The 111891-nt window shown below is 66.6% G+C and carries 110 protein-coding genes and 2 pseudogenes (2 of these 112 cut by a window edge); 45 read left to right on the top strand and 67 right to left on the bottom strand.

Features of this window, described 5'->3' with window-relative positions:
- The 3 genes from prpF to E1J61_RS22350 form a co-directional block, all read left to right on the top strand.
- Positions 1–1148, top strand: the 3' portion of a protein-coding gene (gene prpF, locus E1J61_RS22340) for a 2-methylaconitate cis-trans isomerase PrpF (RefSeq protein WP_133096183.1). Its footprint begins 43 nt before the window's first position; the window shows 1148 of its 1191 coding nt (coding positions 44–1191); the start codon falls outside the window, past its left edge; its stop codon occupies positions 1146–1148.
- Between the two features lie 26 nt (positions 1149–1174).
- Positions 1175–2629 (top strand): bifunctional 2-methylcitrate dehydratase/aconitate hydratase, encoded by a 1455-nt coding sequence (locus E1J61_RS22345; protein ID WP_133096184.1) that lies wholly within the window; start codon positions 1175–1177, stop codon positions 2627–2629.
- Between the two features lie 213 nt (positions 2630–2842).
- Complete coding sequence (locus E1J61_RS22350; RefSeq protein ID WP_133096185.1) at positions 2843–3955, top strand: asparaginase; 1113 nt, start codon at positions 2843–2845, stop codon at positions 3953–3955.
- Between the two features lie 232 nt (positions 3956–4187).
- On the opposite strand, the gene E1J61_RS22355 is transcribed toward E1J61_RS22350, so the two are convergent.
- Positions 4188–4655, bottom strand: coding sequence for a PaaI family thioesterase (locus E1J61_RS22355; RefSeq protein WP_133096186.1), 468 nt, complete (start codon positions 4653–4655; stop codon positions 4188–4190).
- A gap of 327 nt (positions 4656–4982) precedes the next feature.
- Here E1J61_RS22355 and E1J61_RS22360 point away from each other — a divergent pair, with 327 nt between their 5' ends.
- A complete protein-coding gene (locus tag E1J61_RS22360) occupies positions 4983–5909 on the top strand; it encodes a transcriptional regulator GcvA (protein ID WP_133096187.1) in 927 nt (308 codons plus the stop codon).
- Between the two features lie 52 nt (positions 5910–5961).
- Here E1J61_RS22360 and E1J61_RS22365 read toward each other — a convergent pair whose 3' ends face one another.
- From E1J61_RS22365 to E1J61_RS22385, 5 genes are all read right to left on the bottom strand, one after another.
- Complete coding sequence (locus E1J61_RS22365) at positions 5962–6372, bottom strand: thioesterase family protein (protein ID WP_133096188.1); 411 nt, start codon at positions 6370–6372, stop codon at positions 5962–5964.
- Between the two features lie 85 nt (positions 6373–6457).
- Positions 6458–7384 (bottom strand): amidohydrolase, encoded by a 927-nt coding sequence (locus tag E1J61_RS22370; RefSeq protein ID WP_133096189.1) that lies wholly within the window; start codon positions 7382–7384, stop codon positions 6458–6460.
- 4 nt (positions 7385–7388) lie between these two features.
- The gene (locus E1J61_RS22375; protein WP_133096190.1) at positions 7389–8378 is read right to left on the bottom strand and encodes a tripartite tricarboxylate transporter substrate binding protein; all 990 of its coding nucleotides are present in this window, start codon (positions 8376–8378) and stop codon (positions 7389–7391) included.
- A gap of 60 nt (positions 8379–8438) precedes the next feature.
- The gene (locus E1J61_RS22380) at positions 8439–9671 is read right to left on the bottom strand and encodes a CaiB/BaiF CoA-transferase family protein (protein WP_133096191.1); all 1233 of its coding nucleotides are present in this window, start codon (positions 9669–9671) and stop codon (positions 8439–8441) included.
- Positions 9672–9740: 69 nt separating this feature from the next.
- Positions 9741–10520, bottom strand: coding sequence for an enoyl-CoA hydratase-related protein (locus E1J61_RS22385; RefSeq protein ID WP_133096192.1), 780 nt, complete (start codon positions 10518–10520; stop codon positions 9741–9743).
- A gap of 274 nt (positions 10521–10794) precedes the next feature.
- Between E1J61_RS22385 and E1J61_RS22390 the strand changes: the two genes are divergently transcribed.
- The 10 genes from E1J61_RS22390 to E1J61_RS22435 all read left to right on the top strand — a co-directional run bounded on the left by E1J61_RS22390 (position 10795) and on the right by E1J61_RS22435 (position 20190).
- Positions 10795–11934, top strand: a complete 1140-nt coding sequence (locus E1J61_RS22390; protein WP_133096193.1) for an iron-containing alcohol dehydrogenase — start codon at positions 10795–10797, stop codon at positions 11932–11934.
- Positions 11935–11980: 46 nt separating this feature from the next.
- Complete coding sequence (locus E1J61_RS22395; protein ID WP_133096194.1) at positions 11981–12946, top strand: tripartite tricarboxylate transporter substrate binding protein; 966 nt, start codon at positions 11981–11983, stop codon at positions 12944–12946.
- A 1-nt stretch (position 12947) separates the two neighbouring features.
- Positions 12948–14138, top strand: coding sequence for a fumarylacetoacetate hydrolase family protein (locus E1J61_RS22400; protein WP_133096195.1), 1191 nt, complete (start codon positions 12948–12950; stop codon positions 14136–14138).
- Positions 14139–14227: 89 nt separating this feature from the next.
- The gene (locus E1J61_RS22405; protein WP_133096196.1) at positions 14228–15220 is read left to right on the top strand and encodes a DctP family TRAP transporter solute-binding subunit; all 993 of its coding nucleotides are present in this window, start codon (positions 14228–14230) and stop codon (positions 15218–15220) included.
- 10 nt (positions 15221–15230) lie between these two features.
- Positions 15231–16163, top strand: coding sequence for an amidohydrolase (locus tag E1J61_RS22410; protein ID WP_133096197.1), 933 nt, complete (start codon positions 15231–15233; stop codon positions 16161–16163).
- A 27-nt stretch (positions 16164–16190) separates the two neighbouring features.
- Positions 16191–16691: a TRAP transporter small permease gene (locus E1J61_RS22415; RefSeq protein WP_116312639.1), complete on the top strand. Its 501-nt coding sequence runs from the start codon at positions 16191–16193 to the stop codon at positions 16689–16691.
- A gap of 16 nt (positions 16692–16707) precedes the next feature.
- On the top strand, positions 16708–17985 hold the full coding sequence (locus E1J61_RS22420; RefSeq protein WP_133096198.1) for a TRAP transporter large permease: 1278 nt from the start codon (positions 16708–16710) through the stop codon (positions 17983–17985).
- Positions 17986–18025: 40 nt separating this feature from the next.
- Positions 18026–19183, top strand: a complete 1158-nt coding sequence (locus E1J61_RS22425) for an alpha-hydroxy acid oxidase (protein WP_133096199.1) — start codon at positions 18026–18028, stop codon at positions 19181–19183.
- Positions 19184–19238: 55 nt separating this feature from the next.
- Positions 19239–19850, top strand: coding sequence for a PPC domain-containing DNA-binding protein (locus tag E1J61_RS22430; RefSeq protein WP_371704740.1), 612 nt, complete (start codon positions 19239–19241; stop codon positions 19848–19850).
- Positions 19851–19938: 88 nt separating this feature from the next.
- Positions 19939–20190 carry a DUF1289 domain-containing protein gene (locus E1J61_RS22435; protein WP_133096200.1) on the top strand — a complete coding sequence of 84 codons (252 nt, stop codon included), beginning with the start codon at positions 19939–19941 and terminating at the stop codon, positions 20188–20190.
- Positions 20191–20279: 89 nt separating this feature from the next.
- Here the strand turns inward: E1J61_RS22435 and E1J61_RS22440 are convergent, their stop codons facing one another.
- From E1J61_RS22440 to E1J61_RS22450, 3 genes are all read right to left on the bottom strand, one after another.
- A complete protein-coding gene (locus E1J61_RS22440; protein WP_133096201.1) occupies positions 20280–20987 on the bottom strand; it encodes a glutamine amidotransferase in 708 nt (235 codons plus the stop codon).
- A 122-nt stretch (positions 20988–21109) separates the two neighbouring features.
- Positions 21110–23557: a penicillin acylase family protein gene (locus tag E1J61_RS22445; RefSeq protein WP_133096202.1), complete on the bottom strand. Its 2448-nt coding sequence runs from the start codon at positions 23555–23557 to the stop codon at positions 21110–21112.
- A 94-nt stretch (positions 23558–23651) separates the two neighbouring features.
- Positions 23652–25082, bottom strand: coding sequence for an aldehyde dehydrogenase family protein (locus tag E1J61_RS22450; RefSeq protein WP_133096203.1), 1431 nt, complete (start codon positions 25080–25082; stop codon positions 23652–23654).
- Between the two features lie 215 nt (positions 25083–25297).
- On the opposite strand from E1J61_RS22450, the gene E1J61_RS22455 reads away from it, so the two are divergent.
- Positions 25298–25912: a hypothetical protein gene (locus tag E1J61_RS22455; RefSeq protein ID WP_133096204.1), complete on the top strand. Its 615-nt coding sequence runs from the start codon at positions 25298–25300 to the stop codon at positions 25910–25912.
- A 73-nt stretch (positions 25913–25985) separates the two neighbouring features.
- Here E1J61_RS22455 and E1J61_RS22460 read toward each other — a convergent pair whose 3' ends face one another.
- The 6 genes from E1J61_RS22460 to E1J61_RS22485 all read right to left on the bottom strand — a co-directional run bounded on the left by E1J61_RS22460 (position 25986) and on the right by E1J61_RS22485 (position 31654).
- On the bottom strand, positions 25986–27608 hold the full coding sequence (locus E1J61_RS22460; RefSeq protein WP_133096205.1) for an ABC-F family ATPase: 1623 nt from the start codon (positions 27606–27608) through the stop codon (positions 25986–25988).
- Positions 27609–27910: 302 nt separating this feature from the next.
- Positions 27911–28870: a muramoyltetrapeptide carboxypeptidase gene (ldcA, locus tag E1J61_RS22465; protein WP_133096206.1), complete on the bottom strand. Its 960-nt coding sequence runs from the start codon at positions 28868–28870 to the stop codon at positions 27911–27913.
- Positions 28867–29529, bottom strand: coding sequence for a tRNA adenosine(34) deaminase TadA (gene tadA, locus E1J61_RS22470; RefSeq protein ID WP_207951242.1), 663 nt, complete (start codon positions 29527–29529; stop codon positions 28867–28869). The genes ldcA and tadA overlap by 4 nt, the downstream gene beginning before the upstream one ends.
- Before the next feature lie 8 nt (positions 29530–29537).
- Positions 29538–30014, bottom strand: coding sequence for a 6-carboxytetrahydropterin synthase (locus E1J61_RS22475; RefSeq protein ID WP_133096208.1), 477 nt, complete (start codon positions 30012–30014; stop codon positions 29538–29540).
- A gap of 129 nt (positions 30015–30143) precedes the next feature.
- The gene (queE, locus tag E1J61_RS22480; RefSeq protein ID WP_133096209.1) at positions 30144–30803 is read right to left on the bottom strand and encodes a 7-carboxy-7-deazaguanine synthase; all 660 of its coding nucleotides are present in this window, start codon (positions 30801–30803) and stop codon (positions 30144–30146) included.
- Between the two features lie 344 nt (positions 30804–31147).
- Complete coding sequence (locus tag E1J61_RS22485) at positions 31148–31654, bottom strand: DUF1993 family protein (RefSeq protein WP_133096210.1); 507 nt, start codon at positions 31652–31654, stop codon at positions 31148–31150.
- A 254-nt stretch (positions 31655–31908) separates the two neighbouring features.
- Here E1J61_RS22485 and E1J61_RS22490 point away from each other — a divergent pair, with 254 nt between their 5' ends.
- Positions 31909–32310, top strand: a complete 402-nt coding sequence (locus E1J61_RS22490; protein WP_133096211.1) for a hypothetical protein — start codon at positions 31909–31911, stop codon at positions 32308–32310.
- 57 nt (positions 32311–32367) lie between these two features.
- Here E1J61_RS22490 and ppk1 read toward each other — a convergent pair whose 3' ends face one another.
- Complete coding sequence (gene ppk1 / locus E1J61_RS22495) at positions 32368–34503, bottom strand: polyphosphate kinase 1 (protein WP_133096212.1); 2136 nt, start codon at positions 34501–34503, stop codon at positions 32368–32370.
- Positions 34504–34650: 147 nt separating this feature from the next.
- On the opposite strand from ppk1, the gene E1J61_RS22500 reads away from it, so the two are divergent.
- Positions 34651–34956, top strand: coding sequence for a hypothetical protein (locus E1J61_RS22500; protein WP_133096213.1), 306 nt, complete (start codon positions 34651–34653; stop codon positions 34954–34956).
- Between the two features lie 99 nt (positions 34957–35055).
- Here E1J61_RS22500 and E1J61_RS22505 read toward each other — a convergent pair whose 3' ends face one another.
- Complete coding sequence (locus E1J61_RS22505) at positions 35056–36501, bottom strand: efflux transporter outer membrane subunit (RefSeq protein WP_133096214.1); 1446 nt, start codon at positions 36499–36501, stop codon at positions 35056–35058.
- Between the two features lie 93 nt (positions 36502–36594).
- Here E1J61_RS22505 and E1J61_RS22510 point away from each other — a divergent pair, with 93 nt between their 5' ends.
- From E1J61_RS22510 to E1J61_RS22520, 3 genes are all read left to right on the top strand, one after another.
- Positions 36595–37212 (top strand): TetR/AcrR family transcriptional regulator, encoded by a 618-nt coding sequence (locus E1J61_RS22510; RefSeq protein WP_133096215.1) that lies wholly within the window; start codon positions 36595–36597, stop codon positions 37210–37212.
- Positions 37213–37337: 125 nt separating this feature from the next.
- Positions 37338–38465 (top strand): efflux RND transporter periplasmic adaptor subunit, encoded by a 1128-nt coding sequence (locus tag E1J61_RS22515; protein WP_133096216.1) that lies wholly within the window; start codon positions 37338–37340, stop codon positions 38463–38465.
- Positions 38462–41608, top strand: coding sequence for an efflux RND transporter permease subunit (locus E1J61_RS22520; protein ID WP_243736950.1), 3147 nt, complete (start codon positions 38462–38464; stop codon positions 41606–41608). The genes E1J61_RS22515 and E1J61_RS22520 overlap by 4 nt, the downstream gene beginning before the upstream one ends.
- A gap of 125 nt (positions 41609–41733) precedes the next feature.
- Here the strand turns inward: E1J61_RS22520 and E1J61_RS22525 are convergent, their stop codons facing one another.
- Complete coding sequence (locus tag E1J61_RS22525; RefSeq protein ID WP_133096217.1) at positions 41734–43101, bottom strand: MFS transporter; 1368 nt, start codon at positions 43099–43101, stop codon at positions 41734–41736.
- A 336-nt stretch (positions 43102–43437) separates the two neighbouring features.
- Between E1J61_RS22525 and E1J61_RS22530 the strand changes: the two genes are divergently transcribed.
- The 3 genes from E1J61_RS22530 (at position 43438) to E1J61_RS22540 (ending at position 45309) form a co-directional block, all read left to right on the top strand.
- Positions 43438–44001 carry a TetR/AcrR family transcriptional regulator gene (locus E1J61_RS22530; protein WP_133096218.1) on the top strand — a complete coding sequence of 188 codons (564 nt, stop codon included), beginning with the start codon at positions 43438–43440 and terminating at the stop codon, positions 43999–44001.
- A gap of 27 nt (positions 44002–44028) precedes the next feature.
- Positions 44029–44475, top strand: coding sequence for a helix-turn-helix domain-containing protein (locus tag E1J61_RS22535; RefSeq protein WP_133096219.1), 447 nt, complete (start codon positions 44029–44031; stop codon positions 44473–44475).
- A 123-nt stretch (positions 44476–44598) separates the two neighbouring features.
- Positions 44599–45309, top strand: a complete 711-nt coding sequence (locus tag E1J61_RS22540; protein ID WP_133096220.1) for a TetR/AcrR family transcriptional regulator — start codon at positions 44599–44601, stop codon at positions 45307–45309.
- A gap of 17 nt (positions 45310–45326) precedes the next feature.
- Here E1J61_RS22540 and E1J61_RS22545 read toward each other — a convergent pair whose 3' ends face one another.
- From E1J61_RS22545 to E1J61_RS22560, 4 genes are all read right to left on the bottom strand, one after another.
- Entirely contained in the window at positions 45327–46193 is an 867-nt protein-coding gene (locus tag E1J61_RS22545; protein ID WP_133096221.1) for a xanthine dehydrogenase family protein subunit M, read from the bottom strand.
- Complete coding sequence (locus E1J61_RS22550; RefSeq protein WP_133096222.1) at positions 46190–48562, bottom strand: xanthine dehydrogenase family protein molybdopterin-binding subunit; 2373 nt, start codon at positions 48560–48562, stop codon at positions 46190–46192. The genes E1J61_RS22545 and E1J61_RS22550 overlap by 4 nt, the downstream gene beginning before the upstream one ends.
- Positions 48559–49056: a (2Fe-2S)-binding protein gene (locus E1J61_RS22555; RefSeq protein ID WP_133096223.1), complete on the bottom strand. Its 498-nt coding sequence runs from the start codon at positions 49054–49056 to the stop codon at positions 48559–48561. Before E1J61_RS22555 ends, E1J61_RS22550 begins: the two co-directional genes overlap by 4 nt.
- A 121-nt stretch (positions 49057–49177) precedes the next feature.
- On the bottom strand, positions 49178–49654 hold the full coding sequence (locus E1J61_RS22560) for a carbon monoxide dehydrogenase subunit G (RefSeq protein WP_133096224.1): 477 nt from the start codon (positions 49652–49654) through the stop codon (positions 49178–49180).
- 425 nt (positions 49655–50079) lie between these two features.
- Here E1J61_RS22560 and E1J61_RS22565 point away from each other — a divergent pair, with 425 nt between their 5' ends.
- From E1J61_RS22565 to E1J61_RS22580, 4 genes are all read left to right on the top strand, one after another.
- A complete protein-coding gene (locus E1J61_RS22565; protein WP_133096225.1) occupies positions 50080–51264 on the top strand; it encodes an acetyl-CoA C-acyltransferase in 1185 nt (394 codons plus the stop codon).
- 28 nt (positions 51265–51292) lie between these two features.
- Positions 51293–52084 (top strand): enoyl-CoA hydratase/isomerase family protein, encoded by a 792-nt coding sequence (locus tag E1J61_RS22570; protein WP_133096226.1) that lies wholly within the window; start codon positions 51293–51295, stop codon positions 52082–52084.
- A gap of 2 nt (positions 52085–52086) precedes the next feature.
- Positions 52087–54024, top strand: a complete 1938-nt coding sequence (locus tag E1J61_RS22575; protein WP_133096227.1) for an acyl-CoA synthetase — start codon at positions 52087–52089, stop codon at positions 54022–54024.
- 102 nt (positions 54025–54126) lie between these two features.
- Complete coding sequence (locus E1J61_RS22580; protein WP_133096228.1) at positions 54127–55128, top strand: tripartite tricarboxylate transporter substrate binding protein; 1002 nt, start codon at positions 54127–54129, stop codon at positions 55126–55128.
- Positions 55129–55176: 48 nt separating this feature from the next.
- On the opposite strand, the gene E1J61_RS22585 is transcribed toward E1J61_RS22580, so the two are convergent.
- From E1J61_RS22585 to E1J61_RS22620, 8 genes are all read right to left on the bottom strand, one after another.
- The gene (locus E1J61_RS22585; RefSeq protein WP_133096229.1) at positions 55177–55986 is read right to left on the bottom strand and encodes an oxepin-CoA hydrolase, alternative type; all 810 of its coding nucleotides are present in this window, start codon (positions 55984–55986) and stop codon (positions 55177–55179) included.
- Between the two features lie 37 nt (positions 55987–56023).
- The gene (locus tag E1J61_RS22590; RefSeq protein ID WP_133096230.1) at positions 56024–56962 is read right to left on the bottom strand and encodes a 2-dehydropantoate 2-reductase; all 939 of its coding nucleotides are present in this window, start codon (positions 56960–56962) and stop codon (positions 56024–56026) included.
- A 12-nt stretch (positions 56963–56974) separates the two neighbouring features.
- Positions 56975–57433: a MaoC family dehydratase gene (locus tag E1J61_RS22595; protein ID WP_133096231.1), complete on the bottom strand. Its 459-nt coding sequence runs from the start codon at positions 57431–57433 to the stop codon at positions 56975–56977.
- A 42-nt stretch (positions 57434–57475) separates the two neighbouring features.
- A complete protein-coding gene (locus E1J61_RS22600; RefSeq protein ID WP_133096232.1) occupies positions 57476–58663 on the bottom strand; it encodes a thiolase family protein in 1188 nt (395 codons plus the stop codon).
- Between the two features lie 28 nt (positions 58664–58691).
- Positions 58692–58892, bottom strand: a complete 201-nt coding sequence (locus E1J61_RS22605; RefSeq protein ID WP_133096233.1) for a hypothetical protein — start codon at positions 58890–58892, stop codon at positions 58692–58694.
- An 11-nt stretch (positions 58893–58903) separates the two neighbouring features.
- Positions 58904–60505, bottom strand: coding sequence for a DHA2 family efflux MFS transporter permease subunit (locus E1J61_RS22610; RefSeq protein ID WP_133096234.1), 1602 nt, complete (start codon positions 60503–60505; stop codon positions 58904–58906).
- The gene (locus tag E1J61_RS22615; RefSeq protein ID WP_133096235.1) at positions 60505–61632 is read right to left on the bottom strand and encodes an HlyD family secretion protein; all 1128 of its coding nucleotides are present in this window, start codon (positions 61630–61632) and stop codon (positions 60505–60507) included. Before E1J61_RS22615 ends, E1J61_RS22610 begins: the two co-directional genes overlap by 1 nt.
- Before the next feature lie 108 nt (positions 61633–61740).
- Entirely contained in the window at positions 61741–62229 is a 489-nt protein-coding gene (locus E1J61_RS22620; RefSeq protein ID WP_133096236.1) for a helix-turn-helix domain-containing protein, read from the bottom strand.
- A 143-nt stretch (positions 62230–62372) separates the two neighbouring features.
- Between E1J61_RS22620 and E1J61_RS22625 the strand changes: the two genes are divergently transcribed.
- On the top strand, positions 62373–63863 hold the full coding sequence (locus E1J61_RS22625) for an efflux transporter outer membrane subunit (RefSeq protein ID WP_133096237.1): 1491 nt from the start codon (positions 62373–62375) through the stop codon (positions 63861–63863).
- A 65-nt stretch (positions 63864–63928) separates the two neighbouring features.
- Here the strand turns inward: E1J61_RS22625 and E1J61_RS22630 are convergent, their stop codons facing one another.
- A complete protein-coding gene (locus tag E1J61_RS22630) occupies positions 63929–65230 on the bottom strand; it encodes an ATP-binding protein (RefSeq protein WP_133096238.1) in 1302 nt (433 codons plus the stop codon).
- A complete protein-coding gene (locus E1J61_RS22635; RefSeq protein WP_133096239.1) occupies positions 65227–65970 on the bottom strand; it encodes a response regulator in 744 nt (247 codons plus the stop codon). Before E1J61_RS22635 ends, E1J61_RS22630 begins: the two co-directional genes overlap by 4 nt.
- Positions 65971–66273: 303 nt before the next feature.
- On the opposite strand from E1J61_RS22635, the gene E1J61_RS22640 reads away from it, so the two are divergent.
- Positions 66274–67077, top strand: coding sequence for an SDR family oxidoreductase (locus tag E1J61_RS22640; protein WP_133096240.1), 804 nt, complete (start codon positions 66274–66276; stop codon positions 67075–67077).
- A gap of 105 nt (positions 67078–67182) precedes the next feature.
- Here E1J61_RS22640 and E1J61_RS38365 read toward each other — a convergent pair.
- The 6 genes and pseudogenes from E1J61_RS38365 to E1J61_RS22670 all read right to left on the bottom strand — a co-directional run.
- Positions 67183–67269, bottom strand: a pseudogene (locus tag E1J61_RS38365) (MarR family transcriptional regulator); the annotation flags it as partial.
- A 19-nt stretch (positions 67270–67288) separates the two neighbouring features.
- On the bottom strand, positions 67289–67789 hold the full coding sequence (locus E1J61_RS22650) for a DUF1097 domain-containing protein (protein WP_133096241.1): 501 nt from the start codon (positions 67787–67789) through the stop codon (positions 67289–67291).
- Positions 67790–67847: 58 nt separating this feature from the next.
- Entirely contained in the window at positions 67848–68267 is a 420-nt protein-coding gene (locus E1J61_RS22655) for an organic hydroperoxide resistance protein (RefSeq protein WP_133096242.1), read from the bottom strand.
- Positions 68268–68300: 33 nt separating this feature from the next.
- Positions 68301–68621 carry a hydroxyquinol 1,2-dioxygenase gene (locus E1J61_RS22660; RefSeq protein WP_133096243.1) on the bottom strand — a complete coding sequence of 107 codons (321 nt, stop codon included), beginning with the start codon at positions 68619–68621 and terminating at the stop codon, positions 68301–68303.
- A 313-nt stretch (positions 68622–68934) separates the two neighbouring features.
- Positions 68935–69999 (bottom strand): VWA domain-containing protein, encoded by a 1065-nt coding sequence (locus E1J61_RS22665; RefSeq protein WP_133096244.1) that lies wholly within the window; start codon positions 69997–69999, stop codon positions 68935–68937.
- A gap of 159 nt (positions 70000–70158) precedes the next feature.
- Complete coding sequence (locus E1J61_RS22670) at positions 70159–70629, bottom strand: hypothetical protein (protein WP_133096245.1); 471 nt, start codon at positions 70627–70629, stop codon at positions 70159–70161.
- A 347-nt stretch (positions 70630–70976) separates the two neighbouring features.
- Between E1J61_RS22670 and E1J61_RS22675 the strand changes: the two genes are divergently transcribed.
- Positions 70977–72134, top strand: a complete 1158-nt coding sequence (locus E1J61_RS22675) for a porin (protein WP_133096246.1) — start codon at positions 70977–70979, stop codon at positions 72132–72134.
- Between the two features lie 143 nt (positions 72135–72277).
- Here E1J61_RS22675 and E1J61_RS22680 read toward each other — a convergent pair whose 3' ends face one another.
- The 4 genes from E1J61_RS22680 to E1J61_RS22695 form a co-directional block, all read right to left on the bottom strand.
- The gene (locus E1J61_RS22680) at positions 72278–73024 is read right to left on the bottom strand and encodes an SDR family NAD(P)-dependent oxidoreductase (RefSeq protein WP_133096247.1); all 747 of its coding nucleotides are present in this window, start codon (positions 73022–73024) and stop codon (positions 72278–72280) included.
- Between the two features lie 108 nt (positions 73025–73132).
- On the bottom strand, positions 73133–74068 hold the full coding sequence (locus E1J61_RS22685) for a 3-keto-5-aminohexanoate cleavage protein (RefSeq protein WP_133096248.1): 936 nt from the start codon (positions 74066–74068) through the stop codon (positions 73133–73135).
- Between the two features lie 166 nt (positions 74069–74234).
- Complete coding sequence (locus E1J61_RS22690) at positions 74235–74804, bottom strand: alpha/beta hydrolase (RefSeq protein ID WP_133096249.1); 570 nt, start codon at positions 74802–74804, stop codon at positions 74235–74237.
- A gap of 103 nt (positions 74805–74907) precedes the next feature.
- Positions 74908–75753 (bottom strand): TauD/TfdA family dioxygenase, encoded by an 846-nt coding sequence (locus E1J61_RS22695; RefSeq protein WP_133096250.1) that lies wholly within the window; start codon positions 75751–75753, stop codon positions 74908–74910.
- A 361-nt stretch (positions 75754–76114) separates the two neighbouring features.
- Between E1J61_RS22695 and E1J61_RS22700 the strand changes: the two genes are divergently transcribed.
- On the top strand, positions 76115–77173 hold the full coding sequence (locus E1J61_RS22700; protein ID WP_133096251.1) for an AraC family transcriptional regulator: 1059 nt from the start codon (positions 76115–76117) through the stop codon (positions 77171–77173).
- A gap of 92 nt (positions 77174–77265) precedes the next feature.
- Here E1J61_RS22700 and E1J61_RS22705 read toward each other — a convergent pair whose 3' ends face one another.
- The 3 genes from E1J61_RS22705 to E1J61_RS22715 form a co-directional block, all read right to left on the bottom strand.
- A complete protein-coding gene (locus E1J61_RS22705; RefSeq protein ID WP_133096252.1) occupies positions 77266–78255 on the bottom strand; it encodes a tripartite tricarboxylate transporter substrate binding protein in 990 nt (329 codons plus the stop codon).
- Between the two features lie 153 nt (positions 78256–78408).
- Positions 78409–79470, bottom strand: a complete 1062-nt coding sequence (locus tag E1J61_RS22710) for a 3-keto-5-aminohexanoate cleavage protein (protein WP_133096253.1) — start codon at positions 79468–79470, stop codon at positions 78409–78411.
- 71 nt (positions 79471–79541) lie between these two features.
- Positions 79542–80522, bottom strand: a complete 981-nt coding sequence (locus E1J61_RS22715; protein ID WP_133096254.1) for a quinone oxidoreductase — start codon at positions 80520–80522, stop codon at positions 79542–79544.
- Positions 80523–80797: 275 nt separating this feature from the next.
- Between E1J61_RS22715 and E1J61_RS22720 the strand changes: the two genes are divergently transcribed.
- On the top strand, positions 80798–81646 hold the full coding sequence (locus E1J61_RS22720) for a class I SAM-dependent methyltransferase (protein WP_133096255.1): 849 nt from the start codon (positions 80798–80800) through the stop codon (positions 81644–81646).
- A gap of 166 nt (positions 81647–81812) precedes the next feature.
- Entirely contained in the window at positions 81813–82778 is a 966-nt protein-coding gene (locus tag E1J61_RS22725) for a LysR family transcriptional regulator (RefSeq protein WP_133096256.1), read from the top strand.
- Positions 82779–82784: 6 nt separating this feature from the next.
- On the opposite strand, the pseudogene E1J61_RS38905 reads toward E1J61_RS22725, so the two are convergent.
- The 15 genes and pseudogenes from E1J61_RS38905 to E1J61_RS22800 all read right to left on the bottom strand — a co-directional run.
- Positions 82785–82904: pseudogene (locus E1J61_RS38905) on the bottom strand (hypothetical protein); the annotation flags it as partial.
- Between the two features lie 14 nt (positions 82905–82918).
- Positions 82919–83212 carry a YciI family protein gene (locus E1J61_RS22735; RefSeq protein ID WP_133096258.1) on the bottom strand — a complete coding sequence of 98 codons (294 nt, stop codon included), beginning with the start codon at positions 83210–83212 and terminating at the stop codon, positions 82919–82921.
- Positions 83213–83222: 10 nt separating this feature from the next.
- Positions 83223–83627 (bottom strand): nuclear transport factor 2 family protein, encoded by a 405-nt coding sequence (locus tag E1J61_RS22740; protein WP_133096259.1) that lies wholly within the window; start codon positions 83625–83627, stop codon positions 83223–83225.
- 43 nt (positions 83628–83670) lie between these two features.
- The gene (locus E1J61_RS22745) at positions 83671–84390 is read right to left on the bottom strand and encodes an ABC transporter ATP-binding protein (RefSeq protein ID WP_133096260.1); all 720 of its coding nucleotides are present in this window, start codon (positions 84388–84390) and stop codon (positions 83671–83673) included.
- Positions 84391–84392: 2 nt separating this feature from the next.
- Entirely contained in the window at positions 84393–85199 is an 807-nt protein-coding gene (locus E1J61_RS22750; RefSeq protein ID WP_133096261.1) for an ABC transporter ATP-binding protein, read from the bottom strand.
- On the bottom strand, positions 85196–86185 hold the full coding sequence (locus tag E1J61_RS22755; protein WP_133096262.1) for a branched-chain amino acid ABC transporter permease: 990 nt from the start codon (positions 86183–86185) through the stop codon (positions 85196–85198). The genes E1J61_RS22750 and E1J61_RS22755 overlap by 4 nt, the downstream gene beginning before the upstream one ends.
- 2 nt (positions 86186–86187) lie before the next feature.
- The gene (locus E1J61_RS22760) at positions 86188–87075 is read right to left on the bottom strand and encodes a branched-chain amino acid ABC transporter permease (RefSeq protein ID WP_133096263.1); all 888 of its coding nucleotides are present in this window, start codon (positions 87073–87075) and stop codon (positions 86188–86190) included.
- A gap of 39 nt (positions 87076–87114) precedes the next feature.
- Positions 87115–88275 (bottom strand): ABC transporter substrate-binding protein, encoded by a 1161-nt coding sequence (locus E1J61_RS22765; RefSeq protein WP_133096264.1) that lies wholly within the window; start codon positions 88273–88275, stop codon positions 87115–87117.
- A 70-nt stretch (positions 88276–88345) separates the two neighbouring features.
- Positions 88346–89269 carry an NAD(P)-dependent oxidoreductase gene (locus tag E1J61_RS22770; RefSeq protein ID WP_133096265.1) on the bottom strand — a complete coding sequence of 308 codons (924 nt, stop codon included), beginning with the start codon at positions 89267–89269 and terminating at the stop codon, positions 88346–88348.
- Positions 89270–89285: 16 nt separating this feature from the next.
- Positions 89286–90281 (bottom strand): tripartite tricarboxylate transporter substrate binding protein, encoded by a 996-nt coding sequence (locus E1J61_RS22775; protein WP_243736951.1) that lies wholly within the window; start codon positions 90279–90281, stop codon positions 89286–89288.
- 52 nt (positions 90282–90333) lie between these two features.
- On the bottom strand, positions 90334–90972 hold the full coding sequence (gene leuD / locus E1J61_RS22780; protein WP_133096266.1) for a 3-isopropylmalate dehydratase small subunit: 639 nt from the start codon (positions 90970–90972) through the stop codon (positions 90334–90336).
- Between the two features lie 19 nt (positions 90973–90991).
- A complete protein-coding gene (leuC, locus tag E1J61_RS22785) occupies positions 90992–92407 on the bottom strand; it encodes a 3-isopropylmalate dehydratase large subunit (protein ID WP_133096267.1) in 1416 nt (471 codons plus the stop codon).
- A 28-nt stretch (positions 92408–92435) separates the two neighbouring features.
- On the bottom strand, positions 92436–93386 hold the full coding sequence (locus E1J61_RS22790; protein WP_133096551.1) for a hydroxymethylglutaryl-CoA lyase: 951 nt from the start codon (positions 93384–93386) through the stop codon (positions 92436–92438).
- Between the two features lie 41 nt (positions 93387–93427).
- The gene (locus E1J61_RS22795) at positions 93428–94639 is read right to left on the bottom strand and encodes a CaiB/BaiF CoA-transferase family protein (RefSeq protein WP_133096268.1); all 1212 of its coding nucleotides are present in this window, start codon (positions 94637–94639) and stop codon (positions 93428–93430) included.
- A gap of 123 nt (positions 94640–94762) precedes the next feature.
- Entirely contained in the window at positions 94763–95650 is an 888-nt protein-coding gene (locus E1J61_RS22800) for a LysR substrate-binding domain-containing protein (RefSeq protein WP_133096269.1), read from the bottom strand.
- Positions 95651–95727: 77 nt separating this feature from the next.
- Between E1J61_RS22800 and E1J61_RS22805 the strand changes: the two genes are divergently transcribed.
- Entirely contained in the window at positions 95728–96582 is an 855-nt protein-coding gene (locus E1J61_RS22805; RefSeq protein WP_133096270.1) for an IclR family transcriptional regulator C-terminal domain-containing protein, read from the top strand.
- 12 nt (positions 96583–96594) lie between these two features.
- Here the strand turns inward: E1J61_RS22805 and E1J61_RS22810 are convergent, their stop codons facing one another.
- The 4 genes from E1J61_RS22810 to E1J61_RS22825 form a co-directional block, all read right to left on the bottom strand.
- Positions 96595–97443, bottom strand: coding sequence for a dioxygenase (locus tag E1J61_RS22810; protein WP_133096271.1), 849 nt, complete (start codon positions 97441–97443; stop codon positions 96595–96597).
- 22 nt (positions 97444–97465) lie between these two features.
- Complete coding sequence (locus tag E1J61_RS22815; protein ID WP_133096272.1) at positions 97466–99109, bottom strand: class I adenylate-forming enzyme family protein; 1644 nt, start codon at positions 99107–99109, stop codon at positions 97466–97468.
- On the bottom strand, positions 99106–99903 hold the full coding sequence (locus tag E1J61_RS22820; RefSeq protein ID WP_133096273.1) for a citryl-CoA lyase: 798 nt from the start codon (positions 99901–99903) through the stop codon (positions 99106–99108). The genes E1J61_RS22815 and E1J61_RS22820 overlap by 4 nt, the downstream gene beginning before the upstream one ends.
- A gap of 147 nt (positions 99904–100050) precedes the next feature.
- Positions 100051–100326 carry a hypothetical protein gene (locus E1J61_RS22825; RefSeq protein ID WP_133096274.1) on the bottom strand — a complete coding sequence of 92 codons (276 nt, stop codon included), beginning with the start codon at positions 100324–100326 and terminating at the stop codon, positions 100051–100053.
- A gap of 247 nt (positions 100327–100573) precedes the next feature.
- Here E1J61_RS22825 and E1J61_RS22830 point away from each other — a divergent pair, with 247 nt between their 5' ends.
- Positions 100574–101248 carry a TetR/AcrR family transcriptional regulator gene (locus tag E1J61_RS22830; RefSeq protein WP_240745872.1) on the top strand — a complete coding sequence of 225 codons (675 nt, stop codon included), beginning with the start codon at positions 100574–100576 and terminating at the stop codon, positions 101246–101248.
- On the opposite strand, the gene E1J61_RS22835 is transcribed toward E1J61_RS22830, so the two are convergent.
- Both E1J61_RS22835 and E1J61_RS22840 read right to left on the bottom strand, forming a co-directional pair.
- The gene (locus E1J61_RS22835) at positions 101236–101700 is read right to left on the bottom strand and encodes an acyloxyacyl hydrolase (protein WP_133096276.1); all 465 of its coding nucleotides are present in this window, start codon (positions 101698–101700) and stop codon (positions 101236–101238) included. The genes E1J61_RS22830 and E1J61_RS22835 overlap by 13 nt on opposite strands.
- Positions 101701–101715: 15 nt before the next feature.
- Positions 101716–102012: a putative quinol monooxygenase gene (locus tag E1J61_RS22840; RefSeq protein ID WP_133096277.1), complete on the bottom strand. Its 297-nt coding sequence runs from the start codon at positions 102010–102012 to the stop codon at positions 101716–101718.
- 343 nt (positions 102013–102355) lie between these two features.
- Between E1J61_RS22840 and E1J61_RS22845 the strand changes: the two genes are divergently transcribed.
- The 10 genes from E1J61_RS22845 to E1J61_RS22895 all read left to right on the top strand — a co-directional run bounded on the left by E1J61_RS22845 (position 102356) and on the right by E1J61_RS22895 (position 111301).
- Positions 102356–102994 carry a hydrolase gene (locus E1J61_RS22845; RefSeq protein WP_133096278.1) on the top strand — a complete coding sequence of 213 codons (639 nt, stop codon included), beginning with the start codon at positions 102356–102358 and terminating at the stop codon, positions 102992–102994.
- 444 nt (positions 102995–103438) lie between these two features.
- Entirely contained in the window at positions 103439–104494 is a 1056-nt protein-coding gene (locus tag E1J61_RS22855; RefSeq protein WP_133096552.1) for a LacI family DNA-binding transcriptional regulator, read from the top strand.
- Between the two features lie 237 nt (positions 104495–104731).
- Complete coding sequence (locus E1J61_RS22860) at positions 104732–105535, top strand: transporter substrate-binding domain-containing protein (protein WP_133096279.1); 804 nt, start codon at positions 104732–104734, stop codon at positions 105533–105535.
- A gap of 54 nt (positions 105536–105589) precedes the next feature.
- Complete coding sequence (locus E1J61_RS22865) at positions 105590–106348, top strand: amino acid ABC transporter permease (RefSeq protein WP_133096280.1); 759 nt, start codon at positions 105590–105592, stop codon at positions 106346–106348.
- A complete protein-coding gene (locus tag E1J61_RS22870; protein ID WP_042879405.1) occupies positions 106345–106995 on the top strand; it encodes an amino acid ABC transporter permease in 651 nt (216 codons plus the stop codon). Before E1J61_RS22865 ends, E1J61_RS22870 begins: the two co-directional genes overlap by 4 nt.
- Positions 106982–107716, top strand: coding sequence for an amino acid ABC transporter ATP-binding protein (locus E1J61_RS22875; RefSeq protein WP_133096281.1), 735 nt, complete (start codon positions 106982–106984; stop codon positions 107714–107716). Before E1J61_RS22870 ends, E1J61_RS22875 begins: the two co-directional genes overlap by 14 nt.
- Positions 107713–108510: a sugar phosphate isomerase/epimerase gene (locus E1J61_RS22880; protein WP_133096282.1), complete on the top strand. Its 798-nt coding sequence runs from the start codon at positions 107713–107715 to the stop codon at positions 108508–108510. The genes E1J61_RS22875 and E1J61_RS22880 overlap by 4 nt, the downstream gene beginning before the upstream one ends.
- Entirely contained in the window at positions 108507–109451 is a 945-nt protein-coding gene (locus E1J61_RS22885) for a sugar kinase (protein WP_133096283.1), read from the top strand. The genes E1J61_RS22880 and E1J61_RS22885 overlap by 4 nt, the downstream gene beginning before the upstream one ends.
- 20 nt (positions 109452–109471) lie before the next feature.
- Positions 109472–110461, top strand: coding sequence for a D-glycerate dehydrogenase (locus E1J61_RS22890; protein WP_133096284.1), 990 nt, complete (start codon positions 109472–109474; stop codon positions 110459–110461).
- A gap of 24 nt (positions 110462–110485) precedes the next feature.
- Positions 110486–111301 (top strand): shikimate dehydrogenase, encoded by an 816-nt coding sequence (locus tag E1J61_RS22895; protein ID WP_133096285.1) that lies wholly within the window; start codon positions 110486–110488, stop codon positions 111299–111301.
- 39 nt (positions 111302–111340) lie between these two features.
- Here E1J61_RS22895 and E1J61_RS22900 read toward each other — a convergent pair whose 3' ends face one another.
- A protein-coding gene (locus tag E1J61_RS22900) for a tripartite tricarboxylate transporter substrate binding protein (RefSeq protein ID WP_133096286.1) crosses the window boundary here: on the bottom strand, positions 111341–111891 show its 3' portion. Its footprint extends 436 nt past the window's final position; only the last 551 of its 987 coding nucleotides appear in the window; its start codon lies beyond the right edge, outside the window; it ends in the stop codon at positions 111341–111343.

The following is a 111891-nucleotide window of genomic DNA, read 5'->3' on the forward strand; positions in this document are numbered from 1 at the left end:
GTGGCGGCACCAGCAAGGGCGTGTTCTTCCGCCTGCAAGACCTGCCCGAGACCGCGCAGGTCCCCGGCCCTGCCCGCGACGCGCTGCTGATGCGCGTGATCGGCAGCCCCGATCCGTACGGCAAGCAGATCGACGGCATGGGCGGTGCCACCTCCAGCACCAGCAAGACCGTGATCGTGTCGAAGAGCACGCGCCCGGACCACGATGTCGACTACCTGTTCGGCCAGGTCTCGATCGACCAGTCCTTCGTCGACTGGAGCGGCAACTGCGGCAACCTGTCCGCAGCGGTCGGCCCGTTCGCCATCAGCGCCGGCCTGGTCGACCCCAGCCGCATCCCGCAGAATGGCATCGCCGTCGTGCGCATCTGGCAAGCCAATATCGGCAAGACCATCATCGGCCACGTGCCCATCACCAACGGTGAAGTGCAGGAAACCGGTGACTTCGAGCTCGACGGCGTGACCTTCCCCGCCGCCGAAGTGCAGCTCGAGTTCATGGACCCCGCCGCCGAGGAAGAAGGCGCCGGCGGCGCGATGTTCCCGACCGGCAACGTGGTCGACGACCTGGAGGTGCCGGGCGTCGGCACGCTCAAGGCGACCATGATCAACGCCGGCATCCCGACCATCTTCGTCAATGCGGAGAGCATCGGCTATACGGGCACCGAACTGCAGGACGCCATCAACAGCGACACCAGGGCGCTGGCGATGTTCGAGACCATCCGTGCCTACGGCGCTCTGCGCATGGGCCTGATCAAGGACGTGGACGAGGCCGCCAAGCGCCAGCACACGCCCAAGGTGGCCTTCGTGGCCAGGCCGGTGGACTACACCGCCTCCAGCGGCAAGAGGGTGGCAGCGGCCGACGTGGACCTGCTGGTGCGCGCGCTCTCCATGGGCAAGCTGCACCACGCAATGATGGGCACGGCAGCCGTTGCCATCGGCACCGCTGCGGCCATCCCCGGCACGCTGGTCAACCTGGCTGCCGGCGGTGGCGAACGCAACGCGGTGCGTTTCGGGCACCCGTCCGGCACGCTGCGCGTGGGCGCCGAGGCGCAGCAGGCCGATGGCGAATGGGTCGTAAAGAAGGCCATCATGAGCCGCAGCGCGCGCGTGCTGATGGAAGGCTGGGTGCGCGTGCCGGGCGACGCGTTCTGAGCTGAGCCCCTCCCGCGAGGCCGTTCATGTCCACCGGCACGCCATCCGCGCAACGCCCCGATCCGGACCAGGTGCTGGTCGACATCGCCGACTATGTCACCCGCTACGAGATCAAGAGCGGCCTCGCCTACGATACCGCCCGCAACTGCCTGATCGACACGCTCGGTTGCGGGCTCGAAGCCCTGTCCTACCCGGCCTGCACCAAGCTGCTCGGCCCCATCGTCCCGGGCACGATCGTGCCCAGCGGCGCGCGCGTGCCCGGCACCCAGTTCCAGCTCGACCCGGTCCAGGCCGCGTTCAACCTCGGCACGATGATCCGCTGGCTGGATTTCAACGACACCTGGCTGGCGGCCGAATGGGGCCATCCGTCCGACAACCTCGGCGGCATCCTGGCCACCGCCGACTGGATCTCGCGCAATAACCTCGCCGCCGGCCGCAAGCCCCTGACGATGAAGGCCGTGCTCACGGCCATGATCAAGGCGCATGAGATCCAGGGCTGCATCGCGCTGGAGAACTCGTTCAACCAAGTGGGGCTGGACCACGTGGTGCTGGTCAAGGTGGCCTCCACTGCCGTGGTCGCGCAGATGCTGGGGCTGACGCGCGACGAGATCATCAATGCGGTCTCGCTGGCCTGGGTCGATGGCCAGAGCCTGCGCACCTATCGCCATGCGCCCAATACCGGCAGCCGCAAGAGCTGGGCCGCGGGCGATGCCACCAGCCGCGCGGTGCGTCTGGCGCTGATCGCGCGCACCGGGGAAATGGGCTACCCGTCGGCGCTGACGGCAAACACCTGGGGCTTCTATGACGTGCTGTTCAGGGGCCAGCCGTTCAGGTTCCAGCGGCCCTACGGCTCGTACGTGATGGAGAACGTGCTGTTCAAGATCTCGTTCCCCGCCGAGTTTCATGCACAGACGGCGGTGGAAGCCGCCATGCAGCTGCATGGGGCGCTCGCGCGCGCAGGGCGCTCGGCGGCGGATATCGCAGCCATCACCATCCGCACCCACGAGGCCTGCCTGCGCATCATCGACAAGAAGGGCCCGCTCAGCAATCCCGCCGACCGCGACCATTGCATCCAGTACATGGTGGCGGTGCCATTGCTGTTCGGCCGCCTGACCGCCGCGGACTATGAGGATGACGTCGCGGCCGATCCGCGCATCGACGCGCTGCGCGGCAGGATCGCCTGCCGGGAAGACCCCGCGCTGACGCACGACTACCACGACCCGGACAAGCGCTCGATCGCCAATGCACTGACCGTCACGCTGAACGACGGCACCGTGCTGGACGAAGTGCTGGTCGAATATCCCCTCGGGCACAAGCGCCGGCGCGCCGAAGGCATCCCGCTGCTGGTGGAGAAATTCCGCACCAACCTGGCGCGGCGTTTCCCGCCGAAGCAGCAGCAGGCGATCCTGGCGGTATCGCTGGACCAGGCTCGCCTTGAGGCAATCGCCGTAAACGACTACCTCGATATGTATGCAATTTAGGTTATCGGGCGGCGATTCTCATGCCGAATCGGCATAACCCCTGAAGATTCTCCTAACGTATAGTCTCAGCCGCTGCCCGCCCGGCGCTCTCGCGTCCGCGGCGGCAAGCCGCCGAAGGAAGACGGACCGCACCGCACCACCCACAAGGTCTGCCGTGCCGTTCCGATCGTGCCTGTACGTGCCTACACGTCCGTATAACATCCGAGGAGAACCATGAAGAACTTTGCCCGCGCCACTACGCTGGCCGCTGCCCTGCTTTCCGCCAGCCTGATCACCGCTACTGCCCATGCACAGCCGGCAACGGTCGCCGCGCCGGCCACGGCCCAGGCCGAAGCCCGCAAGGCCAATATCGTCATCATCGGTACCGGCGGCACCATTGCCGGCGCCGGCGCCTCGGCCATCAATACCGCGGCCTACCAGTCCGCCGTGGTGCCGGTCGACAAGATCATCGCCTCGGTCCCGGAAGTCTCCAAGGTCGCCAACGTCAAGGGCGAGCAGATCTTCCAGATCGGCTCGGAAAGCTTCAACAACGAACGCCTGCTGAAGCTGGGCAAGCGCGTGTCGGAGCTGCTCAAGCAGCCTGACGTCGACGGCATCGTCATCACGCACGGCACCGATACCATCGAGGAAACCGCGTACTTCCTCAACCTGACGCTGAAGAGCGACAAGCCGGTGGTGGTGGTCGGCTCGATGCGCCCGGGTACGGCGTTGGGCGCGGACGGCGCGCTCAACCTGTATGACGCGGTGCTGGTGGCCTCCAATCCGGCATCGAAGGGCAAGGGCACGCTGGTGGTGCTGAACGACGAGATCCACACGGGCCGCGACGTCACCAAGAGCAATACCTTCAAGGCCGAGACGTTCCGCTCGCAGTTCGGCCCGCTGGGCTACGTGGTGGAAGGCCGCTCGCTGTTCTACCGCCTGCCGGCGCGCCCGCACACGCTGCAGACCGAGTGGGATATCGACAAGATCGACAAGCTGCCTGAAGTGGCCGTGGTCTACGCCTACGGCAACGTCAACCCGGCCAGCATCGACGCCGCGGTGAAGAACGGCGCCAAGGCCATCGTCTACGCCGCCACCGGCAACGGCAGCGTCGGCGACTACATGGTCGAGCCGCTCAAGGCGGCGCGCGCCAAGGGCGTGCAGATCGTGCGTGCCTCCCGCACCGGCAGCGGCGTGGTGATCCGCAATGCGGAGCAGCCGGACGACAAGTACGACTGGATCGTCACCGACGACCAGCTGCCGCAGAAGGCGCGCATCCTGATGGCGCTGGCGCTGACCAAGACTAACGACGCGAAGGCGCTGCAGCAGATTTTCTGGAAGTATTGATGGCGGCGTGGGCGTGGCCGGGTCGATACCCTACGCGCCCCGCCCTCTCCGGCGAGCCCTTTCCTGCTTGCGGGACAGGGCCTTGCTCTGCAGCGATTCCTCCACAAGCCGCCCGCTTTTGATGGAAGCGGATCGCGCCAGCGCACTGGCGCGCCTTGGTGTGGAGTAGTAGTTCTGGCGGTTAATTGCGTTTTTGAACGAGACGCCAGCGCTCTTGCGCTGGCCCGGCGACTCAGAACATGGCGCTGCTCATCAACGCTTTAGCCACCAGCACGCCTTCGTCAGCGGCCTCGGCGTAGACCGACACCTCTGTCGCCACCTGCCGCCGGCCGCGCCGCACCACGGTTGCCACGGCGCGCAATGCCGCCCCCTGCGCCGGCGCAAGGTACTGGATCGACAGCGAACTGGTCGCCCCACCCTTCACTTCGTCGGCACTGGCGCCGGACGCTGCCGCCGCCGCGCCGGCAATATCGATCAGCGTGGCGATCACCCCGCCGTGCACGGTGCTGCCATGGGTCACGTTGGTCGGCAAGAACGGCATCTCCAGCTCGACGTGTTCAGGCGCCAGGCTAGCCAGCCGCACGCCCAGCGCCCGCGCGACCGGAGAGCCAAGCAGGATGTTGTCGATCATCGCGTGCATGCGGGGGTCGACGATGGCATCGCGGCGCGACGGTGCGAGAGTGGCGATGGCTTGCGGCATGGGGCGCTCCTTCAGGTGGTCAGTGATCGAGGCTATGCCAGCCAGCGTAGGGGAATGCTGCGAGCGGCTCAATTACGTCGCACATAGTTGTGCGGCAGTGGCGCCGCCGATGCGCAGCATGGCTCATATCGCGCACATCACGGTGCGGCCAGATCCGGGCATTTACCCGCTACGCGGCCGGATGAAAACGCAGCGGCTGTGAATACACCTACACGGGGACAGGCCCCTATTCCCATGCCCGGGCACGAATGCTATCGTGCAGCGGCTTGCCGGTGCCTCAGCACCCCGCATGCCGGCAAGGCATCTACAGGATTGCGTACCCCCGCTATGTCGAGACAGATTCCCCCACTCAACCCGCTCAGGGCGTTCGAAGTGGCTGCCCGGCATCTGAGCTTCACGCGGGCCGCGGAGGAATTGTTCGTCACACCGTCGGCGGTCAGCCACCAGATCAAGGCACTGGAAGAAAGCCTGGGCGTGCAGCTGTTTATCCGCGAGGCCAAGGCGCTGGTGCTGACACCGGCCGGCAACGCCTACCTGCCCAGCGTGCAGCTGGCCTTCAAGCAACTCGCCGATGCCACGCACCGCCTGCACAGCAAGGACCGCCCGGCGCTGAAGGTCAACATGCCGCCCACGTTCGCGGTCAAATGGCTGATCCCGCGCATGGACCGCTTCATGAAGGCGCACCCGGACATCGACCTGAAGGTGTCCACCTCGAACCATCGCATCGACTTCGAGCGCGACGATTTCGACATGGCGATCCGCTATGGCCGCGGCGATTACCCCGGCCTGCACTGCGAGCTGTGCATGGCGGTCGAAGTCATTCCCGTGTGCAGTCCGGCGCTGCTGCAAGGTTCGCAGCCGCTCGAGACACCGTCCGACCTGAAGCACCATACGCTGCTGCACGACGACAGCACGTATACGGACGTGAGCAACCCTGACTGGGCGATGTGGCTGGAGCATGCCGGCGTGACCGATGTCGACGCCAGCCGCGGGCCATCGTTCTGGCCGAGCCACCTGGTCATCAACGCCGCACTCAATGGCCTGGGCGTGGCGCTGGTGAAGAAGAACTGGATCGAGCAGGACCTGGCTGAAGGCCGCCTGGTGCGCCTGTTCGAATCGATCCGGCTGCCGGTCGAGTTCTCTTACTTCGTGGTGTTCCCGAAGGAGCGGCTGGAGGATCGCCGCATCCGCAGCTTCACCGACTGGATCCGCGCGGAAGTGTCGGCGGACCAGCAGCAGCCGGCCCCCGTCTGAGCACAGCTTGCGGGGCGCGTCCCGCAAGCTGCACGCGCCTGGCCGCGCGAGGTCAGGCCGCGGCGGGCATCGATGCCGCCTTCTTCTGCACGCGTGCGCGCAGGCGCTCGACATCGACCACGAAGCGGCGATGCGTGCCGCTGCAAACCCGCTCCACCGCATCGTCGGCGGTCACGCTGAAGGTAACACTGCGGCCATCGATGGCCGTGATCTCGGCGTGGATGCGCACCTCGCCGCCCAGCGGCGTGGCCCCGGTGTGTTGCACCGACACTTCCGCGCCCACCGAGCTTTCACCATCCTCGAGAAAGCCTTGCAGGAAATCGAGGCAAGTCTGTTCGATATCGCGTACCAGCTCGGGCGTGGCGTAGATGCGCAGGCTTTCGCCGAGGAAATCGATGGTGCGCTGGCGGTCGACCGTCAGCGTGCGCGCGCAGGTCGCGCCCGGTTCCAATCCGTTCTTCATAAGTGGTCCTTTCAAGTGTAGGGACGAATCCGCCCGCCCCGCCAAGGCGCGAGCCGTGCGGGTGGCGGATCCTTGCACTGCATGGCTACAGGCGATAGCAGCGCGCGGCGTTGTCGTGCCACAGCGCGCGCTGCTGTTCGGGCGGATAGATGGCGATGGCGGCGCGGAAGCCTGCCACGATGGTGTCGTAGCTCGCCACCAGGCTGTCCACCGGATAGTTGCTGGCGAACATGCAGCGTTGCGCGCCGAAGATGGCGATGGCGTCGCGGATCACCGGCACATTGTCGGCCTGCGTCCAGGGTTTTCCCGGCAAACCCAGGCCCGAGATCTTCACGGCGACATTGGGCTGCCCGGCCAGCTCGGCCATCGCGGCACGCCAGCCGGCCAGGCCGGCTTCAGTGCGGTCGGCCGGCAGCCCGGTATGGTTCAGGATCAGCTGCGTGCCCGGGAAATCCCGTGCCAGCGCAGCCGCCTGATCCAGGTTCCACCACGGCGCCTGCAGGTCGAAGGACATGCCATGCCGGGCCAGCAACGCATAGCCACGCCGCCAGCGCTCATCGTCCATCGAGCCCGGCACGCCGCGCCGCGCATCCTCGCGCCGCGCCGCGGTCACCGGCTTGTTGCGGATGCCGCGCATCATCGCGCAGGCGGCATGGCCTGCCAGCACTTCCTCGACATCGCCGCGGTCAAGCTGGGCATGGCCGACGATCACCGTTGGCCGTCCCGTCTGCGCGGCGAGCTGCGTCAGCCAGGCGGTCTCGTCGACGGGATTGGCGCGCGCCCATTCGGCTTCGACATGCACCGTCTTCACCGGCGCGCAGCCAGCCGTATCGCGGGCGAGATCCTCGGGAAGGTAGCTCCTGCGCAGCGCCGAATAGTCGCCATAGCGGAAGTTCGGCACCGTTTCGCCCTGCAGCCACGGGTACGGGTTGATCGCCAGGTTCCAGAAATGCTGGTGCGCGTCGATAAAGGGCTCGACGGACGCCGCGCCCGCCGCGGGTGTATCGCGCATGGGCCTACTCCTTGACGCTGATGCGGCTGGCGAGTTGCTTGAACTGCGCCGACTCCTTCACCATGGCGGCCTGCAGCGTCGCGTCATCGGCATAGGTATCGGTGCTGAAGTGCAGCTTCTCCAGCGTCTGGCGCATCACCGGCTCCTGCACGGATTTCGCGATCGCCGTCTTCAGTACCGCGATCACCTCCGGCGGCGTGCCCTTCGGTGCCGAGATGCCGCGCCAGATCCCCATCGACAGGTCGATATTGCGCTCCTTCAGCGTTGGCACGTTCTCGAAGCCGCTGACCCGCTTGTCGGCCATCACCGCCAGCACCTTGAGCTTGCCCGCGGCGACATGCGTGAAGACCTCCGCCGTGCTGACCGTGACCGCGTCGATATGCCCGCCCAGCAGCGCGAGCGTGGCGGGAGCACCGCCGGCATAGGGGATATGGTTGAACTTCGCGCCGGTCTTGTCTGCCAGCGCGGCGGCTGCCATATGCCATGCGGAGCCCTGCCCGGCATTACCCACGCGGATATTGGCGTCCGGCTTGCGCGCATCGGCGACAAACTGCTCGATCGTGCTCCACGGCGCCTCGGCCCGGACCGCCACGGCGGCCGGGTCCGCGTTCAGGCGGGCGATGGGGACCAGGTCCTGGTAAGTGAACTTGGCCAGCCCGAGGTAGTTCAGGAAGGTCAGCTCGCTGGACGACAGCACCAGCTTGTAGCCGTCCGGCTTCGCGTGGACCACTTCGCCCAGTCCTACCGAGCCGGTAGCACCCGGCTTGTTGATGACCACGATCGGCTGCGGCAGGTGTTTCGCGGCCGCGGCGGACAGCGCGCGCGCTACCACGTCCGCCCCGCCGCCTGCCTGCCACGGCACGATCAGCTCGATGCGCCGGCTGGGGTAGGTTTCCGCACTCGCCGTGGCCGCGCCGCCCAACAGGGCCGGCAGCCCCAGCACCACGGCCACGGGCATCGCCCAGCGCCGCATCAGCGAACGTGAAATCGTCATGGTTGTCTCCTGTCTTTTATCGGTATAGATGATCGGTATGGATGATGGCCGCGGCTGCGCTCAGGCGGCGCCGCGTTCCAGTTCCTGTGCGCGGGCCGGTGCGCCGAACGCCCCCTGCGCCCGCAGCCGCGTGACGGTGGCGGCGTCCAGGCCGAACTCCCCCAGCACTTCATCGGTATGCTGGCCCAGCAGCGGCGCCGGATAGCGCACCTGCTGCGGCGTGCCGCTCAGCTTGACCGGAAAGCCCAGCGCCTTGACCCGCCCTTCGACCGGGTGGTCGATCTCCAGCACCATGTCCCGCGCCACCGCCTGTTCGCTGGCCAGCGCTTCGTCGTAGGTGAAGATCGGCGCCGCCGGCACACCGGCCGCGAGCAGCGCATCGACCCACTGCGCCGCCGGCTTGCGCGCGAATTCTGCCTCAATTTCAGGGATCAGCGCGGCGCGGTTGCGGATGCGGGCGGCGTTGTCGGTAAAGCGCGGGTCGGCAAGCAGGTCGGGCCGCTCGATCACCTCGCACAGCGCGGCCCACAGCTTGGGATTGGCCGCGCCGATGACAAAATGCCGGTCGGCGGCCCGCACCGCCTGGTACGGCGCGCTCATGCGGTTGGCGCTGCCGATCGGCACCGGCACGTCGCCGGTGCCCCAGAACTCGGCCGACTCCCACACCGACAGCCCCAGCGCCGTCTCGAACAGCGATGCATCCACGTATTGCCCCTGCCCGGTATGCTCGCGCCCCATCAGCGCGCTGAGGACGCCATAGGCGGTGAACAGCCCGGCTCCCAGGTCGGCGATCGGCACGCTGGCCTTGACCGGCGGCGCGTCCGGGTGGCCCATCACGCTCATCACGCCGGACATGGCCTGCGCGATCAGGTCCAGCCCCGGGCGCCGCGACCACGGCCCGGTCTGGCCAAAGCCGGAGATGCTGGCATAGACCAGGCGCGGGTTGATCTCGCGCAGCACCGCATAGTCGATCTTCAGGCGAGCGGCCACGCCCGGACGGTTGTTCTCCACCAGCACGTCGGCGCCGCGCACCAGTTCATAGAAGGCCTCGAGGCCGGCCGGGTTCTTCAGGTCGATCTCGACACTGCGCTTGTTGCGGTTCAGCGCCAGGAAGCCGCCGCTGTCGTCGCCCTTGAGCCGGAAGCCCATCGACTTGCGGGTCTGGTCGCCGGCGCCCGGCGCTTCGACCTTGATGACGTCGGCGCCCATGTCGCCCAGCAGCATGCAGCAGAACGGACCCGCCATGATCTGGCTGACGTCCAGGACCTTGATTTTCGATAACGGCAAATTCATGGATACCACCTGAGGTTGGAGCGGCCGCATGGAAATGGCGGCGCCGCGGTGCTTGGAATGAAGGTGTTTTCAACGGCCCACGAACTGCGGCCGGGTCTTGTCGATGAAGGCGCGGTGGCCGATGCGGAAATCCTCGGTATCGAAGCAGGCATAGGACTCGGCATGCTCTTCCGGACGCAGCGGCGTGGGGTCGAGCAGCCTGCGCACGAACTGCTTGTGCCAGCGCGCCACCAGCGGCGCGCCGGCGGCAATGCGCCGTGCCGCCGCGTAGGCTTCGTCCGGCACGGCCTCGTCTGCCACCACGCGGTTGACCAGGCGCTTGTGCAGGGCCTCGTCGGCATCGAATACGCGGCCCTCCAGGACGATTTCCAGCGCGGTCGCCGGTCCCGCCAGCGCCACCAGCCCGCCGAGTTCGCCATACGACATCACCAGCCCGAGCCGGTTGACCGGCACGCCGAAGCGGCTCGACCTGCCGCAGATGCGCAGGTCGCACATCGACGCGATTTCCAGCCCGCCGCCGACGCAGGCGCCCTGGATCAGCGCGATGGTCGGGTGCCGGCATTCGGCGATGGCGCGCATGGTGGCGTTGGTGATCACGCCGTACTGCTGCGCCTGCGCGGCGTTGGCGCGCATGGTGTCGAACTCGGCGATGTCGGCGCCGGCGGCGAAGGCCTTGTCGCCGGCGCCGCGCAGCACCACGCAGCGCAGCGTGTCGTCGGCCGACAGGCCCTGGATGGCTTGAGTCAGGCCCTGCCACATGGACAGGTCCATGGCATTGAGCTTGTCCGGGTTGTTCAGCGTGATGGTGGCGACCTGCGCGTCGCGCTCGATCAGGATGGGTTGTCTCATGGTTGTCGTTGGTGTGGAGGAGGCCCGTCGGGTGCGGGCGGTGGTCCGGAATCCGGCTGGTCTGCGCCAGTCTAGGGCCCGCGCCGCGCGCCGCAAAACGAGAAAATCTCAGCGCCGCTTCAAGAAAAACTAGGCGTCCGGTGTGTGAGTTTTTCTTGGGGTAGCTTCAAGTAAATCCACGTTGTGACCCGCGCCCCTTGTTCCTAGACTTCGTCACCAATGCAGCCGGCCCGCCCCGCAGCGTCCGGCCCACCCCACACAGCATGGAGACAAGATGGCCCTGATCCACTACATCACCCAGATCCAGATCGACTTCGGCGCGATCGGGCTGCTGGCCCAGGAATGCGAACGCATCGGCATCACGCGCCCGCTGGTGGTCACCGACGCCGGCGTCAAGGCCGCCGGCATCGTGCAGCGCGTGCTGGAGCAGCTGCGCCCCGGCTGCGAGGCGGTGATCTACGACGGCACGCCGTCCAACCCGACCGAAGCCGCCATGCGCGAGGCCATGCGCCTCTATGGCGAGTACCGTTGCGACGGCATCATCGCGGTGGGCGGCGGCTCGCCGATCGACCTGGCCAAGGGAGTGGCGGTCTGCGCCACCCACGACGGCCCGCTGCGCCAGTTCGCCGCGATCGAGGGCGGCGTGGCGCGGATCACGGCGTCCACCGCACCGGTGATCGCGATCCCCACCACGGCCGGCACCGGCAGCGAAGTCGGCCGCGGCGCCGTGCTGATCCTCGACGACGGACGCAAGGTCGGCGTGCTGTCGCCCTACCTGGTGCCGCGCGTGGCGATCTGCGATCCGGAACTGACGCTGGGCCTGCCGCCGATGCTGACGGCGGCCACCGGCATGGATGCCATTGCGCATTGCCTGGAAACGTTCATGGCGCCGGCCTTCAACCCGCCCGCCGACGGCATCGCGCTCGATGGCCTGCGCCGCGCCTGGCTGCATATCGAGCGCGCGCGCCGCGATCCGCAGGACCGTGCCGCGCGCCTGGCCATGATGAGCGCATCGATGCAGGGCGCGCTCGCGTTCCAGAAGGGGCTGGGCTGCGTGCACAGCCTGAGCCATGCGCTGGGCGGGCTGATGCCGACGCTGCACCACGGCACCCTGAACGCCGTACTCCTGCCGCCGGTGATCCGCTTCAACGCCGACGCGCCGTCGATGCAGGCCGATGACAAGCTTGGGCGCATCGCGCAGGCCATGGGACTCCCCGATGCCAGCGCCGTCGCCCCGGCCATCACCGGCATGAACCGGCGCCTGGGCCTGCCCGCGGGCCTGCGCGAGATGGGCGTCGATGCGGCGCTGTTCCCGCGCGTCATCGACTACGCGCTGGCCGACCACTGCCACAAGACCAACCCGCGCGAGGCCAGCGCCCAGGACTACCTGGCGCTGCTGCAGGCGTCCTTGTAAGGCGCCGCCACTTCCCTACACCAACAACAACATCAGGAGACAACGCATGCGACGTCGCACATTGCTGTGCGCGGGCGCGGCCGCCTTGGCCACGCCGCTGGCAGCCTGGTCCCAGGCACTGCCGACCGGCCCGATCCGCATCATCGTGGGATTCCCGCCCGGCGGCGGCACCGACGTGATGGCGCGCGTGATCGCGCAGCAGCTCTCGGCGCTGTGGCGGGTGCCGGTCATCGTCGAGAACCGGCCAGGCGCCGCCGGCGTGGTCGCCGCCGAGTACACCGCGCGCCAGGCGCCGGACGGCACCACGCTGCTGATGACCAATATCAGCAACCATGCCATCGCGCCCAGCCTGTACCCGAAGCTGGGCTACTCGGTGGAGAAGGACTTCACGCCGGTCATGCTGGTCGGCGTCACGCCCAACCTGCTGATCTGCCATGCCGGCGGGCGCGCGCGCTCGGTGGCCGACGTGGTCGCGCTGTGCCGCAGCCAGCCGGGCAAGATCACCTTTGGCTCGTCCGGCGCCGGCGCGGCGCAGCACCTGGCGCTGGAGATGTTCAAGCTGCGCGCCGGCGTGGATGCGCTGCACGTGCCGTATCGCGGCTCGGCGCCGATGCTGACCGACCTGATCGGCGGCCAGATCGACTTCAGCTTCGAGACCATGACTTCCGCCACCCCGCAGATCCAGGGCGGCAAGGTGGTGGCGATCGCGCAGACGCGCACGCGCCGCGCGGCCAGTTATCCCAATGTGCCGACGCTGGCGGAATCGGGCTTTCCCGGCTTCGATGCCGGCACCTGGTACGGGCTGGTCGGCCCCGCCGGGCTGCCCGCGGCCATGGTCCAGCGCATGAACGCGGACCTGAACAAGGTGCTGGCGATGCCCGACGTGGCGGGCAAGCTCGCCGGCTTCGGTGCCGAGGACGGCGGCGGCAGCGCGGCGCGCTTCGCGCAGTTCATCGCCACGGAGCGCGCCAAGTGGGCGCGCGTGGTCAAGGACGCTAACGTGAAGGTGTGACATGACACGACGCATCTCGGTTGAGGAAACCCTGCCGCGCGACGCGGACCACGCCTTGCTGGTGGGACGCGCGTGGCTGCCCGGCCCGCGCGGGGGCCCCGTGACGGTAGTCGTGCGCGGCGCGGAATTGTTCGATATCACGGCCACCGCGCCCACGATTGCCGGCCTGCTGGCGCTGCCTGACTGCGCCGAACGCGTGCGGCAGGCCACCGGGCCTTCGCTGGGGCTGCTGCAGGACTGGCTCGACTCGACCTGCGCGCACGGGCCGGACCCGGAGCATCGCCACCTGCTGGCGCCGAACGACCTGCAGGTGGTCAAGGCCGCCGGCGTGACCTTTGCCGCCAGCCTGGTCGAGCGCGTGATCGAGGAGCGCGCGCGCGGCGACGCGGGCAGCGCCGCCGCGGTGCGCGAGAGCGTCAGCGCCATCATCGGCACGGGCCTTGCCGCCATTCGCCCGGGTTCGCCCGAAGCCATGCGCATCAAGGATGTGCTGGTCGCGCAGGGGTTGTGGTCGCAATACCTGGAAGTCGGCATCGGCCCGGACGCGGAGATCTTCACCAAGGCCGCGCCGCTGTCATCGGTGGGCACCGGCGTGGATGTCGGCCTGCATCCGGCATCGACCTGGAACAACCCCGAGCCGGAGGTGGTGCTGGCGGTCTCGCCGCGCGGCGAGATCGTCGGCGCGGCGCTGGGCAACGACGTCAACCTGCGCGACTTCGAAGGCCGCAGCGCACTGCTGCTGGGCAAGGCCAAGGACAACAACGCGTCCTGCGGCATCGGCCCGTGGATCCGGCTGTGCGATGCGCATTTCGGCATCGACGAGATCGCGCGGACCGAGATCGGCCTGACCATCGAAGGCGAGGATGGCTTCGTGCTGCATGGCGCCAGCGCGATGACGCAGATCAGCCGTTCGCCGCAGGAACTGGTGGCGCATGCGATGGGCGCGCACCACCAATACCCCGACGGCATGATGCTGTTCTGCGGCACGCTGTTCGCACCGGTGCAGGATCGCGACGCAGCTGGCGCCGGCTTTACCCATCACCCGGGCGACCGCGTCAGCATTTCGGCGGCGCACTTCGGCGGCCTGGTGAACTGGGTCCGCACCAGCGACGCGCTGCCGCCGTGGACCTTCGGCATCGGCGCGCTGATGGACAGCCTCGCCCGGCGTGGCCTGCTGCATCCGCCGCCCTGATCGCCTCCCGCCCCTGATCCGCCCCTGATTGGGGCACCGAGAGCCCGGCGCACATCGACCAGGCCGCATCACAAAACCCAGGAGACACCATGAAACACGTTATCCCGCATATCGTGCTGGCAGCGCTATTGTCCGTTGCCGGCGTGGCACAGGCACACGCACAGACACCGGCACCGGTAAAGCTGCGCTTCGCCCATACCGTTCCGGAAACCGATTCGCAGCACCTGGCCGCACTCGCCTTCAGCAAGAAGGTCAGGGAGCGCACCCAGGGCGGCGTCGAGATCCAGGTCTTTGCCAACAGCCAGCTCGGCAACGACACCACCCTGGTCACCGGCGTGCGCAGCGGCACCATCGATATCGGCGCCACCGGCAATCCCTTTGTCACCGGCCTGGCGCCACGCCTGAACGTGCTCGACCTGCCCTACCAGTTCGAGGACGGCCCCTCGGCCTACAAGGTGCTGGACGGCCCGGTCGGCCGTTCATTGCTGGAAGAACTGGGCGCCCACCGCATCAAGGGCCTGGCCTTCTGGGAGATCGGCTTCCGCAGCCTGGGCAACAACAAGCGACCGGTCAGCAAGGCCGAGGACATCCGCGGCCTGAAGATCCGCACCACGCCCAACCCGTCGCATATCAAGGCCTTCCAGCTGCTGGGCGCGAGCCCGCAGCCGATGCCGTTCGCCGAGGTCTTCGGCGCGCTGGAATCCGGCGCGGTCGACGGCCAGGAGAATCCGCCCACGCTGATGGTCTCGGCCAAGATGTACGAGGTGCAGAAGTACGTGTCGATGACGCGCCATGCCTATACCGCGCTGGTGGTGCTGATGAACAAGGCGAAATTCGACGGGCTCAGGCCCGAGTACCAGAAGGTGCTGCTGGAAGAGGCCGCTGCCGCCGCCACCTACCAGCGCAAGCTCAACGCCGACAACGAGGCCGCGGCTATCGCCACGCTGCGTGCCAGGGGCGTGCAGGTCAACGAGCATCCCGACAACGCCGGCATCCGCAAGGTGGTGCGCGAGGAGACGCGCCAGCTGTTCGTGCAGAAGAACGGCGACGCCGTGCTGCGCGCCATGGACGCCCAGCGCTAGGAGGCCGGCCATGTCCGCATTGCCAGCTGCCATCGTCGACGCCCACCACCACCTGTGGCGGCTCGGCCCGGCACGCTATCCCTGGCTGCAGGAGCGGTACGACGCCGCAGCGTTTTTTCTTGGCGACTACGCCGCGCTGCGGCAGGACTTCGATCCGGCCGACTACCTGCGCCAGTGGGACGGCCTGCCCCTGGCCGCCGGCGTCCACGTGGAAGCCGAGCGGCATGCCGACGAATCGGTGGCCGAGACCGCGTGGCTGCATCAGGTCCACGCGCGCCACGGCTTTCCCAATGCGGTAGTCGCGCATGCCGACTTCAACAGCGACACGCTGGCGGCACAGCTGCGCGCGCACCAGGCCTTCCCGCTGGTGCGGGGCGTGCGGTGCAAGCCGCGCACCAGCCAGTCAGCGGATGCCAGCGTGCGCGGCCAGCCCGGCACGCTGCAGGACCCGCGCTGGCTCTCCGGGCTGCAGCGGCTGGCCGGGCATGGCCTGGCGTGGGACCTGCGGGTGCCGTGGTGGCATCTGGAGGAAGCCGCCGAAGCGATCGCCGCGGTGCCGGGGCTTGCCGTGGTGGTGGAACACACCGGCCTGCCGTGGGACCGCACTGAAGCGGGCCTGTCCGGCTGGCGCCGCGGGCTGGCGGCGCTGGCCAGCCTGCCCGGGGTGCACCTGAAGCTGTCCGAGTTCGGCTTGCCGGGCGCGTCGTGGGATCGCGCCGGCAATATCGCCGTCATCCGCCAGGCGCTGGAGATCTTCGGCTGGCAGCGCTGCATGTTCGCCAGCAACCTGCCCGTGTCGGGGCTGCGCGCATCGCTGCATGAAATCGTCAATACCGTCGCCGCGGCGCTGGAAGGCCTGCCCGACGCCGCCGCGCAGGCGGTTTGGCACGACAACGCCATGCGCTTTTACCGGATCGGGGCAACCGCGCGACGCCTGCGCTGACCCCCGTCCACCCAGGAGTCCTCAATCATGAACCGAATTACGCTGCGCCTGATCCAGGGCGCGATGGTCGCCATGATGGCCGCCATGATCGTGCTGGTCTTTGGCAACGTGGTGCTGCGCTACGTCTTCAATTCCGGCATTGCCTTCTCCGAGGAAGCCTCGCGCTTCATCTTCATGTGGCTGACGCTGACCGGCGCCCTGCTAGTGATGCATGACAAGGCCCACCTGGGGATGTCCACCGTGGTATCGCGGCTGGGCGAGACCGGGCAGCGTGCCTGCCGCCTTCTCGCCGACGCGGGCGCGCTGGGCTGCTGCCTGCTGCTGGCCCATGGCGCCTGGCAGCTGGTGGCGATCGGCATGGACGACCGCGCACCCGTCACCGGCGTGCCGCTGGGCGTGGTCTATGCCTGCCTGCTGGTGTGCAGCGTCGGCATGGCGGCGATGCTGCTGCACGGGCTGTGGCGCCTCGCCAGCGGCCGCATGGCGCAGCATGAACTGGTGCCGCAGTCCGGCGCCTCCGGCGAATAAGCGCAAGGAGCCTGCCATGACCATCTTTGTCTTTGTCGGCTCGCTGCTGGGCGCAATGTCGCTCGGCATGCCCATCGCTTTTGCGCTGCTGGCTTCCGGGGTCGCGCTGATGCTGCACCTGGGTAACTTCGATACGCAGATCCTCGCGCAGAACATGCTCGAGGGCGTCAACAACTATCCGCTGATGGCGGTGCCGTTCTTCATGCTGGCGGGCGAGCTGATGAACGCCGGCGGCCTGTCGCGGCGCATCGTGCGCGTCGCCGACGCGGCGGTCGGGCACGTCCGTGGCGGGCTGGGCTACGTGGCGATCATCGCGGCGACGGTGGTGGCCAGCATCTCCGGCTCGGCCGTGGCCGATACCGCCGCGGTCGCCGCGCTGCTGATCCCGATGATGCGCAACGCCGGCTACAACGTGCCGCGCGCGGCGGGACTGATCGCGGCGGGTGGCATCATCGCGCCGGTGATCCCGCCGTCGATCGCCATCGTGGTGTTTGGCGTGGTCGCGCAGGTGTCGATCACCAAGCTGTTCCTCGCCGGCATCGCGCCGGGCGCGATGATGGCCCTGACCCTCGCCGTCACCTGGCACTTCTGTGCGCGCAAGGAAAAGCTCGCGCCCACCGAGCCCTTCAATGCCCGCCGCCTGGCCAGGGCCGCGCTCGACGGCATCTGGGCCCTGGTGCTGCCGGTGGTGATCATCGGCGGCATGAAGATCGGCGCATTCACGCCGACCGAAGCGGCGGTGGTCGCCGTGGTCTACGCCATGGTGGTCGGCCGCTTCGTCTACGGCGAACTGAAGCTGCGCGCGCTGCCGGAACTGATCGTCACGGCGGCCAAGACCTCCGCCACGGTGCTGTTCCTGGTGGCCTGCGCGCTGGTGTCGGCATGGCTGATCACCATCGCCAATATCCCGGCGCAGGTGACCGACCTGCTCGAACCCTTCATCGACAACAAGGTCCTGCTGATGTTCGTCATCATGATCCTGGTGATCGTGGTGGGCACCGCGCTCGACCTGATGCCGACGGTGCTGATCATGACCCCGATCCTGATGCCGGTGATCACCAAGGCAGGCATCGACCCCGTGTACTTCGGCGTGATGTTCGTGCTCAACAACGCCATCGGCCTGCTAACGCCGCCGGTGGGTACCGTGCTCAACGTGGTGGCGGGCACTTCGCGCTGCAGCCTGGACAGCGTGATCGGCGGCGTCTGGCCGTTCCTGCTGAGCCTGACCGCGCTGATGTTCCTGTTCGTGCTGTTCCCGCAGCTGATCCTGGTGCCGGCCGCATGGCTGCACTGAGGCCAGGCGCGCTCCATCTTTCTTCCTTGCAGGACACAAGATGCCATCCATCAACGAGATCGAGGACCTGCGCCGGCTCGCCCGGCAGCGGGTGCCGCGCATGTTCTATGAATACGCCGACTCCGGTTCGTGGACCGAGTCCACGTACCGCGCCAACCAGCGCGAGTTCGGCAACATCCTGCTGCGCCAGCGCGTGGCCGTGGATATCGGCGAGCGCCGCGTCGCCACACGCATGCTGGACCAGGACGTCGCCATGCCGGTGGCGATCGCACCGACCGGGCTTGCCGGCATGCAGCACGCCGACGGCGAGATCCTGGCCGCCCGCGCCGCGCGCGATTTCGGCGTGCCGTTCACGCTGTCCACGGTCAGCATCTGTTCGATCGAAGACGTGGCCGAGGCCACCGGCGGCCATCCGTTCTGGTTCCAGCTCTATGTGATGCGCGACCGCGCCTTCGTCGAACGCCTGATGGACCGCGCCCGCGCCGCGGGCTGCCCGGCGCTGGTGCTGACGCTGGACCTGCCGGTCAGCGCGCAACGCCACAAGGACCTGCGCAACGGCCTGTCGGCGCCGCCGCGCCTGACGCCGTGGAACCTGCTCGACATGATGGGCAAGCCGCGCTGGTGCCTGGGCATGCTGGGCACGCGCCGCCGCAGCTTCGGCAACATCATCGGCCATGTGCAGGGCGTCGACGACATGACCTCGCTGGCCGACTGGTCGAGCCGCCAGTACGACCCGACGCTGGACTGGGCCGACGTGGCGTGGATCCGCCGCCGCTGGCCCGGCAAGCTGGTGCTCAAGGGCATCCAGGATGTCGAGGATGCGCGGCTCGCGTGCCAGTCGGGCGCGGACGCGCTGATCGTGTCAAACCACGGCGGCCGGCAGCTCGACGGCGCGCCGGCATCGATCCGCGCCCTGCCCGCCATCGCGCAAGCCGTGGGCGAGCGCATCGAAGTCCATATGGACGGCGGCATCCGCTCCGGGCAGGACGTGCTGAAGGCGGTCGCGCTCGGCGCCCGGGGCGTCTATATCGGCCGGCCGATGCTGTATGGGCTGGGCGCCATGGGACAGGCCGGCGTGACGCGGGCGCTGGAGATCATCCGCAAGGAACTCGACCTGACCATGGCCTTCTGCGGCCACACCGACATCCGCGCGGTCGGCACGGACATCCTGCTGCCGCCGCATCCGCCCGCCTCGTAGTTTTCTTGCCGTAGCCACAAACCCAGACGCAATCAAACCAGACAGGAGACAACAGATGATGATCCTTCGCAAAACCCTGCGCGCCCGCCAGGCGCTCGCCACGTTCGCAGCAGCCACCGCCGTCGGCGCCGTCGCCCTGATGCCCGCGGCAGCCGCGGCGCAGCCCGCGCCATCCGTCGAATGCAAGGCGGCACTGGACGCCCGTGCCCAGAACCCCAACTACCCCCGCGACAGCGTGCCGCGCTATATCAAGACCCCCACCGGCTACCTGCTGGTGCTGCGCATGGGCGACAACGTGTTCGAGCAGATCGAAGCCTTTGCCATCTGCGAGAAGGTGCCCAGCGCGAGCCTGTCCGCGATCGGCTTCGCCAATGTCACGTTCGGCTTCTGGGATGCCGCGAAGAAGCAGTTCAACCCGCGCACCTTCCGCAACGTGGAGATGGCCAGCATCGTCGGCAGCCTGGCGTGGAAGGAAGGCAAGCCGTCGATCCATGCGCATGGCGTGGCCGGTGACAGCAGCTTCGACACGTACGGCGGCCATATCCTGTCGATGGAGGTCGGCACCGGATCACTGGAAGTGACGGTGACGGCCTATCCGCAACAACTGGAACGCGGCATCGACCCGAAGATCGGCGCGAACGTGCTGGGACTGCGCGATAGCCACTGACGGGCTGCGGGATTGGACGGTGGGACCGGTGGCGGCCGGTCCCACCCCGTATAATGTCCCCCCGTTTGAGCCCAACCCGCCCGTTAACATGCCGCAGTCTCCCGAATCCGCCGCGTTCCGCCCCCAACCGGACACCGGCGCCACGGATTCCACGTTGTCCGACCGCCCGGACAGCCCATGCATCGGCATCTGCTCCACGCTGTTCGACGAGATCTGCCAGGGCTGCGGGCGCACCGCGGCCGAGGTCAGCAACTGGGTTTTCTTCAGCGATGAGGAAAAGCAGGTGGTGTGGGAGCGCATCACGCGCGAGAGCACGGCCCGCCGCTTCCGGCAGGGCTGAAACCTACCTCCCCGGGGCGGCCGCGCTTCGCGACAAGCACTGCGCCGATCACGGCCGGCACACAGGCGGCACCGGCAATGCTGCCGTGCTCATAGCCCCGCCTGCTCCAGCCAGCGGGCAAACATCCGTTCGCCCGCCGCCGCCACCTTTGCGCCGACTTCCGCCGTTCGCGCACGGATGGTGCGCGGGTCGATGCCGGCCTTGCCGAGTTCGACGGTATGGCCGACCAGCCAGGCCTCGATGTCCGCCGGCATCACTTCGGGATGGAACTGCAGCGCCAGCACCTGGTTGCCGATGGCATACGCCTGGTTAGTTACCGCGGCGGTGGACGCCAGCAGTTCGGCGCCGGGCGGCAGGTCGAAGGTATCGCCGTGCCAGTGCAGCACTTCCCAGTTGGCCCCAACCAGTTCGCCAAGCGCCGAATCCCGTCCGGCCGGCGTCGGCACGATCGGCGCCCAGCCGATTTCGCGCGTGCCGGGATACACGCGCGCACCGGCGGCACGCGCAATCAGCTGCGCTCCCAGGCAAACCCCGATCATCTTGCCGCCGGCGGCCAGCCGCTGGCGGATCAGCGCGATTTCGCCTTCCAGCCACGGATAGGCGTCGGTCTCATAGACGCCGATCGGGCCGCCCAGGATCAGCAGCAGGTCGGCCGGGTCATCGACGATGGGGCGCAGGTCGTCGACGCCCGCCTGGAATGCCCGCAGCGCATGGCCGCGCGCGCGCAGCGCGTTGCCGATCACGCCCGCATGCTCGAACGCTAGGTGCTGGATTACATGGGTGGTGCGCGTGGCCATGGGCGGCTCCTGCCGATCGAAAAGGGCCCCCATGGTAGCGCCAATGGCTACGCCGCGAGAAATCCACGTCGCCTTACTGCCTGTCGGGGCGGCATCCCGGCTCGGCATGCCGCCACCGTGCGCTAATTTGTCGCAGCCGGGACCAGGGTCAGGGCGCCGGCCTGCGCCGGTGCCAGGGGCATGGTCACGTACTCCACCGCCGCCCATTTGCCGGTCCAGTCGCGGTAGCGCGGCAGCAACGCGTTGCCGGACTGCCCGGTCGAATCCATGAAGCGCGATCCCGGCAGGTCGGCCAGGTCGTATAGCGCCCGCACGCTGGCGGCATGGGTATTCTCGAACGGCGCCTTCTCGTCGCGCAGGTTGTGGCGGCCGACATTGACGGTATACGTGTCGCCGCCGGTCGGCACGCGCAGGTTGAACAGCGGCGACAGGTACGCAACCTTGCCGAACGGCTTGTGCTCGGAGCGGGCCGTATGCGCTTCGCCCCAGCGCCAGCGTTTCGGGTCCTCGCCATAGCGGCGCGACAGGTCGGCCATCGCCTGGGTCCAGGCATCGGCAATCGCGTCGTTGCAGCTTTCCGCGGGGCCCGTATGCGGACGGTCGCACCAGAACGCCCCGAGCTTGCCGGGATCGCGCAGGATATTCATCATCGGCTGTTGCACGTTGCGCTGGTCCCACAGCCGGACAAAGATCGCTTCGCCGACCTTTTCCTCGAACAGCCGCCGCGACAGCTCGCGCAGCCATGCGGTGACCACCAGCGGCTCGGCGCGATCGGCGTCCATGGTGCCGTCCCACTTGCGCAGCGCATCGAGCAGCGCAAGCTCGCGCTCCGGCCGTGCGCCGTCGTGGCTGACCGGTGCGGCCAGCAGCAGCGGCAAGACGTCGCGCACCGCCAGCGACAGCACGTCTTTCTGGATCCCGGCGAAGGTGTCGAACGTGTGCCTGGGCGTGGCCGCCAGCAACGCCTGGATGCGGTCATGGCGGTACGGCACCGTCCATTCGCTGGTGATGAAGTACGGGTAGTCCGGCGGCACGATGCGCTGGTTGGCGGTCACGATCACGCCTTCCGCCGGGTTGTAGCGCTGCGGCAGCGACTCGAACGGGATAAAGCCGGCCCAGTCATAGCGCGCATCCCAGCCCGGCGCGGGCGCCAGGCCCTTCAGGTCGTTGTCGGCGCGGCGCAGCGGCACCCGGCCCGGCGCGAAAAAGCCGATATTGCCGTCGACATCGGCGTAGACGATGTTCTGCTGCGGAGAATGGAAGTCGCGCAGCGCGGCGGTGAAGCTGGCCCAGTCGCGCGCCTCGTTCATCTTCATGCCGGCCTGGAAGGTGCGGTCGTCCGGACGCAGCGCGGTCCACTGGAACGCAACCACGTATTGCGCGCCAAGCGGCCCGGCCGCGGCGGACAGCGGCTCGGCCACGTCCGAGATGACCGGCCCGTGGCGCGTGCTGCGGACCTTCAGCGTCACGTCGGGCGCGCCCTTGACGCGGATGGTCTCGGTGCGGGTCTCGAAGGTGGCCCAGCCGTCCGGCGTCTGGTACTGGGTTTCGCTGCCGGGGCGCAACCGTTCGATAAACAGGTCCTGCACGTCCGGCGCGGTATTGGTCAGGCCCCAGGCGATGCGGTCGTTGTGCCCGAGCACGACCACCGGGATGCCGGGCAGCGTGGCGCCGGCCACGTCGAGCCCCGGGGCGGTCATGCGGGCGAAGTACCACAGCGCCGGCGCCTGCAAGCCGAGGTGCGGATCGTTGGCCAGCATCGGCTTGCCTGATTGCGTGTGCGCGCCGGAGACCACCCAGTTGTTCGAGCCCATGCCCTCGACATAGCCCGGCGGCGCCTTGTCGCCGACGCTGGCCATGGCATTCGCCAGCGGCGCCAGTTGCTTGTACAGGTGGCCGTAGTCCATGGTGCGCACCGGCTGCTCGTCCGGGTACGGCGCCAGCAGTTCGCTGATGCGCGCCACCGGCAGCACCTGCGCCAGTCGCATGCGCAGCGTCTCCTGGTTCCAGTTGCCGCCCAGGTCCCAGGCCATCATGGTCTGCCAGCCGAGCGTATCGGCCGGCTCCCAGTGCTCCGGCTGCGTGCGCAGCAACAGGAATTCAGGCGGCAGCGGTCCCTGCCGATGGTCGATCCACGCATTGACGCCGTCGGCGTACGCCTGCAGTGCCGCCCGCGTCTCCGGCGAGGCCTGCGCAAGGATCGCTTCGGCATTGCGCCTCACGCCCAGCGTGCGCAGGAACCTGTCGGTATCGAGCGCGGAGGGCCCCAGGATCTCGGCGAGCCGGCCGGCCGCCACGCGCTTGTTCATCTGCATCTGCCACAGCCGGTCCTGCGCGTGGACATAGCCCAGCGCGAACCATGCGTCGGCCTTGCTGGCGGCACGGATCTGCGGCACGCCGTTGCCATCGCGCACCACCGTGACCTGGCCACGCAGGCCGGGCAGCGCGACCGTGCCGGATGCGGGCGGCTGGGCCGCCTGGCGATACCAGATGAAGGCCCCCGCCGTGCCGGCTAGCGCCAGCACCAGCAGCCATCCCACAAGCCTGGCCAGACGACCGAACCAGCGCATCGTTGCTCCCCTCTTATCGTTATCGTTGCGTGACCCCGGCGGCAATGCAAAAAATGCCCGGACCGGCCGGGCATTTTCCCATGTCGCGCAGGCCTCAGGCCGGCTTCCTCAACTGCAGGGCCTTGTATTCGAGGAATTCCTCCAGCCCGTACTTGCCGGCTTCGCGCCCGTTGCCGGACTGCTTGTAGCCGCCGAACGGCGCGGCCATGTTGAACGGCCCGCCGTTGATGTCGACCTGGCCGGTGCGGATGCGGCGCGCCACGCGGATCGCGCGCGCCTCGTCGCCGGACCAGACGCCGCCGCCCAGCCCATAGATGCTGTCGTTGGCAATGCGGACCGCGTCTTCCTCGGTGTCGTAGCAGATGATCGTCAGCACCGGCCCGAAGATCTCCTCTTGCGCCACGGTGGCACGCGGCTCGACATTGCCGAGCACGGTCGGCTTGACGAAGAAGCCCTGGTCCAGACCTTCGGGCGCCTCGGGGCCGCCGGCCACCAGTTCGGCGCCCTCTTCCAGCCCGCGGCGGATATAGCCGGTGACGCGCTCCTTCTGCACGGCGGAGATCAGCGGTCCGAGCCTGGTGGTTTCCTGCAGCGGATCGCCCACGGTAAAGCCGGCCACCACCTTCTGCGCGATCGCTTTCACTTCGTCGTAGCGGGCGCGCGGTACCAGCATGCGGGTATGCGCCGAGCAGGTCTGGCCGGAGTTGAGGAAGCAGGCGCTGATCGTGCCCTTGACCGCCGCCGGCAGGTCGGCATCGTCCAGCACCACCGAGGCAGACTTGCCGCCCAGCTCCAGCGCAACGCGCTTGACCGTCTGCGACGCCAGCTCCGACACGCGCTTGCCGGCGCGGGTCGAACCGGTGAACGACACCATGTCGACCTCCGGATGGCTCGCCAGCACCTCGCCCACCACCGGGCCAAACCCCGTCACCAGGTTGAACACACCCGGCGGCAGGCCCGCGGCCTCGATCACCTCGGCCAGCACGAAGGCGTTCAGCGGCGCCACTTCCGACGGCTTGAGCACCACCGTGCAGCCCGCGGCCAGCGCCGGCGCGACCTTCAGCGTAATCTGGTTGAGCGGGTAGTTCCACGGCGTGATCGCCGCCACCACGCCCACCGGCTCGCGCACCACCAGCGAATTGCCGACTTCTTCCTCGAAGGGGAAGGTATCGAGCAGCTTGGCGGCCTGCCCCCAGTTGTAGACCGGGCCGCCCACCTGGATCGCGCGCGCCAGCTTGATCGGCATGCCGACTTCGCCCGCGATCATCTGGGCCAGTTCTTCGCTGCGCGCCTTCAGCCCTTCGGCGATTTTGGCGATATAGCCAGCGCGCACCGACGCGGGCGTCGACGCCCAGCCGTCAAAGGCAGCGCGCGCGGCCTGGATGGCGTCTTCCGCGTCGCGCGGCGAGCCTTCGGGAATGGTCCCCATCACCGCTTCGGTGCTGGAATGAATGACGTCGATGGTGCCGGTACCGTGGGGCACGACCCACTTGCCGTTGATAAACAGTTTGTCTCGTTGTTGCATGGCCACAGTTCTCGGTTGGTGCTGAGTTTGACGGATGAGCAACCGCAATTTTTTGTTACTTTTATGGTGCACGCACATTGTAGAGCGGTTTGGAGACTATGTTTCCAGCCCTGGCAGCCCCCGCGCCGGGCGCGTCTCTTCAAATGGCGATAATCGGCCGCACCCGGATACGGGATGCTCGCACGGACGGCCGGCATAACAAGGGAGCGAGACACATGATCGATCCGATCTACCGCAAGACGGATGCGGGACAGGACGAGATCAGGACGCGCGCGCGCAAGCTGGACCACAAGCTGCGTGCGCTGCTGCTGATGGTCAACGGCGAGCGCCGCGGGCAGGACCTGCTGGCGCAGGTGGCAGGCATGGGGGTCGGGCCCGATGCCCTCGACATGCTGGCCGCCCAGGGGCTGGTCGAGCCAGTGCATGAGGCGGCACCGGCGCTAGCGGCTGCAGCTGCGGCGCCGGATGCCCCGGCACGCACTTCGGCCGCGGCGGCGGATACCAACCTGTTTTCGGTGTACGCCATGCGGCACGGGCCGGCGGCAACGCCCGACGCGGCACAGACGACCCAGCCGACGCACTCTGCCGCCGAGATCGACGCGTTCCAGCGCCTCTACCACTTCTATACCGACGTCATCGGCCAGCACCTGGGCCTGCGCGGCTACGTGCTGCAGGTAAAGGTGGAAAAAGCGCAAGACCTGCCCGCGCTGCTGACCCTGCGCGAGCCGCTGCACGCGGCGCTGCTCAGGGCCAAAGGCGAAATCACGGCGCATGCGATCCTGCGTGAGCTGGACTCCATCGCACAGGACCTCCCGGCAGTGGCCGGATAAGCGGCGATCCCCGCGCCAGACAGCAAAAAGGCCGCCTCGGAAGGCGGCCCTTTTTCATCGGCATGAGGCAAACTCAGCCGTCGATCCCCTGCGACTGCAGGTACTCGTCATACGTGCCCAGGTAGTCGGTCAGCGTGCCGTCGGTGCGCACTTCGATCACGCGCGTCGCCAGGCCGCTCACGAACTCGCGGTCGTGCGACACGAAGATCAGCGTGCCCTGGAACTTGTCCAGCGCGATCTGCATCGACTCGATCGACTCCATGTCCATGTGGTTGGTCGGCTCGTCCAGCGCCAGCACGTTATGGCGGCCCAGCATCAGCTTGCCCCAGATCATGCGGCCCTTCTCGCCGCCGGACAGCACCTTGACGTTCTTCTTGATGTCGTCGGCAGAGAACAGCAGCCGGCCCAGCGTGCCGCGCAGCGAGGTTTCGTCATCGCCGGCCTGCGTCCACTGGCTCATCCAGTCCATCACGTCGCGATCCGCCGGGAATTCCTCGTACGTGTCCTGCGGCATGTAGCCGACATTGGCGTTCTCGGCCCACTTGACCGAGCCGCGATCCACCTCGACGCCACGCTGCACGCCGGTCTGCACCGCGCCGTTGAGCAGGCTGCGCAGCAGCGTGGTCTTGCCCGCACCGTTTTCGCCGATGATCGCCACGCGCTCGCCGGCCTGGATCGCCATCGACAGGCTGTCGATGATCTTGCGGTCGTAGCTCTTGGTGACGTTCTCCACCTCGACCGCCAGGTTGTGCAGCTTCTTCTCGAACTCGAAGCGGATGAACGGGTTCTGGCGCGACGACGGCTTGATGTCCTCGACCTTGATCTTCTCGATCTGCTTGGCCCGCGAGGTGGCCTGGCGTGCCTTGGACTTGTTGGCCGAGAAGCGGCGCACGAAGTCCTGCAGTTCGGAGATGCGCTCCTTGGCGCGCGCGTTGGCGGCCATCTGGCGCTCGCGGGCCTGCATCGACGCTTCCATGTAGTCGTCGTAGTTGCCCGGGTAGACCTTGAGCGTGCCGTAGTCCATGTCGGCCATGTGCGTGCAGACCGAGTTCAGGAAGTGGCGATCGTGCGAGATGATGATCATGGTGGAGTTGCGCTCGTTGAGCACGGTCTCCAGCCAGCGGATCGTGTTGATGTCCAGGTTGTTGGTCGGTTCGTCCAGCAGCAGCACGTCCGGGTTCGAGAACAGTGCCTGCGCCAGCAGCACGCGCAGCTTCCAGCCCGGTGCGACGTCGCTCATCGGGCCCTGGTGCTGCGCGGTGGGGATGCCCACGCCCAGCAGCAGTTCGCCGGCGCGCGCCTCGGCGGTGTAGCCGTCGTACTCGGCGTACTTGGCTTCCAGCTCGGCGGCCTTCATGTAGTCTTCGTCGGTCGCTTCCGGGTTGGCGTAGATGGCGTCGCGCTCCTGCGCGGCGGCCCACATCTCGGTGTGGCCCATCATCACCACGTCCAGCACGCGCATGTCTTCATAGGCGAACTGGTCCTGGCGCAGCTTGCCCAGGCGGATGCCGGGCTCCAGCATGACGTTGCCCGACGACGGCTCGAGGTCGCCGCCCAGGATCTTCATGAAGGTGGACTTGCCGCAGCCGTTCGCGCCGATCAGGCCGTAGCGGTTGCCCTCGCCGAACTTGACCGAGATATTCTCGAACAACGGCTTGGGGCCGAACTGCATGGTGATGTTTGCGGTAGAAAGCACGTCTGGAACCTTGTCTGGAGAATGTGGCGCCGCGGCACTGGCCGCGTTGCGCAGGTTGTTGCACCGGGGTGCACCCCATGCCGTTCAGGGGCCGGCCCTGCCGGCAGGCATCGCGCCGTCCGGAGCATTCCGGAGCCATGGCTGGCGATGCGGCAGGGACCGCGCCCGGTTCTTGCGAGAACCCGGCAGGAAGTCAGGAAATAACCGCATATTCTACCATCCGGATGCGTTCCTTGCATCCGTAGGCGGGACGATGAACGCCTGGCGGCCTGCATGTGGCGGCCGCGCTTCGCGTGCAGCGCTCAGGCCACCGGCGGCAGCACCGGATAGCCGGAAAACGCCATCGAAAACGCGTCGGCACGTGCGGCCAGCCGCACCTGCGCGCCCACCGGCAGCGTCAGCTTGCGCGCGCAATGGCCGAACGGCAGGCCGGTCAGCACCGGCATCGGCAGCTGGTCGCGCAGGTAGGCCACCACGGCGTCCATGTCGTAGCCGTTGTCGTAGTCGGTGACGCGATAGTTGGAGAAGTCGCCCAGCACGATGGCGCGCTGGGTGTCGAGCACGCCGGCCTGCTGCAACTGGAGCAGCATGCGTTCGACCCGGTACGGCGGCTCGTTGATGTCTTCCAGGAACAGCACCCCGCCCTCGACCCGCGGCATGAAGGGCGTGCCGAGCAGGCTGCACAGCATGGCCAGGTTGCCGCCCCACAGCGTGCCGGACACTTCGCCGCTGAACGGCTGCCCGCCGGCCTGCGGCGCCGCCACGTCGACCCGGTAGGCCGGATCGCGCAGGATGCCTTCGAAGTGCTCCCACATGTACGGATCGACGCTGTCCGCGCCAAAGTCCGCCAGCAGCATCGGTCCGGAAAAGCTGATGCCGCCGGCCGCGGCCAGGTAAGCGAGCTGGAACGCCGTGAAGTCGCTGTGCCCGACGATGGGCGTGGCGCTGGCGCGCGCCTGTTCGGCGATGCGCGCGAAGTCCACCTGCGCCAGCAGCCGGGCGATGCCGTAGCCGCCGCGCACCGCCAGCGTCAGCTCATGCGGCGCGCCGGTGCCGATGGCATGCAGGTCGGCCAGCCGCTCCGCGTCGGTGCCGCCGAAGCGCAGGTAGCGCCGGGCCAGCACGTCGGGGTTGGTGGTGTGGTAGCCGTGCTGCTTGAGCCAGGCAACGCCGCGCGCGGCAACGGCGACGTCGTGCGGATAGCCGGACGAGGCAATCAGTCGGACTTCGGTATGCGGCGGCCTGCTGTTCGGCGTGCTCATGCGTCGTTGGCTTTGTTCTGTGTATTCGGTTCGGGACGGGTCGGACAGGCGCAGGCTGCGTCGGTTCCGGCCTCGCTGCCTGCCTCGACATCGGCGCCGACACCGCCGGCAACACCGCGGGCAGCCCTCTGTGCGCGGCGCCTGGCCCCGAAGAAATCCTTCAGCATCTGCCCGCAGGTGTCGGCCAGCACGCCGCCGGTGATGGTGGTCTGGTGGTTGAGCTGCGCGTGCTCGAACAGGTTGAGCACGCTGCCGGCGGCACCGGTCTTCGGATCCGTGGCGCCGAATACCACGTGGCGCAGCCGCGCATGCAGGATCGCGCCGCTGCACATCGCGCACGGTTCCAGCGTCACGTATAGCTCGCACTCGGGCATGCGGTAGTTGCCGATCACCTGCGCGGCGGCGCGCAGCGCCTGCATTTCGGCATGCGCGGAAGGATCGACCGAGCCGATCGGCAGGTTGTGGCCGCGCGCGATGATGGTGTCGTTCCAGACCACCACCGCGCCGACCGGCACTTCGCCGGCGGCCTCGGCCAGGCGCGCCTCCTCCAGCGCGGCGCGCATGTAGCGGGCATCGCGCGCGGCAGCCTCGGCCGGATCGTCCGGCAGCGCGCGCGGGGCCCTCAGTGGCATCGGCGGCAGCGGCGGCGTCTCTGGCATCGGCAGGATCAGTCTTGCGCCGGCAGCACTGCCGGGGCGCTGACTTCGGCCCAGCAATTGGGGGTTTCGAACAGCACCAGCCTGGTCAACTGCAGGTGGTGGCCGAAGCAATCCTTGAACACCGGCGCCAGGATATCGAAGGCGACCTGGGCCAGGTTCTCGACGGTGGGGATGGCATCCAGCACCACGGTCTTGTGCCCTTCCATCGATTGCAGGAAGTTCAGCAGCGCGGTGTCGCCGCGGTAGATCAGGAAGGCGTGGTCCCACTTGTTGACCAGGTGCTCGTTGGCGAGCACCTTGATATCGCCGAAGTCCAGGATCATGCCGTCATCCGAGGCACCTTCGCGATGCAGCACCTCGCCCGACAGCGTCAGGTCCAGCCGGTAGCGGTGGCCGTGGATATTGCGGCACTGGCCGCCGTGGTTCGGGATGCGGTGGCCGGAGTCGAACTCCAGCCGGCGGGTAATGGAAACTTGTTTGCTCATGTGTAGCGGCGCCCTTTCCGTGGTCCAGGCCGCCTGCGTTGGACGGGCGCCGCGCGTGCGCCCGAAGCCTCTATTGTGTACGTTTGCCCAGCGTTGAGCAAAACCCGGGGCAAAACCCCGGAGCCGCGCTCAACGAATGCCCAGCAGCTTGTGGGTCTGCAGCGACAGCCGCCAGCGCGGATGGCGCTGGCAGAAGTCCACCGCGGCGGCCGTATTCTCGCGCTGCAGCGGGCCGTCCATGGGCTGCACCAGGAAATGCTCGAAATCAAGCTGCTCGTATGCTGCAAAGTCCTGGCCCGCCTGCGGGATCACGACCTTGAGCTCGTCGCCGCCCCTGACCACCAGCTCGGAACCCATCTTGGGACTCACGCAAACCCAGTCGATGCCGGGCGGCACGGCGATGGTGCCGTTGGTCTCGATCGCGATCTCGAAGCCCTGCTCATGCAGCGCATCGATCAGCGGCGCGTCGAGCTGCAGCAGCGGCTCGCCCCCGGTGCACACCACCAGCGGCTTGCCCAGCGGCTTGCCCAGCGGCTTGCCACCAGCGCCCTGCGGCCATTCCGAGGCGACCACCGCGGCCAGCTCCCCGGCGGTGCGGTACTTGCCGCCGCGGGTGCCATCGGTGCCGACGAAATCGGTGTCGCAGAACTGGCATACCGCGCTGGCGCGATCCTCTTCGCGGCCGCTCCACAGGTTGCAGCCGGCAAAGCGGCAGAACACCGCGGCGCGGCCGGCGTTGGCGCCCTCGCCCTGCAGCGTATAGAAGATTTCCTTGACGGCGTAAGTCATGCGTGAGGTCTCTCTGGGACCGTAAACGGATTATGGCAGCGGAATATCGGCAGCCTTCGGGCTGGCCGGGTGTATTGGTATGGTTGGGCTCGGCCAGGGGCCAGTCTTGGCGGATCGATCGGCGGGACCGATGCCGTCCAGGGCGGGCGCACGATCGTGGCTATCGCTGGCAGCGCGGGCGGGAAGCACCGGGTTCCGGCGCAGGGGTCGAATCCGCCCCGTGGCCTGTCGCAGGCTGCGTCCGGCCGCTCCGGACACGGCTCGGACAACATCTGAGTATACCAGAGGGCTAAGGGTTTTTGCCTAGGGCCGGCGTGACGCGCGCGTCGCCCGCCGGCCGCACCTTACTTGAGCCCGAGGTAGTCGCGCTTGCCGATCTGCACGCCCTTGTGGCGCAGGATGTCGTAGCCCGTGGTCACGTGGAAATAGAAGTTGGGCAGCGCAAACCCCAGCAGGTACGACTTGCCGTCGAACGTCACCGGCCCCTGCCGCAATTTCAGTTCGATCACGCGCTGTTCGCTGCCCTCGAGCTGCGCCGGCGTGATCTGCTCCAGGAACACGATGGTGCGCGCGATGCGGTCCTGCAGCTCGGCGAACGAGGTTTCGGTGTCGGCGAACGATGGCACCTCGATCCCCGCCAGCCGCGCCGCGGCGCCCTTGGCGGCGTCGCTGGCGCGCTGGACCTGCGCCGACAGCGGATCCATGTCGGCGATCAGCCGGGTCTGGATCAAGTCGGCCGGATCCATGCCCTGCGCCTGCGCGTGCGCGGCGCCCTTGTCGAGGATCGCGGCAAGGTTGCCGAGGGCGCGGATAAACGGCGGGATCGATACGTCGTACATCGAAAGTGCCATGGGGTCTCCTGGTGTGGCGTGTGTGGTCGCGGTTGTAGTGATTGCCGGGGGTCGGCAGGCTGTCCTGGCAACCTGCCGCGAGCATAGAACGGATTAGCCTTTGCCGCAGAACCTGCCACCGATTCTTGCAGCAGTGCCGGCGTCTCTTGCCGCATCCGAGGGCAACGCAACGGTTCGAGCGCCGCAGGCGGGCAACCTGATTTAACATATCTGGCCATCGCCCCGGAATCCGGCGGAGCCACCGCCGCGCCCCCATGAACGCGCCGTTCCCCCTTCGCACGGAGTGCCCGCCGGGCGCCTGCATCTGCGGGCGCGAAGCGCTGTTGAGTGATCCCGGCGCCGACCTGCGCGTGCTGCGGCTCACCCGCGCCGAGGAAAAGCGCCTGGTCGAGCGGCTCGAGAACCTGACCAGCCTGGCCGAACTGCGCCGCATGGAGGGCCTGATGCAGGCCCAGCTGAATATCGTGCTGACCATCACGCCCAGCGCGCGCGGCGTGAAGACGGTGCGCGGCATCAATATCCAGGTGCAGGAACAGCCGGGCCTGTGCCGCAAGATCCGCCAGTCCATTCCCGCGGCCATCCGGCGCAGCATGGAGCAGCATCCGGAGATCGCCTATGCGATCGTCGATGCGCACGACCTGCTGGGTGGGGCCTGAAGCGCGCGGGACGCCCCATTTCACCCCGCCCTATTCGTCGAACCGTCGAACGGGCACTCAGGTCAGCGCCGACAGCAACATGTTCTGCGCTGCCTCGCCGTCCTGTGCAAGCTGACGTTCATAGGTCCCGCCAGGCGTCATCACCCACGTGTCGCGCCGGTCGGAAAGGTACGGCTTCAGCCCTTCGGCAATGACCCTCCCCTTCAGCCGGGGATCCAGGATGGGAAAACAGATCTCGATCCGCCGGGACAGGCTTCGTTCCATCCATTCGCCGCTGGACAGCATGACCTTCTCCGCCCCGCCGTCGTGAAAGTAGAAGATGCGCGAGTGCTCGAGAAACCGGCCCATGACCGATTTCACTGCGATGTGCTCCGACAGGCCGGCAACGCCCGGCCGCAGTGCGCAGGCGCCCCTGACGATCAGGTCGATACGCACGCCTTCACGCGAGGCATCGTATAGCGCCTGGATCAGTTCCGGCTCCAGCAGCGCATTCATCTTGGCGATAATCCTTCCCTTGCGCCCGGCCTTGGCGTGCTCGGCTTCGCATCGGATCGCCGCCAGCAACTGCTTCTTCATGGTAAACGGCGATTGCCAGATATGGGTCATGCTGTGCGTCTGCCCGCGCCCGGTCAGCTGGCTGAAGACTTGTGCCACGTCCTGCGTCAGCGCTTCGTTGCAGGTCAGCAAACCAAAATCCGTATAAGCGCGCGAGGTCTCGAGGTGATAGTTTCCCGTGCCGAGATGGACATAGCGCCTGAGCTTCCCCCCCTCGCGGCGCAACACCATGACCATCTTGGCGTGCGCCTTGAAACCGACGACGCCATAGACAACATGCGCGCCGACTGCCTCCAGTTGCGCCGCCCAGCCGATATTCGCCTCCTCGTCGAAGCGGGCCAGCAATTCCACCACGGCGGTGACTTCCTTGCCGTTGCGCGCAGCCTCGATGAGTGCCGACAACAGGACCGAGTCGTGCCCGGCGCGATACACGGTGTGGCTGATCGCCACGACATCGGGATCCTGTGCCGCCTGCCTGACGAAATCGACGACCGGTGCAAATGACTGGAACGGATGGTGCAGCAGGATGTCGCCGTCGCGCATGGCGCGGAAGACGTCGGCATGCTCCCTCAATATCTTCGGCACGCCGGGCCGGAAAGGCGTGTATTTCAGCTCCGGCCTGTCGACCTGGTCCGGCACCTGCATCAGGCGAACCAGGTTGACCGGCCCGTTGACCGAAAATACTTCGCCCGGCGCCAGCCCGAACTGTTCCTGCAGGAATGTCGTCATTGCCGGGGTGCAGTTGTCCGCCACTTCCAGCCGGACCGCGTCGCCAAGATGGCGGTGCGGCAGTTCGCCTTGCAGCGCCTCGCGCAGGTTCTTGACTTCTTCCTCGTCCACGAACAATTCGCTGTTCCGGGTCACACGGAACTGATAGCAGCCCCGTATCGACATACCGCTGAAAAGCTCGCCGACATGGGCGTGAAGGATGGACGAGAGAAAGACAAAGCCATGCTCGCACCCCGAAACGTCAGCGGGCAGTGCGATGACACGTGGCAGCGCCCGTGGCGCCTGCACGATCGCATTGCCGGAGTTGCGGCCGAACGCATCCTTGCCCTCCAGCTCAACCGCGAAGTTCAGGCTCTTGTTGAGAATGCGCGGGAACGGATGCGCGGGATCCAGCCCGATGGGTGTCAGGACCGGCATCAGCTCGGCGAAGAAGAAATCGCGAATCCAGGCCTGCTGCACGGCGTTCCACGATGGCCGTCGCAAAAAGCAGATCTGCTGCTCTGCCATGGCTGGGATCAACACGTCATTGAATAGGCGATACTGCTGATCGACCAATTCACGCACCCGCTGGTTGACCGCGGCATAGACGACCTGCGGCGTAAGCCCGTCGGGGCCGACTACCGGCGACTGAAGCGCGCACTGTTCCTTCAGGCCCGCCACGCGGATTTCGTAGAACTCATCCAGGTTGCTGCTGAAGGTGCACAGCGCACGCAGGCGCTCGAGCAGCGGAATGGCGGGATCGGCCGCCTGCTGCAGGACGCGGCTGAAAAATTCCAGCTGGCTGAGTTCGCGGTTGATATAGAACTCATTGCCATTGGGCAAGCTCTCCTCATCCACCAGAGGGCCCGGGCGCCCCGCGCCCCGAGCACCCGGCGACCCGTGCTGCATGAAGCTGGATTCGCGTTTCATGATTCCGTGCCGAAGAGAGTTCTTTCCAGATTCTAGCTGGCGTATCGCGCATATCGGCGCGATTCTGATTCCGGCGTTCGCGAAAAATGCAATCCCTGCGCAGCAGCCTCGTCCTAGAATAATCCGACCTGCCCAATGGAGTTGCCAATGACACAGGAAATATCATATGCGAGCGAGACCACGCCAGAAGGCCTGGCGAGATTAATCGAGCACATCAGGCATGCCGTGGGGCAAGGTGATCTTGACCCCGAGTTTGTCCACAAACTGGCCAAGCGGATCTGCAAGGAGTTTCAGGAGATGAAGGCCGCCAGGCCGGGAGCTACTGAACTGACAGACCTCGAGTCGAGCATCGAAACGCTGCTGCTGGCCGCGGACAGCGGGCATGGCGCCAGGCTGACCAGGTCCTTGCAAAAGTTGCGTGAAACTGAGGGCGCGAGTCCGGCTTCTCACTAGCGGCCGTATTAATGATTTCGCCGGGGCTTTTTCATTATGTTGTTAATTCAGGAATCCCAGGCGTTGCCTGCTTGCCGGAATCCGTGCTGCAGTTATGCCTTACAAGGCGGTTGCCGGCTCCCAACCGCCGCCCAGCGCCTTGAATGCCGCCACGGCGGCGCGGGCGGATTCGGTCTGCGCCTGCGCCCTGGCATCGGACGTCCGCAGCAGGCTCTCGTCGGCTAGCAGCACCTCGATCAGGCGTACGACACCCTTCTGGTAGGCGGCAAGCGAGGCGTTTCGCGCCTGCGTCAGCGAGGCTTCGCCCTGCGCCAGCGTGCCGGCCTGGTCTTCACGCCTGACCAGGGCGGAGAAGGCATTTTCGACATCTTCGGTCGCACGCAGCACGGCCTGCCGGTATGCCGCCAGCGCTTCCGCCTCCTGGCCGCGGGCCAGGTCGATCTGGGCGTTGATGCGGCCGAAATCGAACAGGCGCCAGCGCAAGCCCAGCACGCCCGCCGCCTGGCTCGCGCCCGCGGAAAACAGGTTGCCGCCGGCCACGGTCGTGGCGCTGCCCAACAGGGCGCTGAGCGAGAACTTGGGGTAGTACTCGGCAATGGCGACACCGATGCGAGCGTTGGCCGCCGCCAGCCGGCGCTCCGCGACAATGAGGTCCGGCCTGCGTCGCAGCAGGTCCGCCGGCGAACCCGTACCGGCGAGCTGCGGCGCTGCGGGAATCGTTCCGGCACCGCCGAGTTCGGCGCGGTACGTGCCCGGCGGAACACCCAGCATCACGTCGAGCGCGTTCAACGCCGCATCGAGCCCTGTTTCCAGCACCGGCACGGTGGCGCTGACCTGGGCCAGCGCGCCTTCGGCCTGCCGGACTTCCAGCTCGGCGGCAAGGCCCTTGCCGAACAGCAGCCCAACCGTGGAGAGCAATTTCTGCTGGGTCTCCATTTGCCGCCTGGCGATGCCGAGACGGGTCTGCAATCCACGCACAGTGATGTAGAGATCCGCCGTCTGCGCGGCCACCGCGAGGCGCGTCGCGGCCGCGCCCGCGGTCGAGGCCTGGTACTCCGCCAGTGCGGCTTCGCGCCCGCGGCGCAGTCCGCCGAAGACGTCCAGTTCCCAGCCGGCGCCGAGGTTTGCCTCGTAGAGGTTGCCATACCTGTCAAAGCCCGGCGTGGCATTCAGCAGCTTGCCAAGCGGCGTCTCGACCGACTGGTAGCTCCGCCCCGCCTGCGCGCTGACGCTGCCGGACGGGAGCAAGGCCGCAGTGGCCGTGCCGAGTCCCGCGCGTGCCTGGGCGACGCGCGCCGACGCCTGCGCCAGGTCCAGGTTCTGCGCTAACGCCAGCGACACCAGGCGGGTCAGCACGGGGTCGCCGAAACCTTCCCACCACGTCGTCAGCTCGGCCGGCGGCGAGGCCTGCCTCTGTTCGACGCCGGGCTTTCCCAGGTAGCGTTCCGAAACCGGCACGTCCGGCTTTCTATAGTCAGGGCCGACAGCGCAACCCGCCATGACGCCGGCACTCAGCAGCAGGGTTAGAGAGCGAGGAAAAAGCATGGAGGTTGAGTACTCGGAAACGATCGGAGGTGTGACTATATTATAAAATGGTCACTGGTTGTCAATGATCATCTGCCACGGTAAGCTGACCGAATGACCGAAACCACACCCTCTGCCCTGCCTTCCCGCGGCCCCGCAGACCACAATGTCCGCTCCCAGATCCTTGAGGCGGCTACCGAGCACTTCAGCCTCTATGGCTACGAGAAGACGACGGTTTCCGACCTCGCCAAGGCGATCGGGTTCTCCAAGGCATACATCTACAAGTTCTTCGGTTCCAAGCAGGCGATCGGTGAAGTGATCTGCGCCAACTGCCTGGGCGCGATCACCACCGAGGTCGACGAGACCCTTGCTGCCGTGCCGACAGCGTCGGAATGCTTGCGGCGGCTGTTCAAGACGCTGGTCGATGCCGGCGTGCGCCTGTTCTTCCAGGACCGCAAGCTCTACGCGATTGCCGCGGCGGCCGCGCAGGAGCGGTGGCAGCCGGTTCTCGCCTATGAGGACCACATCCGGGCTCTCGTGATGCGGATCATCCTGGAGGGGCGGAAATCCGGGGAGTTCGAGCGCAAGACACCGCTGGACGAGACCGTCAACGGCATCTACCTCGTCATGCGTCCCTACATCGATCCGCTGCTGCTGCAGCACAACCTCGACGTTGCCGCAGAGGCTCACGCGCAGCTTTCCAGCCTGATACTGCGCAGCCTGGCTCCGTAAGCGGCGTAAAAAAATCTCCCCAAGCGGCGTCGTCGCCGCTCCATCATTGCGACCGCTGTGTGACCATTGACTAAAATGGTCACACGACCAATAATTCAGGTCCAGTCTCGCGTAGAGAGGACCTTATGCTTCAGCGCCGAATCGCTTCATCCGCCGCCGCGTGCGTGTTGCCACTTGTTCTCGCTGCTTGCGGCGGGCCGCCGGCGCCCGATCCCCGCGTCCAGCCCCCGCTGGTCCGGGTCGGTGTCGTCCAGGACCCGGCCACCGCGACGCGTTCTTTCACCGGGACCGTTGCCGCGCGGGTCCAGGGCGACCTGGGCTTTCGAGTCTCCGGCAAAGTCCTGGAGCGGCTTGTCGATACGGGTCAGGCCGTCAAGCGCGGCCAGCCGCTGATGCGCATCGACCCGAACGACCTGAAGCTGGCAGCACACGCGCAGCAGGAGACGGTAGTTGCCGCGCGCGCACGGGCCAGGCAAACGGCGGAGGACGAAGCCCGCTATCGCGACCTGGTCGGAACCGGCGCGGTATCGGCCTCGGCCTACGACCAGATCAGAGCCGCGGCGGAATCGGCCAGGGCCCAGCTCAAGGCAGCGGAAGCCCAGGCCGACGTGGCAAGGAATGCCACCGGCTACGCGGTCCTGGCCGCTGACGCCGACGGCGTTGTCGTGGAAACGCTGGCCGATGCCGGGCAGGTCGTCAATGCCGGCCAGGTGGTGGTGCGCGTGGCGCATGCGGGGCGGCGCGAGGCCGTCGTCCACCTCCCGGAAACCCTGCTGCCGCCGGTGGGCTCGGTCGGCGAGGCGACCCTCTACGGCAATGACACGCTGACGGTGCCGGCAAGGCTGCGGCAGCTTTCCAGCGCGGCGGACCGGCAAACCCGCACCTACGAAGCGAGGTACGTGCTCGAAGGCGCGCTGGCCGAGGCCCCGCTCGGAGCGACCGTGATCCTCCGGATCCCGGAAGTCCGCCGCGCTGCGACGCAGGCCGACCTGCAGGTACCGATCGGCGCGATCTTCGATCCGGGCAAGGGCCCGGGCGTGTGGGTGCTGAACGGAAAGTCCAATCGCGTCAGCTGGCGCCCGGTCAAGGTACGCAGCCTGGAGGACGATGCCGCGCGCGTGGCGGGCGACCTCCGGGCCGGCGACCGGATCATTGCGCTGGGTGCCCACCTGCTGCGCGAGGGCGAGCAGGTACGGATCGCGGCAATCGGGCCCCGCGCCACGCAGGCTTCGGGCGAGGGAGCGCAGCAATGAGTGGTTTCAACCTTTCTGCGCTCGCGGTGCGCGAGCGATCGGTCACGCTGTTCCTGATCATCCTGGTGTCCGTGGCAGGCGTCATCGCCTTTTTCCAGCTGGGCCGCGCGGAAGATCCCGCCTTCACGGTGAAGACCATGACCGTCATCACGGCGTGGCCGGGAGCGACGGCGCAGGAGATGCAGGACCAGGTGGCCGAACGGCTGGAAAAGCGCATGCAGGAATTGCGCTGGTACGACCGCACGGAGACCTACACGCGGCCCGGCCTGGCGTTCACCACCGTAACGCTGCTCGACAGCACCCCGCCAGCGGAGGTCCAGGAAGAGTTTTACCAGGCGCGCAAGAAAATCCGGGATGAGTCAGCCGCACTGCCTGCCGGCGTGATCGGCCCGCTCGTCAACGACGAATATTCGGACGTGACCTTCGCGCTGTTCGCATTGAAGGCGAAGGGCGAACCGCAGCGGGCCCTGGTGCGCGACGCCGAAGCCTTGCGCCAGCGCCTGCTGCATGTCGCGGGCGTGAAGAAGGTGAACATCATCGGCGAACAGTCCGAGCGCATCTTCGTCAGCTTTTCCCATGACCGCCTGGCCACGCTGGGCATCTCGCCGCAGGACATCTTCGCGGCGCTGAACAGCCAGAACGCGCTTACCCCCGCCGGGTCGATCGACACCGCGGGTCCGCAGGTCTTCATCCGCCTCGACGGCGCCTTCGACAAGCTGCAGAAGATCCGCGACACGCCGGTGGTGGCGCAGGGCCGCACCCTCAAGCTTTCGGATGTCGCCACGGTGGAACGCGGCTATGAGGACCCGGCGACCTTCCTCGTCCGCAACAACGGCGAACCCGCGCTGCTGCTGGGCGTCGTGATGCGCGACGGCTGGAACGGCCTGGACCTCGGCAAGGCGCTGGATGCCGAAGTGTCGGCGATCAATGAAGCCTTGCCGCTGGGCATGAGCCTGGCCAAGGTGACCGACCAGTCCGTCAACATCAGCGCATCGGTCGACGAGTTCATGGTCAAGTTCTTCGTCGCGCTGCTGGTGGTGCTGGTAGTGTGCTTCGCGAGCATGGGCTGGCGCGTCGGCATTGTCGTGGCGGCCGCCGTGCCGCTGACGCTGGCCGCGGTGTTCGTCGTCATGGCGGCCACGGGCAAGAACTTCGACCGCATTACCCTGGGCGCGCTGATCCTGGCGCTGGGCCTGCTGGTTGACGACGCCATCATCGCGATCGAGATGATGGTGGTCAAGATGGAGGAAGGCTACAGCCGCATTGCCGCCTCCGCCTACGCCTGGAGCCACACCGCCGCGCCGATGCTGTCCGGCACGCTGGTCACGGCGGTGGGCTTCATGCCCAACGGCTTTGCGCGCTCCACGGCCGGCGAATACACCAGCAACATGTTCTGGATCGTGGGCATTGCCCTGGTCGTTTCCTGGATCGTCGCCGTCGCCTTTACGCCCTACCTGGGCGTCAAGCTGCTGCCCGAGATCGGCAAGGCCGAAGGCGGCCACGATGCCATCTATGGCACGCCGAACTACAACCGTTTCCGGCGCCTGCTGGGGCGCGTCATCCGGCGCAAGTGGATCGTGGCCGCGGTGGTGGTGGGCGGCTTCGTAGTGTCGGTGCTCGGCATGGACATCGTGAAGAAACAGTTCTTCCCGACCTCCGACCGCCCCGAGGTGCTGGTCGAAGTACAGATGCCCTATGGCACCGCGATTGCCCGGACCAGCGCGGCCACGGCCAAGGTGGAAGCCTGGCTCGCCCGCCAGCCGGAGGCGAAGATCGTGACGGCCTACGTGGGCCAGGGCGCGCCCCGCTTCTATCTCGCCATGTCGCCGGAACTGCCGGATCCCTCCTTTGCAAAGCTCGTGGTGCGGACCGACAGCCAGGCCGAACGCGAAGCGCTGAAGGCCCGCCTGCGCCAGGCCATTGCCGACGGGCTGGCCCCCGAGGCGCGCGTGCGCGTCAGCCAGTTGGTATTCGGCCCTTACTCGCCCTTCCCGGTGGCATTCCGCGTCGCAGGGCCGGATCCGGACAAGCTGCGTGCGATTGCGGCGGACGTGCGCCGCGTGATGGAGAACAGTCCGCAGATGAGAACCGTCAATACCGACTGGGGATCGCGTGCGCCGGCCTTGCACTTCACGCTGCAGCAGGATCGCTTGCAGGCCGTAGGCCTGACTTCCAGCGGCGTCGCGCAGCAATTGCAGCTTCTCCTCAACGGCTTGCCGGTCACTGAAGTGCGCGAGGACATCCGCTCGGTGCAGGTGCTGGCGCGCGCCGCGGGAGACATACGCCTGGATCCGGCGAAGATCTCCGGCTTCACGCTGACCGGCGCGGCAGGACAGCGCATTCCGCTGTCCCAGGTTGGCACCGTCGACGTGCGCATGGAAGATCCGATCCTGCGCCGCCGCGACCGTACGCCGACGATCACGGTACGCGGCGATATCGCCGAGGGATTGCAGCCGCCCGATGTGTCTGCGTCGATCCGGCAGCAACTGGAGCCGATCCTCGCAAAGCTGCCGGCAGGCTACCGGATCGAGCAGGCAGGCGCCATCGAGGAATCCGACAAGGCCACCAAGGCGTTGCTGCCGCTGTTCCCCATCATGCTGGCCCTGACCTTGCTGATCATCATCCTGCAGGTGCGTTCGATCTCCGCCATGGTCATGGTGCTTGCCACCAGCCCGCTCGGACTGATCGGCGTCGTGCCGACCTTGCTGCTGTTCCGGCAGCCGTTCGGGATCAACGCCCTGGTGGGGCTGATCGCGCTGTCCGGCATCCTGATGCGCAACACGCTGATCCTGATCGGACAGATCCACCAGAACAAGCAGGCGGGCATGGCGCCGTTCGACGCGGTCGTCGAAGCGACGGTGCAGCGTACCCGTCCGGTGCTTTTGACCGCGCTGGCGGCAATCCTGGCCTTCATTCCGCTGACCCAGTCGGTGTTCTGGGGAACGCTGGCCTACACGCTGATCGGCGGCACCTTTGCCGGCACGGCGCTGACGCTGGTGTTCCTGCCGGCGATGTATGCCATCTGGTACCGGATCAGGGTGCCTGCCGATGCCAGCGAGAGGGATCCGGGCAAGCCTGCGATCGCGCTGCATCGCGCGGATATTGACGACGGTGGCGCGGGCACTCCCGCGAGCACCGCATGACCCGGGCGGCCGCGACCGTCATGGCGCGGCCGCAGGGCCGGGAGCCCGCGCCCGCCGCCCCCGGGCAAGCGGGGCAGGCCCATGTCTGTCATGCCTGGATCAATCCCCGGGGGCCAACAGACGGGTCATGCCTCGTTGGCAACAGCCGCCTGCTGCGATGGCTTCGCCTCCCCCGCCATGCCCTTGGCCGCGACGGCGATGGCCGCGAGCACGGATGGCACGGCCAGCATGCTCAGGATCGCGCTCATGCCCAGGCCCAGCTGCAACAGCGTGCCGCCGGCAACGGCGCCGAGGATGCCGCCAAAGCGCCCGATGCCGAGCATCCAGCCGACGCCGCAGGCGCGGCCCTGCGTTGGATAGAACGAGGCGGCCAGCGCCGGCATCGAAACCAGGCCCGCCCCCATGAACAGCCCGGCGACCGGCGTCAGCATTGTCAGGTATGAGCCACTGCTGGCGTGGCCCATTGCCAGCGTAAACACGCCGGCAAAAAAATAGGCCACACCGATCACGCGGTGCGGATCGATGCGGTCCATCAGCCAGCCACATGCCATGGCGCCCAGCGTGCCACCCAGCGGAAACAGTGCCGCGATCAGCGCCGCCTCGGCCGGGGTCGCGCCGGTTTCGTTGACCAGCGTCGGCATCCAGCTCGTCACCAGGTAGAAGACCAGCACGCCCATGAAATAGGTCGTCCAGAGCATGAAGGTGCCCATCCGGTATTTCTGTGACAGGATCAGCCCGAGCGGCGAGCGCAGCTTGTCGGCCTGGTCATCCGGCAAGGTGAAGCGCGATGCCTGGAATTGCGCGGAACCTGCGACGCGCCGCAACACCGAACCGATGCGCTGCGCCGGCCAGTCGCGCAGCACCATGAACCGGATCGATTCCGGCAACGCCAGCACCATGACGGCAAGGACCAGCGGCACCACGCCGCCAACGACAAAGACGCTGCGCCAGCCGAATTCCGGAATCATCACCGCGGCAAGGAAGCCGCCGCCCGCAGCACCCAGCGTGAACCCGCAAAACATGCTGTTCACCAGGAATGCGCGGCGCCTGGCGGGCGCATATTCGGCCAGCAGTGTCGTCGCGTTGGGAATGGCTGCGCCCAGCCCCATGCCCGTCAGGAAGCGCCAGCCGGACAGCTCGACCGCGGAAGCCGCCGTCGCGGTGGCCAGGCTGAACAGGCCGAAGACCGCCACCGATACGGCCAGCACGGGCTTGCGCCCGAACCGGTCGGCAAAGGGCCCGGCGATCAGCGCGCCAAGCGCAAGCCCAACCAGCGAAGCGCTCAGCACATTGCCCATCGCCAGCTTTGAAACGCCCCACTCCCTGGTCAGCGACGGCGCCACATAGCCGATCGCGGCGGTGTCGAAGCCATCCGCCACCACCACCAGGAAGCAGACGATAAGAATCATCCATTGGTAGGGAGAGAATCTCTGGCTGTCGATGAACGCCTGGACGTCAACCGTCCCCGGCGAGCTGGATTGCTGTGGTTTCATGCGCGTTGTCTCCGTTGTCTGTCATGCAATGATGATCGTCATATCAAAGGGCGAACGATCGCAGCGGCCATGACGTTCCCCACGCCGTTCGCCGCGAAATTCCTGCATGCCCCCGCTGATGTATCCAGCGTCTACATGCTAGTCAGGCGATGCGGCAGGGTCAAGGACGATCACCCCGCCACGGCGTTGGTGCTATCCCTAGTGAAGGAGGTGGCGTGAGTCCCTCGGCAGCCACATTTCCCGGCGCGGCCGGCAGACTTCGGGAAGCGCCCGATGCAATGACGATCGTAATGCTATATATTGCAGAGACTCACCTGCCATTGCCGTCTCCCGATCATGCGCTACTCGCTCGACCAGAAAGCTGAAACCCACAAGCACATCGTGAAGGCCGCCTCGACGCAATTCCGCAAGCATGGCGTCAACGGCATCGGCGTTGCGCAGCTGATGAAAAGCGCCGGCCTCACGCATGGCGGCTTCTACGCGCACTTCGAATCCAAGGACGCGCTGGTGGCCGAGGCCATCGACGCGGCCTTCGACCAGACCATGGATTTCCTGAAGGATGCGACCTCGGTGGCCTCTTCCCGGCAGCGCAGGCAAGCCGTCGTCCAGGCGTATGTGAACAGGAAGCACCGCGACAACCCCGGAGCGGGCTGCGCCATCGCGGCGCTCGGTGCCGATGTGTCGCGGCTTGACGCGAAGACGCGCAAGCGCTTCGAGGCGCGCGTGACAGCGCTGGTCGATGCCATCGCCGGGAGCGATGACGAAGCTGCGCGCAAGGACGCCATCGTTACGCTGGCGGCCATGGTCGGCGGGATGGTGCTGGCGCGTTCGGTCAGGTCGGAAGCGCTGTCCGGCGAAATCCTGGATGCAGTCCAGGCCGGGCTCCACGCCGGCCTGTAGGCGAGCGCCTACAGCACCCGAGCCGACATGAGCCAAGCCCGCTTCCTCGCGATGCCCTGTCCCGTGGCACATGCATCGGCAGTATTGGGCGAGCGCTGGGTCATCCTGATCCTGCGCGAAGCGTATTACGGGTCGACACGGTTCGAGGAGTTCCAGCGCCGGCTCGGCATCGCTTCCAACATCCTGAGCGCCAGGCTGCAGGCGATGACCGATCATGGCCTGCTGGAGCGCAGGAGGCTCGAGGGCAGCACGCGTTGCGCCTATTTCCTGACCGACAGCGCGCGCGATTTCCTGCCGACGTACCTGAGCCTCAAGGCGTGGGCGGAGCGATGGGTCGCGGAACCGAAGCGGCGCGCCAAGCGCTTCGTCGACAAGCAGACCGGCAGCGAGATCGTGGCGCCGCCGTTGTCGCGCGCCGATGGCTCGCCGATCGTCTTCGATGACATCCAGGTCATCGACGCCCAGGTACGTTAGCGGCCCCTCTGCGGTCCTTTTGCAGCCCGCCCGGTAGCTGGCACGCCTGCGCGCCGCAACAAGCGAACACGGGACGGGTTGGCGCTAATATTGAGGCCTGACGAAACCGCGACCCGCATTTTCATGACCACCACCACCAAGCGCCCGGCCCGCCAGAGCTATCACCATGGCAACCTGCGGGAAGAAATGATCCGTTGCGGCCGCGAGATCCTCGCCAGCCAGGGCGTCCATGGATTGACGCTTCGCTCCGCGGCCAAGCTCGCCGGGGTCTCGCACGGCGCGCCGCGCAACCAGTTTTCCGACAAGGAGGGCCTGCTGGCCGCGATCGCTACAGAAGGGTTCCGGGAGCTGGTCGCGGTGCGGCGCGCCCGCCTGTCGCCCGAGATGGGCGCCGAGGCCCGGCTGCTGACGATCATGGATGGCTACATCGAGTTCGCCGTCAAGCATCCCGCGCTGTTCTACCTGATGTTCGGGCCGCAGATCGAGGATAAGGAGCGGTATCCGGAACTGCTGGAAGCAGGCAGCGCTTCTTACCAGTTGTTGTCGGGAGCCGTCCAGGACTACTTCCGCGAGAACGGTCTTGCCGAGCAGTTCGACGACATGATGGTGCGCTGCGCCTGGTCGGCCATGCATGGCGTCAGCATGTTTTTCAGTGCCAGGCCAACGGGGCCCAGCCCGCGCCCGCGCGTGGCGCTGGCCCAATGGCGGCAGAGCGTGCAGCAGTTCGTGCTGACCGGCCTGCTGGCAGCGGGCCATAAGAAAAAAGCCGCGGCGGCCGACGAGGCCGCCGCAAGCAAACCGAAGGCGAGGTCACGCAGCGCCGCGCAGACGTGACCTCTCCCTCGGGAGACTCAGGTTGTGCCCGGCGCCTTCAGCGCATCGGCAAGCGCGCGCTTCAGCATCACCCGGCCCAGTTGCAGCCGGTATGCCCCATCGGCAAAGTTGTCCTCCAGCGGGGGCACGTTGGCGAACGCGGCTTCGACGATGTCATCGACCTTGTCCGGCAGGTCCGCGAAGCTGCCTTCCAGCAACGCCCCGGCCTCCCAGGCGCGGAATGCGGTATCGGCAACGCCGGTGATGGCAATCCTCCCCCAGGTATAGCCGTCCTTGCCGATGTTGATCGCAACGGCCGCCGCGGCCACCGCATAGCCCGACGACGGATGGCGGAATTTGCGGTAGCCAACCCGTGCCGGCGCCGGCAATGGCACGTGGATGCGCGTCAGGATTTCGTCCGGCGCGACCGCAGTCGCCATGAAGCCGGCAAAGAACTCCGGCGCCGGAATGCGCCGGCTCCCGTGTGCGCCGACGACTTCCATCTCGGCGTCCATGGCAAGCACGACAGCCGGCCAGTCCGCCGACGGATCCGCGTGCACCAGCGCGCCGCCGATGGTGCCGCGGTTCCTGACGGTCGGATCGGCTATCACCGCGGCGGCCAGCGGGAACAACGGCGCCAGCTGCTTCAGTTCCGCGCTCGCCTCGAGTTCGGCGTGCGTCGTGGCGCTGCCGATGGAAATGGTTTCCTCATGGACCGCGATCCCACGCAGCTCGGGCAGTCGGCCGATGTCCACCAGCAGTGCGGGCCGCGCCAGCCTGAGCTTCATCATCGGCAGCAGCGTGTGGCCTCCGGCCAGGATCTTCGCCTCGGGATTCTGGACCAGCAGGGAGAGTGCCTGCTGCACGCTGCCGGCCCTGAGGTATTCGACTTCGTAGGGAATCATGTCGCGCTCCGGCTTTGTTGGATGGCACGCCAGACCTTCGGCGGCGTCAGCGGCATATCGAGATGGGATATGCCGAATGGCTTCAGTGCATCGCAAACCGCCGCCACCACCGCGGGCGGCGCACCGACGCAGCCCGCCTCGCCGATGCCCTTGACGCCGATCGGATTCGACGGTGCCGGCGAGACATGGAAGCCGGTGCGCATGCGGGGGATCTGCTCGATGCGCGGAAAGCCGTAGTCGAGCAGCGAACCGGACAGCAACTGCCCGGCATCGTCGTAGCTGGCTTCCTCATACAGCGCCTGGCCGATACCCTGTGCGATGCCGCCGTGCATCTGGCCGTGGCAAAGCATCGGATTGATCAGGACCCCGACGTCGTCGACCGCCACATAGTCCAGGATCGTCACGACGCCCGTCTCGGCATCGACTTCCACAACCACGGCATGGCAGCCATTCGGCGCTCCCAGGGCGACCGGCTCATAGAAGACGCGTTCATCCAGCCCTGCTTCAAAATCGCGGGGCAGCTTGTGCGCAAGGTATGCCATTCTTGCAACCTGCGAGAACGGGATAACGGTGGGATTGGCTGCGCTCGAGAAACGGCCATCTGCATAGTTCACTTCCTCTTCCGGGACTTCCAGCATGAAGGCGGCGATGCGCCTGGCCCGGGCCAGGATCTTGCCCGCTGCCATGTAGGCGGCACTGCCGCCCACGGGCATCGAGCGTGAGTTGAACGTGCCGTGGCCAGCCAGCACGCGGTCGGTGTCGCCCTGCACGACGTCGATATCTTCCATCGGCAGCTGCAAGGCATCCGCGACGATCTGCGCGAAGCTGGTGGCATGGCCGTGGCCCTGCGGCATCGAGCCGCTGAACAGCGTGACCTTGCCATCGGAGTGCACGCGGATATGCGCGCTTTCCCAGCCGCCGCGGTTGAACCCGACCTTTTCCAGCATCGGCGAAATGCCCATGCCGACCAGCTCCAGATAGCAGATCACGCCGATGCCGATATATCTGCCCTGCTCGCGCAGCGCCGCCTGCTGCTCGCGCCAGCGCCGGTAGCCGATCAGCTCGGTTGCCTGGTTCAGGCAGGCTTCGTAATCGCCGGAGTCCCATTTGCCGCGCGCGCCGTCGTGCGGCAGATATGGGAACTGGTCGGGTTGCACCAGGTTGCGGCGCCGCAGCTCGACCGGGTCCAGGTCCAGTTCGCCCGCCACGGCGTCCATCAGCCGCTCGATGATGTATGCGGCTTCCGGCCGGCCGGCGCCGCGGTAGGCGTCGACCGGCGTGGTATTGGTCGTCACCAGGTTCACTTCCACGTCGACCGAGGTAATCCGGTAGTTTCCCGTGATGTAGTTGGCCGTGTTGACGGTAGGGATGCCCGTCGCCATGTTCGACAGGTAGGCGCCGAGGTTGGCGTACGAGCGCAAGCGGATCCCCAGCACCTTGCCGTCGCTGGTGACGGGGGCTTCCACATACTCGGTATGCGCACGGCCATGGGTGGTCGCGACGAAGTTCTCGCTGCGCGTCTCGGTCCAGCTCACCGGGAGCCCGAAATGCCTGGAAGCGAACGCCACCAGCACCTCTTCCGCATAGAAGTGCATCTTCGCGCCGAATCCGCCGCCGATATCGGGTGCCACGATCCGGACCCGGTGCTCGGGCCAGCGCAGGGTTTCCGCCAGCCAGCGTCGCGACATGTGCGGGACCTGGGTCGGGACGATAAACGTGAGGCGCTCGTCGGCCGGGTCGAAGTTTGCGCACAGGGCGCGGGGTTCGAGCGGGCTGGGTATCAGCCGCTGGTTGACCAGCCGGATCGATACGACGCGGTCGGCCCGTTTCAATGCGTCCTCGTAGCTGCCGCCCTTGAGCCGGAAAGTGCCGATGTGATTGCCCGGCACGTTATCGTGGAGCTGGGGCGCGGAGTCCGCCAGCGCGGCTTCCGCATCGACGACCGGCGGCAACTCCTCGTAGCTCACCGAGACGAGTTCGGCCGCATCCGCCGCGATTTCCCGGCTCTCGGCAACCACCATCGCCACGGCTTCGCCGACGTACCGTACGCGCTCCGCCGCGAGGGCCGGATGAGGCGGCACCCTGGAATTGCCCACCACCCAGTTCGGCCGGATGTCGCCGACCTTGCCCTCGATATCCGCGTAGGTCAGCACGCCAACCACGCCGGGAAGCGCGCGCGCGGCCGAGGTGTCGATGTCGGTGACGCTGGCGTGGGCATATGGCGACCTGACAAAGGCGGCGTAGACCATGCCAGGGAACCGGTGGTCGTCGGTAAACCTGCCCTGGCCACTCATCAGCCGCTTGTCTTCCCGTCGCGTGACCGACTTGCCGATATACCGGGTCGTGCTGCCGTTCAGTGCTTCGCTCATCTGGAGGCCTCCGCTTGCATCACGGCCTGCGCTTCCCGCAGCCTGGTCGCGGCGAGCAGCACCGCATCGACGATGTTCTGGTACCCGGTGCAGCGGCACAGGTTGCCATGCAGCGCCTCCCTGACATCGGCCTCGGCCGGCGCCGGCTGGTGCCCGAGCAGCGCGCGCGCCGCCAGCAGCATTCCCGGCGTGCAGAAACCGCACTGCAGGCCATGCAGTTCGTTGAAGGCCTGCTTGAGGGCCTCCGTCGTGCGGTCATGCTCCATTCCCTCGATCGTGCGCAGTTCGCAGCCGTCGGTTTGCGCGGCAAGCACCGTGCATGACTTCACGGTCGAGCCGTCCAGCAGGACCGTGCAGGCGCCGCATTGCGACGTATCGCAACCGATATGGACGCCGGTCAGGTGCTTCTGGTCCCGCAGCATATGCACCAGCAGCCGCCTTGGCTCGATCTCGGTCACACCGGTCACGCCATTGATGGTGTTTTCAATTTTCACGGTCGCCTCTGTGTCTCCGTTATCACCTTCAGCATCAGTCGACGCGATACGTATCGTATTACGATCATCATACTAAAGGTCAAAAAATTTTTGGTGCACTACGCTCCATCCGGAAGCTTGCTCAGGAAGACGCTTCAAGGGAGGCACTTCGCTCCATCTCCTGCGTGACCAGCCGCTCAAAGCGGGAAAAGAACTCCGCGAGGAACTTGTTCGCCACGGAACCCACCAGGCGGGATCCGATCTGTGCGAGCTTTCCGCCGATCTGGGCCACGGCCACGTAGTGCAGCGAGGTCCCGCCATCGGCGTCTTCCAGCCGGACATCGGCGCCCAGCTTGCCGTATCCCGCGACGCCACCGCTGCCGTTGCCTTCGATGTGATAGCCGATGCCTTCCTCGTGGCCGGAAAAGCGGACGGTTCCCTTGAAGCGGGCCTTGATCGGCCCGACTGCCGCGACGATGACCGCGTCATAGCTGCCATCCTCCGCTTGCCCGTACTGCTCGCATCCCGGCAGGCACTGCTGCAAGGTCGCGGGATCATTCAACCGCTTCCAGACCTCTGCCCTGGAAGCATTGATTACCTGTGTGCCAGTGAATTCCAATATCTGCTCCTTTCGGCTGCTGCGATGCCGTCACCGCATGGCCGGACGCTCAATGTATCCAGCGTCTATATCGTAGGGAGCGCATCGGCCAGCGTCAAGGAACGGGACGCCATTTGCCCCTAGTGCTAACCCCTAGCGCTCCCAATCGGCTGGCGCCGCGATGCCAACGCTTTGACGGGGTGGTAAACCCGACCTTGCCCAACGACTCCTTGACGCCGTTGCAACGGCAATCCTAGGATGTAGACAGTGGATACACTGGGTGCCCGCGCCTGACCGCACTGGCGCAACCACGCAAGCGAAGCATCCGGCCTCTCACGCTTCCGATTGCGGTCCGACGCAACCACAGGCGCTCCAATCTATCCACTGTCTATATTCGATCCGGCGGGCCATCAACACCGCCTTCCATCCACTCCAAAGGAGAATCCATGTCGCGTGCAGTGATCGTTTCGTTTGCCCGCACCCCGATCGGCAAAGCCACCCGGGGCGCATTCAACATGACCCATGGCGCAACCATGGCGGGCCATGCCATCCAGCATGCCGTCCAGCGCGCGGGAATCGACGGCGCTGAAGTCGAGGACATCATCTTCGGCTGCGGCCAGCCCATCGCCGCAACCGGCGGCAACGTCGCCCGGCAAGGCGGCATCCGCGCCGGCCTGCCGGTCTCCGTCAGCGGCACCACCCTGACCCGCTTCTGCGCCTCCGGCCTGCAGGCGGTCGCGTTTGCCGCGCAGCGCGTGCTGATCGACAAGGTGCCGGTGATGGTGGCGGGCGGCGTCGAATCCATCAGCCTGTCGCAGCCGGTCACGCTGAAGGTCGCCCAGCAGGAGGCGTGGCTGGCGAAGCATCGCCCCGACGTCTACCTGCATATGATCGATACGGCCGAAATCCTGGCCGAGCGCTATGGCATGTCGCGCGAGCGCTCCGACGAGTTCGCCCTGCGCAGCCAGCAGCTCACCGTCGAAGCACAGAAGGCAGGCCGCTACGCCGAGGAAATCGTCCCGCTGGCAACGGTGAAGGCGGTGAAGGACAAGGTGACCGGCGAGACGTCGACGGTGGAATGCCTGCTCGAGGCCGATGAAGGGGTCCGTCCCGACACCACGGTGGCGGGCCTTGGTGCGCTGCCCGCCGTGAAGGGCGAGGGCTACCAGGTGACGGCCGGCAACTCCAGCCAGCTGTCCGATGGCGCCGCCGCGCTGGTGGTGATGTCCGAGCGTGAGGCCGAACGCCGCGGCCTGGAACCGCTCGGCTACTTTGTCAGCCTGGCCACCGCCGGCGTGGAGCCGGACGAAATGGGCGTCGGCCCGGTGCGCGCGGTGCCGCGCCTGCTGGAGCGCAACGAGCTTTCCATCGACGATATCGACCTGTGGGAGCTCAACGAAGCCTTCGCCTGCCAGGCGCTGTACTGCATCGACAAGCTCGGCCTGCCGCTGGAGCGCGTCAACGTCAATGGCGGCGCCATCGCCATCGGCCATCCGTATGGCATGACCGGCGCGCGCCAGACCGGCCACATCCTGCTCGAAGGCCGCCGCCGCAAGGCCAGGTATGGCGTGGTGACCATGTGCGCCGCCGGCGGCATGGGCGCAGCCGGCCTGTTCGAGTTCATCCACTAAGCACCCCATAGCAATAACGGAGACACCGATGACCGACATCACCGAGTACGACACCGTCTTCATCGACCGCGACGGCCCCTGCGCCGTCGTCACCATGAACCGGCTGGAGAAGTACAACGCGCTGAACACGGGACTGCGCAGCGACCTTTACGCGGCACTGTCGTCGCTGATGGCGGACCGGACGGTTCGCGGCATCGTCCTCTGGGGCGGCACCAAGGCCTTCGTGGCGGGCGGCGACATTCCCGAAATGCTCGCGCGCCGCCCGATCGAAGCCTTCGTGCCGACCAGCGGCGCGCCCGACCTGTGGGCGCTGATCCATCACAGCACCATCCCCGTGATCGCGGCCATCGCCGGGCCGTGCTTTGGCGGCGGCCTGGAGCTCGCGATGGCGTGCGACCTGCGCGTTGCCGCGGACAATGCCCTGATGGGCCAGACCGAGACCAACGTCGGCCTGATCCCGGGACGCGGGGGCACGCAGCGGCTGACCCGGCTGGTCGGCGCGACGCGCGCCAAGGAAATGATCTTTACCGGCGAAATCATCAAACCCGACGAGGCCTACCGCATCGGCCTGGTCAACAAGGTGGTGCCCGCGGACGAACTGCTGGCCGAGGCAAAGGCCTATGTGCAGCGCATTGCCGAGAAATCGCCGCACTCCATCGCGATGGCCAAGCTGATGATCAACAACGGCCAGGACGCCACGCTGGATACCGCGCTGATGCTGGAACAACTGGCCTTTGCCACGCTGTTCAGCACCGAAGACATGCATGAAGGCGGCGAAGCGTTCCTCAACAAGCGCCGTCCGGTCTATCGCGGAGTCTGATCATGACGCAGCTCACTACACGCGTGCAGGCAGCCGCCGACCTGGTGCAACCGGATCCCTACCGGCCGAGGCTGACGGTGACGGCGCTTGCCGATATCCGCCGCTTCGAGCAGACACCGCTGGCCGACCGCCGCCTGCCTGACAGCACCTATGAGTTGCTGCGCCTCGCGCGCGACCGTGCGCCGGAGGCGCCCGCCCTGCACTATTTCACCTCCGGCGACGAGCTCGCGAAGTCGGTCACCATCACCCATGCGCAGATGTTCGGGCGCATCACGCAGACCGCCAACCTGCTGCATTCGCTCGGTCTCGGCGCCGATGACGTGATCGGGGTGCTGATGCCGGTGACGCCGGAATCGCAATACGCGATCTGGGGTAGCGAGGCAACCGGCATCGCCTGCCCGGTCAACTGGATGCTCGAGCCCGAGATCATCGCGGCGCTGCTGCGCAATGCCGGCGCCAAGGCGGTGATTGCCTACGGCCCCGACCCGGATATCGAAGCCTGGAACAAGGCCATGCTGGTGCGCCGCGAATTGCCCGGCGTGCAGCACTGGATCAAGGCCGGCGGCGGCAAGGCAAGCGAGCCAGGCATCGTCGATCTCGACGCCGCGCTTGAGCGCTTCGGCGCCGGGTCGCTCGACAGCCAGCGTGTGTTCTCCCCGGGCGACACCGCTTCCATGTTCCATACCGGCGGCACGACCGGCACGCCCAAGCTGGCGCTGCACACCCATGGCAACGAAGTAGCGATGGCGTGGATCAGCGCGATGCAGATCGACGTGCAGCCCGAGGATGTCCGCGTCTGCGGCGTGCCGATGTTCCACGTCACCGGCGTGCTGACCAATTGCCTGATGCCGCTGGCCCGCGGCGCCTCGGTGGTGATGCTGACGTCCAGCGGCTGGCGCGATCCCTCTGTCATCCGCAACCTCTGGCAGATCGTCGAGCACTTCGGCGTCACCGCGCTCGGCATGGTGCCGAGCGTGGTCAACATGGCGCTGAATATCCCGGTCGGCGACGCCGACATCAGCTCGCTCAAGGCGGCCAGCTGCGGCACCGCGCCGTTGTCGGTGGCCGTTGCCGAAGCCTTCGAACGACTGACCGGCGCGCTGATCTTCGAGGGCTACGGCCTGACCGAAGGGACCGCGCTCAGCGCCACCAACCCGCGCTATGGCCAGCGCCGCATCGGCTCCATCGGCCTGCCGATGGCCTACCAGGAGATGAAGGTCGTCAAGGTGGCGGACGGGCGCATCCAGCGCGACTGCGCGCGGGGGGAACCCGGCATCGTGGTGGTGCGCGGTCCCAACATCTTCGCGGGCTACCTGAATCCCGAGCAGAACAAGGGCATCTGGTTCGACGGCGGCTGGTTCAATACAGGCGACCTGGGTTATGCGGACGAGGACGGCTACTTCTGGCTGACGGGGCGGGCCAAGGACCTGATTATCCGCGGGGGCAACAATATCGACCCGCGCATGATCGAAGAGGCGCTGTATCGCCATCCCGAGGTCTTCGATGCCGCCGCGGTCGGCCTGCCTGACGCACACGCCGGGGAGCTGCCGGTGGCGTATGTCGCGCTCAAGCCGGGCAGCACCTACCCGCTCGGCCGGATCAAGCACTACGCCTATGAGGTGATCCCGGAACGCGCCGCCGTGCCCAAGCAGTTCTACCTGGTCGATGCCATTCCCAAGACCGCGGTCGGCAAGATCCAGAAGAATGCGCTGCGCAGCGACGCCGTGCTGCGGGCGCAACGGCAGATGCTTGCCGAGGTCAATGCGCAGTCGCCCGTGCCGCTTGTCGATATCCGCATCGACGACCGGGGCGATGAGGGCCTGCTGTCCACGCTGGTGCTGCCGTCCGCGCTGAGCGTCGAAGAGCGGGAGGCCGCGGTCGCGAGCATCGACAAGGCCTTCACGACGCTGACGATCAAGTACGCGGTGGTCTACGAATAGTCCGCGGTCCGGTCGGCAGACCTCACCAGAAGCAGTGCCTGCCGGCAGCCGCCCCATCCGGGGATGCGCTGCCGGCCAGCACAATCCATAGAGGAGACAACCATGACTATCCAGCTATCGCGCCGGCGCCTGCTGCAAACGGCCTGCGGCGCCGTGCCGGCCATGCTCGCGCCATCCTGGCTGCGCGCCGAAGGGACCTATCCGAGCAAGCCGGTTGTGGTCAAGGTCGCATTTCCCGCCGGCGGGCCGGCCGATGAGTCGATCCGCGCGGCAGCCGTCGTGATGAAGCGAAGCCTTGGGCAGAACGTCATCGCCGACAACCTGCCGGGGGCGAGCGGCTCGATCTGTGCCATGAACGTGCTGCGCGCCGCCAACGACGGCTACACCCTGCTGGGAACGACCGGCATCGACTTCCTGGTCGCGCCGCTGACCATCGCATCGGCCAGGTATGCGCCGGAGAAGTTCAAGCTGGCGGGCTTCAGCGGGATGTCCGACTTCATCCTGGTGTCGAATCCCACGTTGTCGTTCAAAAACGTCGACGAGGTCATCGCCTACGCGAAGAACCCGAAGAACCGCCCGTTGTCGCTGGCGCACTGGGGCCCAGGCTCGGCACCCCACCTGGTCGGCGCCGACTTCCAGGCCCGTACCGGCGTGCGCTTCCTGGAAGTCCCGTACAAGGGCGCGGCACCGGTCACCAGCGATATCGCGGGTGCGCAGGTAGACCTGACCTTCATTCCGATGGGCGGCCCGACCTACGGCATGATCAAGTCCGGCCGCTTCCGGCCGATCGGCGTCGCCAGCAAGGCACGGCATCCGTCGCTGCCCGATGTGCCGGCGCTGGCCGAAACCAGCGGACTTGCCGACTTCGAGTACAGCCAGTGGGCAGGGGTGCTGGCGCCGCCGGACACCCCGGACCCCGTGGCGGCACGACTGGTGGAAGCCATGAATGCCTGGGTGGGCAGCCCGGAAAACCGCACCCGGCGCTCCGTCAACCTGCAGCGCGCGATCGAGCCGATGACGATGGCGCAGGCACAAGCCTTCCTGAGCACCGAACACGCCAAGCTGACCCGTATCGCCAGGAGCCTGAAGCTCGCCGGCCAGTAGGTCGGACAGTAATGCCCGGCGGCAATGCCGGGCAGCCGCGCGCCGCGGCTATGCCGGATCGCCGCGGCGCAAGCGGGCAAAGTCCACGGGACGCTTCTCCAGGAAGGCGGCGATGCCCTCCGCGGCTTCTGCGCCGCCCTGGGCCACGGCCATCGATACCCGTTCCGCTTCGAGCTGGTCATCGAGCGTGCGTTCGTGCGCATGCCGGCACAGCGCCTTGATCGAAGCCAGCGCCTGCTGCGGGCCCTGGGCAAGCCGCGCCGCCAGCGCGATCGCCGCCGCGCCGGCCTGCCCCGCCTCCACCAGCTGGTTGACCACGCCGAACTGCTGCAACTGCTCGGCCGTGATCCGGTCGCCGCTCAACGCGAGCTGCGTCAGCACCTGCCGCGACAGGCTCTGCGCCAGCAGGCCCGTGATGCCGCCATCGGGTGTCAGCCCCACTTTTACATAGGCAATCGAGAAGGCCGCGCCGGCGGATGCCACCAGCAGGTCGCAGGCCAGTGCCAGCGAAAAGCCCGCGCCCGCCGCGCCGCCCTCCACCGCTGCGACGATCGGCTTGGGAAAGTCGCGCAGCTTGCATACGACGTCGTGCAGGTGCCCCAGCTTCTCGATGCGCTCGTCGTAAGTCAGTTCGCGCCGCTTGCTGATCAATGTCAGGTCGCCGCCCGCACAGAAGTAGTCGCCGGCGCCGGTCAGCACGATAGCGCCGATCGCCGGATCGTCCGCGGCGGCGGCCAGAGCGGCGCGGATGTTGTCATAAAGATCCGCCGCGATGGCGTTGCGCTTGCCCGGGTTGTTGATGGTGAGCACGCGCACGCTGCCTTCGGTGCGTTGCAACAGGGAGGAAAAATTCGTCATGTCGTGATTCTTGATGGCTTGAGTGGGCGGACGCGGTTCAGGCAGTAGCCTGGCTGGCAGCGCGCTGGCGCTCGTAGACCTGCAGGTGGCAATAGGCCGCGCGGCTCAACGGCAGGTCGTTCCCGTGGGCGGCGGCGCGCCGGATCAGGTCGCCGACGATGGCGTCGGCTTCGATGCGTGGCGCGCCCTGCGCAATGTCCCGCATCATCGACGCGGCCCAGGTCGAGGTTTCGTCCAGCAGCCGTGACTGCATGGCGGCCGCAACGGGTTCGGGAATGGCATGGCCGCACAGTCGCGCCACCGTGCGGCATTCGGCCATTGCATCGAGCATCAGCCGGCGGCCATCCTGCGTCTTCATGATGTCCGCCACCGAGCCGCGCATCAGGCATGTCATCACTGCCCCGGCGGCGATCATGGCCCATTTGTTCCAGAGTTCCTGCCCGATGGCGCCCGATATTTCACGCGTGCCCGCCGCTCGCGACAGCAGCGCGTGGAATTCCGCGGCAATTGCCGACGCCTGCGCGGCACGCGACCCGATCACGAGCCGGTCCATGCGGCCGGCGTGCATGACGGTTCCGTCCGCCGCCAGCGTGGTCGCAATGTAGGCGACCCCACCCAGCACGCGTTCCCTGCCAAAGCACTGGTCGAGCGAGTCGTAGGCACCGAGCCCGTTGAGCAAGGGCAGCACCGCGGTGTCCCGGCCCACGGCGGGACTGACCGCCCGGATCGCGTCGGCCAGGTCGTAGGTCTTGCATGCCAGCAGGATGAGGTCGTACTGCGCGTCTACCTGGCCCGCCAGCGCGGTCCTGACCGGGCGATGGAAGTCGCCGAGTTCGCTGCGTATGGCAAGGCCGTGGCGTTCCAGCGCCTGTGCGCGGCCGGGCCGCACCAGGAAGGTGACGTCCGCGCCCGCCTCGATCAGCCGCGCGCCGTAGTAGCCGCCCATGGCGCCGGCGCCGAGTACCAGTATCTTCATGGTGCCTCCCGACTACGCCGTGCCGCCGGGACGGCACTGCACCACCAGGTTGACGACGCCGGCCTGCACCGCTTCGTCATGCTGGTTGAAGGTCGTGATGCGCACCTTGACGATGCCCTGGTCAGGACGCGATTTGGACGTCCGCACCTCCAGGATTTCGCTCTCGACACGCAGTGCATCGCCGGGCCGCACCGGCCGGGGCCAGCGCAGCTCCTCGAAGCCCGCGCCGATGATGCCGCCCGCGGGCCGGAGCTCGCCGTCGACCAGCAGGCGCATGGTCAGCGCCGCCGTGTGCCAGCCGCTCGCGGCCAGGCCGCGGAACAGCGTGTCGCGGGCAGCGGCTTCATCCAGGTGGAACGGCTGCGGGTCGAACTCGGCAGCGAAGGACTTGATCCGCTCGGGCTCGACGGTCAGCCGCCCCGAACCATATTTCTGGCCTGGCGCCAGATCCTCGATAAATTGGATGTTCATGGTTTGCTCCTCCAGGTGGTGATTGCGACGGCAACCGACGGATCAGGCCAGGGCCTCGAGCGCCAGCGCGATCCCTTGTCCTCCGCCGATGCACAGCGTGACGATGCCGCGCCGGATGCCGTCCGCGCGCATCGCATGCAGCAGGCGCGTCGTCAGCACCGCGCCGGTCGCGCCGATCGGGTGGCCGTGCGCGATCGCGCCGCCGTCGACATTGATAATGTCGTGGGGCAAGCCCAGTTCCGCCGCCACGGCCAGCGGCACGGCGGCAAAGGCTTCGTTGATCTCGATGCGCTCGATGTCGCCCAGCGCCCAGCCGGCGCGCTGCAACGCCTGCCGCACCGCCGGGACGGGACCCAGGCCGAACATGCCGGGCTCGACGGCGCCGACCCCGTAGGCCACCAGCCGGCCAAGCGGCTCCAGCCCGCGGGCTTCGGCCAGCGAACGCTCCGCCACGATCATGGCCGCGGCGCCGCTGTTGAGCCCGGGAGCATTGCCGGCGGTGATGGTGCCGTCGGGGCGGAACGCCGGCTTGAGCCGGCCGAGCGCCTCCAGCGTGGTATCGGGCCGGTTGGCTTCATCCACCTCGAAAGAGGTCGTACCGCCCTTGCCCTTGACCGCCACGCCGGCGATCTGGACGGCGAACCGGCCGTTCGCCTGTGCCCGCGCGAAATTGCGCTGCGAACGTTCGGCCCAGCGATCCTGCGCCTCGCGGCTGAGCTCATAGCGGGCGGCAAGCTCCTCGGTATGCCATCCGGAATGCTCGCCCGAGAAGGCGTCGTGCAGTCCGTCGTACAGCATGCTGTCACGCAGCACGGCATCGCCCATGCGCTGCCCCCAGCGGCCGGACGTCATCAGGTAAGGCGCACGGTCCATGTTCTCCATGCCGCCGGCGACGGCGATGTCGACATAGCCGAGGCGCACCTCGTCGGCGGCCGTGGCGATCGCCTGCGCGCCCGAGCCGCAGACGCGGTTCACGGTCATCGCCGGCACCGACACCGGCAGCCCCGCCCCGATGGCAGCCTGCCGGGCCGGGTTCATCCGGTTGCCGGCCTGGATCACATTGCCGAACACCACGCTGCCGACTTCGCCGGGATCGATACCCGCCCGTTCCACGCTGGCCCGGATCGCCGCGGCGCCGAGGTCGGTCGCCGCTATGGTCTTCAATGAGCCGTTGTAGGCGCCAATGGCGGTCCGCACCGGCTGACACAGCACGACATCTCTTGCATGCATTGCTTTCTCCCTGCCAAAAAACCAACGATCAATCGGTCACACGCGCTTCAGTCGTGGCGCCATGCGGCAAATACCCGGCGGCCGGCTCCTGAAGGTTGCAATACGTATTGCCCGCCCGCGAACAGGCTACGCCGGTGTCACGCGGGCGCTCATTGCCAGCGTATGCCAACGTCGCCCCGCCCGCGATCAGCGCGGCACACAGCAATCGTCTGAACAGAACGGCTTTCATGGCTGCCCCCATCAATGCGCATCCGCCGACGGGCCCTTCGGCGCCGCGACCTTGCGCATCAGCGGCACCATCGCCGTGGCGATGACGAAGCAGACCAGGATCACCAGGAACGCATCGCCAAAGGTCTGCGTCTGGGCCTCGCGCCAGGCCAGCCCCCACAGTTGCCTGAGCGCGGCGGTATGCGCATCGAGGGCGTCGTGCCCGGCCGCCACGAACTGGTCGGTGAGCCCTTGCAGCACGCTGCCCATGGCTTCATTGCGGATATTCAGGTGCTCCGCCTCGCGCAGGAAATGCATGTTGCCGCGGTCGTTGAGCACGGTCGCGCACGCCGCGATGCCGATGGCGCCGCCCAGGTTGCGCATCAGGTTGAACAGGCCGGAGGCCAGCTTGAGCCGCTCCGGCGGCAGGCTGCCCAGCGTCAGGGTCACGGTGGGCGCCACGGCAAATTGCTGTGCCATGCCGCGCAGCGCCTGCGGCAGCAGTAGCTGCGCGGCGCCCCAGTCGTGGGTGATGGGCGCAAAGAACCACATCGATACCGCGAACATCGCCAGCCCGGCCATCATCAGCCAGCGCAGGTCGACGCGGTTGGCGAGGAAGGCATAGAACGGGATCGAAGCCATCTGGAACACGCCGGTGGAGAACACCGCCAGCCCGATGTCCAGCGCGCTGAAGCCGCGCACCCGCCCCAGGAACAGCGGCGTCAGGTAGATGGTGGCAAAGATGCCGATGCCGGTAACGAAGGAAAAGAAGCAGCCAAGTGCGAAGTTGCGATCCTTGAGCGCCCGCAGGTCGACGATCGGGTTGGCGTAGGTCAGCGTGCGCCAGATGAAGGCCACGCCCGACACGCCGGCGATCCACGCCGTCGTCAGGATCACGTCATCGTCGAACCAGTCCCAGCGCGGGCCTTCCTCCAGCGTGTATTCCAGGCAGCCCAGGAACAGCGCCATCATCACGATGCCAAGGTAATCGGCTCCGCGCACCAGCGACCAGTTCGGCCGGTCGACCTTGACCAGCAGCGGCACCGCGATGGTGACGAAGATGCCCGGCACCAGGTTGATGAAGAACAGCCAGTGCCATGAGAAATGATCGGTGATCCAGCCGCCCACCGTGGGCCCGAGCGTGGGCGCCAGCGAAGCCAGCCCGCCGACGGTGGCCGCGGCGATCACGCGCTGCGGGCCGGTGAAGAACGCGAAAGCCGTGGTGAACACCATCGGGATCATCGAGCCGCCCAGGAACCCCTGCAACGCGCGGAACACGATCATGCTGTGGATATCCCACGCCACCCCGCACAGCAGGCTGGTCACGGTGAAGCCGGCCGCCGAGGCCGCGAACAGCCAGCGCGTCGACATCACGCGCGACAGCCAGCCGGACAGCGGAATGACGATGATCTCGGCGATCAGGTAGCTGGTCTGCACCCATACCGTTTCATCGGCGCCGGCCGACAACGCGCCGCCGATATCGCGCAGCGACGCGGAAACGATCTGGATGTCCAGCAAGGCGATAAACATGCCCACGCACATGGTGCCGAAGGCGAAGACCTTGGCGCCGGTGGACATCGCGTCCGGCGTCGTCGCCACGGCGGCCGCAGGGGTGGTCACGCTGGCCGTCGTCATCACTGCACCCGCGGGGTGGTCTGCGTGGCGGGATTGGCGGGATTGGTATCGACCTGCGCGATGACCGACAGGCCCGGGCGCAAGACCCCCAGCCGGGCGTCCTGGTCGTCAAGGCGGATCCGCACCGGTACGCGCTGGACGATCTTGGTGAAGTTGCCCGTAGCGTTCTCCGCCGGCAGCACGCTGAACTGCGCCCCGGTGGCGGGCGCCAGGCTCGCGACCCGGCCATGGAAGACGCGTCCGGGCAGGATATCGGCCTCCACTTCGACCGGCATGCCAGGGCGCATATGGGCCAGCTGCCCTTCCTTGAAGTTCGCGTCCACCCACAGCCCGTTGGCCGGCACGATGGAAAGCAGCTGGCTGCCCGCACCGGCAAAGGCACCGACACGTGCGCGGCGGTTGCCGACGGTGCCGTCCACCGGGGCGCGCAGCTCCGTATAGCTGAGATTGAGCCTGGCGATATCGCGCTCGGCGCTCGCCTGCGCCAGCGCGGCCTCGGCCTGCTGCTTCTGCGTGCCGATGACCTCAAGCTGGCGCTGGGCCGCCAGCAGCGCAGCGCGCGCCTTGTCGCCATTGGCCTGCGCCTGCTTGTAGTCGGAGTCGGCTTTCTGCGAGCTCTGGATCGAGACGGCTGCCTTGGCCACCAGGCTGGCGTAGCGGACCTGGTCGTCGTGCGCCCGCACCGTGTCGGCATTGGCCGCCGTGATGCCCGCCCTGGCCTGCGCGATCACCGCCTCCTGCAGCCGCGCGGTGGCATCCAGGTTGGCCAGCAGCGCCTTCTGTGCTGCCACGGCGCCTTCGGCCCTGGCCAGCGCCGCGCGATAGTCGCGGTCGTCGATGCGCACCAGCACGTCGCCGGCGTGGACCGACTGGTTGTCGGTCACCGCGACTTCGGCAATATAGCCCCCGACCTTGGCACCGATCACCGTGACATCGCCGCCGACGTAGGCATCGTCGGTGCTCTGCAGGTAACGGCCCGACGTCCACCAGTGGTGGCCATAGCCGATGGCCGCCAGACCCGCGACAACCAGCGCGCCGGCCGCCAGCAGGCGCTTGGAACTGGCTTTGGATTTCGGCTCGGGAACGGGTTCGGCACCCGCCCGGTCAGTCAGCGTATTGCTACTCATGGCACTTCCTTTCTGCTCTCTGCTCGTTGCTGTCGGGGGTCTGCGCCGCCTGTGGCGCGGCTGGGTCGGGAAATCGGGTGGTCGGAAAACTGGAAAGGGGGAACGGGATCAGGCTTCGGCCGAGCGGCTCAGCCGCTGACGCACGCGCTCGCTGGCGGCGGGGCCAGGCGTAATGTGGTAGTCGGCGCCGGTGACCGGGCTGCCGGTGGCAGGGTCGACCAGCAGGGGTTCCACGCGAGCGCCGGTGCGCCGGTCCGCCAGCTGCACGCTTTCGCCTTCGGGCGCGAGATGCTTGTTACCCCACGCCAGCATGGCCAGCAGCACCTGGCGGAAGTCGCGCCCGCGCTCGGTCAGGATGTATTCGGAACGCGGCGGCCGGTCGCAGTACTGGCGACGCTCCAGCATCCCTTCCTCGACCAGCGAGTTCAGCCGGCGCGTGAGCATATTGGGAGCGATCGCCAGGTTCTGCTGGAACTCGTCAAAGCGGGTCACGCCATAGAAGGCCTCGCGCAGGATCAGCACGCTCCAGCTGTCGGCAACGCGGGCCACGGTGCGTGCAATGGGACATGGCATTTGATCAAGGGGCTTTTTCGGCATGATCGGCGTCCTCTGAGAATCTAGTTGCTTTCAATTTGAAAGTTAGTCTAGAGTAGTCACTATCATCATGCAAGTTAGTTTTTCGGTTGTGCAGTATCCGCCGCTGTCGAGTCGTTGAAGGTCGCCGTTGAAAGGTGTTAGCAATGCCGCAAGATCCCTCCCGTTCTGCCCTCCATCCCACCACGCGCTCCCGTCTGCAGCGCCCCGGCGCCGGCATCGCCCGCGCCGGGGCGCTGCTGCTGGCGGCCGCGCTCGCCGCCTGCGCGGTGGGGCCCGACTACCAGACTCCGTCGTCGGATCTGCCGGCCGCCTACCCGCACGCCGCGGCATTGGAAGCCCGCGAAGCCACCCGCGAAGCGCCGGCGCTCGACAGTTGGTGGCAGGGCTTTGACGACCCCGCGTTGACCCGGGTGATCCGGCGTGCGCTGGAACAGAACCTCGACCTGGCAGCCGCCATCGCGCGCGTCGACCAGGCGCGCGCGGCGGCGCAGTACGCCGGCGCCGCGCTGCTGCCCGAAGGGTCGCTGTCGGGCAGCGTTGTCAAACAGCACCAATCGCTGGAAGGACCGCTGGGCAGCCTTGCCAACAGCCGGCCGGGCTTTGACCGCAACAGCACGGTGTACAGCGTGGGCGCCGGTGCGAGCTGGGAGATCGATGTGGCGGGCGGCCTGCGGCGCGGCGCCGAGGCGGCCAGCGCGGAAGCGCAGGCCGCTGAAGCCGAGCACATGGGCGTGCGCGTGCTGGTGGCCGCGGAAGCCGCCGATGCGTACTTCCGCGTGCGCGGCGCGCAGCAGCGCATCGCGATCGCGCAGCAGCAGGTGCGGACCAATGCCAGGCTGCTGGAACTGGTGCAGTTCCGTCTCGCCGACGGCGTTGGCGCGGAACGCGAACGAGCGCAGGCCGAAGCACAGCTCGCACAGACCCGCGTGACCATCCCGCCGCTGCAGATCGAGCTGGAGACGCAGCTGAACCGCCTCGACGTACTGATGGGCGCGCATCCGGGCACGTATGCAGCCGAACTGCTCGCGCCCGTCGGGCGCGCCACGGTCCCGCAGATTTCCGTGGCGCAAGGCCCCGCCAACCTGCTGCAACGCCGCCCCGACGTGATTGCCGCCGAACGCCGGCTGGCAGCATCGAGCGCCCGCATCGGCGTGGCCACTGCCGAGTACTACCCGAAGCTGTCGCTGTCGGCGCTGCTCGGGTTCGAAAGCCTTTCCGCCGGCAAGCTGTTCACCGCCGCCGCGTTCCAGCCTGCCGCTGCCGCGGGGCTGCGCTGGCGCCTGTTCGACTTCGGGCGGGTGGACGCCGAGGTAGCGCAGGCCAGGGGCGCCAACGCCGAGGCGCTGGCCACCTACCGCAAGGCGATGCTGCGCGCCACCGAGGACGTGGAAAACGCGATCATCGCCCTGACCCAGCTGGAATTGCAGAGCAAGGACCTAGCCGTGGAAGTGGCCGCGCACGCGCGCGCCCGCGGCGCGGCCGAGGATGCCTACAAGGGCGGCGCCGTCAGCCTGTTCGAAGTGCTCGAAGAAGACCGCCTGCTGCTGGCCGCGCGCGACCAGCAGGCGCGCGTGCGTGCCGACAATGCCCGCGCGGCAGTGGCAACGTTCCGCGCGCTGGGTGGCGGCTGGTAGTCCGGCGCGAAGGAGAGATCCGGGTGAAGGTCAACTGGCAGCAGGTCGCCGAAAACCACCCTGCCTCAGCCGAGCCTGAGCTGCGCCTCCAGCCCGCCGCCCTCGCGATTGCGCAGCGTCAGCGAACCGCCGATCGCCAGCGCCAGCTGGTGCGCAATGGCCAGGCCCAGGCCGGTGCCGCCGGTCTCGCGGTTGCGCGATTCCTCGAGCCTGACAAACGGCTGCACCACGGATTCAAGCTTCTCCGCCGGGATGCCGGGGCCGCGATCGAGCACGCCGATCACCACCACCGCGCCATCGCGCCGCACGCTCAGCTCCGCCGCCCCGCCGAACTTGATCGCGTTGTCGGTCAGGTTGGTCAGGATGCGGCGCAGCGCATGCGGCCGCGTCATGATGGCGCCGCCGATGTTCTGCAGGATCGTGACGGCCTTGCCGGTGTCCTGGTAGTCGTAGACCAGGCTCTCGACAAATGACCCGATGTCGATCCGCGATGCCTTCTCGCCGTCGCCATGCATGGCGCGCGCATAGGCCAGCCCCTCTTTCACCAGCGTCTCGATCTCGGCGAGGTCGTGCACCAGCTTGCGCTTGTCTTCGGAGTCCTCCGCCATCTCGGCGCGCAGCCTCATGCGCGTGATCGGCGTCTGCAGGTCGTGCGAGATCGCCGCCAGGATCTGCACGCGTTCCTCGACAAAGCGTGCGATGCGCTCGCGCATGGCGTTGAACGCGCGCGCCGCACGCACCAGTTCCGTCGGACCGGTCTCGGCCAGCGGCTTGCCCGCGGCGTTCGGGTCGAGCGCGTCGGCGGCATTGGCCAGCGCCACCACGGGACGCAGCGACAGCCGCACGGCCAGCCAGCAGCACAGCACCAGCAGCAAGAGCTGCAGCACCAGCACATAGGGCAGCCATTGCGCGACGGGTGGCGGCTTCGGATGCACGTCGATGGTCAGTGGGCTGCCATCGCTGAGGGTGAGGTGCGCCTGCAGGCGTTTGCCTTGCCCCGGGATCGACTCGACCCTGACGGGGAAGCGGCCGCCGCTCGCCTCGGTGATGCGATCGGCGATCTCCTGGGCCTGCTCGCTCATCTCCGGCATGCCTGGCAGACCCGGCCCCAACACATATTGGTAGTTGCCGCGATTGACGTACCGTAGCCACTGCGGCCGCTCCGCCGCGGGCAAGCGGTCGAGGATGGCGATCGACGTGGACACGTCGGTTTCCAGCGTGCCGAGCATCACCTGGCGCGCGGTGATGTAGCGCTCCCCAAACAGCACGCCGAACGACAGCCCATGGGCCACCACGAGCCCGGCCAGCAAGATCAGGAACAGCCGCGAGCCCAGCGTGCGGGGCCACGGCAAGGCGCGGAGATTCACTGCCGGGCCTCCCGGATCTCGACCGGCACCGAGAACACGTAGCCCTCGCTGCGCACGGTCTTGATGTAGCGGGGCTCGCGCGCATCGTCCCGGAGATGCTGGCGCAAGCGGCTGACCAGCAGGTCGACCGAGCGTTCGAACATTTCCGCCTCGCGGCCTTGCGTGAGGCTGAGCAGCTGGTCGCGGTTGAGCACGCGCTGCGGATGGTCGACAAACACGCGCAGCAAGCGGTATTCCGCGCCACTGAGCGCGACGATGATGCCATCGCGGTCGATCAAGTGCCGCGCCGTGGTGTCCAGCTGCCAGTCGCCGAACGCCAGCAGCTGGCCCGCTTCGGTGATCTGCAGGTTGGGCGGCAGCATGCGCGTCCTGCGCAGCACCGCCTTGATGCGGGCCAGCAACTCGCGCGCCGCGAAAGGCTTGGGGAGATAGTCGTCGGCACCCATTTCGAGGCCGAGGATGCGATCGGTCTCGTCGCTGCGCGCGGTCAGCATCAGGATCGGGGTGGTCTTGTGCTTGCCGGCTCGCAGTTCACGACACAGCACCAGGCCATCGTCGCCGGGCATCATCACGTCCAGCACGATCAGGTCGACGGCGTTGGCTTCCAGGATCGAGCGCATTTGCCGGCCATCCTGCGCTACGGTCACGCGCAGGCCATTCTTGGTCAGGTAGGTCGATACCAGCTCGCGGATTTCCCGGTCGTCATCGACAACCAGGACATGGTCGACGTGTGCATCCATCTCTATCCCCTCAGAAAAGTCAGGTGAACCGCCAGTCTGCGTCGACGCCATTGTATGGGTGGCGGCAATTCTCCGTGTATCTCACTGTATCCGGCGCAGCACACGCCACAATCCGGTACATATCCCGTTGCCTCCCGTACCGCACCCTCCCTCCCTGCATGAGCGCGCCGCCGGTGGCGATGGCAGAAAAAGTTGCATCTATGACATTGGCGCCATGCCATTGTGCCCCTACTCTTCAGTTCACGCAGCCGGCCATTCCGGCCACGGCTTCCACCCTCCTCCCCAGCACCCCGGAGCTCAGACATGACGACTCACATCCACGCCGGCACCGCCGTCATCACCGGCGCCTCGTCCGGCATCGGCGCGATCTATGCGGATCGCCTCGCGCGCCGCGGCCACGATCTCATCCTGGTGGCGCGCAATCGCTCCCGCCTCGAAGCGCTGGCCCGCCGCATCAGCGACGACACCGGCCGCTCGGTCGAGATCGTGACCGCGGACCTTGGCCAGGCTGCCGATGTCCGCCGCATCGAAGAACTGTTGCGCAGCGATGCCAGCATCACCACCCTGGTCAACAATGCCGGCGTCGGCGCCGCGGCACCGCTGGAGGTCTCGGACGTGGACAAGATGCAGGCGATGATCGAGCTCAACGTCACGGCCCTGACCCGCCTGACTTATGCCGCCGCGCCGGCATTCGTGGCGCGCGGCGAAGGCACCATCATCAATATCGCGTCGATCGTCGCGGTGGCGCCCGAGATCCTGAATGGCGTCTATGGCGGCACGAAAGCGTTCGTGCTGGCCTTTACCCAGTCGTTGCAGCATGAGCTTGCCGGCAAGGGCGTGCGCGTGCAGGCCGTGCTTCCCGGCGCCACGCGAACCGAGTTCTGGGACACCGCCGGCCATTCGGTCGAAAACCTGCCGCAAGGCATCGTGATGAGCGGCGACGACCTGGTCGATGCCGCGCTGGCCGGGCTTGACCTGGGTGAAGTGATTACCGTGCCATCGCTGCCCGACGACGCGGACTGGAAGGCGTTCGAGGCTGCACGCGCCGCGCTCGGTCCCAATCTGTCACGTGACCGGCCCGCGGCCCGGTACGGCGTGGCGCGGTAGTTCTCTGGTCGTTCCCTGTCGTCCCGATTCAGGGAGCCTTGCCATCGGTTTATTTCGCATGCGGATTATCTATATACTTCGCATGCGAACTTTATACCGATACTTGCTCACCCCGGGAGCGCCCAGATCGAGCGCCGCGGCGGCCTCGCTCATCAGCGCGCCATCATTCCTGCCCGGAAAAAACAGCTCGCCGTGATTGCGGGTAGCAGCGCTAGCGCGCCAGGCGTCCCTGCAGCACATTGCTGATGCCACCGCCCAGCGCGCCGAGCACCCCCGCCGCGACCAGTCCGGCCAGCAACGACGGAGTCGGAGGCTGGCTCGCGGCAAAGAAGCTGATCAGCCCCAGAAAGTAGGCAAGCGGGTTGTTGATGCCGGGCAAGGCCCGCAAGCTGAGCACGAGCACCACATCGGCGAATACAGCAAGCGGCGTAGCAAGGTTCCCGACGTGCGGGGTCAGCCATCCGATCAGCAGTGCCGTCCCGGCGCCAAACACGATGCCGAGCAGGAGTGCCACAAGATTCGCCAGGCCTTCGCGCACCGTCTGGCCGCGCGAGTTGTAGCCGACCCAGCCAAGGAACATGGCCCAGGCCGGCAACGCCGCGGCGAGCGTCACGAAAGTTGTCACTGCGGCCACCACGGCCCCGACCAGCGTAATGCCATGGAACGTGCCCGGCGAAATTGCCATGGCGGCAGGAGTGCTGGTGTTCGACATGGATTTCCTCCTTCGGTGAGTGGGACCGCCTGGCGAACGCAGGCGGATCCCCGGGTCTTCAGATCAGTTTGGTTTCGACATGGATGTTGCCGCGCAGGGCCTTCGAATACGGGCAAGTCTGGTGCGCGGTATCCACCAGTGCCTGGGCCACGTCGCGCTCGATGCCGGGAATCCGGACATTGAGGCGGGCCTGCAGCAGGTAGGCTTCGCCGGCCGTGCCCAGGTCGACTTCCGCGTCGACGGACAGGTCCGACGGCAGCCTGACCTTCATCTTGCCGGCAGCCAGTCCGATCGCGCCGATAAAGCATGCCGACCATCCCGTCGCCAGCAATTGCTCCGGGTTCGTGCCGGATCCGCTGGACCCTGGCGACGACAACTGCAGGTTCAGGCGGCCGTCATCGCTACGGGCTTCGCCGTTGCGGCCACCCGCGGTGATATGGACCTTGCCGGTGTACAGCACATTTTCGATGCGGGTCATGATTTGCTCCTTGATAGACGGTGATGGCGTGGGTCAGGCGTGTGCGCCGTCGAGATAGGGGTCGGCACTGCGCGCCGGTGCCGCGGAGACGCCGGTGCGGTCCAGGCCGGCCAGCGTCCGGGCGCCATCGGTGAAGGGATCGAAGCTGCGGGCGCCGTCGCTGTACGCGCTGCGCGGCTCCTGCACCGAACGCGCCCCTTCGCTGTACGGGTCGCGCGCATCCAGCACCGAGCGGGCGCCGTCGGTGTACGGGTCACGCGCGCCCACATGGGACAGGCTCGCGGCCTGGGCACCTGCCGCTGCGGCGGTCAAGGCGATGGCCAGTACGAAACGGCGGGCGATGTTGGTAGTCATGATTGGTTTCCTCAAGAATCGACGTTGAACTGTGAGCGCCCGGTGCTTGCTTTCGCTGGATTTCGGCGCCGGGCCACGGAACGTATTTAAGGAGACCGGTGTATCGCGCGTGTAGTGCAGGGAGGCCGATGCTGTCACCAAGCGTATCGCCCCGGCTGCGCAATACAAAGACATACAAAATCGCTGTCAGGTCCTGATCTGGCCTGGGCCTGATGCGCCCACTGGTAGCGGGTGCCGATGCCGCCCAACGAAGTCGTCCACGGCCGCTGTTGTCGCCCCGGCGCCATCCCGGCGCCGGCAGAGGTCTTTCAGTTCAGCGCCGGAACCACAGCAGCGACAGCCCGCACGCCGCCGCCAGCAGCACGGCCGAGGCCGCCGCCAGCAAGGCGCCGATCTCGATTGCCCTGCGCTCGAGCGCGAAACGGGCGCTCAGCCGGCGATACACCTGCGTCAGGTCCGCGGCCGAGCCTGCCTGGAAGTACTCGCCGTCAGTGAGCGCCGCGACCGCGCGCAAGGTGGGCTCGTCCAGCTGCATGTAGAAAGACAGGCCAGACACTGCCGCACCCCCGTCCTGCGGCATGCCGAAGCCCACGGTGTAGACGCGCACGCCGCGCTGGGCCGCCATGCGCGCGGCGTCCAGGGGGTCCGGGCCGGTGGTGCGGCGGCCGTCGCTGAGGAGGATCACCGCACCGTGCCGGTAAGAGCCCGGCAGCGCCGCCGGCTGCTCCAGGTCGCGCTTGCGGACGGCGTCCGCCGCCGCGGCCTCTGTCATCGATCTGCCACCCGGCCCGGGGGCGAGCGACTCGCCACTGAAGAGGATCGCTTCCAGGTCGATGCCATCGTCGGGAAACAGCATCGCCAGCGCCTGGATCAGCCCGCTGCCCGTCGCCGTGCCGCGCTGGAGCTGGAAGCGATCGATCGCGTCGATCATGTCCTGCCGGTTGTCGGTCGGGGGCAGCACCACGGTCGCCGTGGCGGCAAAAGAGACAATGCCCAGGCGCACGCTGGCCGGCAGCCCGACGATAAGATCCCGCGCAGCCTGCTGGGCCGCGCTGATCCGGGTGGGCGCGACATCGGTGGCCTCCATGCTGCGGGAAGTATCCATGGCCAGCACCAGGGTGATGGTGTCGGACGGCAGCGTGACGGTCGCCGTAGGACGGGCGCAAGCCAGCAGCGCCGCGCCCAGCGCGAGCAGGAAGAGCAGCGGCGGGATATGACGCCGCAGCCGTTGCCTGCGGCCCAGCGCGGCGCGCGGCAGCGCAAGGCTGGAATACAACAGGGCGATTTTCTTGCGCCGCGCAAGCAGGTACAGGTAGGCGGCTGCCAGCAGTGGGAGCAAGAGCAGCAGCCATAGCATTTGCGGCCAGAGAAACTGCATGCCCTGCTCCTTGGCGCGTGGGTAGGACGATGTTACTACTGTAGCTTCCCGGGCGGACCGGATCCCCGAGCGATCAGACCGGGTAACCGGCACATGCCATTTACCGCACAATTTCATCCACGGCAAGGCACACGCGCCCGCCAGGCATCCAGGCGCTGGCTAACGACCCCACCCGCAGAATCGCTCGAGCAGTTCCGCCTCGGTTTCATGGACTTCAACCGGCAGGCTGCTTGCGCCGGCAAACGCCAGATAGCGGGCGCGATGCTGGCCGTTTCGAAACGACACCACGCCTTCACTGGCAATGCCGATCAGCCCGGATAGCGTACGGCGGCGCCGGGTTGTGAACGTTACATAGGGGACTTCCGGAATCCGCTCCTGGCCGGGCGCCAGGAACTCGCAAATGCCGCGCACCTTGCCCGCATGCCAGTACTGCGCAGCCTGAAGGACATAGTCCGTGGTATCGCGGTCGGCGCAAGCGAGCAGTTTCGCCAGGTTGATCACGACCACCTTGTGGCGCGAGTCGGGGGCATCGAAACCGCGTTTCATGCGGGTGAACGTGTAAGGACTGTGACCGGGGATAGGAACTATCCAGTTCCCGTCAGGACCCCGTTGCACCTGATCTTTTGACAAGGCGACTCCGATCTCTTGTTATCCCGGCGCTTCGCCGGGGCCGGATTCGATGCGGCGCGGCTTCAACCGCCGCTGCCGTGCTATCCGTATGCCCTGGGATTATGCGTCAGCGCCAGGCCCTTGTGAACTCGCCAGTCACACGCCCCGCATCAGCGTCCGCAACGTCTGCCGCTTGCCGGGTAGGGGTATGCCCCAACGTGTCGCCAATCAGCAATTCAAAGTCGCAGCAACACAAGCGCGACGCGCCCAAGGCATCAGACACTCGCCCAGCACCCTGATCCTGCATGTCAGGGTTGCCGAGCATCACAAGAATGAAACCAGAACATGGGCCAAGGAGGAACGAGTAGATGAAAAGAACGATGATCGCCCTCGCCGCGATGGTTGCGTGTGGCGCAGTCAAAGCGCAATCCAGCGTAACGCTCTACGGCGTGATGGACGTGAACGTCGAGTACGTTAATCACGTTGGTGCCGTGCCGCAGGCGAGTAACAGATTCAATCCGGGCACGGGCGGCAAAGCATTCAGACAGGACGCCGGCGGCTACTCCGGCTCGCGCTGGGGCCTTCGCGGCAAGGAAGACCTGGGCGGCGGGCTGAAATCGGTTTTCGTTCTGGAGAGCGGCTTCTCGAGCGATACCGGTACCCTGCAACAGGGTGGCCGGATATTTGGCCGCCAGGCCTTTGTTGGCGTTGAGTCGCCATATGGCCAGATTACTTTCGGCCGGCAATACCATTCGTTGTTCTCCACGCTAGCCAACTTTGTCCCGGCGCGATATGCCAGCCAGTATGAGCCTACCGGCGTGATTGCCGGTGCCAACTTCCGCCAGGACAACGCGGTGAAGTACACCGGCGTGTTCGGGGGGCTCACGGCCATGGCAAACTGGTCGTTTGGCGTGGGCACAACACTTCCGCAAGTCGCTCCCACCCTCCCGACTGCTGGTGGCAACGGTGAAGTGCCAGGGCAGTTCCGCCGGGACACAAGCTATGGAGCAGGGCTGAACTATCTTGCCGGGCCTTTCGGGGTGGGCGTCGGCTATGACCAATGGAATCCGACGATCGGCACTGGCCACGGTACCTATAAGAAGGCTGCTGTCATGGCCAGCTACGCTCTCAATGGAACGGCGAAGGTAATGGGCGGTTATCGCTGGGGTCAGAACAAGAATCAAAATGGCACGTTGATTCAACGTGACGATTTCTACTGGATTGGCGGTCAATACCGGTTCTCACCGACTCTCGATTTCACGCTCGAGTACAACTACCAGGACGTGAAGAACCTGGGAGGGAACACTCACATTGCCAACCCCTGGCAGATTGCGCTGATTGCAGACTACGTGCTCTCCAAGCGTACCGACATCTACCTGACCACGGCCTATTCAAAGAACGCTGGCCTGGCCATGGAATCGGCGGCAAGCAATTTCGCCACCAGTCTTACGTTGAATAGTTACGCGCTCCCCAATGGCCAGACCTCGATGTTTGGCGTTGCCGTGGGTATCCGTCACGTCTTCTGAGGCCCGCATAGTGGCGACGTGTCATGCTTCTGCCGAAGTGATGGGTGGCACGTCGCCCCCCTGTCGCCCCCCTCCCGCGCCTGAACCGGATCAAGTGGCGCGACTACAGCCGCGCCTGGGGGAGCGCAGGAATGCCATGAAAGCTACGCGGCTGTCTTCCCGCCGTTCACGTGAAGGATCTGGCCCGTGATGTACGTGGACTGGCCGGATGCCAGGAAGATAATCGCCTCAGCGACTTCTTCCGGTGTGCCGACGCGTCCGGCTGGGATCGTTGCGGCGACAGCTGCGACCCGATCCGCGCCGCCGGCAATGCGTCCGAGCATTTCCGTTTCAATCGGGCCCGGCGCCACGGCGTTGACGCGGACATTCGATTTGATGGCATCCAGCGCCGCCGACTTGGTGAAGCCCTCGATCGCGTGCTTGCTTGCCACATACATGGGATTGCGCGGGTTACCGCGGCTGCCCATCGTGGAAGAGAGGTTGACGACCGCCCCACGCTTCTGCGAGATCATCGCGCGCAGCTCGTGCTTCATGCAAAGGAATGTCCCAAGGACATTCGCATCGAAAATTGTCGTGTACGACTCGACGGTCTGCTCGACGATCGATCCCGGGGTTCCTTCCGTTCCGGCACTGTTCACTGCGATATCAAGGCATCCAAAGCGCTCGACGGCATGACCGACAAGACGGATGACATCGTCCTCAAGGCTGATATCGGCCGCCACGAAGTCCGCTTCCGCGCCCATCTGCCGAAGTTCCGAGATGAGGGATTCTCCGGCAGCGGCGTTCCGCCCCGAGCAGACCAGTCGCGCACCTTTGGCTGCAAAGGCAAGCGCCGTCGCGCGGCCGATGCCTGCCGTCGCACCGGTAATCAAGACAACAGCATGAGACATGAGAATTTCCTTCGGGGGAGTGAAGAGGAGCTATTCGAGAGCCTGGGGAAGATGTTCAAGACGCGCGCATGCCCGGATGCTCAACTGGCCGGCACAACATTCGCACTGTCAGAATGCGACAGCGTTCCTGCCCTTCAGTTGAAGCATGTCACGCGCCTCGTCCGGCGTAGCCACCTCGAGATTCAGCGATTCCAGAACGCCAACGACGCGCCTGACCTGGTCGGCATTGCTCTTCGACAGGCGGCCCGGCCCGTCCCAGAGCGAGTCCTCCAGCCCCACGCGGACGTTTCCGCCCATGGCGGCGGCCATCGAGGCAATCGGCATCTGGCTGCGGCCGGCGCCGAGCACCGACCAGTAGTAGTCCTTGCCGAACAGCCGCTCGGCGGTGCGGCGCATGTGCATGACGTCCTCGGGATGCGAGCCGATGCCGCCGAGCAGGCCGAACACCGACTGGATGAAGAACGGCGCCTTGAGTATGCCGCGGTCAGCGAAGTGGGCGGCGGTATAGAGATGACTGGTGTCGTAGCATTCGACTTCGAAGCGAGTGCCATTGTCGGCGCACGACTCCAGGATGTAGCGGATCTCCTTGAACGTGTTGCGGAAGACGCGGTCCTCGGAACCCTCCAGGTAAGGACGCTCCCAGTCGTGCTTGAACTCCTTGTGCCGGGCGAGCATCGGGTACAAGCCGAAGTTCATTGAACCCATGTTCAGCGAGGCCACTTCCGGCTTCAGCTGCAACGCCGGCTGGAGGCGCTCCTCGACCAGCATGTTGGGGGCGCCGCCGGTCGTGAGGTTGATCACCACGTCGGAGCGCGCCGCGATGCGCGGAAGGAATTCACGAAAGAGCGCGGGGTCCTGGGACGGCTGGCCATTCTCCGGCTTGCGGGCATGCAGATGGACGATCGAGGCGCCTGCCTCGGCCGCGGCAACAGCCTCGTCTTCGATCTCCTGCGCGGTAATGGGGAGATAAGGCGACATCGTCGGAGTGTGGATGCCACCGGTCACGGCGCACGTGACAATAACCTTGCTCTGGGGAGCTGCCATGGTAGATTTCCTTCGTTCTCTGGCTGGGGAATGAACTGCTTCATGCGACGCCGCAAATGCTCGGGAACTTTGCCGTCGCCGGCTGTGACCACGCCCTGAATTTCGCCAATTGGAAAGTAGATGTTCCGGCAAAATATGCGTGGAAGCCGGCAGGAGACGTAGCCACTCAGAGTTGCTGAATCAGTTCCTCTGCCAGCGGCCACGGTCCATAGCCATCTGCCGGTCCGAGATGGCCTACTTCCCCGGCATCGACGAAACGGCTGCCCCAGGCCTGCGCCAGGTCGCGGATTCGTTCGAACTTCCCGAGCGGATCATTTCGGCTCGCCACTACGATGCTCGGGAATTGCAGAGGCCGCCGCGGGATAGGGATCCATCCTTCCTCTGCCAGCGCCTGCGGATCCTTGTATCCGGCCGGCAACGGACTGTCGTAGTCGGTCGGCCCGGCAAGTAGCACGCCCTGCACGGCGCGCGCCGTCTCCTGTGCCCAGTGAACCGTGATCAGGCAGCCAACACTATGTGCAACCAGGATGACCGGCCCTGCAATGCTGCTTACGACACGGTCAAGGTTGGCCACCCTGGCACTGCGCAACCGCTTGTCCTGATCAATCTGGGGCACAATGCGCACCGCTCGTCCCTGCTGCTGCAAACGCTCTGCCAGCAGCGATTGCCAGTGCTCCGGCATGTGATCGCGAAAGCCGGGAACAATCACAACCGTTGGCTGATTTCCGGATGTCATGGGATTCATTTTCCTCGCTTGATTTGATGATTCGCCAGCGCAGCCTGGTCCGTCGGCGAGTACGGCCGATGGTCGGAAGTGATTCTCCCGGCCCGCTTGCGGCTTAGCAGGGGATATCGCCCACGATGCCGGCGCGCTCGAGCTTGCGCGGTGCCGGGTAGTAGTCGTTGACGGCGTAGTGCTGCGTGCTGCGGTTGTCCCAGACCGCAACGTCGCCCTCCTGCCATGCCCAGCGCACCTGGTATTCGGGAATGGTGGCGCGGCTGGTCAGGTAATTGAGCAGCAGCGAGGCGCCGGGCGACTTGTCGATGCCGTAGCGCACGTTGTCCGGGGTGCTGTAGTTGGTGAAGTGCGTCGTGAACGAGGCGCCGACGAACAGGATCTTCTCGCCGGTCTCAGGGTGGGTGCGTACCACCGGATGCTCCACCGGCGGATGATCCTGGGCCAGCTTTGCGCGGTCTTCCGGGGTCATGACCGCACCGAAGCTGTGCTCGATGCTGGCCCTGGCGCGCAGGCCGTCGATCTTCCTTTTGATCTCCTCCGGCAGCTCCTCGTATGCCTTGACCATGTTGACCCAGATGGTGTCGCCGCCGATCTCCGGGCATTCGATGCAGCGCAGGACTGCGCCCATGGCCGGATTGGGACGCCACAGGCCGTCGCAGTGGTAGCTGTTCTCGTAGCTGTGCGGGTTGTCGCTGCGGTAGACCTTCACGAGGCCCGGATACCCGGGAACACTGCCGACCACCGGATGGTCTTCCAGCTTGCCGAAGCCGCTGGCGAAGGCCACGTGATCGGCGCGCGTGATCTCCTGCTTGCGAAAGAAGAGCACCCTGTGCTTGAGCAGCGCCGCGCGGATCTCGGCGAAGCGCGCAGGATCGCGCGCCGCCTCGCCAAGGTTGACGCCAGAAATCTCGGCCCCGATGGCGGGGGTGATTTGCCTGATCTTCATTATTTCTACGTCTCCTGCAGGTGGATGAATCTGCGAACGGGTTCAGAGTCCGGCTGCTTGCGGATGAGCATCCGGCGTTCCAGGCTTTCCGGCGGCGCCGTCGCGAAGGAAGTCAAGTCGCGTTCACGTGACAATTTTCGATAATGACCGCTGACGCATATCATCGTGCCTGGCGACACTTCCCGCTTTGCCTTGCGCGCCTGGAACTTGGCAATTGACGACAACCATCCGATTGCACAGGAAGCCAGAGGATTCAACGCTTCCCCGCAACCTTGAGAGGATGAACGTCGCGGGTCATTCTCGCTTGACAGTACGTGACAGCGATTTATCATGAGCTGTCCATTTTCAGCCTCATTTCCCGATGTCGTTACTTGTCCGCGCTGCAGCCCTGACCAACTACAGCGAGGTCGCTCGTGCCGCCGGACTGGATCCGGTGCGGCTGATGTCTGACGCAGGAATTAGTCCGAGCGTACTTCGCGAGCCGGACCTCATGATTCCAGTCGAGCGTTTCGGACGCCTGCTCCAGGCCTCCGCAGACCTGTCGGGCAACGAGAGTTTCGGGTTGTGCATGGCCGAGTCACGCCAGTTGTCCAATCTCGGGGCGGTAGGCATGCTGATCCGCGACCAGGCGACGCTGCGCGACTCGCTTGGCACGCTGATGCGCTACCAGCCGATGCTCAACGGTGCGCAGTCACTGGCAGTCGAGGAATGCGGCGAACTGGTCATCATCCGCGAGGCGCTGATCGCCGGCAGCTCGCATCAGCCAACCCGCCAAAGGGTTGAACTGGCCCTGGGGGTCATGGTGCGGTTGATACGCCAGCTTCTCAAGCCCGACTGGCAGCCGCAGCGCGTATGCTTCGAGCACCCGGCGCCGCGCGACCTGAGCGCACACCAGCGGTTTTTTGGCCCTCGCATCGAATTCGATTGTGACTTCAACGGGATCCTCTGCGCGAGGGCCGACCTCGATGCGCGCAATCCGTGGGCCGATCCGGCCATGGTGCGCTATGCGCAGCAGTTGGTCGACAAGTCCGCCATGCCGCATCGGGCGACAATGCATGAGGACGTGCGGCGCACCATCCTGCTGCTATTGCCCAGTGGGCGCTGCAGCATCGAACGGGTAGCTGATAGCCTGGGCGTGGTGTGCCGCACGGTTCAGCGCCGGCTGGCGGAAGAGGGTCAGAGCTTCTCGTCGATCGTGAACGAAGTCCGCACGGAGCTCGCGACCCGTCATGTCATCGAGAGCGATCGTCCGTTGACTGAAGTGGCGACACTGCTCGGCTTTTCCGCGCTAAGCGGATTCTCGCGCTGGTATCACGTGCAATTCGGTTGCAGCCCCAAGGAGAACCGGGCCGCAAGCGGCACCGTGCGCCGACAGGCAGCCCCTTCGCAGGCAAGCGCTGCCGACCGGATTTGTTCATGATTCCGACCTGGCACGGATCCCGGGGGAGCCTCACCTGCTGCAGCCTTGCCTCGCCACCGGCAAGGTGAGAACGCCCCCGGTCACAACACGTTTCATTCATCGAGCCGGATCTTTGCATCGACCGCGATCTTCGACCAGGCTTGCAGATCGTTGCTGACAGTCTCGCCGAACTGCACCGAGGTCTTCACCGGCGGCGGCCCAAAGTTCATGCTCTTCATCATCGCTGCGAGATCAGGGGACGCCTGCACCTTGTTGACCTCATCGGCCAGCCTCTTCACGATCGCCGGGCTGGTTCCCGCTGGCGCAAACATGCCGAACCAGCCCACCATATCGAACTTATAGCCCTGTTCACCCATGGTCTTGACATCAGGCAGCTGCGGCGCACGCACATTGCCAGTAATGGCAATGGCGCGGACCTTCCCGGAACGCAGGAAGGGAACGGGCGCGGCCGGATCGGTCCAGCCGATTTTCACGACACCTGAGGAAAGGTCAGTCAATAGCTGATTCGAGGTCCGATATGCGACGTGATCGGTCTTCATGCCGGTCTGCTTCTTGAGCCATTCCATCGTCAGCTGCCCTGAAGAGCCGGTGGCCCAGGAAGCGTAGCTGTATTTGTCCGGATTCGCCTTCACCAACTGGATAAGCTCCTGCAGGTTGTGGGCCGGCAGATCATTGCTCACCAGCAACATCACGCCACCCTCGGCCGTCTCGGCGATTGGGACAAGGCTCTTCTTAGGATCATACGGGATGGTCTTCAGAACGGCCGGGGCGATGACCTGGTTCGATGCCGTGGTGTAAAGAATCGTGTATCCGTCGGCCGGCGCCTTGACTACAGCGCTTGTCCCAATGACTCCACTGCCGCCCGGCCGGTTTTCAACAACGACTGGCTGCTTCAGGGATGCCGACAGGCGTTGCGCCATCACCCGTGCCAGGGCATCGGTTCCTGATCCTGCCGACGAGGCCACGATCATCTGAATCGGGCGCGCGGGCCAGGCTTCCTGCGCCTGCCCTGAAGCGCACAACGCCAGAAGCGCTGCGGTGCCCAGCGTGACCGCAACCAGCTTTTGAATTCGCAATGCCATTGCCTACCTCCATGTACTTGTTTTGTTGACGATTAGTCAAGCTGCGCGCCTTCCATGTGCGTCGCCCTGGCAGCAGGCGCGACGCACATGGCGGCATGAGCAACGCTGGCATCGCCAATACCGCAAATGCTGTCAAGTTCCCCCAAGGGCTACTTACATGCATTCGGCCTTGCGCAGGAAGCCCTGGTGGCCACCGTTACGATTGGGAGCAAAGCCATTCTTCTGCAGCGTCTCTTCCACCGTGTCGTAGAAGACCCCAAGCTGCAAGATCTCGCGGGTCTGCTGCGCTGTCGCGATGGGGCGACCAAATTCGCCGGCAATACGCACCAATTGCTTGATCTGCTCGACCGTGCTCATCTTTCCGGTGCGGGTCTGGTTCCAGAGTACGTCCTCGATGCCGCACCGCACATGCAGGCCCAAAGCCATGCCGATCATGTTGATGGGCAGCACGTTCAGCACCGAACTCTCCACCGTTACCACGGCTCCGTCCGGCACGGCACGCAGAATGTTGGCCAGGTTGTAGATGTTCGCCTGATCCATGCCGCCGCTGATCGCCACCCAGTTCATCACCAGCGGGCCCTTGTAGACACCGCGGCGAATCATCCGCTCAATCGTTTCAAAGCTGTTGATGTTGTAGCACTGAAACTCGCTTTGAATACCGGCGGCCGTCAGGCGTCGAACGTGCTCCTCGAACCAGCTGGGATTCGAGGGAACGACCATGTCCTTGTAGGTTTCGTAGAGGTGCGCGAACCCCCGCGAAACTCCCTTGAAATCATCCACACTGGCGTGCTCCGTCACATTCATCTGCGAAGTGTTGACGGTCACCGTCACCTGGTCCGGCTTCGGATCAAGTTCGGCCAGCATGTGCCGCGTGTCATCGCTAAGCCATTTGGCGGCCTGTCCCTCTTCAGGCGCGAAGCTGATAGAGCCGCCCACCTGGATGACCATTTCCGGACAGGCCTTGCGCACGCCGGCGATCAGTTCGTTGAACTTGGACAGCCGCTTGCTGCCCTTGCCATCCTCTTCGCGCACATGCAGATGCAGCACTCTCGCACCAGCTTCGTAGCAATCCACCGCCTTCTGAATCTGATCCGCCATGGTGACAGGGATGTCTTCCGGGAAGTCTGACGGGATCCAGCCTGGCGCATAGGGAGCGGCGGTGATGATCAGGGGCTGCTGGTTCTCGGGATACAGGTGGCCGTCAAGGAAGTTCATATCGATGGATCTCCGGGTTGAGGTTTGAATCTTGGGAACGTCGAACTAGATGGGAAGGCTGCTTCGCGCTGTCAAATCACGAAAATGGACGAGCCGGTAGTCTTTCGGGACTCGAGGTCCCGATGTGCCTGCGTGGCATCTTCCAGGGCATAGCGCTGATTGATCCCGATGTGGATGCGGCCCGCCGCCACGTGGCCGAACAGCTCGCTCACCAGTTCCGCCTTCTCGGCAGGATCGGCAATATAGTCGGCCAGGCCCGGGCGCGTCAGGAATGCCGAGCCTTTGCGGGCCAGGATCGCAGGATCGAACCCGGTGACCGGGCCGGAGGCGAAACCCACGCACACCAGCAGGCCGCGGCGCTTGAGGGAGTCCAGCGAGGCCATGAAGGTGTCCTTGCCCACGCTGTCGAAGACCACGTTCACGCCCACGCCATCCGTCAACTCCCGCACGCGCGTGGCCACGTCCTCATGGCTGTAATTGATCGTGTGGTCGCAGCCATGGGCGCGCGCGATTTCGGCCTTGGCATCGGTAGAAACCGTTCCGATCACCGTCAGTCCCTGCAGCTTGGCCCATTGCGAAATGATCAGGCCGACACCGCCTGCCGCGGCATGCAGCAGGATGGAGTCGCCCGCCTTGAAGGGGTAGATCCGGCGCATCAGGTAGGCCGCTGACAGGCCCCGCATGGTCATGGCAGCCGCGATTTCGCAACTGATCGTCTCCGGCAGCTTGATCAGCGGTGCGGCGGAGATCAACCGCTCCGTGCTGTAGGCGCCCAGCGTGTTGGTAAAGCCCGTATAGGTCACACGGTCGCCGACCGCCAGGTGGGTGACGCCGGCACCGACGGCCTGGATAACGCCGGCGGCTTCGTTGCCGATGCCGCTGGGCAGCGGGACCTTATAGGTACCGCTGCGGAAGTAAGTGTCGGCAAAATTCAGACCTACGGCCACGTGACGGACACGAACCTCCCCTGGCCCCGGATCACCCACATGCGCGTCCTCAAAACGAAGGACGTCGGGTCCGCCTGTCTCGTAAATCTTAACGACTTTCGCCATGTGGTCTCCTGTTCTTGAGTAGATGTCACGGCTTGCCTGGGGCTTACCGCCTGGGCTCGCCGATGGACAAAATGGACAAGCCGGTGCTGGTGTGACTCAGACGGGTTGATGTCCGAGTGCACTTTGCATGACCGAATCATCGAGCCTGGCGCCGCTTTCCGCTTTCCCTTGCGTGCCTTTAACTTTTCTCTTTATGACAAGGATCCGCCGGCTCATGGGTGATGGAAATACAATGCTTCTGTACAGGCGGCGGTGGATCCTGAGGGAGTCTCCAGATGACCGACAACGGAGTGAAATCCAGTCTTCGCAATACGTGGGAGTCGGCAGCACCCGGCTGGGCGAAGTGGGAGAATGTGTTCGCCACCACTCTTTCGGGCGCCACGGACACGCTCATTGATATGGCCGGTGTCCGGCCGGGCATGCGCGTTCTCGATCTGGCTTGCGGTGCCGGCAGCCAGAGCATCCAGGCAGCGATGCGAGTGGGTGCCGACGGCGAAGTGGTCGCCAGTGATATATCGGGCACCATGCTGGAGCATGTCCGCCGAAATGCCGCCCGTGCCGGCCTTCAGAATATCGAAACGCTGGAATGCGCAGCAGACGAATTGGCCGAGACACTGGCCCCGTTCGACGCGGCGATGTGCCGATTGGGATTGATGCTTTTTCCGTCACCTGGTGAGGCATTGAAATCTGTCCAGCGCGCACTCAAGCCTGGCGCGCGTTTCGCGGCGCTGGTCTTCACGACGCCGGCCGCCAATCCCTTTATGGCTCAGCCGATGGCGATCCTTCTACGCCACGCGGGCAAGTCTCCTCCCGCGCCCGGACAACCCGGAATCTTTGCACTGGGAGGCGATGGCGTGCTGGAACGCCTGATGCACGACAGCGGTCTTGGCGATGTGAGAACACGCCACGTCCGAGCGCAGCTCGTCTTGCCGAGCGCGTCCGATGCGCTGCAACTGATGCAGGAAGCCGCCGGGGCATACCGGGCGGTGGTAGCGGACCTCGACGTCGCGGCCAGGGTGAGGGCCTGGAACGATGTTTATGAATGCCTAAAGCAGTTCGACGTCGGTGAAGGCTTCAAGACCGAGCTTGAACTCATCATCGGCTCGGGCGCGAAGCCAGGATAGTTTTCGCCCCCGTTCGAGCCTAGCGGAACGGCATAAGCGGCAAGCGGATATGTGGCTTTGTACTCCCGCCAACTGGAAGGGCCCTGACAAGGCTTCCAACCATTGCTCCTGTACAGTACCGCCCGGTATCCTTCGTGCCGAGAGCAACGAAATATGGAAGACCAGCATGCAACTCAAGACCGAGGAGATCGAGGCATACCTGCTGGTGGTGGAGTCAGGGAGCGTGAGCGGTGCCGCGCGCCACCTGGCACTGTCGAAGTCCGTTGTCAGCAAACGTATCAGCGACCTGGAGCGCAGCCTTGGCGTGACCTTGCTGCAGCGTTCCACGCGCAGCGTGCAGCCCACCGAAAGCGGCAGGCATTTCTACGAACAGGCCCGTGCTGCGATGGCGCAACTGACGCATGCGGCGGAAAGCATTTCCGAGACATCGCAGCAGCTATGCGGCGAGTTGCGCATCCTGGCGCCGATGAGCTTCGGCACGCTCTGGCTGTCGCCGCTGATCGCCGAGTTTGCCAGCGCCCACCCGCGCCTGCATGTCGTGATGGAGCTGGATGACCGCTTGGCCGATACCGGCCATGAGCGCTACGACGTTGCCATCCGCATCACCCGGCTGGGCGACAGCGCGCTGATCGCACGCCGGCTGGCGGTGAGCCGGCGCATCGCATGCTGCAGCCCGGCCTACGCCGCGCGCGCCGGGCTGCCGGCCAGCCTCGCCGACATCTCGCAGCACGCCTGCCTGTCGTACAGCAACTCCGCGCCCGGCCAGGTGTGGGCGTTCCGTGGCGCGACCCCGCAGGCCGCGCCGAAGGTCATCGCCCCGCGCGGGGTCTTCACCGCCAACAACGGCGAAGTGCTGCGCGACGCGGTGCTGGCCGGCCATGGCATTGCGGTATTGCCCTTGTTCATTATCTCGGCGGACCTGGCGGCGGGCCGCCTGGTCCAGGTGCTGCCGCACGAGGTTCCGCTCGACGACGGCATCTTCGCGATCTATCCGCGCAGCAACTTCACCTCGCAGAAAGTGCGGACGCTGGTGCAATACCTGCAGCAGGCAATGTCACCGCCGCCGTGGGAGGCCCGCGCCGCGAGCGGCAGCCAGGTGCCTGAGCCGGCGCCCCTGCTGCGGCACGGTTGAGCCGCGGTCATTCATCACCGTGAGGTAGTAGTACACATCCTCCTGCTCCTGCATCATGCGGCGCAGGCCGTCCTGGATGATCACGGCGAGCGCGTAGGCAAAGGTCGGGTCATAGCTGATGCAGTTATCATCGCGTCCGTTCAGTCGGGATCGCGGTTGACTACCCGCAGCAGGAACGGATGAATCTGCACCTCCTTCCACACACCGGCCTGCTGGAAGGGATCGCCCGTGGTGAAGTCGATGACCTGCCGCTTGTCCAGCGCACGCACCAGGAACAGGCTGCCGATCATGCGGTCGCCGTCATCGGACATCAACGGCCCGCACATGACGCACCGGACCTCCGCGGCAGCCAGGTAGGCGCGATGTGCGTCGTAGCTGTCGAGCCGGCGCTGCTGCGCATCGGCGTGGTCAAGGCAATGAATGATGAAGTCCATATCAATATATCTATTGAAATGCCCGGCCTGGGACAGCAGCAGCCGGCGCGGGGATCGGCGTCGAGGCCCACGCCAGCATCTGCCACGCGCCCTCCCGCCGCTTCCACACGCTGAGGAAGCGGTTGTCCAGCGTGCGTTCCACGCCGTCGACCACGGCAACCAGCAGGGCCTTGCCCTGCATCACGGCGATGTCGTTGTAGATTTCCTGCCCAACCTCTCGTACCGACGCCTGCAGGTAGCGCACCCGTCCGCTGCGCAGCGATGCCAGGTATGCCTGCTTGTCTTCGCGCAACGCCGAGGAGTGGGTATAGCTGAGTTCATCCGCAAGCAGGCCTTCCAGCCCCGCAATATCGGCGGCGAGCATCGCGCGGTATCGCGCGGCATCCGCCTGCCTGAGCGCAGCGAGATCTTCCATATACGCTCCGGTCTTTGTGTCCGTTTTGCCCATGCCGGTGCCCTCAGCCATGCAGATACGCTTTCACCAGCGTCTTGTCGTTCAGCAGCGCCTGCCACTCTCCGCGCCGCACTTCGTGGATCACCCGTCCCACCGAAAGCACATAGGCGCGGTCGGTCATCTCCGCGGCAATCGCCACGCTCTGTTCCACCAGCACGATGCTCAGCCCGCGCTCGCGCAGCCGGTTGAGCACGGCCAGGATTTCCTTGACAATGCGCGGCGCCAGGCCCGTGGTCAGCTCGTCCATGATCAGCAGGTCGGGCTGCAGCAGCAGCGCGCGGGCGATCGCCACCATCTGCTGCTGCCCACCCGAGAGCAGGCCAACCTGGCCGCTGCCGCGCTCGCGCAGCAGCGGGAACAGCTCGCAGACTTCGTCGTGCGTGAAGCGCATTGCGCCACCGCGTGCGCGCCTGCCGGCTTGCTCGGCAAGCCGCAGGTTGTCGCGCACCGACAGCTCGCCGAACAAGTTGCGATTCTCCAGCACCGCGGCAATGCCATGCTCGAAGCGGCGATGCCCCGGCACGTGGCCGATCTCCACCCCATCCTTGACGATGCTGCCCGCCATCGGCCGCACCAGCCCCGACAGCGTGCGCACCAGCGCGGTCTTGCCCGCGCCGTTGGCGCCGACCACGGCCACCGCCTCGCCCGGTCCGACCTCCATGTCGATGTCATGCAGCACGGGCACCGGGCTGTAGCCGGCGTGCAGGCCTTTCACTTTCAGCATGGTCAGACTCCCATATAGGCTTCGCGCACGCGCTGGTCGGCCTGGACGGCTGGCAGCGTGCCGCTGGCGATGATTTCCCCGTAATACAGCACGTGGGCGGTGCCGCAGATCGTCATCAGCCCCATGTCGTGCGACACCAGCAGGATGGTCATGCCTTCGTCGTTCAGGCGCAGGATCCATGCGCGCAGCAATTCGATTTCTTCGCTGTTCAGCCCTGAGGACGGTTCATCGAGCAACAGCAGGCTGGGTTCGCCGATGCAGGCGCGCGCCAGTTCCACGATGCGCCGCTGGCCCGCGGGCAGCGTGCCGGCGCGGTGCTGCAGCAGGCCTTCCAGGCCGAACTTCCTCGCGCATCCCAGCGCGGCCTCGTGCATCGCCTGGAGCTCGCGGCGCGACAGCGGCGAGCGCAGCATCGCATGCACCACGCCCGAGCGCGTGGCCTTGTGGCAGCCGGCCATCAGGTTTTCCAGCACCGTCATGTGCTCGAACACCTGTGGCGTCTGGAATGTGCGCACCAGCCCGGCGCGGCTGCGCTGCTGCACGCTGTCGGCGGTGATGTCGCGCCCCGCCAGCAGCACCTTGCCGCCCTTGGGCCGCAGAAAGCCGGAGATGATGTTGAAGCAGGTGGTCTTGCCACTGCCGTTGGGGCCGATCAGGCCGACGATGCCGCCGGCCGGCACATCGAACGCAACATTGCGCAGCACGTCAAGGCCGCCAAAGCTGTGCGCGACCGCTTCGACCCGCAGCAGGGCCTGCGCGCCTGCCGCGCCCGCGGCACTGGTACCGAATTCAGCGATGGCGGATTTCATCGGACCTCCTTCAATGCGGAATTCTGCGTGCGGCCGAAGGTGCGGCGATGCATGCGGCCAACCATGCCCGCGAGCCCACCCATGATCCCGCCGGGCATCAACGTGACCACCAGCACCAGCACCGCGCCGAACAGCACCTGGTGGAAATCCCCCAATCCGCTCAGCAACTCCGGCACCAGCGACACAAACAATGCGCCGATCACCACGCCGCAGGTGGAGCGCGCGCCTGCCACCACCGGCACCAGCAGGAATACGATCGAGCGCTCCACCGTAAAGCTCTGCACGCTGACGAACGACACGTAGTGCGCAAACAGGCTTCCCGCCAGCGAGCCGAGCATGGCCGACAGCACGAACATCGCGGTCTTCAGCCGGTGCATGTCGATGCCGAGCACCTGCGCTGCCGGCGCCGCGTCGCGCATGGCCCGCATGGCCAGGCCGGGGCGGCCCTTGACCAGGTTGTCCACCAGCCAGAGCAGCAGCCCTACCAGCGGCCAGGCAAAGTAGTAATAGCGCTCCGGCGTATCCAGCAGGAAACCGAACAGCGACAGCTTGGGGATGCCACCGATGCCCAGCGTGCCGCCGGTCAGCCAGTCCCATTCGAAGAACAGCACATTGGCGATGCTGCCGACCGCCAGCGTCGCCAGCGCCAGGAAGAAGCCGCCCAGGCGCAGCACCGGCACGCCGATCGCCGCCGCCAGCGCCGCGCTGGCCAGCAGGCCGGCCGCGGCACCGGCCAGCGCCGGCCATCCCAGCACCGTGGTGCAGTAGGCCGAGGCATAGGCGCCGATGCCGTAGAACGAGGCCTGCGCCAGGTTGACGATGCCGCACTGCCCCAGCAGCAGGCCGACGCCCAGGCCGCCCACGGCCAGGATGGCGGCGAAGTTGAGCAGGTCGATGTGGTGGCGCGACAGCAGTTGCCCGGCCAGCGCCCACACTACCACCGCGGCCACCACCAGCCAGCGCGTGGCGTTGGATGATGCATTCATGCTTATCCTCCCTTGCGCCCCGCGCGGCCCAGCACGCCGTTGGGGAGCAGAATCATGATGACGACCAGGATCGACAGCGCGACCACGTCGCGATAGCCCGACGGAAAGCCCACCACCGCCAGCGATTCGGTCAGACCCAGCAGCAACCCGCCCACCACCGCGCCCAGCGGATTGCCCAGCCCGCCGAGGATGGCCGCGGCAAAGCCCTTCAGCGTCAGGCCGATACCCATCTGGTAGTTCATCGACAGCAGCGGTGTCACCAGCACCCCCGCTACCGCGCCGAAGCCGCCGCCGAGCAGGAAGGTCAGCGTGCGCATGCGGCGCACGTTGATACCGGTGGTGGTGGCCCCGTCTGGGTCCAGCGACGCCGCCGTCATGGCCAAACCGACCAGGGTCTTCGTGTAGAACAACCGCAACGCCGCCACCAGCAGCACCGCAATGACCACCAGCGCCAGTGCGTGCACGGGCGCGGTCGCCCCCAGCAGCTCCACCACACCCTCGCCGCCGATGGCCGGCAGCAGGTGCGAATCGCGCCCGCCGAAGTACAGCGCCGCGGCCGACAGCGCGAACGCCAGGCCAATGGTCAGCAGCAGGAAGCTCTCTTCGCCGGCGCCGCGCCGCATCATCGGGCGTACGAACAACGTGTCGATGGCCAGGCCGCTGGCGGCGCCGGCGGCAATGCCGCCGGCAATCGCCACCGGATAAGGCAGGCCCAGCGTCTTGAGCGCGAATACCGCAACCAGCGCGCCGATTACCGCGAACTCTCCCTGCATCGCATTGACGATGCGCGTGCCCTTGAAGATGATCGATATGCCCACGCCGATCAGCGCGTAGACGAAGCCGTTGGTGATCCCGGACAGGACCGCCTGGATAACTAGGGTGTCAGACATTGCTGATCCTTTTGCCGATGCGTTTTGCCGCTACACCGGCTAGGGCCGGGCCTTGTAGTCCAGCCGCACGAACTGGCCCTTCTGCAGCTTCGAGTAAGTAAAGCCGGCCAGTGTCATGCCGCCCATATCGGGCGCAGAAAAGTCATAGCCCATCGTGACGCCCTGGTAAGGCCGGCGCAGCGCGCTGCAGAGCTTGTCGCCGGCCACATCGGCGCCTGCCGCCTTCAGGCCGCTGGCCAGCGCCATCACCGCATCCCAGCCCACGGCGGCGAAATGCTTGGGCAGCTTGCCGTACTCCTTGCGGTAAGCCTCGACAAACTCCTTCTGCCCCGGCAGCGGATCTTCGGAAACGATGAACTCTGGATGGATGATGTTGTCGGCGGCCTCGCCCATGCCCTTGACGGTCTCGTAGGTGGCGGTGCCGTGCACGGAGATGATCGGTGCGCCGACCTTCAGCTGGCGCACATTGCGGAACGGCGCGGGCGAGGTAGAGATGACGACGATCGCGTCCGGCGTGGCGGCCTTGAGCTTAGCAGCCTGCGTGGTGACGTCGGTGGCGGCGATCTCGAATTTCTCGACCTGCACGAAGGTGACGCCGTATTGGCGGTCCAGCGTCTTCATGCTGCTCCACACCACCTGCCCGTAGCCCGAATCGTGCAGCACGCCGATGCGCTTGAGCCCGTTGTCGCGCGCATAGGACAGCACCGCGCGCGCATTCAGTTCCTGCGAGGGCGTCAGGTGGAAGACGCAGGTACGCTCGCGTTCCACCGCCGGCCCGAGTCCGGAGAACGCAAACAGCGGCACCTTCTGCGCCTGCGTGATGCCGCCGATGGCCACGGTCTGCGCGATCCCGGACGGGCCGACGATGGCGCGCACCTTGTGCGTGTGCAGCAGTGCGTTGGCCTTGGCCACGGCGGTATCCGGGCTGGAGCCGTCGTCCTCGACGACCAGCTCCAGCGGCCGCCCGCCGATGCCGCCGCCGGCATTGATGACTTTCTGCGCCAGCAGCGCGCCTTCGCGCTCGGCCAGCCCCACGGCGGCGAGGCCGCCGGTGGTTGAAAACAGGCCGCCGATGCGCACCGGCTCCGCGCCGGGCCTGGCCTGGGCCAGCACCGGCTGCTGCGCCAGCCCGAACATCACTCCGGCCACCGCGGCACACAGGACGCCGTGCGGCGTCCGGATGATTTGCTTGAGGTTCATGTCTCCATCCTTTTTGTCATGGTTCATGGGTTTTGGGCGCGCTCTCGCGGCGCGCCTCAGTTGACGGCGGCTAGCGCACCTCCCCGCCCGGCGCACTGCTCCAGGCCGGCACATCGGCCAGCGCGGCAATGTCGAGATGGCCCAGGTCGCGCTGCTGCATCATCGCCAGGTACTGCCGCACCAGCGACGAGATCGGCAGCGCCACGGCGTTGTCGCGCGCCACGGCAAGTGCCAGGTCCAGGTCCTTCACCACCAGCGAGATCGGCCCCGCGGCGCCGTATTCGCGCTGCTTGAGCTTGTCGGCCTTGGTGCGGTAGTGCGCGCTGCCGACGATGCTGTCATTGATCGCATCGACCATCAGCGAGCGGTCCAGCCCGGAGCGCTCGCCGAAGGCCAGCCCTTCGCCGATCACCGCGGTGCTCATGAACACCATCATGTTGATCATCAGCTTGATCACGCGCGCCTCGTCGGCGCCGCCGACATAAGACTGGCGCGCGGTCAGGCAGGCCAGCAGCGGCTGCACCGCAGCGAACGCCTCGCGTGGCCCGGACACAAAGCAACTCAGCTGCGCGCTCGCGGCCAGCGACACCGTGCCGGACACCGGCGCGCGCAGCCAGCTGGCGCCGCGCTGCGCCAGTGCCTCGGCCACCTCAGCCGAGGCTTCCGGCGATACCGTGCTCATGTCGACAAAGACCTGGCCCGCGGCCGCCGCAGCAACAATGCCGCCGTCGGACAGGAACAGCGCGCGCAAGCTGCTGTCATCGAAGACGGTAGAGAACACCACATCGGATTGCGCTACCGCATCCCGCGCGGACGGCACGGCGTGCGCACCCGCGGCAACGACCGGCTCGCACTGGGTGGGCACCTTGTCGAACACCGTCAGCGCGTGGCCGGCCTTCAGCAGGTTCAGGCACATCGGCCTGCCCATGGCGCCGATTCCGATCCAGCCGATGCGCGGCGATGACGAGGTGCGTTCGTGATTCACGTCTTTCATGTCGTTGCCTTCCGGCCTACTCGACCTTGACGCCCGACAGCGCAACGACCTTGCGTGTCTGCTGCGTCTGCGTTTCGATGTAGCGCGCAAACTGTTCCGGCGTCAGCTTCATCGGCACCATGCCCTGCGCCGCAAAGTGCTTCTCGACAAAGTCCTGTTCGTCGAGGATCTCGCGGATCGTGGCATTGAGCTTGTCGACCACCGCGCGCGGCACCTTGGCCGGCGCCAGCACACCGTAGATCGCCGAAATATTCATTTCTTTGTAGCCGGCCTCTTCGAAGGTCGGGACCTGGGGCAATGCGCGCGTGCGCTTGTCGCCGCTGACCGCCAGCACCTTGAGCTTCTTCGCTGTGACAAAGCTCTGGATCGTCGGCAGCGCCGGGAAGGTCATCAGGATCTGCCCGCCGACGACATCGGCCACGGCAGGCGCCGAGCCCTTGTAAGGCACGTGCACGAGGTCGGTGCCGGCCAGCTTGTTGAACAGCGCGCCCATCAGGTGCGGCTGGCTGCCAGCACCGAACGAACCGTAGCTGAGCGCCTGCGGGCGGGCTTTCGCATAGGCCGCCAGGTCCTTGACGCTGTCCAACGGCAGGCTGCCCGATACCGCCATGACGAGCGGCACATAGCCGATCGCCGCCACCGGCGCAAAGTCGCGCGCGACGTTGTAGGAAACCGATGGCAGCACCACCGGATTGAGCACGAACGTGGCGTCGTTGGTCAGCAGCAGCGTGTAGCCGTCGGGCTGGGCCTTGGCGACCGTGTCGGCCCCGATCACCGTGTTGGCGCCGCTCTTGTTCTCCACCACCACCGGCTGGCGCAGTTTTTCCGACATGCGCTGGGCCAGTTGCCGGGCGATGATGTCGGTCGTGCCGCCGGGTGCGTATGGCACGACCATGCGGATCGGTTGTGCGGGATAGGCTTGTGCCAGGGCGGCACTTGCGCCGGCAAAGCAGGCCAGGCCGAGCGCCGCGGCACACAGCGCGCGAGGGGTGTGAGTGTTCCAGTCCATCATGTCTCCATCTATCGTTGTGGGGCTTTCCGGCTCGTGCGGCCGGATAATCCAGTCAGTTGAACAACCACGGTTCGCGCTGCCGCCGCACTTGCTCGTAGGCGTCTATCTGCGCGGCGTGGCGCAGTGCCAGCGCGATATCGTCCAGCCCGTTGAGCAGGCAATGCTGCTTGAACGGGTCGAGCGTGAAAGCGATCACCTCACCGGCCGGCGTGACCACCTGCTGCGCGGCCAGGTCCACCTGCAGCCGGTAGCCCGGCGTGGCGGCGACCTCGGCAAACAGGCGGTCGACCACCTCCGGCGCCGCCACGATCGGCAGCAGGCCGTTCTTCAGGCAGTTGTTGTAGAAGATGTCCGCAAAACCTGGCGCGATCAGCGCGCGCAGGCCGAAGTCATCCAGTGCCCACGGCGCATGTTCGCGCGAGGAGCCGCAGCCGAAGTTCTCGCGCGCCAGCAGGATCGACGCACCGCGGTAGCGCGGCTGGTTCAGCACGAAGTCCGGGTTCAGCGGCCGGGCGCTGCAGTCCTGCCCGGGCTCGCCATGGTCAAGGTAGCGCCATTCGTCGAACAGGTAGGGACCGAAGCCGCTGCGCCGGATGGATTTCAGGAACTGCTTGGGCAGGATGGCATCGGTATCGACATTGGCGCGGTCCAGCGGCGCGACCAGGCCATCCAGGGTGGTAAAGGCTTTCATTGCTCGGCTTCCTCCGGTGTTACAACGCGCGGACATCGACGAAGTGCCCCGCCACGGCAGCCGCGGCTGCCATCTGCGGGCTCACCAGGTGGGTACGCCCGCCCGGTCCCTGCCTGCCTTCGAAATTGCGGTTGGACGTGGACGCGCAGCGCTCGCCAGCCGACAGGCGGTCGTCGTTCATGCCCAGGCACATCGAGCAGCCGGGCTCGCGCCATTCGAAGCCGGCCGCGATAAACACCTGGTCAAGGCCCTCGGCCTCGGCCTGGGACTTGACCAGGCCCGAGCCCGGCACCACCAGTGCCTGCCGGATGCGCGGCGAGACATGCCGGCCGCGCACGACCTCCGCCGCGGCTCGCAGGTCTTCAATGCGCGCGTTGGTGCATGACCCGATAAAGACCTTGTCCACCGCGACCGCTTCGATGGGCGTATTCGGCAGCAGGCCCATGTAGCGCAGCGCCGCCTCGATGCTCTTGCGCCGCACCGGGTCGCGCTCGTCGCGCGGATCGGGAATGCGCTCGCCGACGGGCACCACCATTTCGGGCGACGTCCCCCAGGTCACGTGCGGGCGGATGGTGGCGGCGTCGAGGTCCACCACGGCATCGAAGGTCGCGCCCGGGTCGCTGTGCAGCGTGCGCCAGTATTCGATGGCCACGTCCCACATCCGGCCCTGCGGGGCCTGCGGCCGTCCTCCCAGATACTCCAGCGTGGTCTCGTCCACGGCCACCATGCCGGTGCGCGCGCCGGCCTCGATCGCCATGTTGCATACGGTCATGCGCGCCTCCATGCTCAGGCCGCGGATGGTGCTGCCGGCGAACTCGATCACGTGGCCGGTCGCGCCAGCCGTGCCGATGCGCCCGATCAGCGCGAGCGCAATGTCCTTGGCGGCAACGCCCCTGCCCAGCTCGCCCTCAACGCGTACCAGCATCGACTTGGGCTTCTTCATCCACAGGCATTGCGCGGCCAGCACCTGCTCCACTTCCGAGGTACCGATGCCGAATGCGAACGCCGCGAACGCGCCGTGCGTGGAGGTATGCGAATCGCCGCAGGCAATGGCCATGCCGGGCAAGGTCGCGCCGCGCTCCGGCCCCACCACGTGCAGGATGCCCTGGCGCGGATCGTCCATGCCGAAATTGACGATGCCGTTCTCTTCGCAGTTGCGGTCGAGCGCGTCAACCTGCGCGCGGCTCACCGGATCAGCGATGCCCTGGCTGCGCGCGGTGGTGGGCACATTGTGGTCGGCAGTGGCCAGCACCGAGGCGGCACGCCACACCTTGCGCCCGTTCAGGCGCAGCCCTTCGAAGGCCTGCGGGCTGGTCACTTCGTTGACCAGGTGGCGATCGATATAGATCAGCGCGGGGCCGTCGGTCTCCTGGTGGATCACGTGGCTGGCCCAGAGCTTGTCGAGCAGGCTCGCGGGGCGGTTAGGCTCGGTCATGATGGTGTCTCCTTGCTTATGCTTTGCTTCAGTGCTGGCGCGCGCCCACCCATTCCGGCACCGGATACAGTTCGGTGCGCTTGCCCGCCTTGACGACCTGCCCGGAAATATCGTGCCCGACCAGTGCCGGCAGGTCGCGCGCGGCGCCCAGCAGCCGGTCCAGGTCAACGCCGGTGTCGATGCCGGCCGACTCGAGCATGTGCACCAGGTCCTCCGTGCAGATGTTGCCGGTGGCGCCGGGCGCGAACGGGCAGCCGCCGAGCCCGCCCAGCGAGGCATCGAAGCTGTCCACGCCCGCGGCCAGCGCAGCCAGCACGTTGGCCAGGCCCATGCCGCGGGTGTTGTGGAAATGCAGTGTCAGCGGCACGCCCGGGAACCACTGGCGGAAGGCCTCGACCAGGTCGCTCACCTGGCGCGGGTCTGCCATGCCGGTGGTGTCGGCCAGCGTGATGCTGTCCATGCCCAGCTCCAGGTATCGCCCCGCGGCCCACTGCACGCGCTCCGGCGCCACCGCGCCTTCGAACGGGCAGCCGAACGCCGTCGCCACGCAGCCGCTGACAGCCAGGTCACCGGAGCGGGCCAGCGCCGTCACATCGCGGAACTGCGCCAGCGACTGCTCGCACGTCATGCGCATGTTTGCCAGGTTGTGGGTCTCGCTGGCGGACATGACGAGGTTGATCTCATCCAGGTCGCACTCGAGCGCGCGCTCGCATCCGCGCACGTTCGGCACCAGGGCCGTATAGATGACCTCGGGATGGCGGCGGATCTGCCTGGCCACGGCCTCGGCATCGCGCAGGTTCGGAATCGCCTTGGGCGACACGAACGAGGTGATCTCGATCCGGGCGAGCCCGGTTTCGGACAACCGGTCGATCAGCGCGATCTTCTCTTCGGTGGGGACGAATTCCGGCTCGATCTGGAAGCCGTCGCGCACGGACACTTCATTGATGCGGACGCGCCGTGGGGCATGGGGAAGCCACATGGTCATGTTCATTTTCTGTCCTTCGGTTTGGCGCCGCGGGCTCAGACTACGCCGGCCTCGCGCAGCGCGCGGAATTCGGCGCCGGCAATGCCGATGCCCGCCAGGATCTCTTCGGTGTGCTCGCCCAGCGCCGGCCCGATCCAGTTGGTTCGCCCCGGGGTGGCGCTGAGCCTGGGCACGATGCCCGACAGCGCCAGCGGCGAGCCATCGGGAAGCTGGTGCGGCTCGATCATGCCGCGCGCACTGTAGTGGGGGTCGCTGCAGATGTCCTGCGCGGTGTAGATGCGCCCGCAAGGCACCGCCGCGGCTTCCAGCGTCGCCAGCACGGTGTCGAGGTCGTGCGCGGCGGTCCATGCGGCGATGGCGTCGTCGAGCATGGCGTTGTGCTGCACGCGGCCATCGTTGTGCGCCAGGCGCGGATCCTGGCCGAGGTCGTCGCGGCCGATCGCCGTCATGAAGCGCCGGAAGATGGCGTCGCCGTTGCCCGCGATGATCACGTACTGCCCGTCCTTGCAGGGATACGTGTTCGACGGCGAAATGCCGGGCAGGCTGGCGCCGGAACGCTCGCGCACGTGGCCGAACTTGTCGAACTCCGGCACCAGGCTCTCCATCACGGCAAAGACGGACTCGTACAGGGCCACGTCCACATACTGCCCTTCGCCGTTGTTGTTGCGCAGGTGGTGCATGGCCAGCAGCGCGCCGATCACGCCGTACAGCGACGCCAGCGTGTCGCCGATGCTCACGCCGGACCGCACCGGCGGCCGGTCGGGGTAGCCGCTGACATAGCGCAGCCCGCCCATCGATTCCGCGATCGCGGCAAACCCCGGGCGGTCCTTGTAGGGGCCGGTCTGGCCATAGCCGGAAATGCGCACCATGACCAGGGCCGGATTCACCTTGCGCAGGTCTTCCCAGCCCAGGCCCCATTTCTCCAGCGTGCCGGGGCGGAAGTTCTCGATCACGATATCGGCGCCGGCGACCAGCTTGCGCACGATGTCCTGGCCTTCCGGGCTGCGCAGGTCCAGCGTCAGCGACTTCTTGTTGCGGCTCTGGCTATACCACCACAGCGAGGTGCCCTCATACAGCTTGCGCCATTTGCGCAGCGGATCGCCTTCGCCCGGCGCTTCGATCTTCAACACCTCGGCGCCGAACTGGGCGAGCAGGCCGCCGGCATAAGGGCCGGCGATCAGCGATCCCAGCTCCAACACGCGCACGCCTTGCAGCGGCATCTTTTCCTTGTTCGCTTCGTTGACCATGACGGTTTGATGCTCCTGTCGAAATACGGTGACTGCCATGCAAGATTGGAAGAACCGGCGCGCGTGGTAAAGCAGTGATTGGCGAGCCTGCCATCGCATAGCGCGATGGCAGGCGCGTCTGTGCTACGCGGCGTCGAGCAGGCGGTCGACCAGCAGCCGCGCCACCGCCGAGAGGCTGTCGTAGGCGCGCACGCCGATCACCAGTTGCCGCGCGGCCCAGGGCTCGTCCAGCCTGACGGTACGGATGCCGAGGGTGTCCTGGTAAGGCGCCGCGCTGGACCTCGGCAGGATGCCCAGCCCCATCCCCGCCTGCACCATCAGGCACAGCGCGTCATAGCCAGGCACGTGTATGCGCGGCTTGAACACGAGGCCGGCCTCGCTGGCGGCCCGCACCAGCTGCAGATGAATCTGGCTGCCGGCATGCATGCTGACCAGATCAAAGTCCAGCGCCTCGCGGATCGACACCGACTGCCGCGCTGCCAGCGGGTGGCCGTCTGGCACCGCCACCACCAGTTCGTCGCATTGGTAGGGAAAGGTCTCGAGTTCCGCGCCTACCGCGCACGCGGTGAAGATGCCGATATCCGCGGCGTTCTCGGCCACGGCGCGCACGATGGCGGTGGAGACGCGCTCATCAAGGCGCACGTCGACACGCGGATAGTCCGCCAGGAACGACTTGAGCTGCGCCGGCAGGAACTGCGTAATGGCGGAGACGTTGGCGAATACCCTGACCTGGCCGCGCAGGCCTCCGCCGAAGTCGCGCATGCGCGTCACGATGTCGTCAAGGTCGTGCAGCACGCCGCGCGCCAGGTGCACCAGCTCGATGCCGGCCGTGGTCGGCTCTACGCCCTTGTTGCTGCGCCGGAGCAGGGCCGTGCCCAGGCCTTGCTCCAGCTCGCTGATGCGCTTGCTGACCGCGGCGGCGGCCAGGTGCGCACGCTCGGCGGCGGCTGCGATGGAGCCCTCTTCCGCCACGCAGACAAAGAGCCGCAGCGAGGTAGGATCGAGTCTCATGTTGCTATGTCTCCCGGGCGCCGGCCATGGCGCCCTCCTTTCTGTTCCAGCCTGGGCGTTGCGGATAAAATGCGCGCATGACCTCCGCCGCCAAACCCACCGCCCCCGTCGACCAGGACGCCCCGCCCAAGCTCGAAGAAGGCCACCGCGACTACGTCGCGGCGCTGGCGCGCGGCCTGGCGGTGATCCAGGCGTTCACCGACACCACGCCGGAAATGACGCTGAGCGAAGTCGCCCAGGCCACCGGCATGACGCCCGCCACCGCGCGCCGTGCCTTGCTGACGCTGCAGGCGCTGGGCTACATCGGCGCCAACGGGCGGCGCTTCGTGCTGCTGCCCAAGGTGCTGTCGCTGGGCGCCGCATTCCTCAGCTCGATGAACCTGCGCGACATCGTCCAGCCCTTCCTGCAGGAAGTGGCCGAGCGCTTCCGCGATTCGGTCTCGCTCGCCATCCTCGACGGCGACAGCGTGGTCTACCTTGCGCATGTGCCCAGCCAGCGGCGCATCGCGTTCCGCGCCTCGGTCGGCTACCGGCTTCCGGTGCATTGCACCTCGCTCGGCCTCGCCTTGCTGGCGCATGCGACCAAGGCCCAGCAGAACAAGGTCCTGGACAAGGCACCGTTCCAGAAATTCACGCCGATGACGCTCAGCGATGCTGATGCGCTGCGCGCCGCGCTGGCACGCACGCTTGAACAGGGCTATGCGATCCAGCACGGCCAGCTCGAGCTCAACGTCCTGTCTATCGCCGTGCCCGTGCGCGACCCCCAGCAGCGCGTGATCGCAGCCATCAACTGCTCCACCGAGACCGAGCGCGCCAGCCCCGAAGAACTTGTCGCCACACGGCTGCCGGCACTGCGCGAGGCGGCCGCGATGATCGAGGCCGCCATCCGGCGGGCGCCCACGCTGGCGCATTCGATCCTGGCGGCCTCCTGAGCTGCGCGGGGCTCAGGCCGCCACTGGCGCCACCTCGGGCTCGATCACCACATCCAGCGTCAGCAGCTGGTAGCCGTCACGCTGCGGATGGGGCCCCACCTCGACGATGTGGTCATCGATGGTCGAGAAGATGCAGTCGACCGGGTTGGCGGGGTCGCCCTTGAAATAGATCTGAGAGGTCAGCGTGCGGTATCCCGGCTGCACCACCCGGTAGTGGATATGCGGCGCGCGCTGGCGGTTGCGGCCCAGGCGCCTCATCAGCACGCCCACCTCCGTGTCCTCGCGCCCGATGATGTAGCCGCCCGGCCGCACCGTGAAGATCTGGAAGCCGCCCTCCACATCGCAGCGCAGCTTGCCGCGCAGGTTGTCTTCGGACTGGGAGTCGTCTTCGTTCTCGTAGCGGCCGAACTGGTTGGGCTGCCACACGATCAGCGTCGCACCCGGCACCGGCTGGCCCGTGCGCGCATCCAGCACGCGGCCGCGCACTTCGAGCCGCTGCCCGGGCTCCTCCGCCGTCGCCAGGTGGCAGGGGTTGCTGCCTTCGGCCACCTGGTCCTTGGGGAACGGGCCGGTCACGTTCTGCGGCGTGGCTTGCTCGCCGGTGCGCGCCAGGTCCAGCGCGCGCATGGTCAGGCCCATCATGTCGCACAGCATGATCAGTTCATCCTGCGCGGCCACCCGGCCCAGCCAGGCGGCAATGCGATAGAGCTGCGCATCGGTCAGCTGCAGCTCGTCCAGCATGGCGTGGAAATGCCGCAGCGCCACGCCGAATTGCGCCTGCAAGGTCTCGTCCGAGCCGGGTGCGCCGGCGCACATCGCGTCCAGCGCGCGCTGGAGGGTGTAGTTGTCCTGGGTGCTCATGGTTGTCTCCTTTTGTTCTGGCTTATTGGCTGGCGGCCGACAGGTCGACCGCGCGCGCCAGCAGTGTCCGGTCAGCCTTCAGCTTGTGCTTGGCAGGCTTGTGCGTCGGTGTGTGCGGGATTGCGTCGACGGTGGCGATATAACGCGGCAGCTTGTGCACGGCCAGGCGGCCGCGCGCCCAGGCGAGCAGCTCGGCCGCATCGGCCGACTGGCCCGCGCGGAACTGCACCGCCAGCAGGATTTCTTCCTCGCCAATTTCCGCGGGCACGCCGATGGCCGCCGCTTCTTCCACCGCCGGGTGTTCGCCGAAGATGCGATCGAGCTCGGCGCCCGACACGTTCTCGCCCTTGCGCCGGATCACATCTTTCTTGCGCGCAACAAAGACGTAGTAGCCGTCCTCGTCCTGGCGCACCAGGTCGCCGGTGGCGAACCAGCCGTCGCGGAACGCCGCCTCGGTCTGGGCCGGGTCACGGTAGTAGCCTTGCATCAGCGTAGGCGTGCGGATCAGCAGTTCGCCCTCGCCGCCCGGGGCCACGTCGCTGCCTTCGTCGTCGACGATGCGGGCCTGCGGCACCGGCACCGCCGGATCCGGGTGGGGCGAGATCAGGCCCATGGTGCCAAGCTTGTGCGGGCCGTCGAACGGGTTGGCGATCACGCCCGGGATTTCCGTCATGCCATAGCATTCGATCAGCCGCGGCACGTGGAACTCCTGCTTCATCACACGCACCATTTCCTGGGTCTGCGGCGCGATGAACATCTTGGTGATGCGGTGGCCAGGCACGAACTCGGCACGCGGGCGCCGGGCCAGGATGCTGCCGGCCGCCGCCACCAGGTTCACCTCCGTGGCGCCGGTCTCGGCGGCGAACCGCCAGAACGACGACGCCGAGAACCTGCGCACCAGCACCAGGCAGCCGCCACACGCCAGGGCCCCGCCCACCGAATACATCAGCGCGTTGATATGGAATAGCGGCATCACGCACATCACGCGCTCGTCTGGCTGCAGCTGCAACCGGCCGACGAAGGCTTCGGCGGTCAGTACGTAGCCGCGATGGCTGTGCATCGCGCCCTTGGGGAAGCCCGTGGTGCCGGACGTATAGATGATCAGTGCGGTATCCCGGTCGCCGCCGTCGTCGGCAGGTTCGGCCGCAAGTTCGCCCGCCGCCGCCATCGACTGCTCCAGCGTCGGCACGCCGTGGTCGCCAGGCTCGTTGGCGCGCAGCCAGACCCCACCGCCCAGCGCCCGGGCGATGGCCGCACCGGTGTCCAGCGTAGCCGGTGCACACACCAGCCCGCAGACCTGCGCATGCTGGAACACGTACAGCGCCTCGTCCAGCCGGTATTCCGGGTTGGCCGGCACCATGGTCGCGCCGATGCGCGCCAGCGCAAACATCAGCACGACCGTGGACGGATGGTTGGGGGACAGCACGCCGACGCGGTCGCCGCGGCGCACGTGCATGGCCTGCGCCAGCCATTGCGCGGCTTGCGCGATCCGTCCCTCGAGCTCGCGATAGCTCCAGGTCTCGCCCTCGAAAAGCAACGCCGGCTTGTCCGGATGCGCCGCCACGCGGGCCGCGAGGAAACCGGTCAGCGTGAAGTCATGCGCCGGATACTGCCTGAGCACGTCGAGCGGCGCCATCGTGCCGGTGCAGGTGGCCGGCGCGCTCATGATGCTTGCGCCGGCGCGGCGCTGTAGGCGATGGCCTGTTCGGCGGCATCGGCCAGGATGAAGCCAATCGGCTGGCGGCGTTCCTCCTGCAGGTGGGCGATCAGGCTCGCCACGCGCGCCAGCAGCGGCACCCCCTTGAGCGCGGTGGCGGGATAGCCAGCGTCGAGCAGGACGGCGGGGATTGCGCCCGAAACGTTCAGCGGCAAGGGCTTGCTGTAATGCTCGGGCACTGCGGCGGCTACCGCTTCCAGCGCGGCCACGTGGTCGCCGGCAACTCCCAGCTCCCGCGCAATGGCCAGCAGCCGGTGCGCGCGCGGATCCCCCAGCTTGTGCGTGGGATGGCCAAAGCCTGGCAGTGGCTTGCGCGCCTGCCGCACGGCCCGGACCACCGAGTTCGCGCTCTCGGCCAGCGTGCCGTGTTCCCGCCCGGCGAGCACTTCCGCCAGCAGCTGGCCCGCGGTCTCCGATGCGCCCAGGATCACCGAGCCGCAACCCAGCACGCCAGCCGCCACGGCGCCTTGCAACGCATCCGGCGCGGCGGCCAGCGTCATGCGCGCTGCCTGCACCGAGGGGACCAGGCCATGCTCCGCGATCGCCACGAGGCAGGCATCGGTGATCGCCACCAGCTTTGCGCCGGGCTCGCGGCCGGTCAGCAGGAACAGGAAGTAGGCGGTGAAGCCGGTCTTGCCGATCAAGGCCTCGCTCAGGTCTTTGCCATGCACCGACACGCCGTGGATATCCACATGCGCGATGCTGGTCTGACCGGCAGCCCGGGGGTGTTTCGCTTCCGTCACGTTGTCTCCTTTTTTGCGCTACGCGCAATTTAATGCGATATGCGAATTATTTTAGGTGGGGGTGCGAGCCTCTGCAAGAACGGTAAACCCGCACCCCACCGTGACCTTGCGGCCGGCACTGCATGTGGCGCAGGACCGGCTTGCCGTTCAGGCGCCATCCGTGAACCGGTCGGCACTCCCAATTCTCGCGAGTGCGCCGTCGGTGAACAGATCTACCTGCCGCAGTCCGCCGTCGGTGAACGGATCCGCCTTGCGCACGGCAATCCGGCGGAATTGCTCATCGGCCAGGCGGCCGGATTGCGAACGCTGCAGGGCCTCGGCAACATGCGCCCCGTCTGTATAGACGTCCGCGGTGCGCACCGCGGCTTGCGCCCCGGCCGCCATCACCACCATCAGGATTGCGCCAATCGATGCCTTTTTCATCACTTGCTCCTTTTCTACCAGGAAGAACCTTGTGTCGACCGGGGCAATCTGCCCCGCACGTCTCACGATCCAAATATAATCAAACCGTACCGTATGGTACTAAATAAATTGAAAAACCTCACACGAATTTTTTGAAGAAAGGGGCGACGCATGGGCTGCCACTTGGATCACGCAAGCATTTGGTAGACTGCGCGGGGCGCCAGCGCCCCTTGCCCCCTGTTACTCCTCGCTACCGATGGCATCACCCGTGAGCGTTACCGACACTCCCCTGCACCGCCCGCCGCAGCGCATCACACGCCGTGGCGAAGAGAAGCGCGCCCTGATCCTGAGCACCGCCGCCGACATGTTCCTCGAGCACGGCTATGACGGCGTCAGCCTGGACGACATCGTCAAGGCGTGCGGGGGCTCCAAGACCAACGTCTACAGCTATTTCGGCGGCAAGGACGGTTTGTTCGTGGCGGTGGTGGAGCGGCTGTGCGACCGCTTCCTGGAAAAGACCGAGAAGGGCGTGGATGTGTCGCGCTGCGATGCGGCGCAGGGACTCGGCAAGATCGCGCACAGTTTTCTGCAGTCGCTGCTGGAGGAACGCCACCTGGCGTTCCTGCGGCTGATCTTCGCGGAATCGCGGCGCTTCCCCGCGTTGGGGAACGCCTGGTATACGCGCGGCCCGGCGGCGACCTGCGCCTATGTCGCGGCCTTCCTTGGCAGCCAGCAGGCGAGAGGCACGCGGCTCTCGGCAAGCCCTGAGGTCAGTGCCAGGCTGTTCCACGGCATGGTGCTGGCCAGCGTCCTGCACCGTGCGCTGGCTACCGGCGTCCGTCCGGACGACGCCGAGATCGATGCGCTGGTCCGCGACGCGATCGCGGTGATCGTGCCGGCCCTTGATGCCGGCACGCCCTCAGAAGCGCGTCAGAAGCGATAGCGGATGTAGCCCATGCTGAAGTTGACGCCCGGATTCGGCTCCTGAATGCCGGCGTTGGACAGGTGCTGGAAGCGGTAGCCGATGGTCAGGCGCCGCGCCTTGCCGAAGGCAACCCCGACGCCGACCATGTCTGAGAACTGGAACGCCGATCCCATGCGGTGGCCGCCGGCGATCTCGGTGTGGCCGAGCACGCGCAAACCCACTGACGCCTCGATAAACGGCGTGGCAAATTCCGCGGCATAACCCAGGCGAAAGATTGGCGAGATGCCGTACTCCATCAGCTGGCTGGACGGCCGGTTAGACAATGCGCGCCAGTTCGCGACATTGACCTCCCCATCCAGCGAGAGCGTGAAGCGGCTGGACAGCTGCCATTGCACGATGTCGTCCCAGCGCGCGGCGATTTCATACTTTTCCACGCCGTGGTCGTTATCGCCGCCATAGCCTCCCTGCATGGAGAACGCTGCCACTCAGGCCACAAGCTTCATCCGGTAGAACAACTCCATCCTTTCCACCGCATCGCTGCCATCTTCCTGGAAGCGGCGGATGTGCTCGGTCTGCGTATGGTGCGCCTCCTGCGCGGCGGGACTGTCCCAGTGCTCGATGAAGACAAAGCGCCGCGGATCATCCTGTTGCTCGAACATCTCGTAGCGCAGGTTGCCGGCATCGCGGCGGGAAGGCGCCACCACGGCCCGCAGTTTTTCCCGTAGCTCCGCCTCGCGCCCGGGCTTGGCATACAGGATCACCAGCACATAGAAATCGTCCATCGTTCGTGTCCTCCGCACATATGGTGTCGGCAAAGACTAGGCAAATACCACGGCGCAAGCAAGCAGGACACGGAGGGCGCGCGGATCGTTCTATCAGCGCGAACAGCATGTTTGGCAGATGGCTATCACGCTCGCCCCAATGCATGGCTTATGCTGCAAAGGCTCGTTGCGACGGCCGACCGCAACGCATGCCGGACGGCATCAAAACCGCATTTCCGGTTTGCAGTGTCCGGCAATGCCGGTACCGTCGCGGGGCAGTCGGGCCAGCTTCGCGCACAGTACATGCAGCGCCGGCCCGGGAACGCCGAGTAGCAGAAACCCACCCATTGTTCTGGAGATAACCATGGCGAGCGAACCCATTCGCGATCCCGCAAACGACCACCTGCTGACTCCGCAGAACGCAGCCTTCGTGATCATCGACTACCAACCGGTCCAGGTGAACTCCATCGCCTCCATGGACCGGCAGTTGCTGATCAATAACATCGTCGGCGCTTCGCGTGCCGCGGTTGCGTACAGGCTGCCGATCGTGCATTCCACGGTCAATGTGAGGACGGGCCTGAACAAGCCGCCAATCCCGCAGCTGCAGAAGGTGCTGGGCGACTTCCCTACCTATGACCGCACCTCGATCAACTCCTGGGAAGACGTGGAGTTCCGCGCGGCAGTGGAGGCGACGGGGCGCAAGAAGCTGATCATGACTGCCCTGTGGACGGAAGCGTGCCTGACCTTCCCGGCGCTGGACGCGCTCAAGGAAGGCTATGAGGTCTATGTCGTGGCCGACGCCGTAGGCGGTACTTCCGTGGCGGCGCACGAGGCCGCGCTGCGCCGCATCGAACAGGCTGGCGGCAAGATGATCAGCGTGGCTCAGCTGTTCTGCGAACTGCAGCGCGACTGGGCCCGCAGCGAGACCGTCCCGGCCTTCATGGATCTCTTCATCCAGACCGGCGGCACGGCTGGCATCCAGTTCTCCTACGACCGCACCTGAGATGCAGGCGGGCCGGCATGCCCGCCCCCAACTCCATGTGCCACGCGCCCCGCGCCACGCGGGGCGCGATTCCTTTGTTCTCTCGCTTAACACCGCCCCGACCGGAGCCGGCATGGCCGACTACTACCTCCTTTCCGGCCGTGTAAAGCCATCAATAGTTATCGTGCCATCGCATTCTGTGATGACAAAGCTAAAGACAAAAACACATGCTCGATAACTGAACGATACCTACGCCATGCCTTGCCGCTCGACACAACGCCGTCATATCGTCGGTGATGTAGCGGGGGTGATGCCGTACCTGCGCTTCCCTCTCCTCAGGGCCGTCCAGTGCCCATCGCCCCGTCATCAAGTGCCGACTTGCGCACTATTGCACTACTGAGCCCGGCGTGCTGGCGATCGTGGCAGTCGCGAGGCATAATCGTGAAACTGGTTTCATCCAACTTTATGCCGCCGCCCGTGACCCGACCGAAGTCCAACCCGCATCCCGCAGAAAAGCTCACCATCCAGGATGTAGCCGACTATGCGGGCGTTTCCAAGGCAACGGTATCGCGCTACCTGAACCGGGGTGGCCAGCAGTTGTCCACGGAGGTGGAGGAGCGCGTGGCATCGGCCATCCGCACACTTGGCTATAGTCCCAGTCCCATGGCGCAGGGACTCAAACGCGGCAAGTCTCGCCTGATTGGGCTGGTGGTGGCAGACGTGTCCAATTCGTTCTCGGTAGCAGTGCTGCGTGGCGTTGAGAAGGCCTGTCGCGATGCCGGCTATATGGTGATGCTGTTCAACCTGGGCAACGACGAGCAACTGGAGCGCGAAGCCATTCGCTCGCTCTCGGCTTACCGCGTGGAGGGTTTCATTCTGCATACACTGGGCCACGACGCCGGTGCCCTGGCCGATGCCGCGCAGCTGGGCAAGCCCGTCGTCCTGGTTGATCGCAAGGTCGGCGATGCGGAAGTCGATCTTGTCGCCCTGGACAACCTGACTGCCGTCCATGAAGCGGCCGGCCACCTTGTCGACGCCGGTTATCGGCACATCCTCTTTATCAGCGAGCCGATCAAGGCCATCAGCTCGCGCAACGAGCGCGCCCGCGCATTTCGAAGCTTTATCGCCGAACACGCGGACACGGTCAGCGGATCTGCTTTTGAAGCCCACAGAGGTGACGACGATGCCCTCGATGAAGCGCTGCGCGAGCTGCGCCGGCGTGCCGGCCAGGCGCCCGTTGCCGTGCTGGCAGCCAACGCAGTGATCTCGCTGCGCGTGGCCGCGTCGGCCGCCCGACTGGGGTGGCAACTCGGTACCGACCTTGGCCTGATAGGCTTCGATGACCCCGAATGGGCCGCGTTGGTCGGCCCGGGCCTCAGCGCCATTTCCCAGCCGACCGACGATATCGGGCGCGTTGCCACCAATTGCCTGATCGAGCGCCTGCAAGGCGGCCAGCTGCCGCCGCGGCGGGTGCTGTTGCCCGGCACGCTGGTCACACGCGGGTCCACCCGCCGCGGCTGATCACTCCCCCGCCGCCGTCCGGCGTGCGCGCGCAAGCCACGCATAGAGCCGCCGCACCAGCGTAGCGGGTGCGCAAGCGCGCCCATTTCCCCGTCGGAACAACCTCGGAGCGCCCGTAAGGGTTTCCACTGCTGTATCTCTGAAACCGGTTTCCTATAATCCTGAAACCGGTTTCAAATCCGGCATGCAGATCGCTGCCGCCAGCGACACCTTTCATATCCGTGCAGGAGACATCCAATGAACGCCCAACACCTGTTGCGCCGCTTTGCCACGCCCGTACTGGCTTTGCTGATCCTGGCCAGCGCCGCTGTTACCGCCCAAGCCCAGACCGTCGCCGAGATCGTCAAGAAGGGCAAGGTCACCATCGGCGTGGTGACCGGTGCTCCGCCTTTCGGCACCACGGACGCCACCGGCAAACCCGCCGGCTATGACGTCGACGTGGCCAACCTGCTCGGCAAGTACCTGGGCGTGCCGGTCGATATCGTTCCGCTCACCTCGCCCAGCCGGATTCCGGCGCTGGAAGCGGGCAAGGTCGACTTCCTGGTCGCGACGCTGGCGCCGACGCCGGAGCGGGCGCGTGCCATCATGTTCAGCTCGCCCTACAGCGCATTCGAGCTGACCATCTTTGCGCCTACCGCTGCCAAGTACGCCAAGCTGACTGAGCTCGGCAAGAAGAAGGTGGGCGTGACGCGCGGCACCACGCAGGACACCGCGCTGACCCGCCTGGCGGTGCCCGGCATGAATATCGTCCGCTTCGAGGACGATGCCACCTGCGCGCAGGCGCTGATCAGCAACCAGGTCGACGCCATTGCGCTGCCCAACACCACCGGCAACGAAATCATGAAGGCGCGCGGCGCCGGCAAGTTCGACGCCAAGTTCGCGTTCTCGGTGCAGCCGAATTCGATGGCCGTGCGCCGCGACGCCTTCGAGCTGCGCCAGTGGCTCAACACCACCATCTCCTACGTCAAGCTCAATGGCGAACTCGATGCCATTGCGCAGAAGTGGACCGGCAAGGCGCTGCCCGCGCTGCAAACGTTCTGAACCAGGCCGTCTGAGGTTGCGCGCCGGCGCCCGCCGGCGTGCCAGGAGACCCGCATGCACTACCAATTCGAATGGACCCCGGTGCTGTCGCAGCTGGATCGCTTCGCGGAAGGCGCCGCGATGACGCTGGCACTCAGCTTCGGCTCGATCCTGCTTGGCACCCTGGTCGGCACCGCCGGCGCCATTGCCGCCGCTTTTGGCGGCCCGTGGCTGCAGCGCGTCACCAGGGCCTATGTCGAGGCGATCCGCAACACGCCCTTCCTGATCCAGCTCTTCATCATCTTCTTCGGCTTGCCGACCGTGGGCCTGCAGATCGATGCCGTCACCGCCGCGGTGATTGCGATGACCGTCAACCTCGGCGCCTACTCGACTGAAATCATCCGTGCCGGATTGCAGGCGGTACACCGCTCGCAGCTCGAAGCCGCCGCCGCGCTGGGCATGACGCGCTGGCAGCTGATCCGCCACGTCGCGCTGGTACCGGCCTTCGAAAAGGTCTATCCCGCCCTGACCAGCCAGTTCACGCTGATGATGCTGACCTCGAGCGTGGTGTCGACGATCTCGGTGGAAGAGCTGACGGCGGTCGCCAGCCAGGTCGATTCGCAGACCTTCCGCACCTTCGAGAGCTACATCCTCGTCATGTTCCTCTATATCGGGCTGGCACTACTGCTGCGCGCCATGTTCGCCCTGATCGGCAACCTGGTGTTCAAGCGGCGCCGCGTGGTGGCGCGCGCACGAAAGCTGGCCCGCACGGCGCCGGTCGTGCCGCTGGCGCGCGCCGAACTGACGGCAGCGGTTGCTGGGAGCACGAAATGATCACCGAGTTTTCCTGGAATCATCTTGAAATCCTGCTGCTGGCCGCACGCTGGACGCTGTGGGTGACCTTGCTGGCCTTCGTCGGCGGCACGCTGGCCGGTTTCCTGGTCGCGCTGGCGCGTACCTCCAGAAGCCCGCTGCTGCGCCTGGCCAGTACGGTCTATATCCAGGTCGTGCAAGGCACGCCGGTGCTGATCGTGCTGTTCCTGAGCTACTACGGCCTGTCCGTGCTCGGGCTCAAGCTGTCGCCGATGGTCGCGGCCATGCTGGCGATGTCGATCTACGCCAGCGCCTATCTTGGCGAGATCTGGCGCGGCTGCATCGAGGCCGTGCCGCAAGGACAGTGGGAAGCCAGCGAGGCGCTTGCCCTCACCCGCTGGCAGCAGCTGCGCTACGTGGTGCTGCCGCAGGCGGTGCGGCTGGCCTTGCCGCCCACCGTGGGGTTCTCGGTCCAGCTGGTCAAGAACACCTCGATCACTTCCATCATCGGCGTCATCGAGCTGACCCGCGCCGGCCAACTGATCAACAACGCGACCTTCCAGCCCTTTGCGGTCTTTGTCGTCGTCGCACTTATCTACTTCGCGCTCTGCTTCCCGCTGTCCGCGGCGGCCCGGCGCATGGAAAGGAGGCTCCATGTCAATCGTTGAAGCACAAGGCGTGCACAAATCGTATGGCTGCGTCGAAGTCCTGAAAGGCGTGTCGTTTGCCATCGAGCCGGGCCAGGTAGTCGCCATCATCGGCCGCAGCGGCTCCGGCAAGAGCACCATGCTGCGCTGCCTGAACGGCCTGGAGACGATCAATGCCGGCAATATCACCGTCGCCGGCCACAAGCTGGATCACGACCGCAAGCGCTTGCTCGACCTGCGCCGTGACGTGGGCATGGTGTTCCAGAGCTACAACCTGTTTCCGCACCTGACCGTGGGCCAGAACATCGCGCTGGCGCCGGCCATCGTGAAGAAGATGGCCGCAAGCCGGATCGACGGCATCGTCGCCCAGGTGCTGACCCAGGTCGGCCTGCTCGACAAGAAGGACTGCTACCCCGAGCAACTCTCGGGCGGCCAGCAGCAGCGCGTGGCCATCGCCCGTTCGCTGGCGATGGAACCCAAGGTGATGCTGTTCGACGAAGTCACCTCTGCGCTCGACCCCGAGCTGACGGCGGAAGTGCTTCGTGTCATGGAGAACCTCGCTGCCTCCGGCATGACCATGGTGCTGGTCACGCATGAGATGGAATTCGCGCGCCGCATGGCGCATACCACCATCTTCATGCACCAGGGCAAGGTCCACGAGGCGGGCCCGTCGAAGGCGCTGTTCGCGCAGCCACGGACGCCGGAACTGCAGCAATTCCTCAGCGCGGGAGCACTGAAATGAGCCAGTGGCAAGCAGAAGGTGCAGATGGAGCCTCGCGCCCGCCGGTCCTGATCTCGCTGACCGCCTATGGTGCCGACCTCGCGCTGCGCGACGGCCAGGCGGCGCTGGCGCGGATTGCCGCGGCAGCGGGCGCGGATGGCGTGGAATTCCGCGGCGAACTCCAGCGCGGGCACAAGGAGGAAGTCATCGAACAGCGCGAGGTTGCTGGGGAGCATCGACTGGACGTGGTCTGGTCCAGCCCGGAAGGCCTCTGGAATGACGCAGGCAGCCTCGATGCCGCCGCGCTCGACCGTGCCTTCACGACCGCGCTGGCGCTCGGTGCGAGCCGGGTCAAGATGTCGCTTGGCGGCTATCGGGCAGGCACGGCACTGGAAGCGCTGCTTCCCTGGCTGCGGCACGAGGGCATCGAACTCGTCGTGGAAAACGACCAGACCGCCCGCGCCGGCACCGTACCGCCGCTGCGCGACTTCTTCGCGCGTATCGCGGCGCTCGGCGAGACCGTGCCGATGACCTTCGACATGGGCAACTGGCACTGGACCGGCGAAGACCCGCTCGACGCCGCGCAAGTCTTCGGCGCCAACGTCGGCTACGTGCACTGCAAGGGCGTGCAGCGCACGCCCGCCAAATGGATCGCGGTACCGCTCGACCAGTCGGCCGCACCCTGGCGCGGCGTCTTGCGCCGCCTGCCCACGCAGGTTGCGCGTGCGATCGAATTCCCGCTGCAAGGCGAAGACCTGGTACAGGTCACGCGCCATCATGTCGAACTGCTGCGTTCGGTGGAGGTTCCCGCATGAGCCCCGATCTTGACGTGGTCACGCTGGGCGAGGCCATGCTGATGCTGGTCGCCGGCGAAGCCGGGCCGCTCGAAGGCGCGCAGACCTTCCACAAGCGCACCGCCGGTGCCGAGACCAACGTGGCCATCGGCCTGTCGCGCCTGGGCCTGAAGGTCGGCTGGGCCAGCCGGCTGGGCGACGACTCGATGGCCCGCTACCTGCTCGGCGAAATGCAGCGCGAAGGCGTGGATTGCAGCCAGGTGGTATGCGAGCCCGGCGAGCGCACCGGCTTCCAGTTCAAGGGCCGGGTCGACGACGGCAGCGATCCGCCCGTCGAATACCACCGCCGCGGCTCGGCGGCGAGCCGCATGAGCCCGGAGCACCTGGACGACAAATGGCTGCGGCGCTCGCGGCACCTGCACGTCACCGGCGTGTTCCCCGCGCTGGCGGCAGGCACGCAGGCTGCCACGCGCCAGGCCATCGCCACCATGCGCGCCGCCGGCCGCACGATCTCGTTCGATCCCAACCTGCGGCCCACGCTGTGGGCCACGCCCGAGCTGATGCGGGAGACGCTGAACGACCTCGCGCAGCAATGCGACTGGGTACTGCCCGGCATCGAGGAAGGCCGCTTCCTCACCGGCCACGCCGAGCCGGAACGCATTGCCGCCTTCTACCGTGCCCGCGGCGCGAAGCTGGTGGTGGTGAAGCTCGGTGCCGACGGCGCCTACTTCGATGGCGAGGCCGGCAGCGGCCATGTCGAGGCGTTCAGCGTCGAGCGCGTCGTCGATACCGTTGGCGCCGGCGACGGCTTTGCCGTGGGCGTGATCAGCGCGCTGCTGGAGGGCCGCCCGGTGGGCGAAGCCGTCCGGCGCGGTGCCTGGATCGGCGCCCGGGCGGTGCAGGTGCGCGGCGATACCGAAGGCCTGCCGACCCATGCCCAGCTGGCGGCCGCCAGCCTGTGAAGCCACAGCAAGGACTACCCATGCGCAAGAATGTACTGGTGTTCCGGCCGATTCCTGACGACCTGCTCGCCAGGATCGAGTCGGAGCATGACATGATCGTGGCTGACCCGCGCCAGCCGGCACAACGACCGGCCTTCCGCGCCGCGCTGGCATCCGCCCACGGCCTGATCGGCTCCAGCGTGAAGCTGGGCGCGGCGGAACTGGCCGAAGCCGGCCGGCTGGAAGTGATCTCGAGTATTTCGGTGGGCGTCGACAACTATGACCTCCCCTGCCTGCACCAGCGCGGCATCACGCTGTGCCATACGCCGGGCGTACTTACCGAGACCACGGCCGACACCGTCTTCGCCCTCATCATGGCCACGAGCCGCCGCCTGGTCGAGCTGGCGGCCCACGTCAGCGAAGGCCGCTGGACCGCCAATATCGGCGACAGCCTGTTCGGCTGGGACGTGCACGGCAAGGCGCTGGCGATCCTGGGTTTCGGGCGCATCGGCCAGGCCGTGGCGCGGCGCGCGGCGCTCGGCTTCGGCATGGAGGTGCTCTACGTCAACGAGACTGCCATGGAGCCGCCCGACCTGGTGGGGCGCGCCACCCGGACGGAACTCGACGACGCCTTGCGCCGCGCCGATATCGTCGCCATCACGCTGCCCCTGACAGACAGCACCCGAGGCCTGATGGGCCCGCGCGAGTTCGGGCTGATGAAGCCGGGCGCCATCTTCGTCAACGGCGCACGCGGCCAGATCGTGCAGGAAGACGCGCTGCTCGCGGCGCTGGCAAGCGGCCACCTGCGCGCGGCCGGGCTGGACGTCTTCGCCACCGAGCCTCTGCCTCAGGATTCGCCGTTGCGCCGCCATCCCAGGGTGACCGCCCTGCCCCATATCGGCTCGGCCACGCATGAGACCCGTCGTGCCATGGCCGAACTGGCCACGCGCAACCTGCTGGACGCGCTCGCCGGGCGGCAACCTGCCGCGCGCTTCGACCTGGCGGCCTTTGCCGCCCAGGCAGCCGCCTGATTTTCCTCGCAAGGACACCCCGCAATGCCCGGTTCCATTCCCACGCTGTGCGGCTCGATCATGGGCGAGCCCTTCACCTTCAATGTGCGCATCCACAATGCCGCCTATCGGGCGCTCGGGATCGACTACACCTTTGTGTGCTTCGGGGTGCAGGACGTGCCCGGCGCCGTGCAGTCGATCCGCACGCTCGGCGTGCGCGGCATGAATGTCTCGATGCCGCACAAGCAGGCCGTGATCCCCCACCTCGACCATCTCGACGAGACCGCCCGCGCCATCGGCGCGGTCAACACCATCAACAATCTCGATGGCGTGCTGACCGGCTACAACACCGACTGCATCGGCGCCGTCCGGGCATTCCAGGAGGTGACGGATGTGGCCGGCCAGCGCATTGCGCTGCTGGGCGCGGGCGGCGCGGCGCGGGCGATGGCCTATGGCTTGCGCGAGGCCGGCGCCAGCGTGACCGTGTTCAACCGCACCGCGGCGCGCGGCGAAGAACTGGCCGGCTCGCTCGGCCTGCGCTTTGGCGGCGGGTTGACGGATTTCCGCGCGGCGGATTTCGACATGCTCGCCAACGCGACCGCGGCGGGCTTTCGCGCCCCCGATGTCAACCCGGTCGCCGGACAGCTCGCCGCGCACCTGATCGTCATGGACGCCGCCTTCATCCCGGTCAGGAGCAAGCTGATCCGCGATGCCGCAGCGCTCGGCTGCCGCACCATCGACGGCACGCGCATGATGCTGCACCAGGCGTGCGCCCAGGTCGAGTTCTACACCGGCTGCGCGCGCGCGCCGATCGAGGCGATGGAGGCGGCGCTGCTTGAGGAGATTGCCCGCCTGTCTTAAGCCCCCGTCAGCATCATCGGGACCAGCGGGTGCGCTGCCTCACTTCTTCAGGTTGGTCCTGGCCACCAGCGCCTTCATCACCGCGTTGTCAGCCGCGATCATCGCCTTGAAGGTCGCTGCGTCGGCATAGGCAATGCCCAGGTTCTGCCGGCTCAGCGCCGCCACAAAGACCGGATCCGCCACCGCCTTGCGGCTGGCGGCCGCAAGGGTTTCGAGCACCTCGGGTGGCGTGCCTTTGGGCGCGGCCAGCCCGCGCCATGTGCCGATCGAGAGGGCGATACCCCGCTCACGAAGCGTCGGCACATTCTCGAAACCGCTGACACGCTGGTCGGCCATCACCGCGAGCGTCTTCACCTTGCCCGCAGCCACATAGGCCGATACCTCCGCGGGACTGACAGCCACCGCGTCGATATGCCCGCCCATCAACGCCACCAACGCCGGCGCCGCGCCGGTGAACGGCACGTGATTAAACTTGACGTGCGACTTGTCCTCCAACGCCGTCGCCGCCAGGTGCCAGATCGAACCCGGACCGGAATTCCCGACCTGCACCTCACCGGGGTGCGCCTTGGCGAATGCCAGGAACGCCTCGA

Source organism: Cupriavidus sp. L7L, from assembly GCF_004353535.1.
GTDB classification, from domain to species: Bacteria; Pseudomonadota; Gammaproteobacteria; order Burkholderiales; family Burkholderiaceae; genus Cupriavidus; species Cupriavidus oxalaticus_A.

Coding starts and splice junctions, on each gene's coding strand:
- E1J61_RS22345 (WP_133096184.1), top strand. CDS start 1,175: ATGTCCACCGGCACGCCATCCGCGCAACGCCCCGATCCGGACCAGGTG.
- E1J61_RS22350 (WP_133096185.1), top strand. CDS start 2,843: ATGAAGAACTTTGCCCGCGCCACTACGCTGGCCGCTGCCCTGCTTTCC.
- E1J61_RS22355 (WP_133096186.1), bottom strand. CDS start 4,655: ATGCCGCAAGCCATCGCCACTCTCGCACCGTCGCGCCGCGATGCCATC.
- E1J61_RS22360 (WP_133096187.1), top strand. CDS start 4,983: ATGTCGAGACAGATTCCCCCACTCAACCCGCTCAGGGCGTTCGAAGTG.
- E1J61_RS22365 (WP_133096188.1), bottom strand. CDS start 6,372: ATGAAGAACGGATTGGAACCGGGCGCGACCTGCGCGCGCACGCTGACG.
- E1J61_RS22370 (WP_133096189.1), bottom strand. CDS start 7,384: ATGCGCGATACACCCGCGGCGGGCGCGGCGTCCGTCGAGCCCTTTATC.
- E1J61_RS22375 (WP_133096190.1), bottom strand. CDS start 8,378: ATGACGATTTCACGTTCGCTGATGCGGCGCTGGGCGATGCCCGTGGCC.
- E1J61_RS22380 (WP_133096191.1), bottom strand. CDS start 9,671: ATGAATTTGCCGTTATCGAAAATCAAGGTCCTGGACGTCAGCCAGATC.
- E1J61_RS22385 (WP_133096192.1), bottom strand. CDS start 10,520: ATGAGACAACCCATCCTGATCGAGCGCGACGCGCAGGTCGCCACCATC.
- E1J61_RS22390 (WP_133096193.1), top strand. CDS start 10,795: ATGGCCCTGATCCACTACATCACCCAGATCCAGATCGACTTCGGCGCG.
- E1J61_RS22395 (WP_133096194.1), top strand. CDS start 11,981: ATGCGACGTCGCACATTGCTGTGCGCGGGCGCGGCCGCCTTGGCCACG.
- E1J61_RS22400 (WP_133096195.1), top strand. CDS start 12,948: ATGACACGACGCATCTCGGTTGAGGAAACCCTGCCGCGCGACGCGGAC.
- E1J61_RS22405 (WP_133096196.1), top strand. CDS start 14,228: ATGAAACACGTTATCCCGCATATCGTGCTGGCAGCGCTATTGTCCGTT.
- E1J61_RS22410 (WP_133096197.1), top strand. CDS start 15,231: ATGTCCGCATTGCCAGCTGCCATCGTCGACGCCCACCACCACCTGTGG.
- E1J61_RS22415 (WP_116312639.1), top strand. CDS start 16,191: ATGAACCGAATTACGCTGCGCCTGATCCAGGGCGCGATGGTCGCCATG.
- E1J61_RS22420 (WP_133096198.1), top strand. CDS start 16,708: ATGACCATCTTTGTCTTTGTCGGCTCGCTGCTGGGCGCAATGTCGCTC.
- E1J61_RS22425 (WP_133096199.1), top strand. CDS start 18,026: ATGCCATCCATCAACGAGATCGAGGACCTGCGCCGGCTCGCCCGGCAG.
- E1J61_RS22430 (WP_371704740.1), top strand. CDS start 19,239: ATGATGATCCTTCGCAAAACCCTGCGCGCCCGCCAGGCGCTCGCCACG.
- E1J61_RS22435 (WP_133096200.1), top strand. CDS start 19,939: ATGCCGCAGTCTCCCGAATCCGCCGCGTTCCGCCCCCAACCGGACACC.
- E1J61_RS22440 (WP_133096201.1), bottom strand. CDS start 20,987: ATGGCCACGCGCACCACCCATGTAATCCAGCACCTAGCGTTCGAGCAT.
- E1J61_RS22445 (WP_133096202.1), bottom strand. CDS start 23,557: ATGCGCTGGTTCGGTCGTCTGGCCAGGCTTGTGGGATGGCTGCTGGTG.
- E1J61_RS22450 (WP_133096203.1), bottom strand. CDS start 25,082: ATGCAACAACGAGACAAACTGTTTATCAACGGCAAGTGGGTCGTGCCC.
- E1J61_RS22455 (WP_133096204.1), top strand. CDS start 25,298: ATGATCGATCCGATCTACCGCAAGACGGATGCGGGACAGGACGAGATC.
- ldcA (WP_133096206.1), bottom strand. CDS start 28,870: ATGAGCACGCCGAACAGCAGGCCGCCGCATACCGAAGTCCGACTGATT.
- tadA (WP_207951242.1), bottom strand. CDS start 29,529: ATGCCAGAGACGCCGCCGCTGCCGCCGATGCCACTGAGGGCCCCGCGC.
- E1J61_RS22475 (WP_133096208.1), bottom strand. CDS start 30,014: ATGAGCAAACAAGTTTCCATTACCCGCCGGCTGGAGTTCGACTCCGGC.
- queE (WP_133096209.1), bottom strand. CDS start 30,803: ATGACTTACGCCGTCAAGGAAATCTTCTATACGCTGCAGGGCGAGGGC.
- E1J61_RS22485 (WP_133096210.1), bottom strand. CDS start 31,654: ATGGCACTTTCGATGTACGACGTATCGATCCCGCCGTTTATCCGCGCC.
- E1J61_RS22490 (WP_133096211.1), top strand. CDS start 31,909: ATGAACGCGCCGTTCCCCCTTCGCACGGAGTGCCCGCCGGGCGCCTGC.
- ppk1 (WP_133096212.1), bottom strand. CDS start 34,503: ATGAAACGCGAATCCAGCTTCATGCAGCACGGGTCGCCGGGTGCTCGG.
- E1J61_RS22500 (WP_133096213.1), top strand. CDS start 34,651: ATGACACAGGAAATATCATATGCGAGCGAGACCACGCCAGAAGGCCTG.
- E1J61_RS22505 (WP_133096214.1), bottom strand. CDS start 36,501: ATGCTTTTTCCTCGCTCTCTAACCCTGCTGCTGAGTGCCGGCGTCATG.
- E1J61_RS22510 (WP_133096215.1), top strand. CDS start 36,595: ATGACCGAAACCACACCCTCTGCCCTGCCTTCCCGCGGCCCCGCAGAC.
- E1J61_RS22515 (WP_133096216.1), top strand. CDS start 37,338: ATGCTTCAGCGCCGAATCGCTTCATCCGCCGCCGCGTGCGTGTTGCCA.
- E1J61_RS22520 (WP_243736950.1), top strand. CDS start 38,462: ATGAGTGGTTTCAACCTTTCTGCGCTCGCGGTGCGCGAGCGATCGGTC.
- E1J61_RS22525 (WP_133096217.1), bottom strand. CDS start 43,101: ATGAAACCACAGCAATCCAGCTCGCCGGGGACGGTTGACGTCCAGGCG.
- E1J61_RS22530 (WP_133096218.1), top strand. CDS start 43,438: ATGCGCTACTCGCTCGACCAGAAAGCTGAAACCCACAAGCACATCGTG.
- E1J61_RS22535 (WP_133096219.1), top strand. CDS start 44,029: ATGAGCCAAGCCCGCTTCCTCGCGATGCCCTGTCCCGTGGCACATGCA.
- E1J61_RS22540 (WP_133096220.1), top strand. CDS start 44,599: ATGACCACCACCACCAAGCGCCCGGCCCGCCAGAGCTATCACCATGGC.
- E1J61_RS22545 (WP_133096221.1), bottom strand. CDS start 46,193: ATGATTCCCTACGAAGTCGAATACCTCAGGGCCGGCAGCGTGCAGCAG.
- E1J61_RS22550 (WP_133096222.1), bottom strand. CDS start 48,562: ATGAGCGAAGCACTGAACGGCAGCACGACCCGGTATATCGGCAAGTCG.
- E1J61_RS22565 (WP_133096225.1), top strand. CDS start 50,080: ATGTCGCGTGCAGTGATCGTTTCGTTTGCCCGCACCCCGATCGGCAAA.
- E1J61_RS22570 (WP_133096226.1), top strand. CDS start 51,293: ATGACCGACATCACCGAGTACGACACCGTCTTCATCGACCGCGACGGC.
- E1J61_RS22575 (WP_133096227.1), top strand. CDS start 52,087: ATGACGCAGCTCACTACACGCGTGCAGGCAGCCGCCGACCTGGTGCAA.
- E1J61_RS22580 (WP_133096228.1), top strand. CDS start 54,127: ATGACTATCCAGCTATCGCGCCGGCGCCTGCTGCAAACGGCCTGCGGC.
- E1J61_RS22585 (WP_133096229.1), bottom strand. CDS start 55,986: ATGACGAATTTTTCCTCCCTGTTGCAACGCACCGAAGGCAGCGTGCGC.
- E1J61_RS22590 (WP_133096230.1), bottom strand. CDS start 56,962: ATGAAGATACTGGTACTCGGCGCCGGCGCCATGGGCGGCTACTACGGC.
- E1J61_RS22595 (WP_133096231.1), bottom strand. CDS start 57,433: ATGAACATCCAATTTATCGAGGATCTGGCGCCAGGCCAGAAATATGGT.
- E1J61_RS22600 (WP_133096232.1), bottom strand. CDS start 58,663: ATGCATGCAAGAGATGTCGTGCTGTGTCAGCCGGTGCGGACCGCCATT.
- E1J61_RS22605 (WP_133096233.1), bottom strand. CDS start 58,892: ATGAAAGCCGTTCTGTTCAGACGATTGCTGTGTGCCGCGCTGATCGCG.
- E1J61_RS22610 (WP_133096234.1), bottom strand. CDS start 60,505: ATGACGACGGCCAGCGTGACCACCCCTGCGGCCGCCGTGGCGACGACG.
- E1J61_RS22615 (WP_133096235.1), bottom strand. CDS start 61,632: ATGAGTAGCAATACGCTGACTGACCGGGCGGGTGCCGAACCCGTTCCC.
- E1J61_RS22620 (WP_133096236.1), bottom strand. CDS start 62,229: ATGCCGAAAAAGCCCCTTGATCAAATGCCATGTCCCATTGCACGCACC.
- E1J61_RS22625 (WP_133096237.1), top strand. CDS start 62,373: ATGCCGCAAGATCCCTCCCGTTCTGCCCTCCATCCCACCACGCGCTCC.
- E1J61_RS22635 (WP_133096239.1), bottom strand. CDS start 65,970: ATGGATGCACACGTCGACCATGTCCTGGTTGTCGATGACGACCGGGAA.
- E1J61_RS22640 (WP_133096240.1), top strand. CDS start 66,274: ATGACGACTCACATCCACGCCGGCACCGCCGTCATCACCGGCGCCTCG.
- E1J61_RS22650 (WP_133096241.1), bottom strand. CDS start 67,789: ATGTCGAACACCAGCACTCCTGCCGCCATGGCAATTTCGCCGGGCACG.
- E1J61_RS22655 (WP_133096242.1), bottom strand. CDS start 68,267: ATGACCCGCATCGAAAATGTGCTGTACACCGGCAAGGTCCATATCACC.
- E1J61_RS22660 (WP_133096243.1), bottom strand. CDS start 68,621: ATGACTACCAACATCGCCCGCCGTTTCGTACTGGCCATCGCCTTGACC.
- E1J61_RS22665 (WP_133096244.1), bottom strand. CDS start 69,999: ATGCAGTTTCTCTGGCCGCAAATGCTATGGCTGCTGCTCTTGCTCCCA.
- E1J61_RS22675 (WP_133096246.1), top strand. CDS start 70,977: ATGAAAAGAACGATGATCGCCCTCGCCGCGATGGTTGCGTGTGGCGCA.
- E1J61_RS22680 (WP_133096247.1), bottom strand. CDS start 73,024: ATGTCTCATGCTGTTGTCTTGATTACCGGTGCGACGGCAGGCATCGGC.
- E1J61_RS22685 (WP_133096248.1), bottom strand. CDS start 74,068: ATGGCAGCTCCCCAGAGCAAGGTTATTGTCACGTGCGCCGTGACCGGT.
- E1J61_RS22690 (WP_133096249.1), bottom strand. CDS start 74,804: ATGACATCCGGAAATCAGCCAACGGTTGTGATTGTTCCCGGCTTTCGC.
- E1J61_RS22695 (WP_133096250.1), bottom strand. CDS start 75,753: ATGAAGATCAGGCAAATCACCCCCGCCATCGGGGCCGAGATTTCTGGC.
- E1J61_RS22700 (WP_133096251.1), top strand. CDS start 76,115: ATGTCGTTACTTGTCCGCGCTGCAGCCCTGACCAACTACAGCGAGGTC.
- E1J61_RS22705 (WP_133096252.1), bottom strand. CDS start 78,255: ATGGCATTGCGAATTCAAAAGCTGGTTGCGGTCACGCTGGGCACCGCA.
- E1J61_RS22710 (WP_133096253.1), bottom strand. CDS start 79,470: ATGAACTTCCTTGACGGCCACCTGTATCCCGAGAACCAGCAGCCCCTG.
- E1J61_RS22715 (WP_133096254.1), bottom strand. CDS start 80,522: ATGGCGAAAGTCGTTAAGATTTACGAGACAGGCGGACCCGACGTCCTT.
- E1J61_RS22720 (WP_133096255.1), top strand. CDS start 80,798: ATGACCGACAACGGAGTGAAATCCAGTCTTCGCAATACGTGGGAGTCG.
- E1J61_RS22725 (WP_133096256.1), top strand. CDS start 81,813: ATGCAACTCAAGACCGAGGAGATCGAGGCATACCTGCTGGTGGTGGAG.
- E1J61_RS22735 (WP_133096258.1), bottom strand. CDS start 83,212: ATGGACTTCATCATTCATTGCCTTGACCACGCCGATGCGCAGCAGCGC.
- E1J61_RS22740 (WP_133096259.1), bottom strand. CDS start 83,627: ATGGAAGATCTCGCTGCGCTCAGGCAGGCGGATGCCGCGCGATACCGC.
- E1J61_RS22745 (WP_133096260.1), bottom strand. CDS start 84,390: ATGCTGAAAGTGAAAGGCCTGCACGCCGGCTACAGCCCGGTGCCCGTG.
- E1J61_RS22750 (WP_133096261.1), bottom strand. CDS start 85,199: ATGAAATCCGCCATCGCTGAATTCGGTACCAGTGCCGCGGGCGCGGCA.
- E1J61_RS22755 (WP_133096262.1), bottom strand. CDS start 86,185: ATGAATGCATCATCCAACGCCACGCGCTGGCTGGTGGTGGCCGCGGTG.
- E1J61_RS22760 (WP_133096263.1), bottom strand. CDS start 87,075: ATGTCTGACACCCTAGTTATCCAGGCGGTCCTGTCCGGGATCACCAAC.
- E1J61_RS22765 (WP_133096264.1), bottom strand. CDS start 88,275: ATGAACCTCAAGCAAATCATCCGGACGCCGCACGGCGTCCTGTGTGCC.
- E1J61_RS22770 (WP_133096265.1), bottom strand. CDS start 89,269: ATGAAAGACGTGAATCACGAACGCACCTCGTCATCGCCGCGCATCGGC.
- E1J61_RS22775 (WP_243736951.1), bottom strand. CDS start 90,281: ATGATGGACTGGAACACTCACACCCCTCGCGCGCTGTGTGCCGCGGCG.
- leuD (WP_133096266.1), bottom strand. CDS start 90,972: ATGAAAGCCTTTACCACCCTGGATGGCCTGGTCGCGCCGCTGGACCGC.
- leuC (WP_133096267.1), bottom strand. CDS start 92,407: ATGACCGAGCCTAACCGCCCCGCGAGCCTGCTCGACAAGCTCTGGGCC.
- E1J61_RS22790 (WP_133096551.1), bottom strand. CDS start 93,386: ATGTGGCTTCCCCATGCCCCACGGCGCGTCCGCATCAATGAAGTGTCC.
- E1J61_RS22795 (WP_133096268.1), bottom strand. CDS start 94,639: ATGGTCAACGAAGCGAACAAGGAAAAGATGCCGCTGCAAGGCGTGCGC.
- E1J61_RS22800 (WP_133096269.1), bottom strand. CDS start 95,650: ATGAGACTCGATCCTACCTCGCTGCGGCTCTTTGTCTGCGTGGCGGAA.
- E1J61_RS22805 (WP_133096270.1), top strand. CDS start 95,728: ATGACCTCCGCCGCCAAACCCACCGCCCCCGTCGACCAGGACGCCCCG.
- E1J61_RS22810 (WP_133096271.1), bottom strand. CDS start 97,443: ATGAGCACCCAGGACAACTACACCCTCCAGCGCGCGCTGGACGCGATG.
- E1J61_RS22815 (WP_133096272.1), bottom strand. CDS start 99,109: ATGAGCGCGCCGGCCACCTGCACCGGCACGATGGCGCCGCTCGACGTG.
- E1J61_RS22825 (WP_133096274.1), bottom strand. CDS start 100,326: ATGAAAAAGGCATCGATTGGCGCAATCCTGATGGTGGTGATGGCGGCC.
- E1J61_RS22835 (WP_133096276.1), bottom strand. CDS start 101,700: ATGCAGGGAGGCTATGGCGGCGATAACGACCACGGCGTGGAAAAGTAT.
- E1J61_RS22840 (WP_133096277.1), bottom strand. CDS start 102,012: ATGGACGATTTCTATGTGCTGGTGATCCTGTATGCCAAGCCCGGGCGC.
- E1J61_RS22845 (WP_133096278.1), top strand. CDS start 102,356: ATGGCGAGCGAACCCATTCGCGATCCCGCAAACGACCACCTGCTGACT.
- E1J61_RS22855 (WP_133096552.1), top strand. CDS start 103,439: ATGCCGCCGCCCGTGACCCGACCGAAGTCCAACCCGCATCCCGCAGAA.
- E1J61_RS22860 (WP_133096279.1), top strand. CDS start 104,732: ATGAACGCCCAACACCTGTTGCGCCGCTTTGCCACGCCCGTACTGGCT.
- E1J61_RS22865 (WP_133096280.1), top strand. CDS start 105,590: ATGCACTACCAATTCGAATGGACCCCGGTGCTGTCGCAGCTGGATCGC.
- E1J61_RS22870 (WP_042879405.1), top strand. CDS start 106,345: ATGATCACCGAGTTTTCCTGGAATCATCTTGAAATCCTGCTGCTGGCC.
- E1J61_RS22875 (WP_133096281.1), top strand. CDS start 106,982: ATGTCAATCGTTGAAGCACAAGGCGTGCACAAATCGTATGGCTGCGTC.
- E1J61_RS22880 (WP_133096282.1), top strand. CDS start 107,713: ATGAGCCAGTGGCAAGCAGAAGGTGCAGATGGAGCCTCGCGCCCGCCG.
- E1J61_RS22885 (WP_133096283.1), top strand. CDS start 108,507: ATGAGCCCCGATCTTGACGTGGTCACGCTGGGCGAGGCCATGCTGATG.
- E1J61_RS22890 (WP_133096284.1), top strand. CDS start 109,472: ATGCGCAAGAATGTACTGGTGTTCCGGCCGATTCCTGACGACCTGCTC.
- E1J61_RS22895 (WP_133096285.1), top strand. CDS start 110,486: ATGCCCGGTTCCATTCCCACGCTGTGCGGCTCGATCATGGGCGAGCCC.